Origin of the sequence: Nocardioides campestrisoli, assembly GCF_013624435.2 — a bacterium.
Lineage (GTDB): Bacteria > Actinomycetota > Actinomycetes > Propionibacteriales > Nocardioidaceae > Nocardioides > Nocardioides campestrisoli.
This window is the reverse complement of sequence record NZ_CP061768.1, coordinates 2,003,282-2,117,819: the sequence shown is the minus strand read 5'-3', so window position 1 is coordinate 2,117,819 and position 114,538 is coordinate 2,003,282. Positions and strand designations below refer to the sequence as shown.

Sequence of the window (114,538 nt, the reverse complement as noted above, 5' to 3'; positions counted from 1 at the left end):
CTCTACGAGGAGATCAACGCCGACGTGATGGAGCTCCTGCCGGCCATCCCGATCGCGCACCCGGCCCCCTCGCTGGCCTTCGGCGCCGACGTCGACGGATACCAGCAGAGCCCCGTCAACGACGAGGTCTGGAACACCGTCACGGTCGGCTGATCGCCGTACGGAACAACAACCACTGCCCCCGCTCTGCGGGGCGGAAGGCTGAGTGATGCTGCGCTTTGTCCTCCGGCGGCTGGCCCTGATGGTGCCGGTGCTCGTCGGACTCTCGATCCTGCTCTTCGCGTGGGTCCGGGCCCTTCCCGGTGACCCGGCACGGGCCTTGCTCGGACAACGAGCAACGCCGGAGGGCATCGCGCGGATCAACGACCTGTACGGCTTCGACGAACCACTGCTCCAGCAGTACGTCACCTACGTCCAGGCCCTGCTCAGCGGCGACTTCGGCCGCTCGATCAGGACCGGGCAGCCGGTGACGGAGAGCTTCCTGGAGAAGTTCCCCGGGACGCTCGAGCTGGGCCTGGCGGCCCTGCTCATCGCGGTCCTGGTCGGGGTGCCGCTGGGCTACTACGCGGCCAAGCACCAGGGCCGGTTCCTCGACACCGCCATCGTGTCCGGGTCGCTGCTCGGGGTCGTCACCCCCGTCTTCTTCCTGGCCATCCTGCTCAAGCTCGTCTTCGCCGACTGGCTGGGCCTGCTGCCGACCAGCCTGCGGCAGGACGCGCGGATGGAGGCCACGCACGTCACGAACTTCTACGTCCTGGACGGCATCCTCACCCAGGAGTGGGACGCCGCCTGGGACGCCGCGGTCCACCTGATCCTGCCGGCCATCGCGCTGGCCACGATCCCGCTGGCGATCATCGTCCGGATCACCCGGGCCGCCGTCTCCGAGGTGCTGGACGAGGACTACGTCCGCACCGCGAACAGCAAGGGCCTGGCCACCCAGGTCATCTCCCGCCGGCACGTGCTGCGCAACGCGCTGCTGCCGGTGGTCACCACGATCGGGCTCCAGGCCGGCCTGCTGTTCAGCGGGGCGGTGCTCACCGAGACCGTCTTCGCCTGGAACGGCATCGGCAAGTACCTGTTCGAGGCGATCGGACAACGTGACTATCCGGTGCTCCAGGGCTACATCCTGTTCATCGCGGTGATCTACGCCCTCATCAACCTGGCCGTGGACGTCGCCTACGGCGTGATCGATCCCCGGGTGCGTGTCTCATGAGCATTCCCATCCCGCCCGCCCAGACGACCGGCTTCGACCTGGTCCCGGTCGACGACGCTCCGGGGGTCGGCCTCTGGCGTGCCGCCTGGCGGCGTCTGCGCCGCAACCCCACGGCGATCGTCGGGGCCCTGATCGTGCTCGGCTTCGTGGTGGTCGCGCTCGCGGCGCCGCTGCTCACCCCCTACCAGCCCGGCACCGCCGAGTGGTCCGGGCAGGTGACGCCCTCCAGCGTCCCGGGACCCAGCGAGGACCACCTGCTCGGTCTGGACCGCTTCGGCTCCGACCTCTACACGCAGATGCTCTACGGCGCGCGCCAGTCGCTCCTCTACGGGATCGTCGCCACCGCCATCGGGCTGGTGCTCGGTGCCGGTCTCGGCATCCTGGCGGGCGGCGCGGCGAGCATCGGCGGCCGGTTCGGCGGCTGGATCGACTCCACCGTGATGCGGGTCGTCGACATCATGCTCTCGGTGCCCAGCCTGCTGCTGGCCGTGAGCATCGCCGCCGTCCTGGGGCAGAACCCGTACGCCGTGATGATCGCCATCGGCGTGGCCCAGGTGCCGATCTTCGCCCGTCTGCTGCGTGGGTCGATGCTGGCCCAGGGCCGGTCCGACTACGTGCTGGCCGCCTCGGCGCTCGGGCTCCGCAAGCGCCGGATCGTGATGGGCCACGTGCTGCCCAACTCGCTCGGTCCGACGATCGTGCAGGCCACGCTCAACCTCGCGACGGCCATCATCGAGGTCGCCGCCCTCTCCTTCCTCGGCCTCGGCCAGCCCGACCCGGCCGTCGCCGAGTGGGGACGCATGCTGGTGGCCGCGCAGGACCGCTTCCAGGTGGCGCCGCTGCTGGCCATCCTCCCCGGTGCGGCCATCGCCGTCACCGCCCTGGGCTTCACCCTCTTCGGCGAGGCCCTGCGCGAGGCCCTCGACCCCAGGAGCCGACGATGAACACTGTCTCCAGTCCTGCCAACCCCAGCGGCACGGGCCCGGGCACCGGGATCCCGGGCGCCACCGTCTCGGCCGTCCCCCGGCCGGCCGGCTCTCGCCGTGCCGGCGGCGAGCAGCCCCTGCTCAAGGTGCGGAACCTGAGCGTGGAGTTCGGCCTGAAGGGCCAGCGCCGGGTGCGCGCGGTCGACGAGGTCTCCTTCGACATCCACGCCGGCGAGCACGTCGGTCTGGTGGGGGAGTCCGGCAGCGGCAAGTCCGTGACGTCGCTGGCGATCATGGGCCTGCTACCGGCTCGCGGGGTGCACGTGAGCGGCGAGGTGCTCTACCAGGGCGAGAACCTGCTCACCCAGTCGCCGCGCCAGATGAGTCGCCTGCGGGGCCGGGAGATCGCCATGGTCTTCCAGGACCCGATGACCTCGCTCAATCCGGTCGTGCCCATCGGGCTGCAGCTCACCGAGGTGATCCGCAGGCACCAGGACCTCAGCCGCAAGGGCGCCCAGCGCCGCGCGATCGACCTGCTCGAGCAGGTCGGGATCCCGGACCCGGCGCGCCGGGTGGGGGAGTACCCGCACCAGCTCTCGGGCGGCATGCGGCAGCGGGTGCTGATCGCGATCGCGCTCGCCTGCGGCCCCAAGCTGCTGATCGCCGACGAGCCGACCACCGCGCTCGACGTCACCATCCAGGCCCAGGTCCTGGAGGTGCTCAAGGAGCTGGTCGCCGACACGGACGCCGCGCTGCTGATGATCACCCACGACCTGGGGGTCGTGGCGGGGCTGTGCGACCAGGTCAACGTCATGTACTCGGGCCGGATCGTGGAGTCGACCGGACGCGAGCCGCTCTTCATGCGCCCGCGGCACCCCTACACGGGCGGGCTGCTGGCCAGCATCCCGCGGCTCGACTCCCCTCGGGGCGTCCCGCTGCGACCGATCCCCGGATCGCCCACGCAGACGATCCCGTGGACTCAGGGGTGCGCGTTCGCGCCCCGCTGCCAGAACCGCGTCGAGCGGTGCACCACCGAGCCTCCGGCGCTGGAGCCGGACTCCGACCGGCTGCTGCGCTGCTTCAACCCGTTGGTCGCAACCGAGACGGAGGAGGTCCGATGAGGGAGCCGCTGCTCAAGGTCGAAGGGCTCAAGGTCCACTTCCCGATCCGCGACGGGCTGCTGCTGAACCGTCAGGTCGGCGCGGTCAAGGCGGTCGACGGGGTCGACCTGGAGATCGCCGCCGGTCGGACGCTGGGCCTGGTGGGGGAGTCGGGCTGCGGCAAGTCGACCCTGGGCCGCGCCATCCTGCGGCTGTCTCCGGTGACCGAGGGACGCGTCGTGTTCGACGGCACCGACGTGGCCTCGCTCAAGGGTGAGCGGCTGCGCGCCATCCGGCAGGACATGCAGATGGTCTTCCAGGACCCGCTCGCCAGCCTCAACCCTCGACAGTCCGTCGAGACGATCCTCACCGAGCCGCTGAAGGCGCACGGGGTGAAGTACGACCGCCGGACCCGGGTCCGGGAGCTGCTGGAGCAGGTGGGCCTGCCGGCCAGTGCCGCGCAGAAGTATCCGCACGAGTTCTCGGGCGGCCAGCGTCAGCGGATCGGGATCGCCCGGGCGGTGGCGCTGGAGCCGCGGCTGGTGATCGCCGACGAGCCCGTCTCCGCGCTCGACGTCTCCATCCAGGCGCAGGTGCTCAACCTGCTCGAGGACCTGCAGCAGCAGCTGGGGCTGACCTACCTGGTGATCGCGCACGACCTGGCGGTGGTGCGCCACGTCTCGGACGACGTCGCGGTCATGTACCTCGGCGGCATCGTCGAACAGGCACCCTCGGACCAGCTCTACGACGCGCCGCTCCACCCGTACACGAAGGCCCTGATGTCGGCCGTCCCGGTCCCGGACCCGCACGTCGAGGCGTCGCGGGAGCGCATCCTGCTGCGCGGGGACCTGCCGTCGCCCGCCGCACCCCCGTCGGGCTGTCGCTTCCACACCCGGTGCCCGTTCCGGCAGGCCGAGCGCTGCGACACCGAGCGCCCGCTGCTGCGGGTCGTGAGCCAGGGCGAGGCCAGCCACCGGGTGGCCTGCCACTACGCCGAGGAGATCGCCTCGGGCGTGATCAGGCCGCGCGGGGACGCCGTCGTGGAGTCCACTCCCGCCTGATCCGCCTCGTCCGTCGGACCCTCGGGCACGTGTGCCGAGGGCACCGGCGGCGGGGTGCCGCCGTACGCGGGACAGAGCTCCTGGAAGCTGCACCATGCGCAGAGGGGACCGGGGCGGGGGCGCCAGTCCTCCTCCTCGGCGGCGGTGCGGATCGCCTGCCAGACGGCCTCGATCTTGCGCTCGGTGGCTCGCAGGTCGTCCTCGTCGGGCTGGTAGCGGAGGATCTCGCCGTTGCCCAGGTAGACCAGCTGGAGCATCGACGGCACGACCCCGCGGGAGCGCCACAGCACCAGGGCGTAGAAGCGGAGCTGGAAGAGCGCGGCGGCCTCGAAGCGCTCGTCGGGGGCGCGGCCGGTCTTGTAGTCGACGATCCGCATCCGGCCGTCGGGAGCCACGTCGAGCCGGTCGACGTACCCGCGGAGCAGGAGGCCGGAGTCCAGCACGGTCTCCACGTAGGTCTCGCGCTCGGCCGGCTCCAGGCGCTGCGGGTCCTCCAGGCCGAACCACCGTTCGAGCACGGTCGCGCAGCCAGCCAGCCAGGAGTCGAGCTCGGGCGCCTCGTCCGCCCCGTGATCCTCCTGACCTCGGTCCGCTCCGTCCACCCCGGCAGCCGCGTCCGCGAACAGCTCGGCCAGGACCGGCTCGGCCTCGAGCAGCTCCTCCCAGGCCGGCCGCAGCATCTCGGCCGCCCTGGCAGGAGTGCGCTCCTCGGCCGGGAGGTCGAAGAGCAGCTCGAGCACGCGGTGGACCACCGAGCCCCGAGCCGCGGCCGGAGAGGGCCGCTCGGGCAGCCGGTCGACCGTGCGGAACCGGTAGCGCAGCGGGCAGGCGAGGAAGTCGCCCGCCCGGCTGGGGGACAGGGAGTCCAGGACCCGGATGCCGTCCACCGGGGTCGCCTCGCTGCTCATGTCCTCGACCCTAGGCCAGCACGCCGACAGGGGCTCCGCATCCCTCGGCTAGGCTCAGGAACGTGTCCGAGCCGTCCCCCGGCCCGCGCGAGACCAGCCGGCCCTCCGCGCCACGGCCGCCCGGGACCCTCCGGATCGGCGCCATCGCCGGCGCCGACGTGCTGGTGAGCCGTGCCTGGTTCGTGGTCGCCGCGCTGCTCGCGGTCGTCGCCGCACCGAGGATCGAGCAGGTCGAGCCGGGCCTCGGCGGGTGGAAGTACGTCGCCGGCGCGGGGTTCGCCCTCGTCCTGTGTCTCTCCGTGCTCCTGCACGAGGCCTCGCACGCCCTGGTCGCCCGACGGATGGGTCATCGGGTCAGCTCCATCACCCTGCACGCGCTGAGCGGGCGTACCCAGATCGAGGGCGAGACCCGGACCGCCCGCGAGGAGTTCTGGATCGCCGTGGTCGGGCCGCTGGTCTCCCTGCTGGCGGGTGCGTGCGCGCTGCTGCTCGCCGCGATGGTCCCCGACAGCCTCCTGCGGGTGGCGCTGGTCGGACTCGCGGTGGTGAACCTGATCGTGGGCACCCTGGACCTGGTCCCGGGTCTCCCGCTCGACGGGGGCCGGGTGCTCAAGGCGGCGGTCTGGCAGATCACCGGCAGCCCCTATCGCGGCTCTGTGGTGGCGGGCTGGGGCGGTCGCGTGGTGGCGCTCCTGGTGCTGTGCTGGCCGCTGGTCCAGGAGCAGGTGCTGGGGGTCCGGCCGGTGCTGGTGGACTACCTGCTCGTCCTGGTGCTGGCCGCCTTCCTCTGGGCGGGGGCGAGCGCCTCGCTGGCCTACACCCGGCTCCAGCACGTGCTGCCAGGCGTCGGCGCCCGGGCCCTGGCCCGCAGAGCGCTCCAGGTGCCGGGCGACGTCCCGCTCTCCGAGGCGGTCCGGCGCGCGCAGGAGGCGGAGGCCGGCAGCATCGTGACCGTCGGGCCGGCAGGTGAGCCGGTGGGCATCGTCGACGAGGCCGCGGTGCTGGCCACCCCGGTCGAGCGTCGACCCTGGGTGCCGGTCTCGGCGATGAGCCGGGCGCTGCAGCCGGGGATGTCGCTGCCCGCCGACCTGGTGGGCGAGCAGCTGCTGGGAGCCCTCAACCGGTGCCCGGTCCCGGAGTACCTGCTGCTCGAGCCCACCGGTCGGCTCTACGGCGTGCTCTCGGCGGCCGACGTCGATCGCGCGCTGCGGGAGGCCGCCGACTAGGGTTCGGCCCATGTCCCACGAGCTCAGCCCGTCCACTCCCGACGTCCCGCAAGACTCCTGGTCGGGGGTGCACCGCGGACCGCTCCGAGTCGGCGAGTGGGTCCGGCTGCTGGACCAGAAGGGTCGGCGCCACAACTTCGAGCTCGTGCCCGGCAAGCGCTTCTTCTCCAACCGCGGCCACCTCGAGCACGACGACCTGATCGGGCGCGAGGAGGGCTTCACCATCGCCTCCTCGGCGGGCGGGGAGTACCTGGTCTTCCGGCCCCTGCTCTCGGAGTTCGTGGTCTCCATGCCGCGCGGTGCGGCCGTGGTCTACCCCAAGGACGCCGCCCAGATCGTCTCCTCCGCCGACATCTTCCCCGGAGCCCGGGTGGTGGAGGCCGGCGCGGGGTCCGGTGCGCTGACCTGCTCCCTGCTGCGTGCGGTCGGCCCGCACGGCCAGGTGATCAGCTGGGAGCGGCGCGAGGAGTTCGCCGACGTGGCGCGGCGCAACGTCGAGCAGTTCTTCGGCGGCGCCCATCCCGCCTGGGACCTGCGGCTCGGCGACCTCGCGGAGGAGCTGCCCGGTGCGACCGCGGAGCCCGCCGACAAGGTGGACCGGGTCATCCTCGACATGCTGGCCCCGTGGGAGTGCGTGGACGCGGTGGCCGGCGCCCTGGTCCCCGGCGGGATCGTGTGCGCCTACGTGGCCACCACGACCCAGCTCTCCCGCGTGGTGGAGACGCTGCGCGCGCACGGGGGCTTCACCGAGCCGCAGGCCTGGGAGTCCCTGGTCCGCGACTGGCACGTGGAGGGCCTAGCGGTCCGGCCCGGTCACAAGATGATCGGCCACACGGCGTTCCTCGTCACCGCCCGGCGGATGGCGCCCGGCCAGCGCCCGCCGCAGAAGAAGCGCCGCCCCGCCCCCGGGGCGTACGGCAGCGACTACTCCGGCCCGCGCCCCGCCGACCTGCCCCCGCAGGCGGCGGAGGAGCCGCTCCAGGGCTGAGGGGCCCGGGCGGTCCGGCCCAACACCCGGGCACAAAGCCCTTCCGATCTGTGACGGCATGAGTAGTGTCACAGAGCAGGAGGTGAGGCAGATGTCTTTTGCCGACGGTGCACGGGGGCGCAGCCCCGAGGAGCTCATGAGCCAGGTGGGCGCGCTGGAGGACGAGGTCGTCGCCCTGAGGCGACGGTTGGCCGAGTCGCCTGGCCACTCGCACGGCCTCGAGCTCAGGCTCGCCGACACCCAGCGGTCGCTGGCCGCGGTGACCAGCCAGAACGAGCGGCTGGCCCAGACGCTCCGCGAGGCTCGTGACCAGATCATGAAGCTCAAGGAGGAGGTCGACCGGCTGGCCCAGCCGCCGTCCGGGTTCGGCACGTTCCTGGCGCGCAACGACGACGAGTCGCTCGACGTCTTCACCGGCGGTCGCAAGCTGCGCGTCAACGCCAGCCCGGCTGTGGACGTGGACCATCTCGTGCGTGGCCAGGAGGTCATGCTCAACGAGGCGCTCAACGTCGTCGCGGCGTTCGACTTCGAGCAGGTCGGCGACGTGGTGATGCTCAAGGAGCTGCTCGCGGACCGCGAGCGGGCCCTGGTCATCGGCAACGCCGACGAGGAGCGCGTCGTCCGGCTCGCCCAGCCGCTGCTCGAGGAGCACCTGCGGGCCGGTGACTCGCTGCTGGTCGACGGCCGCTCGGGCTACGCCTACGAGAAGGTGCCGAAGTCCGAGGTCGAGGAGCTGGTGCTCGAGGAGGTCCCGGACATCGACTACGAGTCGATCGGCGGCCTGGTCGCGCAGATCGACGCCATCCGGGACGCGGTCGAGTTGCCCTACCTGCACCCCGACCTGTTCCGCGACCACCAGCTCAAGCCGCCGAAGGGGGTCCTGCTCTACGGCCCGCCCGGCTGCGGCAAGACGCTGATCGCCAAGGCGGTGGCCAACTCGCTGGCCAAGAAGGTGGCCGCGCGCACCGGCGCGGAGGGGAAGTCGTACTTCCTCAACATCAAGGGCCCCGAGCTCCTCAACAAGTACGTCGGGGAGACCGAGCGGCACATCCGTCTGGTCTTCCAGCGTGCCCGGGAGAAGGCCAGCCACGGGACGCCGGTGATCGTCTTCTTCGACGAGATGGACTCGCTGTTCCGCACCCGCGGCTCCGGGGTCTCCTCGGACGTGGAGAACACGATCGTGCCCCAGTTGCTGAGCGAGATCGACGGCGTCGAGACCCTGGAGAACGTGCTGGTCATCGGTGCCTCGAACCGTGAGGACATGATCGACCCGGCGATTCTGCGCCCGGGACGGCTGGACGTGAAGATCAAGATCGAGCGCCCCGACGCCGAGTCCGCTCGCGACATCTTCTCCAAGTACCTGACCCCCGACCTGCCGTTGCACGCCGACGACCTGGCCGAGTTCGGCGACGACCGGGTGGCCTGCGTGGGCGCGATGATCCGGGCCACGGTGGAGCGGATGTACACCGAGTCCGAGGAGAACCGGTTCCTGGAGGTCACCTACGCCAACGGCGACAAGGAGGTCCTGTACTTCAAGGACTTCAACTCCGGGGCGATGATCCAGAACATCGTGGACCGGGCCAAGAAGATGGCCATCAAGGACCTCCTCGACCACGGACAGCGCGGGCTCCGCGTCCAGCACATGCTTCAGGCGTGCGTCGACGAGTTCAAGGAGAACGAGGACCTGCCCAACACCACGAACCCGGACGACTGGGCCCGGATCTCGGGCAAGAAGGGGGAGCGGATCGTCTTCATCCGCACGCTGATCACCGGCAAGCAGGGCACGGAGCCGGGCCGCTCCATCGACACCGTGTCCAACACCGGTCAGTACCTCTGACGCGGACGCCTCGGCGGGGTACGTTGTCGCCCATGGAGGGCGACGAGGTCGAACGCGCTGACGTCGAGGCGCTGCTGGAGACCCGTCGCGAGCTCGGCCCCGCCCTCGAGCGCGAGCTCGTCGACGGGTTCGCCGAGCGCATCGAGCGCGTCGTGGAGCAGCGGGTGGCGGCGGAGACCGAGCGTCGACGCAGCGCCGACCGGAGCGTGGCTGCCGCGGGCCCGCGCCAGCTGGCGCTGGGCATCGTCTCGCTGGTCGCGTTCATCCCGCTGGGCATCACCCTGGGGGTCACCGGGAACCTGGGGCCGCTGCTGGTCGTGCTCGCCGCGATCGTCGCGATCAACGTCGCGCACGCGTTGCAGGGCCGTCGTCCCTGAGATCGCAGCCCCGACCGCCGTACGCTGGGTCACATGAGCGTACGACGGGTGATGGGCACGGAGATCGAGTACGGCATCTCCGTGGCCGGACAGCCCCACGCAAACCCCATGGTCGCCTCCTCGCAGGTGGTCAACGCCTACGCGAGCTCCACCCTGCGGGCCCGTCGCGCGCGGTGGGACTTCGAGGAGGAGTCGCCGCTGCGCGACGCGCGCGGCTACGACCTCTCCCGGCAGGTGGCCGACCCGAGCCAGCTCACCGACGAGGACATGGGACTGGCCAACGTCATCCTGACCAACGGCGCCCGCCTCTACGTCGACCATGCACACCCGGAGTTCGCCACCCCGGAGGTGACCAACCCGCTGGACGCCGTGCGCTGGGAGAAGGCCGGGGAGCAGATCATGCTCGACGCCACGCTCCGGGCCGCGCAGCTGCCGGGGTCGCCGAGGATCCTGCTCTACAAGAACAACACTGACAACAAGGGCGCCTCGTACGGCGCCCACGAGAACTACCTGATGCGCCGGTCGACCCCGTTCAACGAGATCGTGCGCCACCTGACCCCGTTCTTCGTCAGTCGCCAGGTGGTGTGCGGGGCCGGGCGGGTCGGCCTGGGGCAGGACGGGCGTCAGCACGGCTTCCAGGTGAGCCAGCGCGCCGACTTCTTCGAGGTCGAGGTGGGCCTGGAGACGACGTTGAAGCGGCCCATCATCAACACCCGCGACGAGCCGCACGCGGACCCGGAGAAGTACCGACGCCTGCACGTGATCATCGGCGACGCGAACATGGCCGAGATCTCGACGTACCTGAAGATCGGCACCACCTCCCTGGTCCTGGCGATGATCGAGGACCGGTTCGTCAGCCCGGACCTGGCGGTGGAGAATCCGGTGGCCGCGCTGCGGGCGGTCTCGCACGACCCGACCCTGTCGCACCTGCTGACCCTGGACGACGGCCGGCGGATGACCGCGGTGCAGCTGCAGTGGGAGTACCTCGACCTGGCCCGCAAGTACGTCGACCAGAAGCTCGGCAGCGACGCCGACGCGCAGACCGTGGACGTGCTGGCCCGGTGGGAGTCGGTGCTGGACCGGCTCGAGCGGGACCCGCTGCTGTGCGCCGGTGAGCTCGACTGGGTCGCCAAGCTGAAGCTGCTCACCCAGTACCGGGACCGTGACGGCCTGGACTGGGACGACCCCAAGCTCCACCTGATCGACCTGCAGTACTCCGACCTGCGCCCGGAGAAGGGGCTCTACCACCGGCTCGCGCGGGCCGGCCGGATCGAGCGGCTGCTGGGGGACGCGGAGGTGGAGGCGGCCATGCACGAGCCGCCGCTGGACACGCGTGCCTACTTCCGCGGCCGCTGCCTGGAGAAGTACGCGCCGGACGTGGCAGCTGCCTCCTGGGACTCGGTGATCCTCGACCTGGCCGGCCACGAGTCCCTCCAGCGGATCCCGACGATGGACCCGCTGCGTGGCACCCAGGCGCACGTCGGCGGCCTGATCGACGCCTGCGACAGCGCCGAGGAGCTGTTCGCGGCGCTCACCCGCTGACGGGGGCGTCCGAGCCGCCGGCGAACGTCGGGTGCGGGGCTGGCGGTGGCGTATAAGGTCGGTCACATGTCCCAGGAGCAGAAGCAGCCGCGCAGGTCCTCCCAGGAGGAGGAGAGCACCGAGGCCGTCGTCGAAGGCGACGTGGCCGAGCGGAAGGAGACGCTCGACGACGACGTGGACGCGATCCTCGACGAGATCGACGACGTGCTGGAGACCAACGCCGAGGACTTCGTGAAGTCGTTCATCCAGAAGGGCGGGGAGTAGTGGCCGAGCACGGTCCCCGTCTGGGGGCGGCGTTCCTGCAGCCCGGCTCCTCCTCCTTCTCGGAGTTCCTGGCCGTCCAGGCGCCCGAGCTGCTGCCGTCGCGCCGGACGCCTCCGACGTCGGACGCGGGCCACCTGGCCCCGCACGGGACCACGATCGTGGCCGCGACCTTCCCCGGCGGCGTGGTGATGGCGGGGGACCGCCGCGCCACGATGGGCAACATCATCGCCCAGCGCGACATCGAGAAGGTCTTCCCCGCCGACGAGTTCTCCTGCGTGGGCATCGCCGGGACCGCCGGACTGGCGGTGGAGATGGTCCGGCTCTTCCAGACCGAGCTGGAGCACTACGAGAAGATCGAGGGCTCCACGCTCTCCATGGACGGCAAGGCGAACCGGCTCGCCGCCCTCATCCGGTCCAACCTGGGCATGGCGATGCAGGGCCTCGCGGTCGTCCCGCTCTTCGCCGGCTTCGACCTGCTGGCCGACCAGGGGCGGATCTTCTCCTACGACGTCACCGGCGGCCGCTACGAGGAGACGGCGTTCCACGCCGTGGGGTCCGGGTCGCTGTTCGCCCGCGGCTCGCTGAAGAAGCTCTACCGCGAGGACCTCGACGCCGAAGGGTGCGTGACAGCGGCCGTGCAGGCCCTGTACGACGCCGCCGACGACGACTCCGCGACCGGCGGGCCCGACATGACCCGGCGCATCTTCCCGGTCGTGCACGTGATCACCGCCGAGGGCGGGCGCCGGCTCCCCGACGCCCAGGTGGCCGCGGTGGCCGACCGGATCCTGGCCAGCCGGATGATCCGTCCGGACGGGCCGGGGGCCGAGCTCACGTGACCGATTCCGACCCCGCCGCCCAGGAGGACCTGATCCGATGAGCATGCCGTTCTACGTCTCGCCCGAGCAGCAGATGAAGGACCGGGCCGACTTCGCCCGCAAGGGGATCGCCCGCGGTCGTTCCGTGGTCGCCGTCCAGTACGTCGACGGCATCCTCTTCGTCTCCGAGAACCCCTCGAAGGCGCTGCACAAGGTGAGCGAGATCTACGACCGGATCGCCTTCGCCGCAGTCGGCCGCTACAACGAGTTCGAGAACCTGCGGATCGCGGGCGTCCGACTGGCCGACATGCGCGGCTACGCCTACGACCGGCGTGACGTGACCGGCCGCGGACTGGCCAACGCCTACGCCCAGACGCTGGGCACGATCTTCTCCTCCGGTGGCGAGAAGCCGTACGAGGTGGAGCTCTTCGTGGCCGAGATCGGCGAGGTGCCGGCCGAGGACCAGCTCTACCGGCTCACTTACGACGGCCAGGTCGCCGACGAGCACGGGTACGCCGTGATGGGCGGGGCGGCGGAGACCGTCGCCTCCTACCTGGAGAAGCACTCCACCGACGCGTCGTCCCTGGAGCAGGCGCTGCGCATCGCGGTCGCCGCGCTGGGCCACGGGGAGCACGGCGATCGGGTGATCCCGGTGGAGGACCTCGAGGTCGCGGCCCTGGACCGGACCCGGACCCAGCCGCGCAAGTTCGTCCGGCTGCGCGAGAGCCGGTTGGTCGAGCTGCTCGGCGACCGCACGACGAGCGACACCTCGGCTCCGCCGGCCGATCCGGTCGCACCCGCGGCCCCTTCCGACGCGCCGCCCGTGGCGCCGCCCGCACCGCCGGCACCGCCCGTCGCGCCGCCCGCGCCGGGCACGACGCCGGACAGCGGGTCGGAGTAGCCCACGCTCCGCCCGGGCAGCCTCGGGTAGCCCCCGGAGTCCTGGGGTGTCTAGAGGCTGAAGTCCGGGGCGGATGTGGGCCACGCCACTAGGGTGGGGCCATGGACCGGCGGATCTTCGGGATCGAGAACGAGTACGGCGTCACGTGCACGTTCAAGGGACAGCGCCGCCTGAGCCCGGACGAGGTCGCGCGCTACCTGTTCCGCAAGGTCGTCTCCTGGGGGCGCAGCAGCAACGTCTTCCTGCGCAACGGGGCCCGGCTCTACCTCGACGTCGGCAGCCACCCGGAGTACGCCACCCCCGAGTGCGACGACATCGCCGAGCTCGTCACCCACGACAAGGCGGGGGAGCGGGTGCTCGAGGGACTCCTGCTCGACGCCGAGCAGCGGCTCCACGACGAGGGCGTCTCCGGCGACATCTACCTGTTCAAGAACAACACCGACTCCGCCGGGAACTCCTACGGCTGCCACGAGAACTACCTGGTCGGCCGGGCCGGTGAGTTCAGCCGGCTGGCGGACGTGCTGATCCCGTTCCTGGTCACCCGGCAGATCCTCGTGGGGGCGGGCAAGGTGACCCAGACGCCGCGGGGTGCGTCGTACTCGGTCTCCCAGCGCGCCGAGCACATCTGGGAGGGCGTCTCCAGCGCCACCACCCGCAGCCGGCCCATCATCAACACCCGCGACGAGCCGCACGCCGACGCGGAGAAGTACCGCCGGCTGCACGTCATCGTGGGCGACTCCAACATGAGCGAGACCACCACGATGCTCAAGGTGGCCTCCTGCGACCTGGTGCTGCGGATGATCGAGGAGGGCGTGGTGATGCGCGACCTCACGATGGAGAACCCGATCCGCGCCATCCGGGAGATCTCCCACGACATGACCGGGCAGCGGAAGGTGCGCCTGGCCAACGGTCGCGAGGCCAGCGCGCTGGAGATCCAGGCCGAGTACCTCGGCAAGGCCCGCGAGTTCGTCGACCAGCGGGGGATCTCGACCCCCCTGATCGAGCGGGCGCTGGACCTGTGGGAGCGCGGGCTCAAGGCGGTGGAGAGCGACGACCTGGGCCTGGTCGACCGCGAGCTCGACTGGGTGATCAAGTGGAAGCTGATCGAGCGCTACCGGGCCGCGCACGGCCTCCCGCTGGGGCACCCGCGGGTCGCCCAGCTGGACCTCGCCTACCACGACATCCACCGCGGTCGGGGGCTCTACTACCTGCTGGAGAAGCGTGGCGCGGTCGCCCGGGTCACCAACGACCTGAAGATCTTCGAGGCCAAGTCGGTGCCGCCGCAGAACACCCGGGCCAGGCTGCGGGGCGAGTTCATCCGGACCGCCCAGGAACGCCGCCGGGACTTCACCGTCGACTGGGTGCACCTCAAGCTCAACGACCAGGCCCAGCGCACGGTCCTGTGCAAGGACCCGTTCCGGGCCCACGACGAGCGCGTGCAGCGGCTGATCGACGGGATGTGAGCCGGCTGAGCCGGTGCCAGGGTTCTCTCAGGGGACCGGGCTAGAGTGACGGCGTTTGTTCCCCCCACGTGAAGGTTGATTCCCTGTGTCTCGTCGTACCGCGGCTGCTGCCGCTCTGGCCGTCGGCCTCCTGTCCCTCACCGCCTGCGGTGACGACTCCGGTGACGAGGGGTCCGGGAACGCGCTGGACGCCGTCACCATCGAGGCCACGCCCGGCAAGGCGCCCGAGGTCACCTGGGACGAGAAGATGGATCCCTCCGAGATCGAGACCGACGTCCTGGTCGAGGGCGACGGCGAGCCCGCGGAGGCCGGCGACAGCGTGCTGGTGCACGTGTGGATCGGCAACGGCTTCGAGCAGGAGCAGTCCTTCAGCTCCTACGACCAGAAGCAGCCCACCCTGATCACCATCGACGACACCCTGCTGCCCGGCCTCAAGGCGGGCCTCGAGGGCCAGAAGATCGGGTCCGTGGTCGCGGTGGCCGCCTCGGCCGAGGACGCCTACGGCGAGGCCGGCAACTCCTCGCTGGGGATCGGCAACAAGGACAGCGTGCTCTTCGTGACCGAGCTGCTGGACGGCGTGGCCAACGAGCCGACCGGTGAGGAGCGGACGCCCGCCAAGTGGGCGCCCAAGCTGCTCGAGGAGGACGGCAAGGTCACCGGCTTCGACTTCGCCGGCACGCCCAAGCCCAACGGCAAGCTCTGGGTGACCAAGACCGTCAAGGGCGACGGTCCCGCGGTCAAGAAGGGCCAGACGATCTACGTCAACTACCTCGGCCAGGTCTACGAGGGCAAGGAGCCCTTCGACGAGTCCTACAGCAAGGGTCAGCCCGCGCAGTTCCCGATCGGCGTCGGCCAGGTCGTGAAGGGCTGGGACCAGTCGCTCGTCGGCGAGACCGTCGGCTCCCGGATCATCGTGGCCGTCCCGCCGCAGCTCGGCTACGGCGAGAAGGGCAACGAGCAGGCCGGGATCAAGGGCACCGACACGCTCTACTTCGTCGTGGACATCCTCGCGGCCGTCTGACCTGGCACCGGGGAGGGGGCCGAGGTGGCGAACCGCAAGAGCGAGCGTCTGCTCAACCTGCTGATCATGCTGCTGGTGCAGCGTCGGTACGTGCCCAAGTCGCGCATCCGCGAGATCCTCTACCCCGACCAGGGGGAGGAGGCCTTCGAGCGGATGTTCGACCGGGACAAGGAGGAGCTGCGCAGCCTCGGGGTGCCGGTGGAGACCGGCACCCTGGACGCCTACTTCGAGGACGAGGTGGGCTACCGGATCCGTCCCGACCAGCTCGCGCTGCCCGAGATCAGCCTGGACGCCGACGAGGCAGCCGTGGTCGGCCTGGCCGGGAAGGTGTGGCAGCACGCCACCCTGGCCGACGCGACGGCCGAGGCGCTGCGCAAGCTCGCCGCCGCCAAGGTGCCGGTCGACGTGGCCGCGCTGGACATCGTGGAGCCGCACATCGGCGCCGACGAGCCGACGTTCGACGTCTTCTGGGCCGCGACCCAGGAGCGTCGCGAGGTCGTCTTCGACTACCGGCGTCCGGGCGCCCCCGAGGCGCGGACCCGGCACCTGCAGCCGTGGGGCGTGGTCCGCTACTCGGGCCGCTGGTACGCCGTCGGCTTCGACACCGACCGGGGCGAGGAGCGGGTCTTCCGGCTCTCCCGGATCCAGGGACCTGCCCGGCTGGTCGGTGAGCCAGGAAGCTACGAGATCCCCGAGGGCACCGACATCCGGGCCGTGGCCACCCGGCTCGTGCCGGCACCGGCCACCGAGCCGGTCGCGGTGCTGGTCCGGGCCGGCACCGGCCACGGGCTGCGCCGGATGGCCGACGCGGTGGAGGCGGACGTGCCGGGCCCCGACGACCGAACGGCGTGGGACCGGGTGCGGCTCACGGCCAGCCCTCGGGTGGTCGCCGACGAGATCCTGCCGTACGGCGCCGATGCCTACGTGGAGTCGCCCGACTCGCTCCGCGCGGACGTACGCGGACGGCTGACGACCCTGCTGAGGACCCTGCAGACGACAGGAGGGCAGTGATGGCCGGCAGCGGCAGCGGCGCGCGCGACCAGGTCTCCCGGCTGCTCACGCTGGTCCCGTTCCTGCACGCCCACGGCTCGGTCCGGCTGGAGGAGGCCGCCGCGGCCCTGGGCACCAGCCCGGGCCAGGTGGTCCGGGACCTCAAGGTGCTGCTGATGTGCGGGCTCCCCGGTGGGTATCCGGACGACCTGATCGACGTCGACCTCGACGCCCTGGAGGGCGAGGAGGCCGACGGAGTGATCCGGGTCTCCAACGCCGACTACCTCTCGCGGCCGTTGCGGCTGAGCCCGACCGAGGCGACGGCGCTGATCGTCGCGCTCCGCGCGGTGCGCGACAGTGCCCCGGAGGCCACCCGGGACGTGGTGGACCGCACCCTGGGAAAGCTGGAGCAGGCCGCCGCGGAGGGCAGCGCACACTCGCAGGTCGAGCTGGACCTCGGCGGTGACGCTCCCGCGGAGGTGCGCGCGGGGCTGGAGCGGGCGCTCGCCGAGCGGCGCCAGGTCCGCCTGACCTACTGGGTCCCCACCCGCGACGAGGCGGGTGTGCGGGTCGTCGACCCGGTCCGGCTGCACCGCTCGGAGGGGTTCGACTACCTGGAGGGCTGGTGCCACTCCGCCGAGGGCCGTCGGGTCTTCCGGCTCGACCGGATCCACGCCCTCGAGCTGCTGGAGAGCCCCGCCGCCGCGCACGAGACCGCGCCGGTCGACCTCTCCGAGGAGCTCTTCCGGCACGCCCGGGCCGGGCAGCTGGCCACCCTGAGGCTCGCGCCCGGGGCCCAGTGGGTCCCGGAGTACTTTCCGGTCGACGACGTGCGACACCTTCCGGACGGCCGGCTCGAGGTGGATCTGCACGTCGGGGACGCCCGCTGGTTGACCCGCCTGGTGCTGCGGCTGGCGCCGCACGCGGAGGTGGTCTCGCCGGTGGAGCTGGCCCAGGCCTGTCGCCAGGCGGCCGCCGACGCGCTGAGGCTCTATGCTGGCGGTACGACGTAAGATGAAGGCTCACCCGCCACCCGAGGACAGACATGAACCTGTACGCCATCGCCGGACTCGGCACGCCTGAGCTGCTCATCATCCTGGCGGTCATCGTTCTCGTCTTCGGTGCCTCCAAGCTCCCCGAGCTGGCCCGCGGCAGCGGCCGCGCCCTGCGCATCTTCAAGGCCGAGACCAAGGGCCTGATGGACGACGACAAGACCCCTGAGCAGCGCGAGCTCGAGGCCCGCCGCCGCGAGGAGCTCGACGCCCCGTACCGCTCGCCCCACGACGAGCCTCGCCGCGACGACACCGCCTGACCCAGGCGATGGTGCGAGGTTTCCTCCAGGTCCTGCGCGGCACGCCGCAGCACCCGGTCGGCCCTGACGGGCGCATGCCGCTGAGCGACCACTTCCGGGAGCTCCGGGCGCGGGTCGTGCGCAGCGCCCTGGTCCTGGTGACCGTCTTCGGCGTCGCGCTCTTCTTCTACGACCAGCTGCTCGACCTGGTGCTGGACCCCTACAACAACGCCCGTCGCCAGCTGGACGCCGACGTGCAGACCATGGCGTACGTCGAAGGGGCCACCGGCCCGCTGATGCTCCAGCTCAAGCTGTGCGGCGTCGCGGCGATCGTGCTCTCCAGCCCGTACTGGCTCTCCCAGATCTGGGGCTTCGTGCTGCCGGGGCTGCACCGCGACGAGCGCCGCTGGTCGCGGATCTTCGCCGCGGTCGCGGGGCCGCTCTTCCTCGCCGGCGTGGCCACCGGCTACTACGTGCTGCCCAAGGGCCTGGAGGTGCTGATCGGCTTCACGCCCGACCAGCTCCAGAGCCTGGTGGAGTTCGGCACCTACTTCTCGTTCCTGACCCGGATGCTCCTGGTCTTCGGGGTCGCCTTCGAGATCCCGCTCTTCGTCATCCTGCTCAACCTCGCCGGGGTGGTCAGCGGCAAGGCGCTGGGTCGCCACCGGCCCTGGATCGTCATCGGCACGTTCGTCTTCGCCGCGGTGGCCACGCCCTCCACCGAACCGTTCTCGATGCTCGCGCTCGCGCTGCCCATGCTGCTGCTGTTCCTGGTCGCGGAGGTGGTCGCGCGCACGGTCGACCGCGTGCGCGCCCGCCGCGCAGCGGCCCAGCCGGTCTGGGGCGACGACGAGGTCTCGCCGATCTGACCCCCCGGGTCGGTGACCGCGGGTGCGCGCCGGACGGCGGATCGGGCACTGCGCACCGACGAGCGGACGCCCCAGTGAGAGGGTGTGCACGTGCAGCCGCCTGAGATCAGCGTCGTCGACCCCTTCGACCTCCCCGAGTGGCTGGGGACCGAGGAGGTCACCTGGACACCCGAGGAGGGGGTGCGCACCGGGCACCTCGTCGCCGGGGCGCTCTCGGCCACCGGCCACGAGACCCTGCCCTGCGACCTGCTCGCGGTCGACGAGGCCTACCCGGCACCGGTCGTCGCCGACGCGCCCCGGGCCCAGGCGCACCAGGCGTGGCAGCACGGCCAGGTGATGCTCGGACGGCGTGACGGCCGGCTGGTCCTGGCGGTGCCCGGCACCCGCTTCGGTCCCGACCTGGTGCTCAGGACCCTGGCCCGGCTGGCCCGGGCGGTCGGTGGATCGCCCGACCGGTACGCCGCCTACCTGCGGATCGGGGCCGAGGCGCCTCGGCGGCCATCACCGGGCCGCTAGGGTCGAGGGGTGACCGGCAGCCCTCGTGAGATCGCCTTCCTCACCAATCCCACCGCCGGCCGCGTCCGCAGCGGTGCCCGGCAGCGTGCCGTCGCCCGCCTGCGCGAGCGCGGGCTGGTGGTCCGTGACCTGGTGGGGCGCGACGCCGACGAGACCGCGGACCTGGCTCGCCGCAGCGTGGCCGACGGGGTCGACGGCCTGGTGGTCTGCGGCGGCGACGGCATGTTCCACCTCGGAGTCCAGGCGGTGGCCGGCACCGACGTCCCGCTCGGCCTCATCCCCGGCGGGACGGGCAACGACGTCGCCCGCTACTTCGACCTCCCTCGTGCCGACCCCGAGCAGGCCGCGGAGCGGATCGTCGCCGGGCGCACCCGGACCGTCGACCTGGGCCGCAGCGGCGACCGGTGGTTCGTCACCGTGCTGGCCGCCGGCTTCGACGCCCAGGTCAACGAGCGGGCGAACGCGATGCGCTGGCCGCGCGGGCAGGCGCGCTACACGCTGGCGGCGCTCGCCGAGCTGCGCACCCTGAGCCCGATCCGGTACCAGCTCGTCCTGGACGGCGACACCCGCCAGGTCGACGCGGTCCTGGTCGCCGTGGGCAACGGGCCGTCCTTCGGCGGAGGCCTGCGGATCACCGAGGGGGCCGTGCTCGACGACGGGCTCCTCGACGTCGTGGTGATCCGCCCGATGAGCCGCTCCGCCCTGGTGCGTCACTACCCCAAGCTGTTCGCCGGCACCCACGTCGGACATCCCCAGTACGAGCACCACCGGGTGCGCCGCGTGACCGTCGCGGCGCCCGGCATCGTCGCCTACGCCGACGGTGACCGGTTCGGCCCTCTCCCGCTCACGATCGAGTGCGTCCCCGCGGCGCTGAAGGTGTGGTCATGACTTCTCCGTCCGAGGCGTACGCCGCCTTCCGCCGCGACCGCCAGCACCCGGTCCTCGCCGAGTTCGCCGGGAGCTACTCGTTCGGCCTCGACGACTTCCAGCGACGGGCCTGCCAGGAGATCGAGGACGGTCGCGGCGTCCTGGTCGCGGCCCCGACCGGGTCGGGCAAGACCGTCGTCGGGGAGTTCGCCGTCCACCTGGCCCTGGCCACGGGACGCAAGTGCTTCTACACCACGCCGATCAAGGCGCTGTCGAACCAGAAGTACCACGACCTGGTCGCACGCCACGGGGCCGAGAACGTCGGCCTGCTGACCGGCGACCACACCATCAACGGCGAGGCACCGGTGGTGGTGATGACCACCGAGGTGCTGCGCAACATGCTCTACGCCGCCTCGACCACGCTGATGGGCCTCGGGTTCGTGGTGATGGACGAGGTGCACTACCTCGCCGACCGCGCCCGCGGGGCGGTCTGGGAGGAGGTCATCATCCACCTCCCGGAGTCGGTGTCGGTGATCTCGCTGTCGGCCACCGTCTCCAACGCCGAGGAGTTCGGCGAGTGGCTGGCCACCGTCCGCGGCGACACCACCACCATCGTGGAGGAGCGGCGACCCGTGCCCCTCTTCCAGCACGTGATGGTCGGACGCCGGATCCTCGACCTCTTCGCCAAGTCCGACGTCGACGCGGCGGCGGGCTTCGTCAAGGAGGGCGCTCCGGTCAACGGGGAGCTGCTCCGGGTGGCGCGTGACGACTTCGCGAGCAGCCGGCTGATGCGCGACCGTCGTTCGCCGCGCAAGGGCAAGCCCGGCTCGTCCAAGAGCCCCCGCGCGGTGGGCAACGGACGCCGGGTCTGGATCCCGAGCCGGGTCGACGTGATCGACCAGCTCGAGCGGCTCGGCATGCTGCCGGCGATCGTCTTCATCTTCAGCCGGGTCGGCTGCGACGCCGCGGTCACCCAGTGCCTCTCCGCCGGGGTCAGGCTCACCACCCCCGAGGAGCGGGACGAGATCTTCGCCTTCGTCGAGGAGCGCTGCCGGCACCTGCCCGACGACGACCTGCAGGTGCTCGGCTACCACGAGTTCCTCGAGGGTCTGACCCGCGGCGTGGCCTCCCACCACGCGGGCATGCTGCCGACGTTCAAGCAGTGCGTCGAGGAGCTCTTCGCGCGGGGGCTGTGCAAGGTCGTCTTCGCCACCGAGACGCTGGCCCTGGGCATCAACATGCCGGCCCGCACCGTGGTGATCGAGAAGCTCTCGAAGTGGAACGGCGAGACCCACGCCGACATCACGCCGGGGGAGTACACCCAGCTGACCGGACGCGCCGGGCGCCGCGGCCTCGACGTCGAGGGGCACGCGGTCGTGCTCTGGCAGCCGGGCACCGACCCGCGCGAGCTCGCCGGTCTGGCCTCCACCCGTACCTACCCGCTGCGCTCCTCGTTCCGGCCCAGCTACAACATGGCCGTCAACCTGGTCCACCAGTTCGGCCGGGACCGCGCGCGGGAGCTGCTGGAGATGTCCTTCGCGCAGTTCCAGGCCGACCGGGCGGTGGTGGGCCTGGCCCGCCAGCTGCACCAGGCCGAGGACGCGCTCGAGGGCTACGCCGAGGCCGCCACCTGCCACCTCGGCGACTTCATGGAGTACGCCGGGCTGCGCCGGCGCATCTCGGACGAGGAGAAGGCGGCCGCGCGGGCGCGCAAGGCCGACCGACGCGGGGAGGCGCTCGCATCCCTGCAACGGCTCAAGCCCGGCGACGTGATCCAGGTGCCGGCGGGCAAGTTCGCCGGCTACGCGGTGGTCGTCGACCCCGGCCTCGGCAACCCCGACGAGCCGCGCCCCTACGTGGTCACCGCGGACCGGCAGGCCCGGCGGCTGGCGCCGATGGACTTCCCCACGCCGGTCGAGGCGCTGACCCGGGTGCGGATCCCGCGCTCCTTCAACGGACGCAACCCGCAGATGCGCCGGGACCTGGCCAGCGCGCTGCGGGCGCGCACGCACGACCTCACCCCGCCGCCGCGCAAGCGGGGGAGTCGCGAGGCTCCCGGACAGAGCCCGATCGACCGGGAGATCGAGTCCCTGCGCCGCCAGCTGGCCCAGCACCCGTGCCATGGCTGCCCCGACCGGGAGGACCACGCCCGCTGGGCCGAGCGCTGGTTCAAGCTCTCGCGGGACACCGCGACCCTGCGGCGACGGGTGGAGAACCGCACCAACACCGTGGCCCGCATCTTCGACCGGGTCTGCGAGGTGCTGGAGGCGCTGGACTACCTCGACGGCAACGAGGTGACCGAGCGTGGGGCCCGGCTGCGGCGGATCTACACCGACATGGACCTGGTCGCAGCGGAGTCGCTGCGGCAGGGGCTGTGGGACGACCTCACGCCGCCGGAGCTGGCTGCCGTCCTCTCGGTGCTGGTCTACGAGGCCCGCCGCGCCGACGACGCGAGCCCGCCCCGGCTCCCTTCCGGGCGCGCCCGCGACGTGATCGGGGAGATGGTGCGCCTGTGGGCCGACCTGGACGCGTTGGAGAAGGACCACCGGCTCGACTTCCTCCGCGAGCCCGACCTGGGCTTCGCCTGGGCCGCGCAGCGCTGGGCGGAGGGCGACGACCTCGACGAGGTGCTCGGCGGGATCGACCTGGCGGCGGGCGACTTCGTACGCTGGATGAAGCAGCTGCTGGACCTCGCCGGCCAGGTCGCGGACGCGGCCGCCGACACCCCGCTGCGCAAGACGGCGCGGGAGACGTCGAAGGCGCTGCGGCGAGGTGTGGTCGCCTACAGCGCCTTCAACGAGTAGCCGCTACCGCGCGGCGGCCTCGACCGCCTCGGCCACCGGCGTCTCGCCCTCGACGAGGTTCCACTGGGCGCCGACGCCGAGGTCGGTGGCCAGCACGGTGGCGATCACCTGGGCCACGTCGGCCCGGGTGACGTCGCCGGGGGCGGCGTCGGGTGCGAGGGTGACCCGGCCGGTGGCCGGGTCGTCGGTGAGCCGGCCGGGCCGCAGGATCGTCCAGTCCAGCCCGCTGTCGCGCAGGGCGGCGTCGGCGTCGCGCTTGGCCTCCACGTAGGCACGCCAGACCTCGGCGGTGTCCTCGGGCAGCGGGTCGTCGACCGAGATCGCCGAGACCTGGACGAACCGGCGGATGCCGGCCTCCTGCGCGCCCTCGATCGACTTCAGCGAGCCGCCGAGGTCGACGGTCTTCTTGCGCTCGACGTTCCCGTCCGCGCCGCCACCGGCGGCGAAGACGACCGCGGAGCAGCCGTCGAAGGCCCACGCGAACGCAGCGGCGTCGTCCTGCTCGATGTCGAGCAGCCGCACCTCCGCGCCCTGCGCCTCGAGCTCGTCGCGGTACTCCTCGCGCCGGACCAGCGCGACCGGCTGCAGGCCGGCCTCGACCAGCAGGGGGTGCAGATGACGGGCCACCTTGCCGTGGCCCCCGACAACAGCGATTCGGGTCATGCGCTCCACCCTAGGAACCGGGGCCAAGGACGCCGCGTCGCGGCGTTCGGGTGGTGGCGCGCCGGCCTACCGCTCGGAGAGGGCCGTGACGAGGCGCGCCATGGCGCCCTCGAGGTTCCAGCGGGCGGCGAGCGCCAGGCACTGCTCGTGGTCCACCGGCGTGGTCGGCAGGGTGGTGTCCACCTCGCCCAGGTCCAGGTCGCGGACCACCCGGACGACGGTGGGCGCGACCTCGAGGTAGGCGGCCGCGTCCTTGATCTTGCGCCGCGGGCCGGGGGCGAGGTCGGAGTCCGGGTCCTGGGCTGCGGCCACGATCGCGTCCACGTCCCCGAACCTGCCCAGCAGGGTCGCCGCGGTCTTCTCGCCGACGCCGGCCACCCCGGGCAGGCCGTCGGAGGTGTCGCCGCGGAGCACGGCGAAGTCGGCGTACTGGGCGGCACGGACGGCGTACTTGTCCAGGATCACCTGGTCGGTGACCCGCTCGTGCTTGCCGACCCCGCGCGCGGTGTAGAGCACCCGCACCTCGGCGTCGTCGTCGATCAGCTGGAACAGGTCCCGGTCGCCGGTGACGATGTCGACGGGCATGCCCGCGTCCGTGGCGAGCGTGCCGATCACGTCGTCCGCCTCGTGCTCGGCGGCTCCGACCACCGGGATGCCGAGGGCCGCGAGGACCTCGCGGATGATCGGCACCTGGCGCTCCAGCGGGTCCGGGACCTCCTCGACGTCGGGCTGCTCCTGGCGCTCGGTGACCACCCGGTGCGCCTTGTAGGTGGGCAGCAGGTCGACCCGCCACTGCGGCCGCCAGTCGTCGTCCCAGCAGCACACCAGGTCGGTGGGCTGGTAGTCGGCGACCAGCCGAGCGATGAAGTCCAGGAGCCCGCGGACCGCGTTGACGTTCGTCCCGTCCGGGGCCTTGATCTCGGGGATCCCGAAGTACGCGCGGAAGTAGAGCGAGGCGGTGTCGAGCAGCATCAGGCGGCGAGGTGCGGTCACGTCGCGATCCTGCCAGAGTCGGTGCCCGCCGCGACGGAGCCGGCTCGGTGCCGGGCCGCGAGCCCTGCCCAGATGTCGTCCAGGCACCCCTCGTGCGCCGCGTCGGCCAGGCGCCGGTGCAGGCGTCCACCCGCCGCCAGCAGCATCGGGGGCGGGTCCTGCGTCGGATCGGGGTCTGCGGGGCCGGTCCCGGTGGGGTCGACAGGGCTGCCCAGGTCCAGCACCTGGTCGATCACCCGGTGCCCGCCGAGGATCCCCGGCACCTGGGCCTGCGGCCCGGCCACGAGCCGCTCCTGGAGCACCGGCAGGTCGTCCCGGGTCACGGAGGTGGTGGCGACCAGCGCCCCCGGTCGCTCCCCGGTGCGCCCCAGCACCAGGGTCTCGCGCAGCAGGCAGGAGGCGTCGCCGGCCAGGCGGACCGTCGTACGCCGCTCGACGTGCGCCCCCTGGGAGACCACGAACTCGGGCGTCTGCCAGACCAGGCCGGCACCGTCGGCCACCTGCACGTCGACCTGCCACCGGGCCGCGTCTCCCCGCATGTCGTAGGCCACCGTGCCGGCCGGCTCGGTGACCTCCAGCAGGCAGCCCTCGCCGACCCGCAGCTCGATCCGGACCCGGTCACCGGCCAGCAGCAACGCGGTGGTGGGCACCAGGGCCACGCTGACCCGTCGCGGCCCGCGCTCCAGCACGACCACCCGCAGCACCCCGCCGCCCATCCGTACGCCGGCCCGGCGGCCGTCCGTGGTCGCCTCGATCCGCGTGGTCGCCGGAGGCGGGCTAGTCGTGGGCGTGGGCATGCACGTGGGCGGCCATCGGCCCGGGATCCTGCGGGTCCAGGCGACCGGCGCGGAGCACGGCGAGCTGCTGGACCACCCAGGTGGTGAGCGTCTCGACCGACTCCTCGTCGTGGCGGGAGAGGGCCACCACGGGGCGGCCGTCGCGGGCCGCGGTCGCGTCCGCCACCATCGTGGGCAGGTCGACGCCCACGTACGGCGCCAGGTCGGTCTTGTTCAGCACCAGCAGGTCGGCCCGCTCGATCCCTGGACCGCCCTTGCGGGCGACGTCGCCGCCCCCGGCGACGTCGAGCACGAAGATCTGCACGTCGACCAGGGCGGGGGAGAAGGTGGCGGTCAGGTTGTCCCCGCCGGACTCGACCAGCACCACGTCGAGCGGGCTGAACCGCGCCTCGAGGTCTTCGACCGTCATCAGGTTGGCCGTGATGTCGTCGCGGATCGCGGTGTGCGGGCACGCCCCGGTCTCCACCCCGACGATCCGCTCGGGGTCCAGCACGCCGGCCGAGCGGAGGAAGCGGGCGTCCTCGTCGGTGTAGATGTCGTTGGTCACCACGGCCAGCCGGTGGCTGCCGGCGAGGCGCCGGCACAGCGTCGCGATGAGCGAGCTCTTGCCGGTGCCCACCGGGCCGCACACGCCCAGTCGCAGGGTCTGACGGGTCTCAGGCACGGAACAACCTCCGGGTCGCACGCGAGTGGGCCTGCGCCCACTCCTCGATCTGTGGGGAACTGCTGCTGGGGATCTCGACGGGACGGGTCAGGGACCCGACCGCCAGCGCCACCGCGTCGACGTCCGGGAGCAGCTCCCAGGTCCAGGCGAGGCTGTCCAGGGGATCCGCGGGGGAGAGCTTGAGCCCGGCGGCGACCACGGTCTGCACGTCCTCGTAGGCCACGACCCGCGCCAGGTCGGTGGCGTGCACGCCTGCGACGGCGCCGATCGCGCCGAGGACCAGGGGGCGGACCGGGGGGACCGTCCAGCCGGTGAGCAGAGGGTGTCCGGGCCAGAGCCGCCCGGCCATCCGGAGCAGGCCACGGCCCAGCTCCAGCGCGGTGTGCCGCTGCGCGTCGCTGGGTGTGCGGGCTGCCCAGTGCGCGGCCACTTCCGCCAGCCGGGTCGTGGACGCCGGCTGAGCCGACCGCAACAGGTGTGCGGTGACCACGGCGGTCGCCGCCTCCGTGGGCACCACGGTCGCCAGCCTCGCCCGGCAGTACGCGGGGAGCGCCTCGGGCGGCAGCCCGCTGCGCAGGGCGGGCTCGAGGCCAGCGGACTGCGTGTGACCGCCCACCGGGAGCCGGGCGTCGGCCAGCAGGAGCGAGACGACCGCCGAGGAGGGGGCGAGACCACCGGCTGCGGCCGGTCCGGGCGGGAGAAGAGGGTCCACGAGGTCAGAACATCGAGTAGAGCTGGGCGAGCGGGAGCACCTGCGCGGGTGCCGGCTCGACCCGCTCGCCGTCGACGTCGATGGCGAACGTCTCCGGGTCGATGTCGATCCGCGGGCACACGTCGTTGTTGACCATCTGCGCCTTGCCCACGTCCCTGGTCGGGGCGATCCCGACCAGCCGCCGCGCCAGGCCCAGGCGGTCGGCGAGGCCGTCCTCCAGGGCCACCGGGGAGACGAACGTGACCGCGTGGTCGCTGGCGTCGTCGTCGACCAGGGTGGGTCGCATCAGCACCGGCTGCGGGGTGGGGATCGAGGCGTTGGGATCGCCCAGCGCCGCCCGGACCAGGGCGCCGCCCTTGATCACCACGTCGGGGCGGATGCCGAAGAAGCGCGGGTCCCACAGCACCAGGTCGGCCATCTTGCCAACCTCGACCGAGCCGATCTCGGCGGCGATCCCGTGGGCGATCGCGGGGTTGATCGTGTACTTGGCCACGTAGCGGCGGGCTCGCTCGTTGTCCGCGGGCAGGCTGGTGCCCAGGGAGCCGCGGCGGTGCTTCATCACGTGCGCGACCTGCCAGGTGCGGCAGACCACCTCGCCGATCCGGCCCATCGCCTGGGCGTCGCTGGAGGTGATCGACATGGCGCCCATGTCGTGCAGCACGTCCTCGGCCGCGATGGTGGTGGCCCGGATCCGGGACTCCGCGAACGCCAGGTCCTCCGGCACCCGGGGGTTCAGGTGGTGGCAGACCATCAGCATGTCGAGGTGCTCGGCGACGGTGTTGACCGTGTGCGGCAGGGTGGGGTTGGTCGACCCCGGGATGACGTGGGGGAGCGAGGCCACCTTCATGATGTCCGGTGCGTGCCCGCCGCCCGCGCCCTCGGCGTGGAAGGCGTGGATCGAGCGGCCGTCGATCGCGGCCAGGGTGGACTCCAGGAAGCCCGCCTCGTTGAGGCTGTCGGAGTGCAGCGCCACTTGCAGCCCGTGCTCGTCGGCGGCGCGGAGCGCGGCGTCGATGGCCGCCGGGGTGGAGCCCCAGTCCTCGTGCACCTTGTACGCCGCGGCCCCGGCCAGTGCCTGCTCCCGCAGTCCCTCGGCGCTCACGGTGTTGCCCTTGCCCATCAGCAGCACGTTGACCGGCAGGCGGTCCAGGGCGCGGTGCACCGTGCGCAGGTGCCAGGCGCCCGGGGTGACGGTGGTGGCCTTGGACCCCTCCGAGGGTCCGGTGCCCCCGCCGCCGACGGTGGTGATCCCGGTGGCGAGGGCCTCGTGCACCTGCGAGGTGGACAGGAAGTGCACGTGCACGTCCACCGCGCCCGCGGTGAGGATCCGGCCCTCCCCGGAGACGATGTCGGTCGACGGCCCGATCACCAGGTCGGGGTGCACGCCGTCCGCGATGTCGGGGTTGCCAGCCCGACCGAGCGCGACGATGCGGCCGTCCCGGATGCCGACGTCGGCCCGGACGATGCCCCAGTGGTCCAGGACCACGACGTTGGTGATGACCGTGTCCGGCACCCCCTCGGCGCGGCTGCGAGCCGACTGGGCCATGGACTCCCGGATCGACTTGCCGCCGCCGAAGACGGCCTCCTCACCGCCGAAGGTGAGGTCCTGCTCCACCTCGATCCACAGGTCGGTGTCGCCGAGGCGCAGCTGGTCGCCGGCGGTCGGACCGTACAGGGCGGCGTACTGAGCCCGGCTGATCTCAACCATCGAGGACGCCCCCGTCGCTCTTGCGCTGCAGCCCGGGGACCACGCGGGCGCCGCGCAGCGCCACCAGGTCGACCTCGCGGGAGGCGCCGGGCTCGAACCGGCGGGAGGTGCCCGAGGGGATGTCGAGGCGGAACCCGGCGGCGGCCGCCCGGTCGAAGTCGAGCGCGGCGTTGGCGTCCGGCAGGTGCAGGTGGGAGCCGACCTGGATCGGCCGGTCCCCGGTGTTGACCACCACCAGGCTCAGTCGCTCGGCGTCGGTGCGGTCGGCGTTGAGCACCACGGTGCCGGGCGCGGGACGCAGCGCGCCCGGCCCGTCGCTGGAGGATGACATCAGGGCTCCTCAGGAGATCGGGTCGTGGAGGGTGACGAGCTTGCGGCCGTCCGGGAAGGTCGCCTCGACCTGGACGTCGTGCAGCATCTCCGGCACGCCGTCCATCACCTGGTCGCGGGTGAGGACCTCGCGCCCGGCGCTCATCAGCTCGGTCACGGGCACGCCCTCGCGGGCCCGCTCGATCACCCAGGTGGCCAGCAGGGCCACGGACTCCGGATGGTTGAGCCGGACGCCGCGGGCGAGCCGGTCGCGGGCGACCATCCCGGCCACGGACAGCAGCAGCTTCTCGGTGTCTGAGGGTGTGAGGTGCATCGCGGGGAACTCTCTCAGACCGCCATCACGGACCGGACGCTGTCCACGGCGGCGGCTCCCGCGGTGCCGGTGGAGACGACCCGGCCCGAGGCGAGCACGTGGTAGTCCTGGGTGGCCCGCATCGCGAACCCGACGTGCTGCTCGACCAGCAGCACCGACAGGTCGCCGCGTGCGGTCAGGTCGATGATCACCTGCTCGATCTCGGCCACCACGTTGGGCTGGATGCCCTCGGTCGGCTCGTCGAGGATGAGCATCCGCGGCCTGGTCAGCAGCGTCCGGGCGATCGCCAGCTGCTGGCGCTGACCGCCGGAGAGCAGGCCCGCCCGCCGGGCGAGCAGACCGGTCAGGGCGGGGAAGGTGTCCAGCACCTCGTCGAGAGCGGACCTGTCCCGCCCGGCGACGAGCTGGAGGTTCTCCAGCGTGGTCATCTGCCCGAACGACTGCTGGCCCTGGGGCACGTACCCCACGCCGCGGCGTACCCGCTGGTGCGGGCGCAGCCTGGTGACGTCCTCGCCGTCGAGCAGCACCTGCCCCGAGCGGACCGGCAGCAGCCCGACCGCGGCGCGCAGCAGGGTGGTCTTGCCCGCGCCGTTGTGCCCGATCACCGAGGCGGCGCCGCCGGTCGGGATGCTCAGCGAGACCCCGTGCAGCACCTCCGTGCGGCCGTACGCGGCGACCACGTCCTTGAGCTCCAGCATCACGCGGTCCCTTCCACGGTGTGGCCGAGGTAGACCCTCTGCACCTCTTGGTTGGCCCGGATCTCCTCGACCGTGCCGTGCGCCAGCACCCGGCCGGCGCTCATCACGGTGACCACGTCGGCGAAGTCACGGACGAAGTCCATGTCGTGCTCGATCACCACGATGGTCCGCTCCTGCCCGATCCGGTGCAGCAGCTCGCCGGTCTCGTGCCGCTCGTCGGCCGACATGCCGGCGACCGGCTCGTCGAGCAGCATCACCTTGGCGTCCTGGACCAACAGCATGCCGATCTCCAGCCACTGCTTCTGGCCGTGCGAGAGCACCCCGGCCGGGCGGTCGGCGAGCTCGGTGAGGCCGACGGTCTCCAGGGCGCGGTGCACGTAGTCGGGCACTCCGCGGCGACTGCGCAGCATGTCCCGGGCCCGCCGGTGCACGCCACCGGCGATGTCGAGGTTCTGCAGGACGGTGAGCTCCTCGAAGACGGTCGCGGTCTGGAAGGTGCGCCCGATGCCGAGCCGGACGATCGCGTGCGAGGGGAGGCCGAGGAGGTTCTGGTTGTCGTACGACGCGAGCCCGGTGGCGTGGACCAGTCCGGTCAGGGCGTCGACCACGGTGGTCTTGCCCGCTCCGTTGGGGCCGATCAGGAAGTGCACCTGGCCCTGGAGGAGGGTCAGGTCCACGCCGTCGACCGCGACGAACCCGTCGAACTCGACCCGGATGTCGCGTACCTCGAGGTAGTCGCGACGGGTGCCCGGCTGTGTGCCCGGCTGTGTGCCCGGCTGTGGGCCGGGGCCGGAGCCTTGGCTCGCGTGGTGGGCGCCCGCGCGGTGGGTGGCGCTCATGCGTTGACCTCCTGGGTCGTGCCGTCGGGCGTCGCGTCGCGGGACCCGGGGTCCTCGGCGTGCCTCGACGGGGGAGGGGCGCTACGGCGGCGCAGCCCGCCGAGCCGGGAGAAGAGCTGAGCGAGGCCGCCCGGCAGCAGCAGCACCACCACGATGAACAGGCCGCCCTGGAAGTAGGACCAGGAGCCGGGGAAGGACTCCGAGAGCGAGGTCTCGGCGTACCCGACCATCAGCGCTCCCAGCGCCGGGCCCATCAGCGAGGCGCGACCGCCCAGGGCGACCCCGGCGACCATCGCGATGGAGGCGCCGACCCCGACCTCCTCGGGGGAGATGATCCCCACGATCGGGACGAAGAGCGCGCCACCGACGCTGGCCAGCACCGCGGCCACCACGTAGGCGACCAGCTTGATGTTGGCCGGGTCGTGCCCCAGGAACCGCACCCGCTCCTCGGCGTCGCGGGTGGCGACCAGGAGCTCACCGAACCGGCTCCGGTAGAGCTGGGACATCAGCGCGATCGAGGCGAGCAGCACCCCGGCGGCGATGAAGTAGAGCATCTGCTTGTTGACCGGGTCGTAGAGCGAGTACCCGAAGAAGCTCTGGAAGTTGTTGAGCCCGTTGAAGCCACCGGTCGCCTTGACCTGGCCGACGAGCAGGATGGCGAAGGCTGCCGTCAGGGCCTGGGAGAGGATCGCGAAGTACGCGCCCTTCACCCGCCGCTTGAAGATGGCGGCACCCAGCACCGTGGCCACCACCACCGGGAGCAGCACGATGGCGAGCACGGTGACCGCGGGGCTGCGGAACGGCTCCCACCACAGCGGCATCTCGCCGCCGGCGTACAGGGTCATGAAGTCCGGGACGTTGCCCGGGCCGGCGTCGGTGAGCTTGAGGTGCATCGCCATCGCGTAGCCGCCGAGGCCGAAGTAGAGCCCCTGGCCGAGGACCAGCATCCCGCCCCGCCCCCAGGCGAGGCCGATGCCGACCGCGGCGATCGCGTAGCAGCAGTACTTCGCCAGCAGACCGAGGCGGAAGTCGCTGAGCAGGGCGGGAGCGAGCACGAGCAGCGCGACGGCGAGCGCGAGCCAGCCGAGCAGGGGGGCGAGCTTGGTGGGCCGGTTCATGCCAGGCTCCTCGTCCGCACCGCGAAGATGCCTTGGGGACGGACCTGGAGGAAGACGACGATCGCGAGGAAGACGACGACCTTGGCGATGCTCCCGGACGTCGCGTACTCCAGGAAGGACTGGATCACGCCGATCGAGAACGCCGCGATCACGGTGCCCTTGATCTGGCCGATGCCGCCGACCACCACGACCAGGAATGCCTCCACGATGTAGGAGGAACCGATGGTGGGGCCGGTCGATCCGAGCAGGGTCAGGGCCACGCCGGCGATGCCGGCCAGGCCGGACCCGAGGAAGAAGGTGATGCGGTCCGAGCGCCGCGTGGAGATGCCGAGGGTCTCGGCCAGGTCGCGGTTGCTCACCGTGGCCCGGACCTGGCGGCCCAGCGCGGTGTACTTCAGCACCGCGATCACCGCGAGCAGGCAGCAGACGGCGAGCAGCAGCAGGAAGAGCCGGGCCAGCGGGAAGTCGTAGCCGAGGACGGGCACGGAGCCGTCGAGCCAGCCCGGCGAGGGCACCTCCTTGGCGGGGGCACCGAAGATGTCGCGGGCGACCTGCTGGAGCACCAGGCCGACGCCGTAGGTGACCAGGAGGGTGTCGAGCGGCCGGTGGTACATCCACCGGATCACGGTCGCCTCCAGCAGCACGCCGAGCAGACCTCCGACCAGGAAGCCGACCGGCAGGGCGACCAGCAGCCCGAGGTCGGCGTTGCCGACCACCAGGTTGATCACGTAGGCGGTGTAGGCGCCGGCCATCAGGAACTCGCCGTGCGCCATGTTGATGACGCCCATCTGGCCGAACGTGAGCGTCAGGCCGACGGCGATCAGGAGCAGGACCGCGCCGGCGGACAGACCGGTGAAGACCTGGGACAGGAACACGTCCATGTCAGACGTCGCCTCCCTCGGGTGGGGCCGGATCACTCCGGCGGACGGGGTGCCGGGTCGCGGAGCGTCTCCGCGACCCGGCGCTGGTCAGGACCTCACTGGCCGTCCCACCAGTCGTAGCCCTCCAGGAACGGGTCGGGCTCGATCGGGCCGTCGGAGCTCCAGACCGTCTCGATCAGGCCGTCCTTGCGGATCTGGCCGATCAGCGCGGTCTTGGCGATGTGGTGGTTCTCGCCGTTGACCGTGACCGTGCCCTCGGGGGCGTCGAAGCTCACGCCGCCGGCCGCCTCGACCACCTCGTCGACCGCGAAGGAGTCGGCCTCCTCGACCATGCCCTTCCACAGGTGGAGCGAGGTGTACGCCGCCTCCATCGGGTCGGAGGTGACGGCCTTGTCGCCGTTGGCCTCCTTGAACGCCTCCACGAACGCAGCGTTCACCGGGCTGTCGATGGTCTGGTAGTAGTTCCAGGCGGTGTACTGGCCGACCAGGTTCTCCACCCCGACCCCGGGCACCTCCTCCTCGGCGATGGAGACCGAGACCACGGGCATCGCCTCGGCGGTCAGGCCCTTGCCCTTGTACTCCTTGAAGAAGGCCACGTTGGAGTCGCCGTTGAGGGTGTTGAAGACGGCGTCGGCGCCGGCCGACTTCACCTTGTCCACCACGGTGCCGAAGCTGGTGGAGCCCAGCGGCTGGTACTCCTCGCCGAGCACCTCGATGCCGTGCTCCTCGGCGTACGCCTTGATGATTGCGTTGGCGGTGCGCGGGAAGACGTAGTCGGAGCCCACCAGGAAGATGGACTTGATGCCCTTCTCGTCCTTGAGGTAGTCCAGCGCCGGGATGATCTGCTGGTTGGTGGTGGCGCCGGTGTAGAAGATGTTGTCGGAGGCCTCCAGGCCCTCGTACTGCACGGGGTAGAACAGCAGCGAGTCCTTGCCCTCGAAGACCGGGAGCATCGCCTTGCGCGAGCTCGACGTCCAGCCGCCGAAGACCGCGGCGACGCAGTCCTGGTCGATCAGCTTGGTCGCCTTCTCGGCGAAGACGGTGGGCTCGGACTGGCCGTCCTCGCTGACGATCTCCAACTTCTTGCCCAGCACGCCGCCGTCGGCGTTGATCTCGTCGGCGGCCATCGACAGGGACTTGAACACCGTGGTCTCGCTGATCGCCATGGTGCCGGAGAGCGAGTTGAGGAAGCCGATCTTGATGCTGTCGCCGTCGGTCTTGACGCACGACTCGGCGGCGTCCGCGGTCTCGCCGGCCTTGGCGCCACAGCCGGCCAGGACTCCGGTCAGGGCCACGGCGCTGAGCGCGCCCAGGATGGTGCGGGATGTTCTGGAGTTCACGGCGTACCGCCCTCTCGTCGAGCCGCCCGCCGCTGGTCGACGGGCTCGGGACCAGGCGCCCCTCCGGACTTCCTGGCAGGTGTCCCTGGGGACGACGAGCAGTGTTGCGACGCCATGTTTCGCGGGCCGGCGCCCCATGTGTCCCGGGAGTAACGGAGCGTTTCGGATCGGGGTCGTGCTCCGGTCCGGTGGAACATCGACCGCTCGGGGCACCGGGTGCGCTAGGTGGGGCAGGAGAGCCGCCGCCGGCGTGATCCGGCCCGATCAGCGGGTGAACACGGGTCTGCGGGCGCACCCGGTCCCCTAGGGTTTCCGGGTGAGCACTCCACAGGTCGAGCCCACCGACCGCAAGATCCTCAGCCTGCTGGCCACCGACGGGCGGATGTCGTTCACCGACCTGGGGAAGGCCACCGGGCTGTCCACCTCCGCGGTGCACCAGCGGGTCAAGCGGCTCGAGTCCCGCGGCCTGATCCGGGGCTACGGCGCCACCATCGACCACCCCCAGCTGGGCCGGCCACTCACGGCGTTCGTCTCCATCACCCCGCTCGATCCCTCCCAGCCCGACGACTACCCCGACCGGCTGGCCCCGCTCGAGGCGGTGGAGTCCTGCTGGTCGGTGGCGGGGGAGGAGTCCTACATCCTCAAGGTCCGGGTCGGCACCCCCGCCGACCTCGAGGAGCTGCTCGGCCAGGTGCGGGCGGCCGCCAACGTCAGGACCCGCACCACCATCGTGCTCTCCACCCCGTACGAGAACCGCCCGCTCGCGGGGGACTAGCTGGAATCCCCGCACAGCCGGGGATCCCCGGGGTTGGCACGTGCTGCAACGCGTGCCAGCCACGCAGAGGACGTGCCCAGTACGGGGTGAGTCACCCTTCGCGCTGCGCGAGGACCCGTCGGATCCGGGACGCCAACTCGTGCGGCCGGTCGAGGTCGGCCCAGCGCAACCGCAGACCGGTCCACCCGGTCATCTGGCTCACCAGCTCCTCTCGGCGCTTCTCGCGCAGCAGGTAGTCCTCCACCGACTCACCCGGACGGCGGTGCTCGCGGTACTTCGACATCCCGTCGAACTCCAGGAACACGCCGTGCTCGGGCCAGGCGAAGTCCAGGCGAGCCAGCACGCGTCCCGCTCCGTCGTGGACCTCGTACTGCGGGACCGGTCGCGGTAGGTGGTGTGCCCAGATGAAGTACGCAGTCCGGCTCTCACCGGCGGACTCCAGCCGCGGGTCCGCGAGCCGACTGACGAGGTTGACGCCCAGCGTCCCAGGCCAGTGACGCAGCTCGCGGGCCAGCGCTGAGAACGCTCCGGGCTCGACGAGTCGGGCGTGCATGAGGGCGTTGACCGAGACGAGGGCCTGCTCCACGGAGCCGAGCGCCGAGAGCTCCAGGGCACAGCGCAGAGGAGTGGTCAGCCGGACCCCGTTGACCTGCGTCACGTGGTCGGGTGGCAGGAGGCCGCGGTGATGGACGATCCCCGCCTCTCGGCGCCCCGAGGCGGTCTCCGGCCGGCTGGTGTGCACCTCGTCGAGGGAGTAGCCCCACACGGGCGCGCCCCACTCGAGGGCGGCAGACACGTGGGTGAGCACGGTGCTCGGATGGGCTGCCTTCAGCACCGCTCGGGACCGCAGACGCGCGCGGTCGGCGTCGCCGAGCGAGCCCCACACGTCGCCGGCGACGTACGCGCCCCGACGTACCCGCCACCACTCGCCCGACCTCACGAGCCGCGCGATCTGCTGGTCGGTGTAGCCCCGGTCATGAGCCTCACGGCGCAGGAAGACGAGGCCCTCGAGGTCGAGGAGCGTGGTGGTCATGGCGCCCAGCATGGGGAGGGAAGCGCCGCAGAGAGGCGGCCGCTCCCGCGTCCTGTGGAGACCTGCCTCCGTGGCCATGCTGTGGACGGGACCTGGCACGCGCTTCCCGTGGTTCGTGGGTGGTGCGATGGGTCCGAAGTTCAGCGATCCCCGGCTGTGCGGGGATCGCGCCCGGGGCAGGGGCGGGCGCGGGGCGGGCTCAGCGCGCCTGGAGGGACGCCGTACGGCGGGACGCGGCGGCCGCAGCCCCGGCCCGCTGGACGACCTCGTCCACCTGCGCGTGTGCGGCCCACCACTCCTGCCCGGCGGCCGGCAGGGTGTGGATCGGGTCGTAGTACTGGTAGGTGCGGGAGAGTGCGTCGGACTCCTGCGCCTCCAGGGAGGTGCGGTAGTTCTTCGTCCACGACGAGATGCCCCGCTCGGTGTCGTAGTCGGCGAGCTGGTGCACCCACCGCTTCCCGACGAACGGCACGTCGCAGACGATCCGGGGCGTGGCGAAGCCCGGCAGGTAGCCCATGATCTGGTGCTGGAGGTGCTGGGCGTGGGCGACCGAGACCCGCCAGTGCTCCGAGGACGGGATCATGTCGCACATGTAGAAGTAGTACGGCGTGACCTGGGCGCCGTCGAGCAGCCGGAAGCAGAGGTCGAGCAGCGCGTGCGGGTCGGCGTTGACGCCCTGGAGCAGCACCCCCTGGTTGCGGACGTCGCGCAGCCCGGCGTCGAGCATCGCCCGGGCGGCGTCGGCCACCAGGGGGGTGACGCTGTTCGCGTGGTTGGCGTGCGTGTGCATGGCCAGGGAGACCCCCTGGGCCCGGGCGCGTCCGGCCACCCTCGCCACGCCCTCGACCACGTCGGGCTGGAGCCAGTGCTGGGGCAGGCCGATCAGCGCCTTGGTGGCGAGCCGGATGTCGCGGATGTTCTCGATCTCCAGCAGCCGGGACAGGAACTCCTCCAGCCGCGGCCAGGGCATGTTGGCGACGTCGCCGCCGGAGACCACCACGTCGCGGACCTGCGGGGTGGCGCGCAGGTAGTCGAGCATGGCCGTCAGCCGGTCCTGCGGCTTCGCGACGAACCGCAGCTTCTCGACCACGGGCGTGGAGTTGCCGACCAGGTCCATCCGGGTGCAGTGCCCGCAGTACTGCGGGCAGGTCGGCAGCAGCTCGGCGAGCACCTTGGTGGGGTAGCGGTGGGTCAGCCCCTCGGCTGCCCACATGTCGTGCTCGTGCAGCGAGTCGCGTGCGGCGTGCGGGTGCGAGGGCCAGTCGGTCCGCCGGTCGGAGAAGACGGGCAGCATGTAGTGCCGGATCGGGTCGGCGTAGAACGCCTCCGTCCACGACCCCGGCCCGCCGGGGTCGAGCTGGGGGAGCATCGTGTTCATCATCTGCGGCGGCACCAGCATCGACATGGTGGCCTGCTCGCGCTGGTCGCGCTCGAGGTCGTCGTAGAACCGGTCGTCCACGAGGTCGCCCATCAGGGCCCGCAGCTGCGCGACGTTCTTCACGCAGTGCGCCCGCTGCCACTGCACCGAGGCCCACTCCTCGCGGGTCACCCCGGCCCACCCGGGGAACCGGGTCCAGTCCGGCTCGACCAGCGCCACCCGCTCGTAGGCGTAGGGCTGCGCGGAGCTGGAGTCGGTGGGGCCCGGCACGAGGCCGGAGCTGGCGAGAGTCATGAGGCTCCTTGTGACGGAAAGGCGGATGCGCTTGTGAGGTGGACCACAGATCTGGAACAGTACGAGCACAACATTCGGCGCGTCCACCATTTCGCCGAAGGATTTGCGGTCTACGACCCTTGAGACGGAGGAACATGTGACGACGCGCGAGAGGGTGACTGCCGACCCGTTCGGCCTGCACCGGGTGCTGGACGAGCTGCCGGTGCTGCCGCAGGCGGCGGCCCAGCTGGACACCCGCCCGTCCCTGTGGCCCGACGAGGTCCGGGTCAGGGTGCAGCGGCTCAACCTGGACGCTGCCTCGTTCCGGCAGCTGGAGCGTCGACACAGTGGGGACGGCGAGCGCGTCCGGGCCGAGGTGCTGGAGATCGTCCGTACCCGCGGCAAGATGCAGAACCCCGAGACCGGCTCCGGCGGGATGCTCGTCGGCGTGGTCGAGGAGGTCGGCCCGCTCTCGCCGCTTGGCCTGAGCGTGGGGGACCGGGTGGCGACGTTGGTCTCCCTGACTCTCACCCCGCTGGTGGTCGAGGACGGCCTGGCCGGCTGGGACGGTCGGTCCGAGCAGGTGCCCTGCGACGGCTACGCGATCCTCTTCGGCCGCTCGATGGCCGCGCGACTGCCGGACGACCTCCCCGCGGACCTCGCGCTGGCGGTGCTGGACGTCTGCGGCGCGCCCGCGCTGACCAGCCGGGTGGTCACGACGTACGACGCTCCTCGGGTGCTGGTGATCGGCGCCGGCGGGAAGTCGGGCAGCCTCAGCCTGGCTGCCGCGAGGGAGTCGGGTGCCGGCCGGCTGGTCGGCGTCGTCCCGCACGAGGCGGAGGCGCAGGCGCTGCGCCGGTCCGGCCTGGCCGACGACGTGCTGGTGGTCGATGCCCGCGACCCGGTCGCCCTGCGCGACGCGATGGGGGCGGCCGGTGGGCCCGCGGACGTCACCGTGGTCTGCGTCGACGTCCCCGGCTGCGAGGGCGGGGCGGTGCTCGCCACCGCGGACGGCGGCACGGTGGTCTTCTTCTCGATGGCCACCTCGTTCCCCGCTGCGGCGCTGGGCGCCGAGGGCCTGGTCGCGGACGTCACCATGCTGGTCGGCAACGGCTACGTGCCCGGTCACGCGGACCTGGCGCTCGAGCTCGTCCGGCGGCACGCGGGCGTCCGCGCGCTGTTCGAGAGCAGGCTCTGATGGCCGCGCAGACGCCGACCTCCCGGCTGGCGCTGCCGCCCGAGCTGGTCACCCGCGCCCGCGAGCTCGCGGCCCAGGCGGGCGCACCGATCGTCGACCTGGCCCGGAGGCACACCACCGTCTCGGTGGAGCGGGCGACGTTGCGCCTGGCCGGCCTCGGCGGCGCGGACGCCGACGGCATCCCGTGGGTCAACCGGCTGGTCGACACCGTCCGGGCCGACCTCGACGCCGACGGTGGGCTGGCGCACGGTGTCAGCCTGCCGGTCTGGGACGCGCTGCTGCGTGGCGAGGCCGACGACCTGGCGGGACTGGCCGAGAAGGCCGGTGCCGGCTCGGTGCGGTTCCGGCTGCCCACCGGCGACGACGCCGACCGGGCCGGGCAGGCAGCTCGGCAGGCGGTGGGCCACGGCATCCGGCGCCTGGACGAGCGCCGCGCCGAGCGCGAGCAGCTGGTCACGGAGATCGGGGACGCGCCTCGGAAGCCCTGGATCTACCTGATCGTCGCGACCGGCGACATCCACGAGGACATCCCGCAGGCCCAGGCGGCCGCGCGGGAGGGCGCCGACGTGATCGCGGTGATCCGCAGCACCGGGCAGTCGCTGCTGGACTACGTGCCGGAGGGGGCGACCCGCGAGGGCTTCGCGGGCACCTACGCGACGCAGGAGAACTTCCGGCTGATGCGGGCCGCGCTCGACGAGACGAGTCGCGAGCTCGGGCGCTACGTGCGGCTGACCAACTACGCCTCCGGGCTGTGCATGCCGGAGATCGCCGCGCTGGCCGGGCTGGAGCGGCTCGACATGATGCTCAACGACTCGATGTACGGGATCCTCTTCCGCGACATCAACCCGATCCGCACCTTCGTCGACCAGCGCTTCAGCCGGCAGGTGCACGCCCGCGCGGGGATCATCATCAACACCGGGGAGGACAACTACCTCACCACCGCGGACGCGGTGGAGGCGGCGCACACGGTGACCACCAGCCAGCTGCTCAACGAGTACTTCGCGCACGAGGCCGGGCTCGAGGACTGGCAGCTGGGGCTCGGCCACGCCTTCGAGATCGACCCCGCCGTGCCGGACTCCTTCCGGCTCGAGCTGGCGCACGCGCTGCTGGCCCGCGAGCTCTTCCCCGACGCCCCGCTCAAGTGGATGCCGCCGACCCGGCACATGACCGGGGACATCTTCGGCGGCTACCTGCTCGACGGCTTCTTCAACCTGGCCGGCGCCCTGACCGGGCAGGGCATCCTGCTGGTCGGGATGATGACCGAGGCGGTGGTCACCCCGTGGCTCTCGGACCGCGACCTCGCGCTGCGCAACGTCCGGTACGTGATGGAGTCCGCCGGCAGGCTGCACGAGGACTTCCACCCGGCGCCGGACGGATTCATCGCCAGCCGCGGGCGTGAGGTCCTGGGCGAGTCCGTCCGTCTGCTCGAGCGGATCGTCGGCGACGGGCACGAGCGCGGGCTGCTCGACGCCATCGGCGACGGCACCTTCGGGCTGATGAAGCGGCCCGCGGACCGGGGCCGAGGCCTGGACGGGGTCTGCGCGAAGTCCGAGACCTACCTCAACCCCGCGACCGACATCCTGCAGGAGGCACCGTGATCGTCCGACCGTACGGCGACACCACCGGCGACGGGATGGTGCAGCTCTCCTTCACGCTGCCCCTGCCGCACTCGAAGGTCGCCGAAGGGGCTGCCGAGCAGCTCGCGAACAAGATGGGACTCGACCCGGCGATGGTGGTGCACGCCCGCCCGGTGGGGAACGACTTCACCTTCTTCGTGGTCTACGGCCGGGTGAGCCACCTGGTGGACACCGACACGGTCGAGGTCGTCGAGCGGGACTACGCCCTGCTGACCCCCGCGGAGGTCAACACGGAGCTGCGAAGCCTGCTACGCCGTCGGCTGGTCGTCGTAGGTGCCTGCATCGGCACGGACGCGCACACGGTGGGCATCGACGCGATCCTCAACATCAAGGGCTTCGCGGGGGAGAAGGGGCTGGAGTACTACCGCGAGGTCAAGGTGGTCAACCTCGGGGCCCAGGTCTCCATCCCCGACCTGGTCAGCGCCGCCCAGCACGAGGGCGCGGACGCGGTCCTGGTCTCGCAGGTGGTCACGCAGCGCGACGCCCACCTGCTCAACGCCCGGGAGATGTCGGCTGCGTTCAGCGAGGCCTTCCCCGGCGAGCGGCGTCCGCTGCTCGTGGTCGGCGGCCCCCGGTTCGACGAGAAGATGGCGGCCGACCTCGGGGTGGACCGGGTGTTCTCCCGGGGTACGACGCCCGGGGAGGTCGCCTCCTACCTGGTGCACAGGATGCGGGAGCGGAGCACGGAGAGGGAGCCGGCATGAGCGCGCCCGAGGTGGGGGAGCTGGTGGTGCACCGGCGCTACGTGCCGTACTCCCACGCCCACTACGCCGGCAACCTCGTGGACGGGGCCTACTCGCTCGCGCTCTTCGGCGACGTCGCGACCGAGATGTGCATCCGCACCGACGGGGACGAAGGGCTGTTCGCCTCGTACGCCGAGGTGCAGTTCCTCGCCCCGGTCCGGGCAGGGGACGTGGTCGAGGTCTCGTGCCGCCTCGCGCGGGTGGGCACCCGGTCCCGCACCCTCGACCTGGAGCTGCGGGTCGTGGCGCGCGGAGAGCCGACGGCGGAGGCCCCCGGGGCGAGCCGACTGCTCGACCCGCCGCTGGTTGCCACCCGGGCCCGGGGCACCGTGGTCGTTCCCGGGACGTAGTCCGGACCGAGTGCTGGACCGGTGTCGCCGACGGGTTGACTTCGCGGCCCGATCGGCGGCACTGTGCGGTGTCCGCTCATGCAGATCGTGGGAGGCGGACCGATGTCCGAGTGGGCGGGTCAACGGGTGGGGCGCCACCATCCGCATCACCTGGTCCACGGAGATCGGTCCCGCCGTCGCGAGGGCGGGCGCGGGAGGGGCGGCAGCCCCTTAGACAACTTCTCGACGGTCATCTCCAATGGCTGGCGCGTCGGTCCGAAGCGTTGTCGCCCCTTCCGTCACCCTGCTCCGCACCCGTGCCGCGGGGGCCCACCGGGTAGGTTGGCGACGTGTTGCGCCGTACTCTGCTCGCCGGCACGGCGGGCGTGCTCCTGGCGCTGGCCTCGGCTCCCGTCGGCTGGACGATCCTCGCCCCGGTCTCCGTGGCCCTGCTGGTGCTGTCGGTGCGCGGCATGCGCGCCCGAGCGGCGCTGCTCCCGGGTCTGGTCTTCGGCATCGGCCACTTCTTCGTCCTGCTCTGGTGGATGCGTGCGGTCGGCTGGGACGCGTGGCTGGCCCTGTCGGCCGCGCAGGCCGTGGTGGTCGCGCCGCTGGGCAGTGCGCTCGCCCTGGTCGGCCGGCTCCGTTGGTGGCCGGTCTGGTCGGCGCTGTGCTGGGTTGCGGTGGAGACGATCCGCAGCAGCTGGCCGTTCGGCGGGCTGCCGTGGGGCCGGCTCTCCTACACCGTGGCCGACACCTGGTGGGCGGCGTCCCTGCCGTGGCTGGGCTTCACGGGGCTGAGCCTGCTGCTGGCCGGCACCGGGGCCGCCCTGGCCTGGTGGGTCAGCGAACGGCCGCCGCTGCGCCAGGCGGCTCCCGTGGCCGCAGGCCTGCTCGCGCTCACCCTGTGGGGCACCGTGGTGCCGTGGCAGGTGGAGGAGGACGCCACCATGCGGATCGCGGTGGTGCAGGGGGACGTCCCGGGGTCCGGTGACGACCTCGTGGCGGTGCACCGCGACGTGACCCGCAACCACGTCGAGGCCACGATCGACCTCGCCGCCCAGGTGCGGGCGGGAGAGGTGGAGGCGCCGGACCTGGTGGTCTGGCCGGAGAACTCGACGGCGGTCGACCCGTTCCGCGACGCCGAGGTCAACGCCGGGATCGAGCGCGCCTCGGCGACGATCGACGCGCCCATCCTGATCGGTGCGATGACCGACGGCGAGGAGCCGGACGCCGTGCTCAACCAGGGCATCGTCTGGTCCCCGCAGACCGGACCGGGGGACCGCTACACCAAGCGGCACCCGGTCGCGTTCGGGGAGTACATCCCCTGGCGTGACACCCTGGTCACCGGCAACTTCGGCAAGCTTCGACTCATCGGCCGCGACATGCTCAGCGGCACCCGGACCGACCCGCTCGTGGTGGGGCCGTGGCGGGTGGCCGACGCGATCTGCTTCGACGTCGCCTACGACGACGCGATCCACGAGCAGCTCGGCAACGGCGCGCAGGTGCTGGCGGTCCAGACGAGCAACGCGATGTTCATCCGCACCCACCAGATCCAGCAGCAGTACGAGATCACCCGGCTCCGGGCGCTGGAGACCGGGCGGTCGGTGGTCGTCGCCGCGACCAACGGGGTGAGCGGCGTGATCGCGCCCGACGGGAGCGTCGTCGACCAGGCGCGGCCTCGCACGACCAGTGTCCTGGTCCAGGACGTGGTGCTCGACGACGGCATCACCCCGGCCGTCGCGATGGGTCCGTGGCCCGGCCGGGCGGCGGTGCTGCTGGCCCTGATCGGCTGTGTCCTGGGAGCGAGACGGGGACGAGGCGATGCCCTATGCTCGCCGGGCACGCCGCCGAGACGAGGGAGCCTGCGTGAGCCTGTCGAGTCCTGGTAGCGACCGCACCATCATGGTCATCCCGACCTACAACGAGGCGTCCAACATCGAGTGGATCGTCGGGCGTCTGCGTACGGCGGAGCCCGACGGGCACGTCCTCGTCGTCGACGACGGGTCTCCCGACGGCACCGGCAAGATCGCCGACGAGCTGGCCGCCCACGACGACCACGTCCAGGTGCTGCACCGCACCGAGAAGGCCGGTCTGGGGGCGGCGTACCTGCACGGCTTCAGCGTCGCGCTCGAGCGGGGCTTCGACGTGATCGGCGAGATGGACGCCGACGGCTCGCACCAGCCCGAGCAGCTCCACCGGCTGCGGGAGGCCCTGGCCGACGGCGCAGACCTGGTGATCGGCTCGCGCTGGGTGCCCGGCGGCTCGATCGTCAACTGGCCCAAGAGCCGTGAGCTGCTCTCCCGGGGCGGCAACCTCTACGCCCGGATCCTGCTGGGCATGCCCGTGCGCGACGCGACCGCCGGCTACCGCCTCTTCCGTCGCGAGGTGCTCGAGGCGATCGACCTCTCCTCGGTCCAGTCCGCGGGCTACGTCTTCCAGACCGACCTGGCACACCGCACGCTGAGGCACGGGTTCCGGGTCGTGGAGGTGCCGATCGAGTTCGTGGAGCGCGAGCGCGGGGACTCCAAGATGAGCGGCCAGGTGGCCAGCGAGTCCCTGCGCCGGATCACCCTGTGGGGTCTGGCCGAGCGTCGCGCCCAGCTGCGGCGCCTGGTTGGGCGGCGTTCGGCATGATGGAGGTATGAGCACCGCTCGACGCCTTCCCCTCTGGCTGCCCGTCCTCCTGCTGGCCGCACCGCTGGCCGAGCTGTGGGTCCTGATCCAGGTGGGTCAGGTGATCGGCGCCTGGTGGACCATCGGGCTGCTGATCCTGATGAGCGTGCTGGGCAGCTGGTTGATCCGGCGCGAGGGCGTACGGGCCTGGCGATCGCTCAGCGACAGACTCGCCAGCGGCCGGATGCCCACCCGCGAGCTGGCCGACGGTGCGTTGATCGTCCTCGGCGGAGCGCTGCTGCTGACCCCGGGGTTCCTCTCGGACGTCTTCGGGCTGCTGCTGATCCTGCCGGTCACCCGGCCCATCGCCCGTCGCTGGCTCACCTCGGCGCTGGAGCGCCGGGTGGTCGCCGGGACGCTGGGCTTCGGCCGGCCGGGGGAGGGCGCCCGCAGGCCAGGGCCCGGGTTCGGACCGCCCCCGGACGCACGACACCCCGGGTCCGAGCCTGGCGGCCCGGTGGTCCGGGGTGAGGTGGTGGATCCCTGAGGGATCGCGGGACGCGTCCGGCGGTCAGGCCGAGCGCACGCGCTTCTTGGCGTTGGCCCGGTGCAGGTGGGCCGGACCGATCTCGCCGCCACGCAGCAGCTCGAGGCGCTCCTTCAGGATCTCCTCGAGCTCCTTCTCCGAGCGACGCTCCAGCAGCATGTCCCAGTGGGTACGCGCCGGCTTCTCGACCTTCGCCTCGGGCAGGATGCCGTCGGTGCTCAGGGCCTCGCTGCCACACCGGGGGCACTCCCAGTTGGCGGGGATCTCAGCCTCGTCCGACATCGTGATCTCGAACTCGTGCCCGCTCTTGCAGCGGTAACCCACCTGCTGCCGAGCCGCGAACTCGATCCCGCGCTCGTCCTCGAAACTCTGCCCACCGAGCCGTGCGCCCCGCAATGTGCGCTCCGCCATTGAGCCACCTCCAGAAAGTCTTGGTCCACACTCGTCGACGACGAGCCTCCGACACACAGCACAACGTGCCGCGACCGGGGAGGTCACGCACGTCAGGCGTGGTTATCTGTTCAACCGTAGCCGTCGCTGTCGCATTCCACGCACCCGACGTACCCAATGTGGGGCATTGCACGCGTAGGTGACGTGTGGCAGGGCTCAGTCGGTGGCATCCGCCATGAGCGCGGAGTCCTTGCTCAGCCCGTCCCGTACCGGCAGGAGCAGGCACAGGCCGATCGCCAGGACGGCGAGGATGCCGAGGATTCCCCAGTGCATGACGTCGTCGCGATCACTCACCCCGGTCACGGCCGCGCCGAGGATGATGGCGGTGGACCAGGCGGCCGGAGCCATGAAGCTGACCGCGCGCCCGGTGGTGGCGTAGAGACCGAAGATCTCACCCTCCTCGCCCTCCGGGATCAGGCGCGCCAGGAAGGTACGCGAGGCGGACTGCGCCGGGCCGACGAAGATGCACAGCACGAGCCCGAAGATCCAGAACATCGTGGTGCCCTGGTCGTGCAGGGCGAAGACCGCCGCGCCGGCTCCCAGCATGCAGCTCAGGGAGAGGACGATCACCCGCTTGGGCCCCAGCCGGTCGTCGAGCGCCCCGAAGGCGATGGTGGCGACCCCCGCCACCAGATTGGCGGCGACGCCGAAGATGATCACGTCCCCGTCGGAGAATCCGAAGGCTCCGGCAGCCAGCACGCCGCCGAAGGTGAAGACCCCGGCCAGCCCGTCCCGGAAGACCGCGGAGGCGCCCAGGAAGTACGCGGTGTTGCGGTCGTGGCGCCACAGGTCGCGGATGGTGCGGAACAGGTGCCGGTAGGACTCGACGATCCCGACCCGCTCGCCCGCCTCGTCCGCGTCGGCGGCCGAGGAGGGACGGTCGCGCAGGGTGAGGATCACGGGCAGGCTGAAGACGGCCGTCCAGACCGCGCAGACCAGCATCGCGACCCGGACGTTGGACCCGTCCTCGTCGGTGACCCCGAAGAGACCGACGTCCGGGCTGATCAACCCGAAGTAGACGAACAGCAACAGCACGATCCCGCCGATGTAGCCCAGCCCCCAGCCCAGGCCCGAGACGCGGCCGACGGTCTGCGGCGTGGAGATCTCGTTGAGCATCGCGTTGTAGTTGACCTGCGCGAGCTCGAAGAAGACGTTGCCGGCGGCGAGCAGCAGGAGCCCGAGCCACAGGTAGTCGGGGGAGGGGCGGACGAAGAACATGCCCACCGCGGCCAGCACGACCAGTCCGGTGTTGACCGCGAGCCAGAAGCCGCGCCGACCCGAGCGATCGGCCCGCTGACCGCTGACGGGCGCCAGCACGGCGATGAGCAGCCCCGCGGTCGCCAGCGCCCAGCCCAGCTTGCTGCTCGCGCCGGGTCCGAAGTCGTCGGAGGTGATGTAGACGCTGAAGACGAAGGTGGTGATCACGGCGTTGAACGCCGCGGCTCCCCAGTCCCACAGGCTCCAGGCGACCACGGGCCACCCAGGCCGTGCCTTGTCCGCCGTCGCCGGCGCCACCTCGTGCGTCATCAGCTCTCCCTCCACAGCCCGCGCTCTCGCAGGACGTCCCTGAGTATGTCCGTCCGGTCCGTCATCAGCCCGTCCACCCCACGGTCGAGCAGTGCCCGGGCCTCGTCGGGGTCGTCGATCGTCCACACGTGAACGTGCAGGCCCGCGGCGTGCGCACGCCGGACGAGGCCGGGGGTCACCACGGTGAGCCGTCCCCGGGTGTGGGGCACCTGGAGTGCCCGTGGCCGGCCGGGGGTCAGCAGGCGCGCCAGCCGGCCGCTGGGCAGCAGCCGGTAGGCCACCACCTCCAGCGGGTGGGCCGAGGTGGGCACCCGGCCGCCGGTGAGCCGGCGGAAGGCCCGCAGCCGGCGGGGGGAGAAGGAGCCCACCATCACCCGGTCCCAGGCCTGGTGCTCGGCGATCAGGTGCGCGAGCGGGGCCACCGCGCCGTCGGCCTTGATGTCGAGGTTGAAGCGGGCGTGCGGGAAAGACTCGAGCAGCTCGGTCAGCAGCGGGATCCGCTCGGACTCACCGATCAGGGCGCCCTGCACCTCGGCCAGGGTGGAGGTGGCCACCGCGCCGGTCCGGTCCGTGACCCGGTCGAGGACGGCGTCGTGGAAGGCCAGCAACGCCCCGTCGGACGTCACGTGCACGTCGGTCTCCAGGTAGCGGTACCCCAGGCCGACGGCGTGGGCGAAGGCGGTGCGGGTGTTCTCCAAGCCCTCAAGCCCGGGGTGGTAGGCCCCGCCGCGGTGGGCGAAGGCCAGGACGGGCCGGCCGTCGTCCAGGTAGGGCACGCCCGTGGCTCGTCCGATCACCCCGGCAGTATCCACGACCTCGCCCCCGGGGGCCCGGCGGCGAGGTCGTGGCGACCGATCAGATGTCGCGGAACGACTCGATGTTGGCGCCCAGGGTGTTGAGGCGCTCGGCCAGGTCCTCGTACCCGCGGTGGATCACGTACGTCGAGCGCAGGACCGAGGTGCCCTTGGAGGCGAGCATCGCCAGCAGGATCACCACCGCCGGGCGCAGTGCCGGCGGGCAGACGATCTCGGCGCCGGAGAAGCGGGTGGGGCCCTCGATCATCACCCGGTGCGGGTCGAGCAGCTTGACGTCGGCGCCGAGCTTGTTGAGCTCGGTCAGGTAGATCGCCCGGTTCTCGTAGACCCAGTCGTGCAGCAGCGTCTGGCCCTCGGCGACCGCGCCGATCACGGCGAAGAACGGGAGGTTGTCGATGTTGAGCCCCGGGAAGGGCATCGGGTGCACCTTGTCCAGCGGCGCGTGCAGCTCGGAGTGCCGCGTCGTGAGGTCGACGAGCCGGGTGTGGCCGTTGTTGGCGACGTACTCCTCGGAGCGGCTGTACTGGAAGCCCATCTCCTCCAGCAGCGCCAGCTCGATCTCCAGGAACTCGATCGGCACCCGCTGGATGGTGATCTCCGAGCGGGTCACGATCGCGGCCGCGAGCAGCGACATCGCCTCGATCGGGTCCTCGCTGGGGGAGTAGTCGACGTCGACGTCGATCCGCTCCACGCCGTGCACGACCAGGGTGGTGCTGCCGACGCCCTCGATCTCGACGCCGAGCTTCTGCAGGTAGAAGCAGAGGTCCTGGACCATGTAGTTGGACGAGGCGTTGCGGATCACCGTGCGTCCCGGGTGCAGCGCAGCCGCCATCACGGCGTTCTCGGTGACCGTGTCGCCGCGCTCGGTGAGCACGATCGGGCGCTCCGGGGCGACCGCCCGGTTGACCTGGGCGTGGTAGGCGCCCTCGCTGGCCTTCACCTCCAGGCCGAAGGGGCGCAGGGCGGACATGTGCGGCTCGACGGTGCGGGTGCCGAGGTTGCAGCCACCGGCGTACGGCAGGTCGAAGGCCTCCGCCTGGTGCAGCAGCGGGCCGAGGAACATGATGACCGAGCGGGTCCGGCGGGCGGCCTCCTCGTCGATCGCGCTGAGGTCCAGCGCGGCGGGAGGCACGATCTCGAGGTCGTTGTCCTCGTTGAGCCACCGCGTCTGCACCCCCAGGGAGTCCAGCACCTCCAGCAGGCGGTTGACCTCCTCGATCCGGGCCACCTTGCGCAGCGTGGTGCGGCCGCGGTTGAGCAGGGAGGCGCAGAGCAGCGCCACGCCGGCGTTCTTCGAGGTCTTGACCTCGATCTTGCCGGCCAGGGTGGTGGGTCCGGTGACCCTCAGGTGCGTCGGCCCGGCACCCACCGCGACGATCTCGCTGTCCAGGGCGCTGCCGATGCGCGCCAGCATCTCCAGCGAGAGGTTCTGGTGGCCCTTCTCGATGCGGTTGATCGCGCTCTGGCTCGTGCCGAGGGTCTCGGCGAGCTGCTGCTGGGTCATGCCGCGGTGCTTGCGCGCGTCGCGGATCAGGTTGCCGATCCGGCCGAGGTAATCCGTCATGTCTCCACGTTATCTCAGATATGAGATAGAGCCACGTCGCCGACCTGTGGTGTCGGCGACGCGGCTCTCCAAGTCTTCGTCCTGCAGGGTACGCCCGGGGCGATGACGTCAGGAGACCGGCTGGTGCGGGTCCGCCGACAGGGTCGAGGTCGTGCCGGCGCCGCCGTCGCGCCGACGCCGCTCCCGCACGGCGACCAGCACCAGACCGGCCAGCAGCAGCACGCCGGAGACCGCACCGACCACCGGCCAGACGGGGAACTCCTCCGATGCCGCGGCCTCGGCGCGCATCTCGAGCGTCTCGCCGAACGCCGGGCGCCAGGTCACGGTGTTGCCGTCGACCTCGCCGTTGGAGTCCACGACCGAACCCGGGAAGGTGACCGCGATCCGGAGCTCGGAGTCCTCGAAGAGGCCTTCCATGCCCATCGCGTCTGCCTCCTCCTCGGCCCCCTCCTCGGAGAAGTCGGCGTTGCCCTCGAAGACGTACGTGTCGCCCTCGCGGGTCAGGCTCCACCCCTTGCCGGGCTGGGAGTCCGCGGCCTCCTCGTCGGACGTCGCGGCCACGAGGTCGCCGAGCTCGCCGACGGAGATGCGGGTGAAGGTCATGGTCTGGCCCAGGAACTTGTCGTCCTCGTAGGCCTCCACCTCGGCGCCCTCGGGCAGGTCCTCGGTCGGGAACATCTCCTCGGTCATGCCCTTGGTCAGGTCGTCGTCGGGCAGGTCCAGATCGGCTGTACCGCTGCCGTCGGGCTCCTCGGTCCCTTCCTCGCCGGTGACCTCGTCGAGGCTCGCCCCGAGCTCGCCGAAGCCCTCGGTCATCTCCTCCACCATGGCGATCGCCTTCTTCGACATGGCCAGGGTCATGGTGCCGCTGACGGTCTCGTCCTCGTGCACCTCGAGCTCGGCGTCGAGCTTGACGCATCCGCTCAGGGCCAGCATGGCGGTGACCGCGAGCAGGGCAGGAATGATCAATCTACGCATGCGCCAGAAGGTAGTGGGCTTCTCCGCTATCGTCCGCCGATCGACCAAAGTTGTGGACGTGTGGCGATAATCGCTGGCATGTCACTCCCCGACCGGGCCACGACGCCCGACCCGGCCCCGGCACTGGTGCTCGGGCCGCTCCTGCGCTACGTCGACGAGACGTCGGCAACCATCTGGGTCGAGACGGACCGGGCCGCGGTGGTGAAGGTGGACCGCGGGGGAGTCACGGCCGAGGCCCGCACCTTCGGCGTGCACGGCCACCACTACGCGCTGGTCGACCTCGAGGGACTGGAACCGGGCAGCCAGGTCGAGTACGAGGTGGGGCTCGACGGTCACCCGGTGTGGCCTGAGCCGGGCGCGCGCACACCCGCGCCGGTGCTGGCCACGCTGGACCTCGACCGGCCGCTACGACTCCTCTACGGGTCGTGCCGGACGTCGGTCCCGCACGACGCGGAGGGCAACCGCGCGCACGGGGTGGACGCGCTGCGGGCCTATGCACTGAGCCTGGCCGGCCTCGCGCCCGACCCGGACGCGAAGCGCGGGCCGGACGGCCTGGCGCGACCGGACCTGATGCTCTTCCTGGGCGACCAGGTCTACGCCGACGAGACCACCGAGGAGATGCGGGAGTTCATCGCCTCCCGGCGCGACCTCGACGAGCCGCCGGGGGAGGAGCTGCGCGACTTCGAGGAGTACGCCCACCTCTACCTGCTGGCGTGGAGCGACCCGGTCAACCGGTGGCTGCTCTCGACGGTGCCCAGCGCGATGATCTTCGACGACCACGACGTGCGCGACGACTGGAACACCTCCCTGAGCTGGCGGCGCAAGATGGAGGCGACGTCGTGGTGGCACGGGCGCATCGTCGCCGCGCTGGCGTCGTACTGGGTCTACCAGCACGCGGGCAACCTCTCGCCCCAGGAGCGGCTGGAGGACCCGCTGTGGCTCCAGGTGGTCAAGCACGACGGGCTTGACGAGCTGGACCTGAGCGAGGCCCTCGACGCCTTCGCCGCCGAGGTGGACCGGGACCCCGAGGCCTACCGCTGGAGCTATGAGCGTGACCTCGGTCCGCAGGCGCGCCTGGTGGTGGTCGACTCACGCGCAGCCCGGGTCCTGGATCCCGACGGTCGCGCGATGCTGGACCCCGCCGAGCTGGAGTGGCTCGACCACCGGATGCGCGGCGACGTCGAGCACCTGCTGATCGGCACCTCGGTCCCGTTCCTGCTCGCCCCCGGCCTGCACCACGTCGAGGCGTTCTCCGAGGCACTGGCGCAGGGAGCCTGGGGCCGGGCGCTGGGCCGGGTGGGCGAGTCGCTGCGCCAGCTCGTCGACCTGGAGCACTGGGCGGCGTTCCAGGACTCGTTCCAGCGGGTGGCGCGGATGGCGATCGAGGTCGCGCGTGGCGAGCGCGGACAGGCGCCCAGCAGTGTCGTGTTCCTCTCCGGCGACGTCCACCACAGCTACGTCAGCCAGGCCCGGGTAGCCGCCCACCCCCTGGGCACCGGGCTGCGCAGCCACCTGCTGCAGGCGGTGTGCTCGCCGATCCGCAACCCGCTGCCCCGGAGCATGCGGTTCGCCACGGCGGCCCTGTCCTACGGGGTGGCCGGGCCGCTCGGCCGGGTGGTCTCCCGCTCCGCCCAGGTCCCGGCGCCGCCGCTGGAGTGGCGCTACCTGGAGGGGCCGTGGTTCGACAACAACGTGGCCGTCCTCGAGGTCGACGGCAGGACGGCACGGATGCGCTGGTTCACCGGCGAGATCGTGGACGAGCAGCACGACCTGCCCAGGCTGGCCACGGTCGCCGAGCACCGTGTCGAGGCGCCTGTCGAGGCGCCCCGCTCCTGATCGCCGCCCGCCGTGGTGGTGGCTCAGGCGCTCGCGGCCTGCTGACGAGCCCGGCGCCGCCGTCGTCGTCGCAAGGTCGCGGGCAGGGTCAGCACGAGGGTGAGCGCGATCCCGATCAGTCCCCCGAGCGTGTTGGCGACCAGGTCACGCGGATCCGGCACCCGGCCCGGGATCTGCCGCTGGGCGGTCTCGATGAAGAGGGTCAGGCCGAACGACGACAACCCCGCCAGCCACCAGCCGCCGGCCCCGAAGAGCAGCAGCAGGAACATGCCGACCGGCACGAAGAGTGCGATGTTGGCGAGGAACTCCAGGCGCATGTAGTCGATCGACTCCGCGTACCCCCGGCGGTGCAGGGCGTCCAGCAGCCGGGAGGCGAGTCCGACCTCCCGCTCGCCGAGGGCGTCGGGGGTCAGGGTGAGCCACCCCACGAAGACGAGGTACGCCCCGGAGAGCAGGCTGAGGAAGGGGTGGCGGTGGAACATCGCACCAGTGTGCCTGGGCCGGGCCAACGGTCCCGACTTCGGAGTAGCGTGTGGCCGCCCTCACCACGGACGGAGCACCGATGACCACCAGCACGCGGGCCGGGGAGGCCCACCCGGCAGACCAGCACGACCTGATCAGGGTGGTCGGAGCGCGGGAGAACAACCTGCAGGGCGTCTCCGTCGAGCTGCCCAAGCGCAGGCTCACCGTCTTCACCGGGGTCTCCGGGTCCGGCAAGAGCTCCCTGGTCTTCGCCACGATCGCGGCGGAGTCGCAGCGGATGATCAACGAGACCTACAGCGCCTTCGTCCAGGGCTTCATGCCCACGCTCGCCCGCCCCGAGGTCGACCAGCTGGACGGGTTGACGACCGCGATCATCGTCGACCAGGAGCGGATGGGTGCCAACCCGCGCTCCACGGTCGGCACCGCCACCGACGCAAACGCGCTGCTGCGGATCCTGTTCAGCCGCCTGGGCACGCCGTACGTCGGACCGCCGCCGGCCTTCTCGTTCAACGTCCCCACCCGGCGGGCCGGCGGCGTGATGACCACGGAGAAGGGCGGCCGGGTCGAGAAGAAGATCGTCAAGGACGAGGTCTACCTCGGCGGCATGTGCCCGCGGTGCGAGGGAACCGGCAACGTCACCGACATCGATCTGACCGCCCTGTACGACGACACCAAGTCGCTGGAGGAGGGTGCGCTGACCGTGCCCGGCTACTCCATGGACGGCTGGTACGGACGGCTCTTCCGCGGCGCGGGCCTGCCGATGGACAAGCCCGTCTCCGCGTTCACCGCCAAGCAGCTGGACACCATGCTGCACGCCGAGCCGACCAAGCTGAAGGTCGACGGGATCAACGTCACCTTCGAGGGGATCATCCCCAAGATCCAGAAGTCGATGCTGTCCAAGGACCCCGAGGCGATGCAGCCGCACGTACGCCGCTTCGTGGAGCGGGCGGTCACCTTCCAGCGGTGCCCCGAGTGCGAGGGGACGCGGCTCAACGCCGCGGCTCGCGGCTCGCGGATCCGGGGGAAGAACATCGCCGACCTGTGCCAGATGCAGATCAGCGACCTGGCCCGGTGGGTCGAGGAGCTGGACGAGCCCTCGGTGGCTCCGCTGCTGGGCGGGCTGCGCCACCTGCTCGACTCGTTCGTCGACATCGGGCTCGGCTACCTCTCCCTGGACCGCCCGGCGGGCACCCTGTCGGGCGGGGAGTCCCAGCGCACCAAGATGATCCGCCACCTGGGCTCGTCCCTGACGGACGTCACCTACGTCTTCGACGAGCCGTCCATCGGGTTGCACCCGCACGACATCGCGCGGATGAACACGCTGCTGCTCCAGCTGAGGGACAAGGGCAACACGGTGCTGGTGGTCGAGCACAAGCCGGAGACCATCGGCATCGCCGACCACGTCGTCGACCTCGGGCCCGGAGCGGGCTCGTCCGGCGGCTCCGTCTGCTTCGAGGGCTCGGTGGACGGGCTGCGGGGGAGCGACACCGTGACCGGGCGCCACCTGGACGACCGGGCTCGGCTCAAGGAGTCGGTGCGCAGTGCCAGCGGTGCGCTGGAGGTGCGCGGGGCGGGCACGCACAACCTGCGCGACGTCGACGTCGACATCCCGCTCGGGGTGCTGTGCGTGCTGACCGGCGTGGCCGGCTCGGGCAAGAGCTCCCTGGTGCACGGCTCGGTCGCCGGACGGGACGGGGTGGTGGTGATCGACCAGGGCGCGATCAAGGGTTCCCGACGGAGCAACCCCGCGACGTACACCGGTCTGCTCGAGCCGATCCGCAAGGCCTTCGCGAAGGCCAACGGGGTGAAGCCGGCGCTGTTCAGCGCCAACTCCGAGGGCGCCTGCTCGACCTGCAACGGAGCGGGCGTGGTCTTCACCGAGCTGGGCGTGATGGAGACGGTGGCGACGCCCTGCGAGGAGTGCGATGGGCGGAGGTTCCAGGCGGCCGTCCTGGAGTACACCCTGGGCGGGCGGAACATCGCCGAGGTGCTGGAGATGTCGGTCGAGGCGGCGGAGCAGCACTTCGCCACCGGCGAGGCCAAGGTCCCCGCGGCCCACAAGATCCTGGCGCGGCTCTCCGACGTCGGGCTCGGCTACGTCAAGCTGGGTCAGCCGCTCACCACCTTGTCCGGGGGCGAGCGGCAGCGACTCAAGCTCGCCACGCAGATGGGGGAGAAGGGCGAGGTCTACGTCCTCGACGAGCCGACCACCGGGCTGCACCTGGCCGACGTGGAGAACCTGCTCGGGCTGCTGGACCGGCTCGTCGACTCCGGACGCTCGGTGATCGTGATCGAGCACCACCAGGCGGTGATGGCGCACGCCGACTGGATCATCGACCTGGGACCGGGGGCCGGGCACGACGGCGGCCGCATCGTCTTCGAGGGGACGCCGAGCGACCTGGTGGCGGAGCGCTCCACGCTGACCGGCCAGCACCTGGCCGAGTACGTCGGCGCCTAGGTCGTCCGGGACCGCTAGAGCGGCCGCTTCAGGCCACGGTGGCTCTCGACGTACCCGAGCCGGGCGTAGAACCGGTGGGCGTCGGCACGCCGGGCGTCGGAGGTGAGCTGGGCCAGGGTCGCGCCGCGAGCGCGCCCGTGCTCGTGCGCCCACTCCAGCATCGCGGTCCCGAGTCCGGCGCCGCGGAGCGCCGGGTCGACGCGGACCCCCTCGACCTGCAGCCTGGTGGTGCCCTCCCGGGAGAGCCCCGGGATCACCGAGAGCTGCATCGTGGCGACCACGGCGGCCTGCTCGTCGCGTACCGAGACCAGCAGCTGCCCGGGGTCACGGGCGATCCGGTCGTACGCCGCCTCGTAGCGGGCGAGGTCGTCGGACTCCCGGCCGGCTCCGACCTCGTCGCCGGCCAGCAGCGCGACCAGAGCCGGCACGTCCCTGCGGGTCGCCCGCGCCAGCCGGAAGGTGCGCCCGCCGGCGGTCAGCAGGCCGCCCGCGGCCTCCTGGGACTCCCGGCGCAGCTCGGTGACGAGCAGGTCCAGCCACCGCCCGACGTGGCGGCGCGCCTCGTCGGTGTCGGGATAGCGGCAGCGCAGGTGCAGCCCGGTCTCGTCGAGGACGAACCAGAGCATCACTCCGTCGGTGAGGATGGAGGCTCCGACGTACTGCGCCTCCAACCCGGTGGCGTCGACCCGGACCGGAAGCCGGCGCAGGTCCAGCCAGGAGATCGCGAACATGCCGGGCGCCTCGGGCATCCCGCCCCAGGGGGCGAGCACGTCCTCCAGCGGCCAGGAACCCAGCCGTACGGCGTCCTTGACCGCGGCAGCCGCCGCTCGTGGGTCGGGGTCGTCGTTGTGCAGCACCGAGTTGGTGATGAACCAGCCCACCGAGTCGTGCCACGTGGGCTCGTAGCGGCTGTGCACCGGGAAGACCGCGCGCAAGGGCTCGTCCGCCAGCACCCGGGTCACCCGGGTCATCGCGGCCACGACCACCGCCAGCGTCGAGACGCCCAGCTCAGCAGCGCGGGCGCCCAGGGAGGCGCTCTCGTCGACGTCCAGCACGTCGCGCACCTCGACCCGCTCACGGTGCATCCCGTCGTCCTCGCCCAGCGACATCGGGAACCGCGGCATCACCCCACCGGACTCCTCCAGGGTGGTGCGCCAGCGTTCCCGCACCTCCTCGGGCGCCGGCTCCTTCGCCCGCAGCGCAGCCGTGTGCTCCGCGAACGGGGGAGGGCCGGGCAGGCCGGCGAACGGCTCGTGGCCCAGCCGGACGGCGTCCAGGGCGCTGAGCAGGTCCCGGGCGATCACCAGCATCGACCACATGTCGACATGGGCGTGGTCGGCGGCGACCACCACCGTCTGCCCGTCCGCCGTCTCCAGCAGGCACAGCCGGTGGGAAGGTGCGGCGCAGGGGCGGCAGGTGGTGTCCAGCAGCTCGCGCAGCGCGTCGTTCACCGCCTGGCCCGCGCCGATCGGGTGCTCCACCCACCGTCCCTCGCCGATCGTGACCGCCTGCAGCTCGGGCCCGTCTGGCCCGGGGGAGAAGACCGAGCGCAGCGTCCCGTGCCGCAGCAGCACCGCCCGCCACGCCGCCTCCACCTCGTGCACCGGGCGGGGGGAGGGGAGCCGGAAGGAGAGCGCCATCCACGAGCCCTCGCGGTCGCCGGCGGCGACGTGGCGGCGCTGGTCGAAGGAGACCGGCAAGGCGCGACCGGTCGGGGCGACCGTCAGCTCGTAGGTGCGCAACCGACCGAACGGCAGCCGCAGATGGGCGATGTTGGTCAGGCGCATGAGCCGTACCCTAGGTCTCCCGCGACGGACAGGAGCCCCGGCTTGCCCAGACTTCCCGTGCCCCACGCCGAGCTGGACTGGGAGCTGAGCGACGAAGGCGGCGCTCCCGTCGTCCAGCTGCACGGCCTCACCTCGAGCCGGTACCGGGACCGGCTGCTCGACCTGGACCTCGGGCTCGGCCTGAGCGGGACCCGGCTCCTGCGGTACGACGCCCGCGGGCACGGGCGGTCCACCGGGCGCCAGGTGCCCGAGGACTACCGGTGGGAGGCGCTCGCCGACGACCTGCTGCGACTGCTGGACCACGTGTTCCCCGGAGAGGCGGTGCACGGGGTCGGCCCCTCCATGGGCTGCGGCACCCTGCTGCACGCGATCACCCGGGCCCCGGAGCGCTTCTCCGCGCTGACCCTGGTGGTCCCGCCGACCGCCTGGGAGACCCGGGCGGCGAAGTCCCAGGACTACCTGGAGGCCGCCGATCTGGTGGACCGCGAGGGGTTCGAGGCGTTCGTCGCGGTCGGTGCCGCCGTCGTGCCGCCGCCGGCGACGGTCGGTGCCCCGCGCACCGTGCCCGACGTCCCGAAGGAGCTGCTGCCCACCCTGTTCCGCGGAGCAGCGCTCACGGACCTGCCGCCACGCGACGGCGTGGCCCGGATCGCCGTCCCGACGACGGTGCTGGCCTGGACCGACGACCCGTCCCACCCCCAGAGCACCGCTGAGGCGCTGGTCTCGCTGGTCCGGGGGAGCGACCTGATGCTGGCGAGCACGCCGGAGGACGTGGCTCGCTGGCCCGGGCTGCTGCACGAGCAGGTGCAGGCGCTGCACGGGGCGTCTGCCGCCAACGGAGAGTGAGTCGGCGCCGTCGCCAGGACCCGACGCCGAGGCCCCGGCACGCGAACGTGCCGGGGCCCCGGGCCGTCGATCAGCGGCCGATCAGCGGCCGAAGGCCTGGAACTCCGTGGCTCGCACGTTGAGGTCCTGGTCGCTGCCTTCCGAGCAGTCCGTGACCGCGCGCGGGTCCTGGTCCTGCTCACCGGCGTAGTCCGGCCCGCCGGTGCACTGGTTGGTGACGACCTGGAGCCACAGGTGGGTCGCCTTGGTGCGCCGGATGTCGAACGACCGGATGATCAGGTCCGGTGCCCGCGGCCGGGGCGCCGTGGCCGGGAACGCGTCCTTCGGGCTGACGAACACCCGGGTGAACTCGTCCTGCTCGTCACAGTCGACCCCACGAGCCACGGAGCACGACCACACCTCGAACTGCCGCAGGGCCGAGTAGCGGCTCTGGCTCGGCTCGCCCGTGGCAGCCGGACGCAGGTGCGCGCTGACCTGCACCCGCCGTACGTCCTGGCGCTTGGTGCCCGCCAGGTCGACGATGACGTGCTGGTCCGCGACCGGGGCGCCGAGGGCAGCCCACTGGGTGCCCTCCTCGTCGTCGACGAGGTTGCCCAGATCGTTGCCCGTGCCCTCGACGACCGCGCCGTTGGCGGCGGACGCCAGGTTGGTGTCCATCCGCGGCTTGAGGGTCTTCTTCTTGCCGGCGGCCAGGGCCGTCAGCGGGATGCGAGCGTGACCGTGCCCGGGGGCGCGGGCCACGAACTCGTAGTTGCCGGGCACCATCTCCACCCGGTCGGGCAGCGCGGTCGTCGGGTCGGTGTCGGCGACCGGCACGGCCCGGGCCTGGTAGTCGCCCACGAAGAGCTGGGCGTTGCGCACCAGGCGACCCCGCTCGTCGCGCGGCGCGAAGGTGACCACGGACTCGCTGGCGTACGCCGACCGGAAGCTCGGCGTCGGGTCCGCGTCGGCGTAGCCGGCGCTGGTGGCACCCTCGCCGAGGCCGCGGCGGGCGAAGGCGTTCCAGAGGATGTCCTGGTTGGCGCCGTTGAAGCGGAGCAGGTCCGCGGCCAGCAGCGCGTTGCGGGAGTCGACCTGGCTGACCTGGCTGTTGGCCATCAGCAGGAACGAGTCGAAGACCAGCTGCATCCAGCGCCGGTTGCCCGGGCACCCGCTCACCGGCGTCTGGCCGTTGGCGCACGACTTGTTCAGCGCCGCGTCCCCGGCGCCGTACCGGCCGATGAAGGCCTGCCGGATGTCGAAGTTGGTCGCGGTCCAGATCTCGCCGTCGGCGTGCACCTGCGGGCCGGTGACGTCGTAGCCGATGTTGCTGTAGTTGAGCGGGCTCCGGCTCATGTTGTAGTTGCGGATGCCGGCCACGGCGTCGCCGGTCGTGTACTGGCCGATGGTGAAGGCCTGGAGGCCCTTCGGTGCGTAGCCGTGCTCGTGCAGGTACTCCATGGCGAGCTGGTCGCTCCAGCTCTCGCTCATGCCCTGCGGCGAGGAGACGCCCGCGTCGGGGCCGGCGATCATCCGGTTGGTGATCGCGTGGCCGTACTCGTGGCCGATGACGCTCATGTCGTAGTCGCCGTCGACGCACGGGGCATAGAAGGAGCCGGCGATCGGCTGCCACATGTACATGTTGGTGATGGGCGCCTGGCCGTCGGGCGGGGTGAACTGGTTGGCGTTGTTGCGTGCGGCGAAGCTGGGCGGACCGCCCGAGATCGCGCCGGCCTGGGCGTTGCCCTGCTCGTAGTCGTTGCCGAGACCACCCCGGCCGAGGTTGTCCTTCTGCATGTTCCAGGTGCTCTCGACGAAGCCGAGGTGGTACGACCAGTCGTGCATCCGGTTGTGCATGGCGAAGAGGTTCGCGCGGGCGGCGTCGAGGTCGGCGTTCGCGGGGGAGCCGAACGTCGTCGCGGGGTTGCACCCCTGCTCGTACCACTGGTTGGTCCACGGGTAGGCGTACTCCCGGGTCGGCGACGGGGTCGCCGTCTCGGTGCCGACGGTCCGCGAGCTGTTGCTGTTGCGGTTCTCGACCGCGATGGCGTTGTTGCCCAGGGTGGTGTAAGTCGGCTCGTTGGTCGTCGGGTCGACGTCCCACGGCAGCGAGGCGCTCGTGCCCACCGTCTCCTCACAACCGGCCAGTGACGTCCAGCACCACGTCACCCGGGCGTCGGTGGAGGAGTAGTCCACCGGCGGGCTGCTCGGGAACACCTCCCACTCGGGGTTGTCGGAGTCGTGGTCCATGAGGTCCTCCCGGACCAGCACCTCGCCGGTACGGGCGTCGACGTAGCTGGCGAAACCGGTGGACTCGTCCTCCTCGGAGCGGAGCACCACCTGGAAGGCGGCACGGGCCGTCGCGCCCGGCACGGGCACGGCGACCTCGGTCGTCTCCAGCACGACGGGCTCGGCGATGCCGGCGTCGCGGGCGGCGAGCCGCTCGGCGTCGGCCGCCGTCAGGGTGGCGGGCTCAGGTGCCGCCGCGTCGCGCGCCAGCGACGAGCTGACGTAGAGCACCTTGCCGTCGCGCATGCCCACGGAGGCGATGCCGTCGACCCCGGCTGGCAGGTCGCCGAACTGCTGGCGCACGATCACCACGTCGGCGTCCTTGCCCAACGGCCGGCTGGCCAGCACCTCGACCGACGCGGCGCCGCGGGCGGTGAGGCCCAGGATGTCGCGGGCCCCGGCGAGGAAGTCGAGCGCGGCGGCCTCAGGGTCGGCAGGCAGCCCGGCCGCGAGAGGTTCGTCGGTGGCCATCAGCACGGCCGGCGTACCGAGCTTGTTCCACCGAGCGGTGGCGTCGAGGTCGTCGACGGCGGACCGCTGCTTCGCGGTCGGCGCGGCCCGGCCGTCGCGGACGTCCTTGTCGAGGGAGGGGGAGCCCTCGCCCTGGAAGCCAGCGGCGCTCCCGCCTGGTGGGCCTGCTGGTGGTGAGCCCGCCGGAGAGGCCGACGAGGCGAACGGTGCAAGTGCAGCGGCGAGGGAGAGCGTCACGAAGGCAGCGCCGATCCCTCCTACCCGAGAATTGAGGTGCATCGGTGGGTCCCTTCCGGCGACCGCGGTCACCGTGTCCGAGAAAGAGGGGAATCTCGTTGTACTCCTCGTCGGTACGCCGTGGGAAGCCTTGGAAAGGACGCAATCACCTTCGCGGTCCTCAGAATGAACTCAGGAGTTCCTTTTGTGCTCCCCGCCGGTAAGCACCGGGACTGGAAGCACGCGAATGACCGCCGGTCAGCCCGGCAGATATAGTTATGTCAATCTCCTGGTGCTCTCGGGTCACGGCGGGAGCCTGAGGAGTGACGGAACGCCGTCGCAGATCACGGCCGTCCCTGTGTGGCATCAACAGGGCGCGGAACTTGCTGCATGGCGCAGGAGAAATCATGAAGAGCGATGACAGATCCCGCCAAGTAGTCATCGACCATGCCGCGGCTGAGCGTCGCCTTTTCCTGTCGACGTTCTTCGTCGGCGATACCCGCAGCGCCGGATGGGATCAGCATTTCCATGTGCGCGATGGACGGCACGTTAAGGAGCCGCCTTCTTGGAGATGGCAAGCACTTTGCCAACTCTGAGCAGTCCGCAACCGCTGCTCGTCCCGGCTCGTTCCGAACTGGCGAAGCGACATGTCGAGGTGCGACGAGTTGCAGTCTCGTGCACCGCTCCGGGGGGCCAGGTAGAGAGTGCCTGGCGAAGTTGACCTGATCGTCCAGGCCGCACACGGAAACGCACTCACACATGCCGATGCGCGGTCGCGCTCTCAGGGCCGAAACTCGGACTCATGAGCCTCGCAGAACTTCTGCCCGTCGACGTTCAGCACCACCGGGACGGCGCCGCAGACACTGCACTGCATGTCCTTCTGGCGAGGGGTTCGCCGCCGAAAGCGCTTGTGTGGTCCCAGGTGGGGTAGCCCGAACTCCAGCGCCAGCCCTTTTCGCTCGCCGTAGTCGAAGTCGATCCAGACGGACGGCACGCCCCGGTACTCACCGACCTGGGCGACGACGCCGCTCCCGAAGGTTGTGTGATCCACAACTGCATGAGCGTGCAGCCAGTCAGGCACTGAGATGGACCGATCGGGCTCCCATTCCGGCACCGGAGAACACTAACGCCGAGGTGCACGCTCATGCCGCGATCCGCGTGGCACCGCCGACGAGCGGTCATGGGACGATGCGGCGATGACGGATGATCGCGTGGTCGATGAACGCGCTGAGCGGGTGGTCGCGCTGCTCGAAAGCAACGTGAGAACCGAGCTGCAGGTCACGAACGGCGGATTCGAACTCGGGCTCAGCGACGAGACTATCGAGCGTCTCATGCAGGGCGTGACCTCTGGGCTTCTGTACGCCTTCACGATTGATTGGTCGCCGGATTGGGTCAAGCCGGGCGACGTACACCACTGGGAGGAGGCGGGCCGATTCTTCGCCCGCTGTGGCGTCTGCCTCGCGGATTCCCCGCCGTCGCATGACGAGCAAACCGCGATGGCCTGGGCTCACAGTCACGAGAAGTCCCACTGACTCATCCGCACGACATGCCGCGACTCGCGTCGTCCGGCGTGCGAACATTCACTTCGTGAACGAGTTGAGTTTCGACGTCGCTGACAACGAAGGCAGCGTCGAACTCATCCCCGTGGTTGACGGGATTTCGCTGACGCAGCTTGTCGCCGACTACGAGTCGGCTCACGGAATGGTGCCGTCGGGCGGCTACGCCGGGCTGATTCCCGCGCACTTCAACTTCGGAGACCTGACGGCGTACTACCTCGGACAGAGTGAGCGCCAGTGGCCCGGCACGGGCCGCATGTGGCTGCTGGGCTGTGACTGCGGCGAAGTTGGCTGTTGGCCGCTCGAGGTGACGACCACCATCATGGATGGTCAAGTCACCTGGACGGACTTCCGGCAACCGCACCGGCCCGACTGGGACTACGCCGAGTTCGGACCCTTCACCTTCGAGGAGACGCAGTACCGGGACGCCATCGCGGGCGCCGCATCCGCTGCATCGGCCTGAGCGGCATTGAAACGCCGCTGAGCGTCGGGCGGCGAGCTGGTGCCATGCCGCGAAATCCGAACGTCACTGCGGAGCGGCGTCGTGCCTGGCCTTGATGTAGCTGGCGTAGTTGGCTGCTGAGCCCTGCGCGTGGAGCTCGATCGTGGCGGGGGAGTAGCCGAGGACTTCGGCGATGATCGCGGTCGGCGCGAGCTTGGTGAGCTCGTGGAGCGTGCCAAGACGAGCGGCACGGACGCCAAGAGTGGTGCGCAGCCGACCCGCGATGTAGCCGGGCTCGAGGTGCCTGCCGGGGGAGTAGCCGGGGAAGACCCAGTTGCTGTTGGGATGTGCGGCCGTCTGGTGGTTATGGGGTTCACCACAGAGCCGCCGGAAGGGCTCGTCGAGCGGTGGATGCAGCTCGATGTTAGAGGTTCCGCCGAGCCGGACGGTCACCAAGTCATCCGCGATCGTCACCTCGTCCCAGGTCAAGGCCAGGAGCCGCTCGAGTGGTTGACCGAAGACCAGGAGAAGAATGGCGATGGCGCGGTGCCTGACGGGCAGGTCGGTGCTCTGGATGTGGTCGTCGATCGCCTTGGTCTGTGCCTGGGCGTCGAGCTTGGGGCTCGTGCCGCGGCGATGCGGGGTGAGTCGGAGGTCCGGGTCGATGAGCTTGGACTTGATCGCCCAGCCGAGGAACCTGCTTGCGATACCTCGGGTAGTTGGTCCGCCGGCTTGCCAAGCGTCGAGGTCGCCTTGACTGAGGTCCTCGAGGAAGACGTCACGGGCGCGGAGCCAGGTGAGGAAGTCGATCGCGACGGTGACGGTCTGCTTGGACCGGAGGAAGGTGCCGCGGCTTGTAGCGCCTTCTTCGTTCATCCGGCGGAGGATGTGCCAGCGTATGAAGCGGGTGATGACGTCACGGTCATCGGGATGGTCGAGCCGGGCGACGGCGCCCGGCATCCATTCGTCGAAGCGGTCGCGGTAGAGATCATGGCGGGGGAGCGCACCATGCTCGACCAGGAGGCCGCGCACGTAGTCCCGCGTACGCGACGGCGGGAGTGAGTCGAGGAGTTCGTGGGTGACCCGGCCGTGGCCGCGCAGCTGCTCGAAGAAGCCGCGGACGTGGGCCTGCTTGATCCAGGTCAGCCCGCTGTTTGCGCGCTTCATGTTCTTCATGGCCTCACTGATGGCCACCAGTTCCGGCGCGATCTTGCCGGTGTTCGGATCGGCGAGCAGGCTCTCGACGACCACGTTGAGCTCGCAGTGCATGCAGCGGCCGCCGCGGTAGAGCTCGGCTTCGGCGCCGCAGGTAGCGCAGTCGATGTTGAGCGTCACTCCGGAGCATGTGCGGCACGCCGGTCGGCCGTCGATCCTGCCCGGAAGGACGCCTTCGTGCCCGCACGCGCAGGTGCCGCGTTCGCGCTTGGCAGCCTGGTAGCAGTAGCCACAGATTCGTCCGTCTGGACAGCGTGCGACGGGCTTGTAGTGCTCGCGGCAGCGCGCGCAGGGATCCGGCCAGGCGGCTGGGTCGCCTGGCTTCCTGGGACGGGCCATCAGCTGTCCGGCTCGTCTGGAATGACGCGGACCCGGCGAGCGATCGGGCTGCCGGGCTTGATGCCGAGGTCTTCGGGGCGTTTGGGGGCGTTCGCGGTAGCGGCAGCGCGCATTTCGACGTAGGGCTCGAACAGGTCGTTGGGCGTGCAGTCGAAGATGTCGCACAGGGCCGCGAACGTCCGGGCGGGGATGCGTTCGGGTGGCTGGGTGACGAGCCGGTGCACCTGTGCGTTGGACAGGTTGACGCCGCGGGACTTGAGCAGCGGGATGAGCTCGGTGGTCTTCCAGAGGTTGTGTTCGGCCATCACCTGACGCAGGCGCCAGTGGTAGCCCACTCGTCGTAGTTCAGCCATCGTGGTCGCCGTCCTTCTGGTCGAGTCGTAGGCGCCGGGTGATCATCTGCTGGATGGTCTTCTGCTTGAAGTCCGAGGAGACCGATGTGTACAGCGAGGTCGTCGAGGAGTGCTGGTGGCCGACCTGCTGCTGGACGAAGAACGGGTCGTAGTCGGCTTCGATCAGGTGCGTCACATACGAGTGGCGCAGGCAGTGGAGCGTCAGCTCGTCGGGCAGGCCAGCCTGCTCACGGGCCCGCGCAAAGGCGCGCTCGAAGGTACGCAGACTCGTGGCGCCGGCCCGCTCAGAGGGCCATAGGGACCTGGAGCGGTCCGCGGTGGCGAACAGTTCTCGGCCCGCGGGGGAGAGCCAGTGCTTGAGCAGATCGACCACCCAGTCGAACTCCGGAGTGGTCAGCACCGTGCGGCGCCGCGGTCCGGACCCCTTCATGCCCTTGGCCCAGCGCACCTGCACGGCGCCGAAGTTCCCGTAGTCCGGCACCTTCGGGTTGGGGCCGAAGTCGACGTACTCGAGCCTGGTCAGCTCGCGGCGTCGAAGCCCGTAGGCGTAGGCGACCTTCAGCGCCGTCGAGTCACGGAGCGCGGGCAGCCAGCGCTTGCTGCCCTTGGCGTACTCGGCGTCAACGAAGTCGTCGGCGGCGTCGAACAGGCTCTGCATCTCGTTGCGGGTCAGAGCGCGCCGGCCGGTCGGCACGTCGTCGTCGGTGCTGTGCCGCGGGCTGTTCCAGTCGAAGACGATCTGTGCCGGGATGTCGTTGAAGACGCGTTCGCAGAACGCCACCCACCCGTACCTGGTGTCGCTGACATAACTCGTGAACGCACGAATGGCCGTGGTGTAGGACCGCAGCGTCGGGATCTTCAGAGGCCGCTCACCGGAGCGAAGGTCGGCAAGGAACTCCTCGAAGTGATGCGGGCGCCAGGTCCACGGGTACTCGTTGGTGTGCTCCTGGAACCTGGTGACGATCCGGCACGACGTCTTGATGTGTGCCGTTGTCAGGCCGCGCGCCAGCTGCTGCGTGCGCCAGCGATCCAGCATCGCTTCGAAGACGCGATCATCTGCGCGCAGTAGCCCGACGGAGTCGTCGAGTAGATAGTCAGGGATCCGTCCAGGAACAAGCTCCACGTCGGCAAACAGTACGCGGGAATCTCTCATTAGATGCGAACGACACGCACTGAGCAGGGCAAACACCTCAGTTGAGCACCCAACAGCGGTGGATGCATAACCCAGGAACTTGGGCCCTGACCAGCAGAAACGTCACCAACCACGGGTGCGACGAGCTCTCTCATCTGTTTGTACTCGTCGGATTTTACCGCCGATAATCTACATTATGTCAATCAGTGGAGGGTCCGCTGGGATCCGGTCTCTGGCTCGTCCCCCGGGACCAGAACTCCACCGGTGTCATTCGACCCTTCGCTCGCGGCCGTTGTGCGCAAGGAACAAGCCTTCCGTCCTTTGTAGCCATGGCGCTCAGCAAGAGTTCGTGGCTAGTTTCAGGATCGCGGCCGGACATCGGGTCGTGACCTGGAACTCGGGAGTCCGTCATGTCGTTTCCGCTCGCGCGTCGATTCTTCGCCCGTCTGACCGTCCCCGCCCTGGCCCTCGGCATGGCCGCGCTGCCACTCGCGGCCCCGGCTGCTCCTGCGGCACCCAAGCCGCCCGGGGATGACGGCACCACGGTGCGGGTCTCGGGCGGCCCCGTCCGTGGCACCGTCGAGGATGGCCTCCGCGTCTTCCAGGGCATCCCTTACGCCGCGCCACCCGTGGGTGACCTGCGGTTCGAGCGGCCCCAGCCGGTGAAGCCGTGGCGCGGCACGCTCGACGCGACGGCGCCTCGTTCGCAGTGCGCCCAGCTCGGCAACGGGACGGGCAATCCCACCACCTTCGTCGAGGACTGCCTGTACCTCAACGTCACCACGCCTGCCGGCCGCTCGGCGCGGCGTGCGGGGCTGCCCGTGATGGTGTGGATCCACGGGGGTTCGTTCCTGACCGGCGACGGCGCCAGCTACGACGCCGGCAAGCTCGCGACCCGCGGCGATGTCGTGGTGGTGACGATCAACTACCGCTTGGGCCCGTTCGGCTTCCTCAACCACCCCGACCTCGGGACGAGCAACGCTGCCCTGCTCGATCAGCAGGCGGCGCTGCGGTGGGTGCAGCGCAACGCCCGCGCCTTCGGCGGCAACCCGCGCAACGTGACGGTCTTCGGCGAGTCAGCCGGCAGCGCGTCCGTGTGCGCCAACATCGCCTCGCCGCAGGCGCGCGGCCTGTTCCGCCGGGCGATCGCCCAGAGCTACTCGTGCACGGCCGACTTCGCGACACTGGCGAGCTCGCAGGCAGCGGCCGAGACGTACAGCGCCGCGGTCGGCTGCGCCGAGGACACCGCCGCCTGCCTGCGACGCACCGACCCGGAGACTCTGCTGCGCGCATGGACGAGCGGCGCGTTCGCCGTCGGAGGCGCCGCGCTCCCCCGGCAGCCGGGTCAGGCACTCGCGGACGGCACGGCCAACCGGGTCGACCTGATGCACGGAAACACGCTCGACGAGAACCGTCTCTTCATCCCGCTCCAGTACGGCACTGCGCTGACCGCGGCCCAGTACGTCGGGGCGATCCGCGCGACCTTCGGCCCGGCTGCGGACGCCGTGCTCGCGCGATACCCCCTGGACGCCTACGCCTCGCCGATCATCGCGCTGTCCACGGTCTTCAGCGACTACGGCAGCCCGCTCTCGACGTGCAGCCACGTGGACGCCTACGACACTGCCCAGGACCGCACGCGGGTGTACGCCTACCAGTTCCAGGACCGCACGGCCGACCCGCTGGTCCCGCTGCTCGGCACGGCGAACGGCGCGGCGCACGCGACCGAGCTCCCCTACCTCTTCCCCGGCCTGTTCGGCGATGGCCTCGACCCCGAGCAGGAGAAGCTGTCCGACGCGATGGTGTCGTACTGGACCAGCTTCGCCCGCCACGGCCGCCCTTCCGGCAGGGGTCTCCCCCGGTGGCCCGAGTACGACGGCGCGGGCGACGTGCTGGCGCTCGACCTCCAGAGTGCCGGCGGGATCCGTGCCGAGGACGTGGCGGCAGCGGCGAACTGCAGCTTCTGGCGGCAGCTCGGCTGAGCCGCGTCTCGCTCACGCCACCTGCACCAGGTGATCACGAGGAACCATCGTGAGCGAGCTGGTGGTCCGCCTCATCCGGCGACCCCGGCACGGTGCCCTCCCCCGTGGACCCGGCGGGCGCGGGCACCGACGGGCCGGTACAGAAGTAGTGGGCGAACAGTACGACTGGCATAGGTGTCCCCTGGTCCGCGCCGCAGCGGATCAGCGGATCGGTGCGGCCAGCGGGAGTGACAGGTCGACCAGGGACCTGACCTTGCTGCCGCACGAGGAGACGACGTTCGCATCAGTGCAGTAGTAGGCCCCGGTGCGCGTCCCGGTGGCCAGGTCCTTCGCCCACGCCGCACCGAACTCGCGCAACCGAGCGGTCTGGGTGGCGTTGGCCGAGCAGCCGGCGCCGATCACCCCGATCGCATCGCTGTTCTCGCCCTCGACGTCGATGTGGCAGCTGCCGCCCGTGGGCATGCCGAGCGTGTACCGGCTCCAGACGAGCTGGATGCCGACGTACGGGTTGTCCAGGCCGACCAACGCCTCCCGCGAGTTGTTGAAGAGGTTGGTGATGCTGGGGCGAGCAGTGACGGCCAGGACCGGACGGGCCGCTCCGTCGGAGATGGCCTCCACGTTGGCGGTGAATCCTCCGGCTGCGACGGGGTCGAAGAGGATCGCGCCGGCGAAGTCCCGGTAGCCGTTTGCGTCGAGACGACGGCCCAGCTCGCTGGCGAAGTGGCCGCCTGCTGAGTGGCCGCCGACGATGTAGCGCCGGGGCAGGGGGCGTCCTGCCGGCGGGGTCAGGCTGCGCCGCGTCATCAGGTCGCCCAGGGCGGAGGCGAGCGCCGGGTTGCCCGCGGTCATGTCCCCGTTGACGCACAGGACCATGACGCCCTTCTCGGCAATCGCCTTGCTGGTGCCGCGCAGGTTGCCGCAACCCCGGCTGAAACCGTGGTTGAGCACCATCAGCGCAGAGGAGCCGGCGTTCGGCAGGTACCAGTCGACGCTGTGGCTCTGACCGGCGATCACGAGCTGTGAGTTCACGCAGGTGCTCGTCGAAGAGCTGTAGCTCCGACAGGCGACGTCCGCGGCCTGGGCGCCCGGTGCCATCGCCAACAGCCCGCCGGACAAGGCGGCGGCGGCAAGGAGGCCTGAGATCGCGGCCTTCATCTGCTTCTTCATGTGCGCTCCCGAGAGTCGTGACACGGCGTGGTCCGCCGCCACGTCGCAACCTAGGACCGCAGCGGATATAAGGATATATGCACCCCACGGCCCTGGATCTTTGTGACCCAACCGTGACCTTCACGCCGTCAGCAGACGACGAGCTTGTCCCCGTCGGACGCGTGATCGGCCATCGCCACACTCTGGATCGCCGGGTCGTCGTAGGTGTTCCAGTAGTACGTCTTCGTCCGTCCCGAGTAGAGCCCGGTGTAGATGGTCTTCTCGAAGTCGCCGTCGCCCATGGCCGCGCTGCCGTCCACCATCGCGACCTGCTGGAGCGTGTGGAACGCCCTGCTGACGTTCTCCTCCTCGGTCGTCTTGGCCGGGTAGTGCGCGTGGACGTAGGCCGCGCGCACGAATCGCGACGGCGAGTAGTAGTCCCCCGGGATGCCGCGCATGTGCGACCCGGACCCGAACGGACGCAGCTGCGCCCGCCCCAGGGCGGTCTCCTCGGGAAACTCGGGCGAGACGTTGAGGTAGTTGCGCAGGTTCTCGTGGTGCCACCCGAAACCCGGCTGGTTGGCCAGGACGTCGACGTCGTCGTCGAAGACCTGCACGCCTTGGTCGGTGGCCTCCACCACGATGGCGCGCGTCGAGTCGCCGATGATCCAGTGCAGCAAGGAGCTGGGGTACTTCTCGTTGATCGGCCTGTCGACGACCACGACGTCCTCGAGTGCGCCCTCGACCTCGTCGACGCTGGTGAACTGGGAGGCCACCCAGAGCGGGAACTCGAAGGCGGCGACGTTGGTCGCGCCGTCCGCCGGCTCCCGGGCGTAGCTCGCGTAGCCCGGGAAGTTCAGCCCCGCCACCGCCAGACCCGCGTCGTTGCCGCAGTCGAAGTACAACGGCGTGTCCTCCTCCACGATCCCCATGCCGATCACGGCGTGCTCGATCCGGGGCACCGCCCCGAACGGTGACCTGGTCTCGTACGCCGTGGGAGTCAGCACGACCCGCTCGCCGTAGCCGACCGTCCAGTCGAGGTTGCGTGCCAGGTAGAGATTGCTGCTCTCGTCGGAGAACCTGATGCTCGTGCACATGTCGTCGTCCTTGCTCGTCCGGTGACCATCGGCCTCCAACAGCCCGGTGGCTCCTTCGGAGCGTATGGCTGAGCGCGGGACCTGCACCCTGCCGAAAGCCTCTCCCCTGCCATGGCTCAGGTCAGCACATCGGGCGGCTGTCGGCGTGCGAACGCCCTGACCTCCTGGTGACGACGGAGCAACACAGGCGAAATGCGTGCCTCATACGTTCGCCCGGGACATCGTCGAACGACTCGGGAGAACGACATGACCCTCACCCTGCCCAGGCGTCGCGCAGCAAGCGCCTTCGCCGCGGCCGCACTCGCAGCCGCCCTGCTCGCACCGCAATCCGGCCTCGAGGCGGTCGGTGCGCCGATCTCCGCCTCGCCCTCGTCCTTGTCGCAGAGTCCTGCTCTGCATGGCCAGGACCCCACGACCCTCACCATCTCGGAGACCCTCACCGCCCTGAAGTGGCGCCGGACCACCTCAGTGGAGCTGGTGAAGGCGTTCCAGGCACGCATCGACACCTACGAGCCGTTCTACAACGCCTTCACCCAGCTCAACCCCGGCGCGCTCGCCGACGCGGCTGCTTCGGACGCGCGACGTCGCAACCCCTTCCGCAAGGTCCGTCCGTTGGAGGGGGTGCCGATCGTCATCAAGGACTCCCTGGACGTCAAGGGCATGCCGACCACGTCCGGTTGGCCGCTGACCTCGCCCGTCGCCGGCGGCATCGCCCTGGTCCCGGAGACCGATGCCCCGCTCGTCCGGCGGCTGCGGGAGGCGGGTGCGATCTTCCTCGGCAAGACCAACCTGCCGATCCTCGCCGGCAGCGGGTCCAACGCCAACAACAGCGCCTACGGCCCGACGTTCAACGTGCTCGACCGGGCCTGGGCGCCGGGCGGCTCCTCGACCGGCTCCGCGACGGCCGTGGCCGGTGACTTCGCCGTGGCGGGGATCGCCGAGGAGACGGGCGGGTCGATCCAGAACCCCGCGTCCGCCCAGAGCCTCTACGCCGTCAAGCCCACCTTCGGCCTGATCCCCAACACGGGCAACTTCCCGCTGGCGGGGCTCACGCGGGACGTCCTGGGGCCCCTGACCAAGAGCGTCGAGGACGCGGCGATCATGCTCGACGTCCTGGCCGGCTACACACCGGAGGACACCAAGACCCGCGGGGCCGTCGTGCCACGGCGCGGCTACACCTCCCAGCTCTCCCGCTATGCCCTGCTGGGCAAGCGCATCGGCTTGTACGGGCCGGGGTGGCGGACCGGGAACAACAGCGACCTCTCCCCCGAGACGGCCCAGCTCTACGCCCGGGCGGTCCAGAACCTGAAGCGGCAGGGCGCCATCGTGGTGGAGGACCCCTTCGCGGGCTCCGGCTTCCACGAGCTGCGCGGGGCAGGAGGCGTGACGAACGCCGGCAACAACGCCGCGATCCAGGCCTACCTGCGGCGGCTGGGACCGAGCGCCGCCGTCAACTCGGTCGAGGAGCTCAACGCCTGGGCGGACGCCAACGGCTTCGAGAGCGACACCCGCGTCAACAACATGCTGGAGGGAGCGAACGAGCAGCCGGACCTCTCGGGATTCCTGGCCAACCGCGACAACTACCTGCGGATCTTCGAGTCGGTGATGAAGAAGCACAGGCTGGACGCCTTGATGTACCCCCAGCAGGTTCGCGAGGTCGGTCCGGTCTTCGGCGGCAGCGTGTCGGCCAGCACGGTCTCGGAGATCAACATCGCCCAGCTCCCGGGCGTGGTCGTCCCTGACGGGGCGTACGCCAGCGGCAAGCCGTTCAACCTGCTCTTCCTGGACCGCAAGTGGACCGAGGCCGAGCTTCTCGGTTACGCGTACGACTACGCCGACGCCTACGGCGGGCGCCTCGTCAACCGCGAGCTGGAGACCACGCCGGCCGACACCACCGCGCCCACGGTGACGATCAAGGAAGGGTCGGTCCAGACCGGCGGCGCCTACACGTCGATCTCGCTCCAGCTCTACGACGCCGGCAACGTCGCCCGGGTCGTGCTGAACGAGACCGAGACCGACCTGCCGGACAGCGTCTCCCCGGCGCTCGACGACGTCAGGCCCGGGGTCCTGGGCGCGAAGCAGGGCCCGAACACCCTCAAGGTCTACGACGTCTTCGGCAACGAGGCCACCCTGGAGTTCGCCCTGCAGTAGCCGCTCGGCGCATGGTCGGGTCCACCTGGGCGGACGCGCCCAGGTGTGGCCCGGTCCCCCACACCGTCAGCGTCTCGTCTCGTACCTCGTCATGAGCACGCCGTCGGGAAACGCGCGGTTCTCCACCAGGTCCAGGCCCACCCAGCGTTCCAGCGCAGTGAAGAACGGCGTCCCGCTCCCGATCAGCACCGGATGGGTGACGATCGTGTACTCGTCGATCAGCCCGGCCCGCATGGCCGCCGCGGCGAGCGACGCACCGCCGATGTCCAGGTGGCCGTCGCCGTCCTCCTCCTTGAGCCGACGGATCTCGGTCATCGCGTCCCCGGTGACCAGGCGGGCGTTCCAGCCCACCGAGTCGAGCGTCGAGGAGAAGACCACCTTCGGCATCTCCCGCCAGCGCCGCGAGAACTCGACGTGCGCGGGTGCGGCGTCAGGTTGCTGGTCGGCGGTCGGCCAGTGCGAGCTCATCCCCTCCCACAGCCTCCGGCCGTACAGCGCCTGGCCGGTCTCCCCCACCCGGTCCGACCAGAACTGGAAGAGCTCGTCGCTCGGCGTGCTCCAGGTGAGGTCGCCGTCGGGTGCCGCGACGTAGCCGTCCAGGCTGAGGTTCATGGCGTAGGTCAGCGTCCGCATGCATCCAGAGTGTCGGGAACCGGTGCCCCGCGTACAGACCCTGGGCTCAGCGCATGAGCTCGACCGGTGCCCATCCCGGCCACCGGGGCTCGCCCACCGGCTGCCCGTACTCGTAGACCGCGACCTTCCGGAAAGGTGCGTCCAGGCTCGAGTTGTCGTAGACCACCGCACGGTCCGCCAGGTCCCTGGCCCGGGCCACCAGCGCCCACAGCCGCGAGTAGCGCGCCCTGATCCTCTCCTCCGGCACCAGGTGACCACCGGCAGCGACCCGGTCCGCCACGCGCGCCACGGTCAGGTCCTCGGGGACGAGGATCACGTGCAGCCACACGCCGTACCCGGCGTCATGGGCACGAGTGACCAGCTCGACCTTGCTCGGGTGGCTGAACACCGTCTCGGTGACGAAGCTGGCTCCCCGGGCGATCAACCGGTCGCGCTCCCGCGCGGCCAGCTGCGAGACCTCCAGGGCGCGGCGGGCCTGTTCGTCGCGGTCGCCGGGCCACGTCCGCGCGGCGATCACGTCGGCGTTCACGAACGGCAGATGGGTCCGTGGCACGAGGACCTTCTCGGCGAAGGTGGACTTCCCGGCCCCGTTGGACCCTGCCAGGACGTGCAGGATCGGGGTGCTCACCGGGCGGCGGTCGCCCCGCCGGCTCCGGGCTCGTCCTCGCGCACGTGGACCGTGACGTTGCCCTCCGCATCGCTCTCGGAGACGCGGGTGCGGCCCTGGGTCGCGAAGTCGGCACGCAGGTCGAGGTTCGCGACGTCCTCGTCGATGCTCTCGCGCCAGGCGGTCCGGACGGCGGCCTGCTCGATGTCGCGGACAGCGTCGTAGTCCAGCTGTCCGGCGAGCACACGGTCGATGTCTCGTTGCGACAGGGCCGCGGACGCCTCGAGCTCCTGCCCCAGCCTGGCCCAGTGGGCGAGCTGCTGGGCGGCGCTACGGTGCGACCGCTCCCCCGCGGTCTGCGCGGCAGCGAACATGAGGGAGTCGAACCGGGTCGGGATCGTGGTGGCCATCGACCGCACCTCCGAGGTCGGGAGAACCTGTCCCGACCGACTGTAGCAGTCTGCTACAGACAGAACGAGGGACTCTGGGACCCGCAGGCGGCGGGTACGGCGCTCATCGGCCTGTGTGTGGTTCCATGAGGCCTACCCTGCCCTGCTCTCTCCAGGAGTTCCCAGCCCGTGCGTCATCTCGTCACCTCACTCGCCCTGCTCGCCGGCCTGCTGGCCCCCGCCGCGGCGTCCGCGGCCCCCGCCAGCCCCGAGCGAGCGCCCGGCGCCTCGCCCACCTCCTCCGTGACCGCCGACCAGGTGGCGCCGCGTCCGAAGAAGAAGCGCAAGAAGAACAAGACCAAGATCCGCGCCACCTGGAGCGTGAGCACCGTCGGGCTCCTCACCCCGGCGACCGTCTCCGGCAAGGTGAAGGACAAGGGTCGGATCAAGCGCAAGGTCGTGCTCCAGCAGAAGCGCGCGGACGGCTGGAAGAAGGTCGCCTCGACCAAGACCAACAAGAAGGGCGAGTTCTCCCTCGCCGTGCCGACCCAGTGGCTCTACTCGATGAAGTCCCGTCTGGTGACCAAGAGCAAGAAGCGCAGCCCGGGTGCGAAGTCGAAGACCCAGCGGATCTCCGTCGTGCCCGGCTACGCCCCGGCCGGCAGCGCGCAGAGCTGGTCGGCGCTCAACCCCAACCAGCGCCTGCGGTGGAACCCCTGCCAGACCATCACCTACCGGGTCAACGTCGCCCAGGCGCCTGCTGACATCGAGGCGGCGATCCACCAGTCCGTCGCGGAGATCTCCGCGGCCACCGGCCTCCGCTTCAAGTTCAAGGGCTACACCGAGGCGATCTACGGCGGGCTCCCCGGCGCCGGCCGCTGGCAGCGCGACACCGACATGGTCGTCGCCTTCGTCCGCCCGGAGCAGACCACCCTCGACTTCACCAACGCGCACGCCTGGGGCGGCGTCGAGAAGGCGGTCTGGGGGCGCGACTCCCGCGGGAAGCTCGGCAAGGTGACCAAGGGCGGCGCGACGTTCGACCTCACCACCCGTGGCGGCTGGCCGTACATGAAGGCCTACGACACCCTGCTCCACGAGATCGGGCACGTCGTCGGGCTCGGCCACGTCGACGACCCGACGCAGATCATGGCCACCGGCGTGGAGGGTCCCTACGTGTTCGGCGCCGGCGACCTGACCGGGCTGCGCAAGATGGGCCTGCAGTCGGGCTGCGTCAAGAAGCTGAAGGCGCGCGGCGCCGACCTGCTCTCCCCCGAGGACGCCGGCTTCCTGGTGAGGCTCCCGTGACGCCGCGACGTACGTCGGCCCGCCGCTCCGCGCTGCTGTTCGCAGGCCTGCTGCTGACGCCTGCGCTCGCCGCGTGCGGCGACGACTCGGGTGACACGGCCACCGAGAGCACCTCCCCGGAGTCGGGCGGCACCGGCGCTGCGTGCGCCTACGAGTCCGACGGCCAGGAGCCCTCGCGCGAGGTCACCGCTCCTCCGGAGCAGGCCGAGGTCAGCGGTGAGGTGCAGGCCAGCGTCGAGACCAGCATCGGGACGCTGAACGCCGTGCTGGACGCGGAGACGGCGCCCTGCACGGTCGGCAGCTTCGCCTCGCTGGCCGAGCAGGGGTACTACGACGACACCCCGTGCCACCGGCTCACCACCGGGGGCATCTTCGTGCTCCAGTGCGGCGACCCGACCGGCACCGGGACCGGCGGTCCCGGCTACACCGTGCCGGACGAGCTGGAGCAGGCGGAGGAGGGCGGGTACCCCGCCGGCGTCCTCGCGATGGCCAACACCGGTCAGCCGGACACCGGCGGCTCGCAGTTCTTCATCGTCTACGACGACACGCAGCTCCCGCCGAGCTACACGGTCTTCGGCGAGCTGGACGAGAAGAGCGTCGAGCTGGTCCGCGACGTCGCGAAGAAGGGCACCGCCGACGGCGGTCCCGACGGCGCCCCCGCGACCGAGGTGACCATCGAGTCGGTCTCCCTGGACTGAGGGGTTCTCCCCCACTGCGGTCGGGGGCCCCGGACTACTGTGATCCGGGTGACCCCCCACCGCAGCCTCCAGCACGCTGAGGCCCTGGAGCGGTTCGCCCTGCTCCAGGTCACCTCGAACGACGTCACCCTCGACCTCGCAGCCGACGAGGAGACCTTCTCCTCCCGGACCCGCGTGATCTTCGAGAGCCGCGGGGGGCCGACCTTCGTCGACCTCAAGCCCCGGCAGCTGCGCGAGGTGCGCCTCAACGGCGACGTTCTCGATCCCGGCCTGCTGGACGGCGGCCGCTTCCCGCTGAACACCACCGCCGGCACCAACGAGCTGGTCGTGGACGCGGTGATGGCCTTCCGCCGCGACGGCGAGGGTCTGCACCACTTCGTGGACCCGGCCGACGGACGGCGCTACGTCTACGGCATGTCGTTCATGGACGCGGCGCCGAGCATCTTCGCCTGTTTCGACCAGCCCGACCTGAAGGCGCCGTACACCTTCCACGTGCGCACGCCCACGGACTGGAAGGTCTTCGGCAACGCACCCGGCGAGCAGGTCGAGCCCGGCCAGTGGGAGCTGGCGACCACCCCTCCCCTGTCGACGTACTTCGTCACGCTGGTCGCAGGCCCCTACCACCTGCTCACCGACGAGCACGACGGGATCCCGCTCGGCCTCAGCGCCCGCCAGAGCCTCGCGGCCGACCTGGACAGGGACGCCGACGAGCTCTTCGGGCTCACCCGGGTCTGCTTCGACGAGATGCACCGGCTCTTCGGCATCCGCTACCCGTTCGGCGACTACCACCAGGCGTTCGTGCCGGAGTTCAACGCCGGCGCGATGGAGAACCCGGGCTGCGTGACCTACCGCGACCCGATGATCTTCTCCAGCCGGGTCACCCGCGGCGAGCGGATCAAGCGGGCCACCACCGTGGCGCACGAGATGGCGCACCAGTGGTTCGGCAACATCACCACCCCGAAGTGGTGGGACGACCTGTGGCTCAACGAGTCGTTCGCCGAGTACCTCGGCAACCGGGTGACCGCCGACGTCACCGAGTACTCCGACACCTGGGTCTACAACGCCTACGCCCGCCGCCAGTGGGGCCTGGTGGCCGACCAGCGTCCCAGCACCCACCCGGTGGCCGGCAACGGGGCCGTGGACGCGACCGCCGCGCTGCAGGACTTCGACGGCATCTCCTACGCCAAGGGGTCGAGCCTGCTCAAGATGCTGAACCGACGTCTGGGCGACGAGGTCTTCTTCGGCGGCGTCGTCGACCACCTGCAGACCCATCGGTTCGGCAACGCCACCATGCACGACCTGATCGGCTCCTGGGAGCGGGCAGGCGCCGGCGACCTCTCCGGCTTCACCGACTCCTGGCTGCGGACCCCCGGCCCCGACACCCTGGAGATGGCGCCGGGCTGGGTCCTGCGCCGGACGCCGCCGCCGGCGCACCCGGCGGACCGCTCCCACACCTTCCACGTGGCAGTGCTCGACGAGTCCGGCGAGCAGCTCTTCCCGGTCACGCTCGAGGCGGACGAGACTCCCGCCGAGCCCACGCTGTCCCCCGGACGCGGAGCGGCGGTGCTGCTCGACCCGTACGAGGAGACCTGGGGCGTCACCCTGCTGGACGCCGACAGCGTCACCGCCCTCAAGCAGGTGCTGCCCCGGCTGGACGACGAGCTGCGCGCCGGCGTGTGGAACAGCGTCCGCAGCACCTTCCACCAGGGCCGCCTCTCCCCCGCCGACGTCCTCGACCTGGTCGAGGCCGGCATGCCGCACGAGGAGTACGACGCCGCCGTCTACTACACCGCGCCGTGGGCGCTGAGCCGAGGCGCCGGTCTCAGCGACGACCCGGCGGCGGGCGCGGCGCGGGTGCACGCCGTGATGCGCGAGCGCACCACCTCCGCCGAGCCCGGGAGCACCCTGCAGCTCGCCGCCTTCCAGTCGGCCGTGGCCAGTGCCGGGGACGAGGACCTGCTCCGGACCTGGCTCTCGGGGAACCTGCCGGAGGGGCTCGTGCTCGACCTCGACCTGCGCTGGGCTCTGCTGGTCCGGCTGGCCGCCCTGGGCTGCGCCGACGAGGCCGAGCTCGACGCCGCCCTGGCAGCCGAGCCGACCGGCCGCTCCCGGGTCGAGCACGCCCGCGCCCGGGCGTCCGTCCCGTCGGCGGAGGCCAAGGAGTGGGCCTGGCGCCGGCTCACCGGGGAGGTCGAGGCGGCCAACTACGAGCTGGAGGCAGCCGGTGTGGGCATGTGGCGGACCGGCCAGGAGAAGCTCACCGCGCCGTACGCCGACAAGTTCCTCGACCTCCTGCCCACGGTGCAGGAGGTGCACACGGGATGGGTGCTCGGCACCGCCGTGACGTCGTTCTTCCCGCTCACGCACCTCGACGAGGACTGGGCCCGGCGAGCGCACGACCTGGTGGACCGCGGGGTCCTGGACGCCACGGTGCGCCGCAACGTGGTCGACCAGCTGGACGAGCTGGGCCGTCGGATCGCCGTGCGACGCTCGTTCGGGAACGGCTGACCGATGGCCTCCTCCCTGCCTCGTCGTCCCGGGCCCAGCGTCCGCGTGCGCGTGCAGGAGCACCTGGCACCGCCCGCTGAGGAGTCGCACGAGGTCCAGGGCCCCGGCGACGTGTCGCCGGGGCCGGCGGTGCGCGGCCGGGAGGACCGGCTGATCACCGAGGAGCCGCTCGAGCTGCGGCTGCGCTGGCCGGGTCGTGCCCCCGACCGCGCCTGGCTGACGATGCGCACGCCGGGGCACGACTTCGAGCTCGCGGCGGGCTGGGTCAGGCACGAGGGCCTGCTCCCGCCTGGCGGACTGGAGCGGGTGGCCTACTGCACGGATCGCGCGCTCACCCCGGAGCAGGAGTTCAACGTGGTCACCGTCTCCCTGCTTGCCGAGCCCCCGGTCGGCCCGGCCCACCAGCACCTGCACCCCGGCACCGCCACGTCCGCGTGCGGGGTCTGCGGCAAGGAGAGCGTCGAGCTCGCGCTGGCTACCCCGGACGCGCCCCGCTGGCAGGGCGAGCTGCCGTCGCCGGACCTGGTCCGCGCCTTGCCGGACCTGCTCCGGGAGAGGCAGACGCTCTTCGGGCGCACGGGCGGCTCGCACGCGGCCGGTCTCTTCACCGCGACCGGTGACTGCCTGGTGGTCCGCGAGGACGTGGGCCGGCACAACGCGGTGGACAAGGTGACCGGGGCCCGGCTGCTGGCCGGGGAGGACCCGGCGGGCGCCGCGCTGGTCGTGAGCGGGCGCGCCGGCTTCGAGCTGGTCCAGAAGGCCGTGGCGGTGGGCACCGGCTCTCTCGTCTCGGTGGGCGCGCCGACCAGCCTCTCGGTCGACCTGGCACGGCGTGCGGGCCTGTCCCTCTTCGGCTTCACCCGGGGCGAGCGGACCGTGCAGTACGCGTGAGCGACTGAGGGTGCCGATCGGGGCGCCTGACCGGGTGCGCGCGGCGTGGTTCCCCGTGCTGTCGGCGGGACGACCTACGGTTCTTCCGTGCGCATGCTTCACACCTCCGACTGGCACCTCGGGCGCTCCTTCCACCGGGAAGGCATGCTCGAGCACCAGCGAGTGTTCCTCGACCACCTGCTCGACGTCGTCGAGACCCGCGATGTCGACCTCGTCCTGGTCTCCGGCGACGTCTACGACCGCGCACTCCCCTCGGTGGACGCCGTGCGCCTGGCCGACGACGCGTTCGCCCGGCTCGCCGCCTCCCGAGCGCGGGTGGTGGTCACGAGCGGCAACCACGACTCCGCGCTGCGCCTGGGCTTCGGCTCCCGCCTGATCGACGCCGCGGGCGTGCACATCCGCACCGACGCCTCCACCGTCGGCACGCCGGTGGAGCTGGCCGACGAGCACGGCCCGGTCCTGGTCTACGGGCTGCCGTACCTCGACCCGGACGCGCTGCGCGTCCCGTGGGACCTCGAGCGACGCAGCCACGAGGCCGCCGTGGCCGAGGCGATGCGCCGGGTGCGCGCCGACCTGGCCCAGCGACCCGACGGCTCGCGCTCGGTGGTGCTGGCGCACGCGTTCGTCGCAGGCTGCGCGCCGTCCGACTCCGAGCGTGACATCAGCGTCGGCGGGGTCTCGATGGTCTCCTCCTCGCTCTTCGACGGGATCGACTACACCGCGCTGGGGCACCTGCACGGAGCCCAGCAGCTCAGCGCGACCGTGCGCTACAGCGGGTCTCCCCTGGCCTACTCGTTCTCCGAGGCCGGGCACGTGAAGGGGTCGTGGCTGATCGAGCTGGGGTCGGCCGGGGTCAGCGACTCCGAGTTCGTGCCCGCGCCGGTGCCCCGACCGCTCGCGCGGCTGCGCGGCTCCCTCGACGAGCTGCTGGGCGATCCCGACCTGTCCGTGCACGAGGGGTCGTGGGTGCAGGCCACGCTCACCGACGCTGTGCGCCCGCTGCGGGCCATGGACCGGCTGCGCGAGCGCTTCCCCCACACCCTGGTCCTCGCCTTCGCGCCCGAGGGTGCCCCGCTCCCCGGCACCCCTCGCCTCCCGACCGCCGGTCTCGGCGACCACGAGATCGCCCTGGCGTTCGTGGAGGAGCTGCGCGGCGCACCCGCCACCGCGGACGAGTCGGTGCTGCTGCGCGAGGCGTGCGAGGCGTCCCGCGACGACCCGGCCGACGCCCTCGTCTCCTCAGGCGCTGATGCCTGATGCGCCTCCACCACCTGTCGGTCACCGCGTTCGGGCCGTTCGTCGAGACCGCCGAGGTCGACTTCGACGGGCTGAGCGACTCAGGTCTCTTCCTGCTCACCGGCGCCACGGGCGCGGGCAAGACCAGCGTCCTGGACGCCGTCTGCTTCGCCCTGTACGGCGACGTGCCCGGTGACCGCAGCGTCGCCAAGCGGCTGCGCTCCGACCAGGCGCCGCCCCACCTCGCCCCCCGGGTCGAGCTCGACGTCACCGTGGCCGGGCGACGCTTCAGGCTGGTGCGCTCGCCCGCGTGGCAGCGCCCGAAGAAGCGCGGGACGGGGACCACGACCCAGCAGGCCTCGGTCACGGTCACCGAGCTCGTCGGCGGCGAGCAGGTGCTGCTCTCCTCCCGGCTGGACGAGGCCGGCGACCTCGTGACCAGCCTGCTCGGCATGACCATGACCCAGTTCTGCCAGGTGGCCATGCTCCCCCAGGGCCGCTTCCAGGTCTTCCTGCGCGCCCGGCAGGACGAGCGCCAGGCGGTGCTCCAGCAGCTGTTCCGCACCGGGCGCTTCTCCCGGATGGAGACCTGGCTCCGCGACCGCCGCCAGGCCCTGCACCGGCGCTCCCGCGAGCTGCACGACGGAGTGGTCGCCCAGGTCAACCGCTTCTCCGAGGCCGCGGACGCACCGCCCCCGCCGGAGTGGGACCTGGCGGAGATCGACGGGCCAGCGGCCGACGGGTCCCTGTCGTCCTGGGTCGCTTCGCTCCAGGAGGCCGCCCAGACCCGGGCGGACGAGGGGCACGAGACGCTCGCCCTGGCCACGGTCGCCGAGGAGGCGGCTCGCGCCGAGGTCGAGACGGCCACCCGGACCCACCAGGTTCTCGCTCGGCGGGCCGAGGCGCTCGCCGGCCGGGAGCGGCTGCGGTCGAGGGCGCAGGACCAGGTCCGACGCACCGAGCAGCTCGCCAGCGCCGGCCGTGCCGCCGCGGTGATTCCGCTCCTCCAGGTCGTGGAGCAGGCGAGCTGGGAGGCCAGCGCGGCGCGCGTGCGTCTGACCGCGGCCGCCGAGCAGCTCGCCACGGCACTGGCACTCCCCGCGACCGGGGCGGCACTGACCCTGCCCGACCTCAGTGCGGACCCGTCCTGGCAGCCCGTCGCCGAGGTGGTGCAGGCCCGTCTCGACGACCTGGCACCCCGACGCGAGCACGACGCGCTCGTGACCTCCCTGACCGGGTCTGCCGACGAGGTCGAGCGCGCGCTCCTCACCGCCGGCGAGCAGGTCCGGCAGCTGGAGGAACAGGCCGCCTCGCTCCCCGACGAGCTGTCCCAGCTACGCGCGGAGCAGAGCTCCTGCACCGCCCTGGCCTCGACCGTCGAACCCCGCCGAGCGGAGCTTGCCCGACTGGAGAGACAGCTGGAGGCCACCGGCCAGCTCACGGTCCTCTGTGCCGAGCTCGCCACCGCACAGCGCGACCAGCTGGCGAGCACCGCCAGGACCCAGGCGCTGACCGAGCACTGGCTCGACCTGCGCGAGGCCCGGCTCCAGGGCATGGCGGCGGAGATCGCCGGCGGGTTGGCCGTGGGCGGCTCCTGCCCCGTCTGCGGCTCGTGCAGCCATCCCAGTCCGGCCGTGCCGGGACCCGAGGCTCCGGACGCCGAGGCGGAGCGTGCCGCCCTGCGTGCCGTGGACGACGCGAAGGCCACCCAGCTGGTCCACGATGACCGGGTGCACCAGCTGCGCACCCAGGTGGAGGTGACCCGCGCCCGCGCGGGGAGCGCCGGCGAGCAGGCGTTGGTCGAGCAGGTGGCGCAGGCGCGGCACGCCCTGGGAGAGGCCACGGCGGCGCAGCATCGTGCCGGGGAGCTGAAGCAGGCGGTCGAGGCGCTGGAGGAGCAGCTGAGGACCGCGCGGGAGCGGCTCGGCGAGGCGGTCTCCGCCCACGCCCGGCTCGACGAGCGCGCGGCGGGGCTCCGCACCGAGCTGTCCCAGGCGGTCCGGGAGCGCGAGGAGCTGCTGGCCGGCACCGGCCTGGAGACCGTGCAGGCCCTCGTCGACCACCTCCAGGAGCTCGCCCGGCTGACCACCGGGGTCCTGACCCTGGAGGCACGCGTCGTCGAGGCCGACCGGCGTGCGAGCGAGCAGGAGGCGGCGCTGGCGCGCTGCCTTGCCGAGCACGGGTTCGACGACCGGGAGACGGCGCGCGAGGCACACCTGACACCCGAGCAGACGGCACGCCTGCGGGCCGAGGCGGAGCGTCACCGGGACGAGGAGTCTCGGTGGGACGCAGTGCTCGCCGAGCCCGAGGTCGCCGCCGTCGCCGACGTCGTACCCCCGGACCTCGGAACCTTGCGTGGGCGGTACGAGCGCGCCCGCGAGCACTCCCACCTGGTCCGTGCCGGGTGGGAGTCGGACCGGGCGTGTGCCGGGCGCCTGACGGTGCTCGCCGAGGAGCTGGACCGGTTGCTGGAGGCATGGCGGCCGCTGCGCGAGGAGCACCGGCTCGTGGCCGACCTGGCCTCGTTCGTGGAGGGCCGCTCGGCGGACAACCGCGGGCAGATGCGCCTCTCGGCCTACGTCCTGGGCTATCGCCTCTCCCAGGTGGTCGCGGCCGCGAACCTCCGCCTGGCGGGGATGAGCGACCAGCGCTACACCCTCGAGCACACCGGCCGCCGCGGCAACCGCGAGACCCGCGCGGGCCTGGGGCTGCTGGTCCGGGACGACTGGTCGGGCGAGAGCCGGGACCCGGCGACCCTTTCAGGTGGCGAGACGTTCGTGGTCTCGCTCGCCCTGGCACTCGGTCTGGCCGACGTGATCACCGAGGAGGCCGGCGGAGCGGACCTGGACACGCTCTTCGTCGACGAGGGCTTCGGCTCCCTGGACGCTGAGACCCTCGACGACGTGCTGGACATCCTGGACGAGCTCCGCGACGGGGGCCGGGTCGTCGGAGTCGTCAGCCACGTCTCGGAGATGCGGGAACGGATCCCTGCCCAGCTGAGGGTGCTCAAGGGACGCACCGGGTCCACCCTGGCGACGGTCGTCCGCTAGCCGGCACGCTTGGGCGGCCTTCTCGGGTCAGGCGCGCACGGTCTGCCAGGACGAGACATCCAGGTCCCAGTCGGTGGCCAGACGCTCGACCTGGGGCCGGTAGAGCACCCGCAGCGACTCGACCAGCCCCTCCGGCGGCGTCCAGGAGGCGTGACTGCTCGACCGCGAGGGCCGGTCCACGTCCTGGAGCCGGACCCGGGTGCGACCCAGCGCCGCCCACACCCGGTCCGCCGCGGCCTGGGGGTCGCGTCGTACCTCCTCGTAGACCAGCACGAGCATCCGGTCCCTGCCCACCGCGTTGGCCCACATGGCCAGCTGGTCGGCGTAGAAGCCGCTGAAGGTCTGCACCGTGATCGGCACCGGGTAGGGCCAGGGCGACTTGGCCCGCGTCGCGGCCAGCCGCATGGCCGAGAGGAACCGTTCCACCGGGTCCCGCAGGATGGCCAGCACCGGGGCGTCCGGGCCCAGGACCCGCGCCGCGGTGAACGGCGCCGAGGAGTGCCGCAGGTACTGCGGCGTCCACTCCCCCCGCGCGATGCCGTCGTCGGGGAACAGCGAGGTGTAGGCGGAGAGCGGCTCGACGCCGTCGCCGACCTTGTGCAGCAGGTGCTGCTCCTTCTTGCCGTTGTTCCCCAGTCCGACCGACGGGTGCTGGCACAGGAGGTCGGTGAGCCACGTGGTCCCGGAGCGCTGAGCCCCGATGCCGAGCCAGGCCGGTGAGGTCATGGCGCGACCCTACCCGTGGCGCACTCCCGGTCGCCGGTGACCTCGGAGCACCCCTCAGAGAGTCCCCGTCAGCGCGCCGCCGTCTGCGCGCAGCGCCGCACCGTTAGTCGCCGACGAGAGAGGGCTCGCCAGGTAGAGCGCGAGGTTGGCGATCTCCGAGGGTTCGATGAACCGCTCCAGCAGGGAGGTCTGGTTGCCCCCGATGATGGCGGCCTTCACCGCCTCGACCGGCGCGCCCTGCGCCTGGGAGACCTGCTCGACCACCGTCGCGACCCCGTCGGAGTACGTCGGCCCTCCGAGGATCGTGTTGACCGTGACGTCGATGCCCCGGGTGAGCTTGGCCAGGCCGTTGCTCAGCGCCAGCGCCGCCGCCTTCGTGGCGCCGTAGTGCAGCATGTCGGCGGGCACGTTCACCGCGGACTCGGTGCCGACGAAGACCACCCGGCCCCACCCTCTGGACAGCATCCCTGGGAGCACCTGCCGGCAGAGTCGGACGCCGCTCATCAGGTTGACCTCGACGTAGCGCTGCCAGTCCTCGTCGGAGAGGTCCTCGAAGGCCTTGAGCTCGAACAGGCCCACGTTGTTGACCAGGATGTCGACCTCGCCCAGCGAGTCGAGCAGCCGACGCACCTCCTCGGCCCGGGCGAAGTCGGCCACCAGGCCCGAGACGACCGCGCCCGGCACGTCGTCCCGCAGGCCCTCCACCGCGGCGCGAAGCCGGTCGCCGTCGCGCCCGTTGATCACGACCGCCGCCCCCTCGGCCAGGAGTGCCCGAGCGATCGCCAGACCGATCCCCTGGGTTGAGCCGCTCACGAAGGCGCGCTTGCCCGACAGCTGCAGATCCATGTCTCTCCATCACCGTTCGACGTACCGTTCGTCGGCACGAATCACTTGCTCAGTCAAGTGAACCGTAGGTGTCATGACTTGACTGGTCAAGTCAGTCCGGCGGCCTTCAGGCCGCCTCTCCCGTACCCTGCTGCCATGCCGGACCCCGAACGCAGCACCCCCGCAGCGCCACCGAGCAACCCCGACGAGCTCAGCGGCGAGGACCTCGAGACCTGGTCCGCCCTGGCCACCGTGCTCGAGTGGCTGCCCGCGGCGCTGGACAGCCAGCTGCAGCGCGACGCCGGACTCACGCACTTCGAGTACGGGGTCCTGTACGCGCTCGCCGGCGCACCGGAGCGCACCCTGCGGATGAGCGTGCTCGCCGGCTACGCGAACAGCTCCCTCTCCCGGCTCTCGCGCGCGGCCACCCGGCTGGAGTCGAGGAAGTGGCTGCACCGGGCCCCGGACCCCTCCGACGGGCGCTACACCTTGGCCACGCTCACCGACCTGGGCGCGCAGAAGCTCGACCAGGCCACCCCGGGCCACGTGGACACCGTCCGCCGCCTCGTGCTGGACCCGCTGACGCACGCGCAGACCCGGCAGCTGCGTGAGGCCAGCCGCCGGATCACGCGGGCGATCCGTGACGAGGAGGGCTGGCAGCCACCCCCCTCGCCTGCCCCCCAGCCTGAGTGAGCCTGCCTCAGTGCCAGGGCGAGTGACGCCGCCGGGAGACGTGATCCGGGTCACTGCAACGGCGGGTCCCTGCCGGACAGTCATCCATGTGAACCCAGACGAGGCCGCTCCCGTGCGGCTCCTGCGACGACGGCTGCGCGCCGGCGACCCCGAGGCGTACGCGTCGCTGTTCCGCGACCACGCCCAGCGGGTGCACCGCCTGGCTGCCGGCTTGTGCGGCGACCGCGGACTCGCCGAGGACGTGGTCGGCGAGACCTTCCTGGCGGCCTGGAAGAACCGGTCCTCGATCAGCGACACGGACGCCCCTCTGGTTCCCTGGCTGCTGGCCATCGCTGCCCGGCAGTCGCTCAACGCGACCCGCGGACGCTCCCGTCAGCAGCGTCTCGTCACCCGGCAGGGCCACCGTCTGGACAGCACCGTGCCCGACATCGCCGACAGCGTCTCCTCGCGGCTCGACGACGCGGAGCTGCTGGCCCGCACCCGCGCGGCACTCGACGGCCTGCGGGACCCCGAGATCGAGGTGCTGGCCCTGTGCGTGTGGTCGGGGGTGAGCACCCGCGACGCGGCTCGTGCCCTCGGCGTCGCCGAGGGCACCGTGCGCTCACGTCTCTCGCGGGCGCGAGCCCGGCTCCGAGCCCTGGCCACGAGCCAGCCGCCTCCCTCCCCCCGCCCGTTGCCCCGGTCCGCCAGCGCGGTTCGCCCCCTCTCCTAGGAGCTCCCATGCACACCACCGACCGCGCGCACGACCAGCTGGTCCGCGAGCTGCTCGAGCTCGCCCCTCCGCCCGACCCGCAGCCGCTCGACGACCAGTCCCGCGCCCGGCTCGAGTCAGAGCTGCTCAGCGTCATTCACCAGCACGTCATTCACCAGCCCGTCATTCACGAGCCCGTCATTCACGAGCCGGCCATCCATCGGCCCGCTCGCGCGCGAGCCCGCGACCTGCTCGGCCGGGTGGGCCCGGCCGCCCTGGTCGCCGCGTGCCTCGCCGCGGTCGTCGGGGTGGGCGCCCTGGCCCTGCAGCCGTCCACGCCGGCACAGGGACCCACGGCGCTGCCGGTACGTGCCGAGCCGGACGCCGTACGCGCACTGGACGGACTCACCTCGATCGCCCTCGGCACCGCTACGCCGACGGTGGCGGAGGACCAGTTCGTCTACGTCCGGAGCACGGTGATCAGCAACGAAGGCACCCTCGGGGGTGCGGTGACCCTCGGCGAGCCGCACGAGCGGGAGATCTGGCTCTCGCAGGCCGGCTCGACCGACGAGCTGGGCCTGATCCGCGAGGACGGCCAGGACTGGCCGGTCACCAGCGGCGGGTACGTCGCACCCGCCGGCCCCGAGCGCCCGACGTACCGATGGCTCTCGTCACTGCCCGCCGACCCCGACGCGCTGATCAAGGAGATCGCCAGCCAGCAGCACCTCGGCTCGCCGGTGTCCTCGGACCAGTACGCCTTCGAGCGGATCGGCGACATGATCTCCGAGGGACTGGTCCCGCCGGACCTCTCCGGCCACCTGTTCCAGGCGCTCACCAAGATCCCCGGCGTCGAGCACACGCCAGACGTGCAGGACGCCGTCGGACGTCGCGGGTTCGGCATCTCACGGACCGACGAGTTCTCCGGGGTGACGGCGATGTGGGTCTTCCGGCCGAGCTCGCCGGTGCCGCTGGGCACGAGGTGGTACCTGTCCGGACGCGGCGGCTCCCCCGCTGTGCTCTTCGGCGCCACGGCGGTGCTCGAACGCGGGGTCGCCGACGCCATCGGTGTCCGGCCCGGCGACCGGGGACCCGCCGCCACCTGAGCGGATCCGGGAAGCGCGGGCCCTGCTCCGGGCGGCTCGGACCCCGGACCCAGTAGGTTCGTCCCCATGGACCATCGGGAAGTCGATCCCTCCTTCCTCAGCCTCCCGCTCGACGAGCTGGCACGTGTCGCCCTGGAGCGTGCCGCCGAGCGGGGTGCATCGCACGCCGACTTCAGGCTGGAGCGCAACCTCTACCAGCACCTGGCGGTGCGCGACTCCGCCCTCCAGGGAGTCAGCGACGTGGCGGACCTCGGCTTCGCGGTCCGAGTGCTCCACCGAGGTGCCTGGGGGTTCGCGAGCGGCGTGGCGCTCAGCGCCGAGGAGGTACGACGGGTGGCCGACCAGGCCCTCGCCGTCGCCGAGCTGGCCGCCAGCATGACCACCGAACCGGTCGTGCTGGCGCCGGAGCCGGTGCACGCCGATGCCACCTGGGTCTCCGCCTACGACGTGAACCCGTTCGCCGTGCCGACCGGCGAGAAGGCGGCGATGCTGATCGACTGGACCGCACGGCTGACCCGGCACCCGGTCGTCGACCACGCGGCCGCGAGCCTGCAGCAGGTCCAGGAGAACAAGTACTACGCGGACCTCGCCGGCACCCGGACCACCCAGCAGCGGATCCGGGTCCAGCCGGGCTTCGAGGCGATGGGCTCCGACGAGCGCGCCGGCACCTTCGACTCGATGGCCTCCCTGGCGCCGCCCGTGGGCCGGGGCTGGGAGTACGTGACGGGCACCGGGTGGGACTGGGACGCCGAGCTCGCCGAAGTGCCGGACCTGCTCGCCGAGAAGCTGCGGGCCCCCAGCGTGCAGGCCGGGACGTACGACCTGGTCATCGACCCGTCCAACCTGTGGCTGACCATCCACGAGTCGGTGGGCCACGCCACCGAGCTGGACCGGGCGCTGGGCTACGAGGCGAGCTACGCCGGCACCTCGTTCGCCACCTACGACCAGCTGGGCTCCCTCGTCTACGGCTCCCCCGCCATGCACGTCACCGGCGACCGGACCGTCGAGCACGGCCTGGCCACGACCGGCTACGACGACGAGGGCGTGGCGACCCAGGCCTGGGACATCGTGCGGGACGGGATCCTCGTGGGCTACCAGCTCGACCGGGCGATGGCCGCGGCCCGGCCCGAGCTCAACGGCGGAAGGTCCAACGGCTGCGCGTACGCCGACTCCCCCGGACACGTCCCCGTCCAGCGGATGGCCAACGTGTCGCTCCAACCGGCACAGGACGGTCCCAGCACCGAGGAGCTGATCTCCCAGGTGGAGCGCGGGCTCTACGTGGTCGGCGACAAGAGCTGGTCGATCGACATGCAGCGGTTCAACTTCCAGTTCACCGGTCAGCGGTTCTTCACCATCGAGAACGGGCGCTTGGGTGGCCAGGTGCGCGACGTCGCCTACCAGGCGACCACCACCGAGTTCTGGGGGTCCATGGAAGCGGTGGGCGGTCCGCAGACCTGGGTGCTCGGCGGTGCCTTCAACTGCGGGAAGGCCCAGCCGGGGCAGGTAGCGGCCGTCAGTCACGGCTGTCCCAGCGCACTGTTCCGGGACGTCCGCATCCTCAACACCGACGACGAGGCAGGCGCGTGATCGACAATCCCTCCCCCCAGGAGCTCGTGGAGCTCGCCCTCTCCTCCTCCACGGCGGACGACTGCCTGGTGATCCTGGAGGACCGCACCAGCGCGAACCTGCGCTGGGCGACCAACACGCTGACCACCAACGGCGTGATGCACGGCGTCCAGGTCACGGTGATCTCGTTCGTGCGCTCGGCCGGCGGGACGGCGACCCGTTCCGCGTCCTCCTCGGCGACCACGCGGGCACAGGTCGAGGCCCTGGTCGCCCAGGCCGACGCGGCGGCCCGCGCCTCGGAGCCGGCGGAGGATGCTGCGCCGCTGGCGGCCGACGAGGCCTCGCCCGACTGGGCCGAGCCACCGGTCGGCACGGACATCGCCGTCTTCGGCTCCTTCGCCCCGGCTCTCGGCGAGGCGTTCCTGCGCGCCGGCGCGCAGCAGCGGTTGCTCTACGGCTTCGTCTTCCACGAGATGACCACCACCTACCTGGGCAGCACCACCGGTCTGCGACTGCGCCACGTACAGCCCACCGGGCACTACGGGGTCACCGGCAAGACCGACGACCTCGCCCGGAGCGCCTGGGTCGGCGGCGCCACCCGCGACTTCGCCGGGATCGATCCGCTCGCCCTCGATGCCGAGCTCGCCACCCGGCTGGGCTGGGCGCAGCGCCGGGTCGACCTTCCCGCGGGGCGGTACGACACCGTGCTGCCGCCGACCGCGGTGGCCGACCTGATGATCGACACCTACTGGAGCGCCGGAGCGCGGGTCGCCCACGACGGTCAGTCCGTCTTCAGCGGCAGGGCGGGCGGCACCAGGCTCGGGGAGCAGATGGTCGCGCCCGGGACCACCCTCTTCTCCGACCCCGCCTACCCCGGGCTGGAGTGCACCCCCTTCGTGGTGGCCGGCGCCTCGGGCAACACCTCCTCGGTCTTCGACAACGGACTGCCCCTGGGCCGGACCGCCTGGCTGGACGACGGTCGCCTCACCGCTCTGCTGCAGACCCGGCACTCCGCCGGCCTGACCGGACAGCCGGTCACCCCTGCCATCGACAACCTGGTGCTCGAGGTCGAGGGAGGCACCCGCGGCGACTCGGCCGACCTGGTCGCCCACGTCGAGCGAGGACTCCTGCTGACCTGTCTGTGGTACATCCGCGAGGTCGATCCGCAGACGCTTCTGCTCACCGGGCTCACCCGGGACGGCGTCTACCTGGTGGAGGGGGGCGAGATCACCGGGGCGGTCAACAACTTCCGCTTCAACGAGAGCCCGCTGGACCTGCTCCGACGGGTCACCGACGCCGGCGACACCGTGCCGGCGTTCAGCCGGGAGTGGGGTGAGGACTACTTCAGCCGGACGGCGATGCCGGCCCTGCGCATCCCGGACTTCAACATGTCGAGCGTCTCCCAGGCCCTCTGACCGTCAGAGGCGAGGCGTACGGCCCGCCGCGGTCTCGGTCCCGTACGGGACCCGGGTGTACACGAACGTGGACGCCTCCAGGCACGTCACCGCACCAGTCGCGTCCCGGGACACGTGCAGGGTCTCGCCGCGGTGGTATCCCTCGGTGCCGACGAGCACCCCGTCGACCAGGGCGAAGCGCGAGGGCGCCCCGGGCGGGGTCATCGGCCTGACCTCCAGCACCTGGTTGTGCCACCGCACCTCGGTGGCGCTGTTGCCCCAGAACCAGAGCCCCGGGATGCCCGCCACCTCCGGCGGCAGCTCAGCGGTCGGAACCCACGGCACGGGCAGCTCGTCGACGAAGTCCCCGTCGATCAGGTCGAGCACCAGCTGCGTCTGGTCGACGCCGGTCGTGGCGTTCGCCAGCACGGTCCCGCCGATCCCGGAGCCGGGGTCCACGAACAGCGCGGCGAGGTACCCCGGCATCGAGCCGGAGTGCCCCACCAGCAGACCACCGGTACCGGGGAGCAGCCGGATCCCGAGCCCGAAGTCCTCGGTCACCGGAGTGGTCATCTCCGCCAGCGAGGAGGGATCGAGCATGTCCGGCCGGGCGCCGGAGAGGAACTGCCCCCACAGCACCAGGTCGGCGATGGTCGACCAGAGCTGCCCGGCGGGCGCCATCGCGCCGGTGTTGGCCAGCGGCTCCAGCCGACGCTCCCCGGTGAAGTGGTCGACGCTCCATCCCGGTTGGGCCGACGGCCGGGGGAGGTACGAGGTCTGGGTCATGCCCAGCGGGATCAGCAGGCGCTCCACCACCAGCTGTCGCCAGGAGGTGCCGGTGACCCGCACCAGCACCTCGCCCAGCAGTGCGTAGCCCAGGTTGGAGTAGTGGAACATCTCCCCGGGCCGCGCCACCCGGCCCGAGCCGTCGTTGGCGGCGGCGAGCGCGGCGAAGTCTCCGCCGCGGTTGCGCTCCCACCACGGTCCGCAGGGCTCGTTCTGGAGCCCCGCGGTGTGGCTGAGCAGCTGGCGGGGCGTGGCCTCGCCGTACCCCACGGGTCCCAGGTGCCGGGAGACCGGCTCGTCCAGGTCGACCAGTCCGGCGTCACGCGCCTGCATCACCAGGACCGCGGTCATGGTCTTGGTGATCGACCCGATCCGATACTGGCCGTCCAGTCCCGCCCCCTCCCCGGAGGCACCCGCCCAGACCACGCCGTACCGGTCGAAGACGGCCCCCAGCACCGAGGAGAGCCGGCCCTCGGACTGGGCGAGGTCGAGGCAGGACTGACGACGTTCGATCATTCGGCGAAGGCCTCCGGGGGTGGGCACGAGCAGACCAGGTTGCGGTCGCCGTACGCCTGGTCGATGCGGGCCACGGGCGGCCAGTACTTGTCCGGGTCGGGTCCGCTCGGGAAGACCGCGAGGTCGCGGGAGTAGCCGCGGTCCCACTCCCCCACCAGCGACGCCGCGGTGTGCGGGGCGCGGCGCAGGGGGGACTCCTCGGGGCTCCACTCGCCCGCCGAGACCCGGTCGATCTCGTGCCGGATGGCGATCATCGCCTCCACGAACCGGTCGATCTCGCCCAGGTCCTCGGACTCGGTCGGCTCGACCATCAGGGTGCCCGCCACCGGGAACGACAGCGTCGGCGCGTGGAACCCGTAGTCCACCAGCCGCTTGGCCACGTCCTCGGCGCTCACCCCGGTCTCCTTGGTCAGGGGCCGCAGGTCGAGGATGCACTCGTGGGCGACCAGCCCGGAGTGGCCCCGGTAGAGCACGGGGAAGTACTTCTCCAGCCGGGTCGCCACGTAGTTGGCGGCAAGGACCGCGTGCGCGGTGGCCCGGGTGAGTCCCTCGGCGCCCATCATCCGCACGTACGCCCAGGAGATCGGCAGGATGCCGGCCGAGCCGTACGGCGCGGCGCTGATCGGGCCGATGCCCTCGCGCCGTCCCGGCACCGGGTGGGCAGGGTGCGAGGGCAGGAAGGGCGCCAGGTGCGAGCGGACCGCGACCGGGCCGACCCCGGGCCCGCCACCGCCGTGCGGGATGCAGAACGTCTTGTGCAGGTTGAGGTGGGAGACGTCGCCACCGAACTCCCCGGGCCGCGCGTAGCCCAGGAGCGCGTTGAGGTTGGCCCCGTCGACGTAGACCTGCCCTCCGTGGGCGTGGACCACCTCGCACAGCTCGCTGATGCTGTCCTCGTACGCGCCGTGGGTGGAGGGGTACGTGACCATGATGGCGGCGAGGGTCTCGGCGTGCTGCTCGCATTTGGCACGCAGGTCGTCGAGGTCCACCGACCCGTCCTCACGGGCCTTCACCACGACCACCCGCATGCCGGCCATCACAGCCGACGCGGCGTTCGTGCCGTGCGCCGACGACGGGATCAGGCACACGTCGCGCGTCGGCGCCCCCTCCTCACGGTTGGCCTCGTGGAATCCGCGGATCGCCAGCAGTCCCGCCAGCTCGCCCTGCGACCCGGCGTTGGGCTGGACCGACACCTCGTCGTAGCCGGTCACCTCGGCCAGCCAGCCCTCCAGGTCGGCGACCAGCGCGTGGTAGCCGGCCGCGTCCTCCGCGGGCGCGAAGGGGTGCAGGTCGGCGAAGCCCGGCAGGCTGATCGGCTCCATCTCCGCGGTCGCGTTGAGCTTCATCGTGCACGAGCCGAGCGGGATCATCCCCCGGTCCAGCGCGTAGTCGCGGGCGGAGAGCCGGCGCAGGTAGCGCAGCATCTGGGTCTCGCTGCGGTGGGTGGAGAAGACCTCGTGGGTCAGGTAGGGCGTCTGTCGCCGCAGGTTCTCCGGAAGCTTCTCGTCGGGTGCCGTGTCGTCGCCGGCGGCCTCCAGGCCGAACGCCCCCAGCACCGTTCGCACCGTCTCGCCGGTGGTGGTCTCGGACGTGGAGATTCCCACCCGGTCCTCGTCGACCCGCCGCAGGTGCAGGCCGAGGGTCCGCGCCGACGCGACGACCTCGGCGGCCCGGCCCGGCACCCGGACCGAGAGGGTGTCGAAGAACTCGGCGTGCTCCACCTCGATGCCCGCCCGGCTCAGGGCGCCCGCGATGGACGCCGCGTGCGCGTGCACGCGACGCGCGATCGCCCGCAGTCCCTCGGGACCGTGGTAGACGGCGTACATGGCGGCGACCACGGCCAGCAGGACCTGGGCCGTGCAGATGTTGGAGGTCGCCTTGTCCCGACGGATGTGCTGCTCCCGGGTCTGCAGAGCGAGCCGGTACGCCGGCCTGCCCTCCGCGTCCACCGAGACCCCGACCAGTCGACCGGGCAGGTGCCGCTCGAGCCCCTGGCCCACGGACATGAAGCCGGCGTGCGGTCCGCCGTAGAAGAGCGGGACGCCGAACCGCTGGGATGAGCCGACCACCACGTCGGCCCCCATCGCGCCCGGCGACTCGAGCAGGGTGAGCGCCAGCAGGTCGGCGGCGACCACGGCGAGCCCGCCCTGCGCGTGCGCGGCCTCGATCAGCGGCCGGGGGTCGTGGATCCTGCCCGAGGCCGCCGGGTACTGGACGAGCAGTCCGCTCACCGGGCCCTCCGGCAGTCCCTCGTCCAGGTCGGCCACCACGACCTCGATGCCCATCGCCTCGGCGCGTGTGCGCACCACCGCGATGGTCTGGGGCAGTGCGTCCTGGTCGACCACGAACGGTCCGGTCGCCTTCCGGTTCGCCCGCTGTACCAGCGTCATCGCCTCGGCCGCCGCGGTGCCCTCGTCCAGCAGCGAGGCGTTGGCCGTCGGTAGACCGGTCAGGTCACCGACGACCGTCTGGAAGTTGAGCAGCGCCTCGAGCCGGCCCTGGGAGATCTCCGGCTGGTACGGCGTGTAGGCGGTGTACCAGGCCGGGTCCTCGAGGACGTTGCGCCGGATCACCGCCGGGGTGATGGTGCCGTGGTAGCCCAGCCCGATCATCGCCTCGGCGACCTGGTTCGCGGCCGCCAGCTCGCGCAGCTCCGCACCCGCCCGTGCCTCGCTGACCGGAGCGGGCAGGTTCAACGGCCGCTCGGCCCGGATGGCCGGTGGGATGGCGGCGTCCATCAGCGAGTCCAGCGAGTCGTGCCCGACGGCCGCCAGCATGGTCTGGACCTCGTCGGCCCGCGGACCGATGTGACGGTCGACGAAGGCCGCGGAGGCAAGGTCGAGGGGACGGGGCAGGTCAGACATGGCACGCTCCGGGGGTCGGACGATCACAGGTCGTCCTCCCCCTCTGTCACCCACGGTGCCCCGCACGCTTCAGAGCCGCCTGCACCGCGCGGTCCTTGGTGCCTGAGAGGTTCCGGGGAGGAATTGCCCCTTCGGCGCTGGTGGAGGTGCCACCAGGACTCTCCCGCGCGGGATCGTCAGCGCGGTCGAATCTACCACCGTCGCGACGGACGAGGCGCGCTCAGCCGATCTTGCGAGCGGCGCGGCGTGCCGCCAGCTCGTCGCCGGCCACGGGCCCCTGCTCCGTCGTCAGCTTCTCGCTGGGAAGCTCGGAGAGGGTGCCCTCGATCTCGCGCCACACTCCCCCGATGGCGATGCCGAAGACGCCCTGACCGCCCTGGAGCAGGTCGATCACCTCGTCGTTGCTGGTGCACTCGTAGACGGAGGCACCGTCGCTCATCAGCGTGACCCTGGTCAGGTCGTCGGTCCCGCGCTCGCGCAGGTGGTGCACGGCGGTGCGGATCTGCTGCAGCGAGATGCCCGCGTCCAGGAGTCGCTTGACCACCTTGAGCAGCAGGATGTCGCGGAACGAGTAGAGCCGCTGCGACCCGGAGCCCGAGGCGCCGCGGACGGTCGGCTCGACCAGGCCGGTACGCGCCCAGTAGTCCAGCTGCCGATAGGTGATCCCGGCGGCGTTGCACGCCGTGGGACCGCGGTAGCCGGCGTCGCTGGGCAGCGGGGACACGTCGTCGGTGAACAGCAGACCCTGCTCGTCGGCCGCTTCGGCGGCGCGTTCCGCCTCGAGTCGGGCGACCCGCTCCTGGTGATTCTCGTCAACGCCCACTGGGGACCCTCCGTCGTCTACTCCGCGTCAGCGTAACTCCCTAGGGGGAAGGACGAGGCGGATTGCTGGGCAACCACAACGTTGGAGTTACAACGGAGACAGTTCACCGTAAGCCTCGCCAGGGAGGGGGTCAACGCGCCACGCGGGGAGGTGCAACCCTCAACCTTCACCGGAGGCTGATGGTCGAGGCGTGCGTCACGCCTCGAAGTCCTCCGGGGTGACCTGGTCCAGGAACTCCCGGAACCGCTCGACCTCGTCCTCCTGCTCCGCAGGGACGGCCAGTCCGGCCTCGTCCAGCACGTCCTCGTCCACCACGATCCTCGTGCCCGTGCGCAGCGCCAGCGCGATCGAGTCCGAGGGGCGGGCGCTGACCTGGGCGCCGGAGCCGAAGACGAGCAGCGCGTAGAAGACACCGTCGCGGACCTCGGTGATCTGCACCTCGCTCAGCGGCGCTCCGGTGGCGTCGAGCACGTCCTTCATCAGGTCGTGGGTCAACGGCCGTGGGGGCACCACCCCCTGCTGGGCGAAAGCGATCGCAGTCGCCTCCACCGCACCGATCCAGATCGGCAGGTAACGGTCCCCTGCGACCTCGCGCAACAGCACGATGGGCTGGTTGGAGGGCATCTCCACCCGGACTCCGATGACGTCTACCTCGCGCACGTCGTCAGCCTACTCTGCTCGGGGTCAGCGGGTGCGGGACGCGCACCCGAGGTCGGTCAGCTGCCCTGCAGGCCGTTCTTGACCAGCGTCGCGTGCAGCCGGACCGACAGGGCGGCGATCTCGCTCACGGCCTCGTCCGCCCGCGCCCTGGCCGAGGCGTCGCGGCCGCGCTTGAGCGGCGCCACCACCTGCTCGACCAGCCCGACCTCGCGGTCGGCGGCGGTCTTGAACGCGCGCAGGTGCCGGGGCTCGAAGCCGAAGTCGGCGAGCTCGCGCGCCGTCTTGGCGATGACCAGGGCGTCGGTGTCGTAGTGACCCGTGCCCGGCCGCGGGGTGATCAGGCCGAACTGCTCCAGCTGGGCGAGGAGCTCCTCGCTGACCTCGGCGATCTTCAGCAGCTCGCGGCGTGAGAGCCGTACGTCGGACCGGCGCGCGAACGACTCAGGCGAAGGCAGCCCGTCGCTGGCCAGCGCCACCTGCGGCACCGTCGGCACGACCGCCTCGATGGGCGGCGGCTCCAGTCCGCGGTCGATGGCGTCGAGGTGCTCCCCGATGACCTTGAGCGGCAGGTAGTGGTCCCGCTGCATGCGCAGGACGTAGCGCAGCCGGTCGACGTCGTCGGGAGAGAACTTGCGATAGCCGGCGGGCGTCCGCTCGGGCTTGATCAGCCCTTTGTCCTCGAGGAACCGGATCTTGGGGATGGTGATCCCCGGGAAGTCCGGGCGGAGGAGATCGAGCACCTGCCCGATGTTCATCCTCGCCCTCGGCGCCCCGGAGGGCGCGGAGGAGGCTTGCGAGACCACGCGTCGCTCGCTCAGCCGGCCACGTGCCCGGCGAAGAAGACCAGCCGGTACTTCCCGATCTGGACCTCGTCGCCGTCGCTGAGCTCCACCTGGTCGATGCGGTCCCGGTTGACGTAGGTGCCGTTGAGGCTGCCGACGTCGCTGACCCGGAACACGCCGCCCTCACGGCGGAACTCCGCGTGCCGACGGGAGACGGTGACGTCGTCGAGGAAGATCTCCGACTCCGGGTGCCGGCCGGCGGCGACCAGGTCGGTGTCCAGGAGGAACCGGCTCCCCGCACCCGGGCCGCGCTGGACGACCAGCAGGGCCGAGCCGGCGGGCAGTGCGTCGACGGCCGCTGCGTCGACCGGGCTCAGCGCCCGGTCGGAGCTCTCGGCGCGCTCGTTCGCGATCGCGATCGTGGCGGTCGAGTCGCTCGCTTCGTGCGCCGGGGCCCCCTCGGGCTCCCCCGACGTCTCGGCGACGAGTCTGGACCCGCACTGGGCGCAGAATCGCGCGTCGTCAGGATTGGGCTTCCCGCAGGCCGTGCAGAACGGCATGTGTCCTCCGCTTTTCCGTGTCCGGATCCCCTGGTGACGCCGAACCTTCAAGGCCCGGCTGAGGCTGAAGGTTCCTATGAAACTACCAGCAGATGCAACCGAGCGTGCTCATCCGGCGTCCAGACCCTGCTGGTAGGTGGCCGAATCCAGGAGCCCGTCCAGCTCGGAGGGGTCCGAGAGGGCCACCTCGTAGAGCCAGCCGCCGGCGTAGGGGTCGTTGTTGACCAGCTCGGGCGTCGACTCCAGCGACTCGTTCCGCCCGACCACCTCGCCGCTGACCGGCGCGTAGACGTCGCTGACCGACTTGGTCGACTCCAGCTCGCCGCACGCGTCGCCCGCGGTGAGCACCTCGCCCAGCTCGGGCAAGGAGACGTAGACGATGTCCCCCAGGGCGTCCTGGGCGAAGTGGGTGATGCCCACCCGCACCGTGTCGGGGGTGTCGGCGAGACGCACCCACTCGTGCTCGGCGCTGTACTTCAGGTCCTCGGGGTACATCAGGTCTCCTCTGGGTCCGTGGTCCGAGCCGGACCGGTCCTGACGGCTGGCCTGAGGCTACTGCCCCTGCGCGGGCTCGGCGAAGTCGGTCCGGGCCAGGTCGCGCACGGACTCGATCACCACCTCGGCGGGGCGCTCGATCACCACGTCAGCCCCGTCCTCGCCGCGCAGGGCCGCCACCGGGCCGCTCGGGAACCCGACGCCGCCCTCGAGCGTGTTCGGCTCCCCGATCGCCTCGACGACGTACGGCGGGTCCAGTGCGACGCCATCGACCTCGAGGCGACCGTCGACCTCCTGGAACGAGCTCTGTGCGACCAGACGCACCTCGTCGTTGATCTCGATCGCCTCGGCTCCTGCGGTCCGCAGCTCCTGGACCAGGTCGAGCAGGCGGTCCACCCGGACCGGCGTCTCCGCCTCCGTGATCGTGACCCGGACGCCGGGCCCGCTCACCGGGACGAGCCCGGCCAGGATGTTGAGGGTCTCCAGCCGCTCCTCCGCCTGCTCGATGGCGGCGCGGCGGGCGTTGGAGTCGGTCTCCAGGTTGCGGCGGGTCTGCTCCAGCTGGGCGATCTCGCGGCGCGCCCGGTCCGTGGTTCCGGTCACGCCGTTGAGGATCTCGATCAGGTCCTCCTCGCGCCGGCCCTCGTAGGTGTCGTCGGCCTCGATGCTGCGCACCTGGGTCACCGCAGCGAACCCCAGGATCGCCAGGAGCACCGCCACGACCGCCTGGGAGCGCGACGGGTTGCGCAGCGCGTGCCATGCCCGCTGCGTCGGGCTCAACGCCTGCTCAGGGGTCTCTGACTCGGGTTCCTCGGGCTCGGGTCCCGGCGACGCCGACTCCGGCTCCGGGGGCTCCGGCTCCGGGGGCTCCGGCTCCGGGGGCTGCTGCGCATCGGACTTCTGCGACCCCGACTTCCGAGGCCCTGACGTCGTGGTCTGGGGTGCGGAGGCCTCCGACTTCGATGACCCAGACTTCCGTGACTCCGACTTGGGTGACTCGGACTTCGAGGGCTCGGGCTTGGGTGACTCGGACTTCGAGGGTTCGGGCTTGGGTGACTCGAACTTCGGCGACCCGGGCTTCGAGGGCTCCTGTGGCTCCGGTGTCGGCGGCTTCGCCTGCTTCGGCGGCTTCGACTCGGGTGGCTTCTTCTTGGGCGCAGGCATGGTCTCAGGCGTGGAAGATGTGGCGGCGGATGGCCGCGGAGTTGGAGAAGATCCGGATCCCGAGGACGACGATCACTCCGGTCTGGAGCTGGTTGCCCACGCCCAGACGGTCGCCGACGTAGACGATGGCCGCCGCGAGCACGACGTTGCTCAGGAACGAGACCACGAAGACCTTGTCGTCGAAGATGCCGTCCAGGTAGGCGCGGAGGGCGCCGAAGACGGCGTCGAGCGCGGCCACCACGGCGATCGGCATGTACCGCTCGAGCCCGATCGGGATGTCGGGCTGGAACAACAGACCGGCCAGGATGCCGAGCAGCAGCCCGAGTGCGGCGATCACGGTGCCATCTCCTTCTGACGTGAGGTCGAGTCGACCCCGTCGGTGGCGTGGAGCAGCCGCCGCGTGCGCGCCGCGGGCAGCTCGAGTCTGTCATCCTGCTCGATCTCGAACCTGAACTCCAACGAACGCGCCAGGCTGTAGAAGACCGATCCGTGCGTCGTCCGCAGCAACCGTGCCTCGAGGGTGTCCGGATCGCCGATCGCGGTGATCACGTACGGCGGCGAGAGCGGCCGGACGTTGACGTGGATGGCCTTGCCGGAGTTCTGGATCGAGGACAGCGTGGTCAGCCGCTGGCCGTTGATCGCGATCGCCTCGGCCCCGGCTGCCCACAGCCCGTCGACGAGGAAGAGCAGGTCGTCGTCCTGGACGACGTCGGAGTCCACGGCCCCGGGGGCGGAGTCGACGGTGATCCGCAGCCCCGGACCGCGCACCGGGAGGTAGCCGGTGCGGATCGCCATCCGGCTCACCTGCTGGCTCAGGTTGCTCTCGCGCTCGCGCAGCACCCTCAGGTCCTGCTCGTGGTCGGCGTTGCTCGCCTTGAGCTCGCCGGCCCGGTCCTGGAGGTCGCGCACCTCGGTCTTGCCGGCCTGGATCTGGGAGACCAGGCTCGCGCGGCCCAGCGCGTCGACGTCCGCGTTGCGGGAGGTCTGCACGCCGGCGACTGCGACCAGCGCACCGAAGACCGCGACCACCAGGGCGGTGACCACCCGGTCCCGGGTCGGACGCTCCGTCCGGGGGACCTGCCCTCCCCCACGGCGCTGTGCGACGTGCTGGTAGTCCTCGTCCATGGACTGCGAGGTGATGAGGGAGAGCAGCGGCAGCGTGACGTGCGGCGGAAGCTCCTGCCCCGACCCAGCGCCCGTCCTGCCCGGAGCGCGCCCGGGCGCCTCGCCCTTGGTCACCCCGTCCTCGGTCACCTCGTCCTTGGTCATCCGGCCCGCTCCGCCCGAGGCACCGGTGGGGTGGTGAGCAGCAGCGTGCGCACCTGCCAGGCGTAGAGCAGCCCGGCCCACCAGTAGAGCCCGATCCCCCACAGGGCGAAGGCCCAGCCGAAGACGTTCGCCAGCGTCGAGACCACGCCGTCCCCGCCGCCGAGCAGGAGCAGCGGGAAGGCGTAGAGCAGGTTGAACGTCGCGGCCTTGCCGAGGAAGTGCACGGGCAGCGCGGTGTAGCCGCGGGTACGCAGCAGCGGGACGAGCGCCCACAGGAGCACGTCGCGCAGCGGCAGGGCGAGCGCCACCCACCAGGGGATGATGTCGCGCATCGCCAGGCCGACCACCACGGCGAGGATGTAGAGCCGGTCGGCCAGCGGGTCCAGCACCTCGCCGATCGGCGAGTACTGGTCGAGCACCCGGGCCAGGTAGCCGTCCAGGTAGTCGCTGACCCCGGAGAGCATCAGCAGGGCCAGCGCCCAGCCGTCCGCCTCGGGCACCAGCACGAGCCAGAGGAAGACCGGGATGCTGAGCAGCCGCAGCACGCTCAGGAGGTTGGGGACGGTCCACACGCGCACGCTGCGCTCGCGCTGGTGGGTCACTCTCTCGTCCTGTCCTCGGGCACGCAGCAAGCCTACCGACGCGTTCGATCGTCGCCGGTCACACCGGCTCGTCGTGGTGCGCCGCGTCGCGGATCTCGCCGACCAGCTCCTCGAGCACGTCCTCGAGGGTGACCAGCCCGAGCAGCGAGCCGTCCTCCGCGATGACCCGGCCCATGTGGGCCCCGCGCCGTTGCAGGGACTCCAGGGCGGTGTGCAGCGGGTCCTCGGGCCGGACCGTCGCGAACGGGCGGATCCACTTGTCGTCGACCACCCGCTGGCGTCGCTCCTCGTCGGTCTCCAGGACGTCCTTGATGTGCAGGTAGCCCACCAGCTCGCCGTCGGCGCGGGCGACCGGGAACCGCGAGTACCCGGTGGCGGCACAGACCTCCTCGACGGTGGCGACCGTGGTGCCGCGTGGCACCGTGGTCAGCGTCCGGGCCGGCATGAGGACCGAGCGCACGGACTTCTCGGTGAAGCCCAGCGCCCCCGCCAGCCGGTCGTACTCGTGGGCCTCGATCAGGCCCTCCCCGCGCGACTCCTCGACCAGGGCGGCCACCTGCTCGCGGGTGTAGGTGGAGGCGACCTCGTCCCGCGGCTCGATCCGCAGCAGTCGCAGGATCGTGTTGGCACACGCGTTGATGACCAGGATCACCGGCCGCAGCAGCGCCACCACCACCATCATCGGCGGGCCGAGCAGGAGCGCCGACCGCTCGGGACCGGCGATGGCGAGGTTCTTCGGCACCATCTCGCCGAGCACGACGTGCAGGTACACCACGATGGTCAGGGCGATCGCGAACGAGATCGGGTGGACCAGCTCGTGCGGGACGCCCACCCGCTCGAAGACGGGCTCCATCAGGTGTGCCACGGCCGGCTCGCCGACGGCGCCGAGGCCCAGCGAGCAGATGGTGATGCCCAGCTGTGCCCCGGCCATCACCACCGAGATCTGCTCCATCGCCCGCAGGGTGGTCCGGGCCATGGCCGAGCCGGCCTCGGCGAGAGGCTCGATCTGGCTGCGGCGGGCCGAGATCAGCGCGAACTCGGCCCCCACGAAGAAGGCGTTGAGCGCCAGCAGCAGTACCGCCACCAGGACGGCCACGAGGTCACTCATCAGGCTCCGCCTCCCTCGGTGCGAGGGGTCTGTCGGGTCGGTTCCGCGTCCGGCGCGAAGGTCTCCGGGGTCAGGACCACCCGGTCCACCCGCAGGCCCTCCATCCGCTCCACGCTCAGTCGCACCGGGCTCTGGTGCCGCTCCCCCGACTCGTCACGGACGGGGACGACGACCTGCACGGTGTCCCCCACGGCGGGCACCCGGCCCAGCTCGCGGACGACGAGACCGGCGATGGTGTCGTAGTCTTCGTGCTCGGGCAGCTCGATCCCGGTCGCGTCCTCGACCTCGTCGGGACGCAGGAGCCCGGAGAGCGACCAGGTGCCGTCCCGCCGCTGTCGGGCCCGGTCCCCCAGGCGGTCGTGCTCGTCGGAGATGTCGCCGACGATCTCCTCCACGACGTCCTCGAGCGTGACGATGCCGGCCTGGCCGCCGTACTCGTCGAGGACCACCGCCATCTGGAACCCGTCCTGGCGCAGCAGGGCCAGCAGGGGGTCGAGGCGGAGCGAGTCCGGGACCACGATCGGCTTGACCATGATGTGCTTGATCCGCGTGGTCGGGCGCTCGTGCACGGGCAGGGCGACCGCGTGCTTGACGTGCACGGTCCCCACCACGGCGTCCTCGGCGTCGAGCACCGGGAAGCGGGAGTGTCCGGTCTGGCGGGCCAGCTCGATCACCGCCAGCGCCCGGTCGCCCGCCTCCAGGGTGCTGGTCCGCACCCGGGGCGTCATGATCTCCGCGGCCGTGCGGGTGCCGAACTCCACGGAGCGCTCCATCAGCTCGGCGGTCTCCGCGTCGAGGGTCCCCTCGTCCGCGGAGCGCTGCACCAGCGAGGAGAGCTCCTGGCTGCTGCGCGCCGAGCGCAGCTCCTCCTGGGGCTCCACCCCGAGACGGCGCACGATCGCGTTCGCCGACCCGTTGAGACCCCGGATGGGCCAGGCCATCACCGTGGTGAACCCCCGCATGAAGCCCTGGGTCGCCCGCGCGGTCGCCATCGGGACCGCGATCGCGAGGTTCTTGGGGACCAGCTCTCCCACCAGCATGGTGAAGAAGGTGGAGAGCACCAGGCCGAGGGCGACCGCGAGCGGAGTCACCCAGGACTCCGGTACCCCGGCGGAGAGCAGCGGTCCGTCGATCAGCTGCGCCACCGCCGGCTCGGCCAGGAAGCCGATGGCGAGGTTGGTGATGGTGATGCCCACCTGGGCGCCGGAGAGCTGGGTCGAGAGGCTCCGCAGGGCCGCCTGCACACCCGCGGCACCCGCGTCACCGTGCTCGACGAGTCGCTCGACCTCGCTGCGGTCCACGGTGACCAGGGAGAACTCCGCGGCGACGAAGAGCCCGCAGGCCACCATCAGCAGCAGCGAGACGCCGAGGAGGATCCACGGCGTCATCGTCGTGACCCTCGGGTCGTGCGGCAGGGGCGCCGCGTGTGAGTCGGTGTTCCGGGAGTGACTGTTCCGGGAGGGCTACTTTGAGGGCCGTCCATGTGTGGCGAGGCAATCCTTCTGGCTGGGCACAACGGTGAGCGACACTGTACCGGTCAGCCCGTAGGCTGGATGCTTCGCCGACCGCGGCCCGGACCCGTCGGCTCCGAGCCCGTCCCGAGAAGGAACCAGATCTCCCTCATGCCCAGCTGGAGACGTGTGGCCGTGCTGCTCACGGCCACACTCCTCGTCGCCGGCCTGCCGGCCTCCCGCGACGCACTCCCGGCGGCTGTCTCGGAGCGCGTCGAGGACCCTCCGAACATCGTCCTGGTGATGACCGACGACCAGAACGACTACGAGCTCGACGAGATGCCGTTGACCCGGGCCGCCCTGCAGGACGACGGCATGGATTTCGTGGACGCGGTCTCCCCCCACCCGCTGTGCTGCCCCGCCAGGGCCGAGATCCTCACCGGCCAGTACGCCCAGAACAACGGGGTGCGCCACAACAACGGCCAGCACGGCGGCTTCGACGCCCTGGACCCCTCCTCCACGCTGGCCACCTGGTTCCGCGAGGGCGGGTACGCCACGGCCTTCGTCGGCAAGTACCTCAACAAGTACGGCCCCGCCGACGGTCCGCAGGAGGGCTGGGACCGGTGGCACGCGCTCACCCGGGGCGTGTACAGCTACCAGGACTTCAGCCTGGCCGACGGCGACCGGGAGCAGCGCTACCGCGACGCCTACGTCAGCGACGTCATCTCGGAGCAGACCACCCGGACGGCCCGCGAGCTCGCGGCCGGCGACCGCCCGTTCCTGCTCCTCTCCTGGCACCTGGCACCGCACTACCGGTTCAGCGACTCGGGCGAGCGGATGCCGCCGCTGTCGGCTCCGGAGGACCGCGACTCGTTCACCGAGGCGGAGCCCGTCTCCATCGGCAAGCCGAGCTTCTCCATGGAGCAGGACGCCGAGGGCACGCAGGTGATGGCCCGCCCCCATCCCCGTCGGCTCGCCGCCGTCCGAGCCGAGCACCGGGCCCGGCTGCGCAGCCTCCAGGCGGTGGACCGCTCGGTGGCCGACCTGGTGACCGCGTTGAAGGAGGAAGGAGTCTGGGAGGACACCTACCTGTTCTTCACCTCCGACAACGGCTTCCTCCTCGGTGAGCACCACCTGATCGGCAAGAACGTGCTCCTCGAGGAGGCGCTCCAGATCCCCCTGCTCGTCGCCGGCGGCGGGGTCAGGCACGGGTCGTCGGCGGCTCCGGTCTCCCTGGTCGACCTGCCCGCCACCTTCGTCGACCTGGCGGGGCTGACCCCGGACGCCTCCTTGGACGGCCTCTCGCTCGCTCCGCTGCTGCGCGGGGAGACCGGTCCCTGGCGGGACACCACGCTGGTGCAGACCGGTCGGACCGCAGGCGACGGCTGGGAGGTGCGCGGCGTCCGCACGCACCGCTACCTGTACGCCGTCGGGGCCGAGGGCCGGGACGAGGTGCTGATCGACCGGCTCGTGGACCCGTTCGAGCTCACCAACCGGGTCGAAGACCCCTTCTACGCGGGGACCCGGGACGAGCTCCGGCGACGGCGCGACCTCTTGGTCGACTGCGCCGGTGCGGACTGCAACCGGGTCTTCGGCCCCGTCCCGGACCCGCTCACCGAGCTCGACCTGGGAGCCCTGCCCCGACGGATCGGACCCTAGGTCACGAGCCGACGGGCCGCAGCCGGACCCGGTCGGCGAGCTGCCGGCGCGCCGGGTGCGCCTCGGGCAGGGTGTCGAGGACCCGCGCGACCTCTCGAGCGTCCATCGCCGGCCGCACGTCCCGGGACCCGGTGGTCGAGACCCAGCCCACGCCTGGGTCCAGCCGGCGCACGACCCGACCCGGGACTCCCACCACGACGCTGTGGTCGGGCACCGCGCCCCGGACCACCGACCCGGCCCCCACCACGACGTTGCGACCCACCTGGGCCCCGGGCAGGATGATCGCCCCGTGCCCGATCCAGGTGCCCGACCCGACGGAGACCGGCTGGTGCTCGCCGAGCTGCATGCCGATCGGGGTCTCGGGGTCCTGGTAGCCGTGCGAGGCGTCGGAGATGAAGACGTCCTGGCCCAACCACACGTCGTCGCCGAGCTCGATCGACTCGTGCGCGGTGATCGTGGACCGCGCGCCGACGACGCACCGGTCCCCGATCACCAGGCCCCGCTCCGGGAGGTTGGCGTCCTCGGGGCTGTAGCCCACCGACAGGGTGCATCCTCGGCCCACGAGGGTGCCGGCACCCAGGTGGATGGAACGGGTCCCCATCAGCGAGGCGTGCGGGAAGGCGACACAGCTGCCCAGGCCCAGGGACCCGAACTCGTCACCGAGGTCGGTGCCCGGGGCCGTAGCCCCGTACCACTCGACGAACCGGTGGACCCGGTGGACGGCACGGTTGAGCAGACGACGACCGGTGATCACGCCGGGACCCTACCGTCCGGTAGGTCTTCCCGCAGGCGGTTGGGGAGGCTGTGCGCGAAGGTCAACGGACGGGGGTGCGCTGCGGGCCGGCCACGGGCCGGAGCAGGTCACCGGAGCCGTCCAGCTCGAGCTGGGGCGCGGTGTCCTGCAGGGCGCCGGCCGCCCAGAGCCGGTGCACCACGACCCCGCCGACCACGGCGCCGAGCACGCCGAGACCCAGGTCGCTGAGGGTGTCGGCATAGGCGAAGGCTCGCTCGCTGGACCCGGAGAGGAAGGCGAAGTACTCCCCGATCTCCCAGACGATTGCTCCGGTAGCGCCGAAGGAGAGCGCGCGCTCCACGACGAGCGCCAGGCCCGTGGTGCGGTGCAGCGTCAGCAGCACCACCGCGGCCGCCAGCAGGGCGAGGTTGATGAAGTGCATCCAGTCGTCGAACCAGACGATCTTGTCGTAGAGGTCGAGGCGGTTGCCGAGCACGTCGGAGAAGCAGGTCACGGTGACCAGCAGCGACGGGACCCACGGGTAGGCGGCGCGGTCGCGCCAGTTGTTCCACCAGATCAGCGGGATGGCGAAGGCGAGCAGCGGGTAGGCGACGGCCCGGGCTTCGGCGCCCTTGCCCTCGAGGTTGGCCCACTCGGGGCTGATCAGCGTGATCGCCAGCATCATCAGCAGCAGCGCCTTGAGCGCCACGTCCGCCGTACGCACCACCGAGAAGGTGGGAGTGGGAACGGCGTCAGGCAGGGCGACAGGATCTGGGCTCACCTGGCCGGATGCTACCGGGGAGAGGCCAGCTAGTACGGACGCACCCCGAGCGCAAGGGGCGTTCGTCACTTGTGGCGCGGGTCCCGGGACCACGACACACCCGCGCACCCAGCCTTACGCTCGGGCCATGTGGGATGGGTCAAGCACACCAGAGGAGAGCCCCAGGGCTCCGGTCACGGTCTTTCTGCTCGATGACCACGAGCTGCTCCGCCACGGCATCCGCAGTCTGCTGGAACGGCAGGGCGACATCGTGGTGGTCGGCGAGTCCAGCAGCGCGGCCGAGGCGGCCCGTCGAATCCCGGCACTGCGCCCGGACGTCGCGATCCTCGACGTGCGGCTGCCGGACGGGTCGGGGGTGGACGTCTGCCGACAGGTCAGGTCGATCGACCCGACCATCGCGGTCCTCATGCTCACCTCCTACGACGAGGACGAAGCGCTCTTCGCCGCCATCATGGCCGGCGCGGCGGGCTACGTCCTCAAGGAGGTGAAGGCCGCCGACTTCGTCGACAGCGTCCGCCGCGTGGCCGGCGGACACTCGATGCTCGATCCCGTGGCGACGTCCCACGTCCTCGAGCGTCTGCGTCACGGCCCGCCGAAGGACCCGCTGACCAAGCACCTGACTCCCAAGGAGCACCAGGTGCTCGAGCTGGTCGGTCAGGGACTGACCAACCGGCAGATCGCCGAGCACCTCGGACTGGCGGAGAAGACGACCAAGAACTACGTCTCCATCATGCTGGGGAAGCTGGGGGTGGAGACGAGGACCCAGGCGGCGATCATCGCGACGCGTCAGGACCATCACCCCTCGCGCTGAAGACCTCGCGACGCCCGATCCCGAAGAGCGGTCCATGCTCTGGTGGGACCTGTGAGCCATTGGTAACGTAGATCACATTCGCTGCCAAGGAGTGAGCATGCGAGAGTTCTCGGGCGGACTCGACGGGGGGAGCGTGCCTCCGCCTGTCAGCGGCGACCCTTCATTCGAGGACCTCATGAAGAAGGCGTCCGAGGACCACCTCGTCGGACACGACGAACGGCGATGGAGCCTGCTCCTGCAGATGGTCGCCACCCTCGCCACGGACCTCTCCCTGGACGAGGTGCTGGCCAGGATCGTCGAGGCCGCCGCCCGCCTGGGCGGCGGGCGGCGAGCCGCCCTGGGCGTTCCGCACCAGGACCAGGCGGACCAGCTACGCGTGCTCGTCACGTACCAGGTCGACGTGCCGGGTGATGTGACCGGTGACGTGCCAGGTGACGTGCCAGGTGACGTGCCCGGTGACGTGCACCCGTCCGGTCAGGACCCGTTCCACGGTCAGAGCCGGTTCCCGGAGGGTCCCGGCGTGCTGAGCATGCTGCTGGACCAGCACCCGCGGCACTGGCACGACGAGCACGCCCCTGCCGTCCCCGCGCCGCGCGCGGGCGGGACGGCCGCAGGACCCGGCCTCACCGTTCCGGTCCGGCTGCACGACCGTGTCTTCGGTGCGCTGGTGGTCGAGGAGAGCGTGGCCCCCCACGGCTTCAGCCGGACCGACGAAGAGGTCGTGACGGCGCTCGCCGCGGCGGCAGGCATCGCCATCGACCATGCCCACCTGCGCGAGGAGGCCGGCCGGCGGGAGCGCTGGCTGGGGGCCGCGGCGGACCTTGGCACCGCGATCCTGCACCCGGACGGGGACGAGCTGGCCCCGCAGATGGTGGCCGACCTCGCCGTCCAGATCGCGGGGGCCGACCTGGCGTGGGTGGCCACCGGGGCGGACGCCGACAGCCTCCGGATCCAGGCCGTCGCCGGTCGTCAGGTGGACCCGAGGGTCCTTGCCGCGGTCGACCTGACACGTTCTCTGGAGCACTGCGTCGCGGCGACCGGGCGTCCCCTCACCGTCGAGGACCTCACGCGTCACCCGCGCAGCGCGGACGTGGCTCAGTCGCTCGGGGCCGACCCGACCGGCCGGGGCGTCCTGGTGCCACTGGCCCTGCCGGACGGCCGGGCCGGCGTGATCTGTCTGGCCTGGCGACGCGACGTCGACCCCACCGAGGTGCTTCAGGACGTCTCGTTGCCGGCGTTGCTCGCGCAGCGCGCATCCTCCGCCCTGCAGGTCGCGGCGTCGCTGCGGGAGCGGGAGCGGTCGGTCGTGGTGGACGAGCGCGACCGGATCGCCCGCGACCTGCACGACCTGGTCATCCAGCACCTGTACGCCGTGGGCCTCGAGCTCCAGACGATCGCGCTGGGTCACGACCCGGAGGAGATGCGACAACGGCTCGAGCGCACGGTGGACGACATCGAGGAGACCATCCGCGACATCCGTCGCAGCATCTTCGCGCTCGGCTCGGTGCACGACGCGACCGACCCCCGCAAGATGCTGCACGAGGTGGTCGAGCGGGCCGGGCGGACCATGAAGCTCCACCCCACGCTCCGTTTCCGCGGACCGGTCCGAGCCCTGGTCACCGACGAGCTGATCGACGACGTGCTCGCCGTGGTGACCGAGACCCTGACGAACACCAACCGGCACGCCGGTGCGCAGCTGTGCGCCGTCGAGGTCAGCGTGGTCGACGGGATCTCCGTCCGGGTCACCGACGACGGCAAGGGCATGGACGGGGCCGGTGTCCGCAGCGGGCTGGAGAACCTGCGTCGGCGTGCGGAGCTGCGCGGTGGTCACCTCGACGTGATCTCGGCGCTGGGGCACGGCACCAGCGTCGTGTGGTGGGTGCCCCTGCCCGCCCCCGCGGGCTCGGCGGCGGCCCCTGTGCGCTCAGGCGCCTCGCGACGAGGCGGTGGGAAGGCGGACGCCTGAGGCTCCGGCCGTTCCGCTCAGATGTCGGTCTTCACGTGCGAGAGCACGGTGGTCAGGATCTCCGCCAGGGCCGCCCCGACCGCCGCACCCACGCCCACGCCGAGCGCGAGGAGCAGCAGGATGCTGAGCACCAGACCGGTGCGACGCCTTCGCTCCAGGAACCCGGGTCCGACGGTGCGGGATGCCTGCGGGTGCTGGTAGACGGTCATGTCTCCAGCCTCGTCGTCCGGCCCCCTGCCCAGGAGGGCCGAGGGACCGGTCCGAGGGAGGACCTAGGGCCTGCCTGCCCGAGGTCGGGAGACCAGGACCGACCTCAGGAGATCGCGGCGCCGATGGACACCAGGACCAGGGAGGCGACGAACAGGATCCCGACCAGCGGCATCACGAACCGCAGGTACTGGTCGTAGCGGACCTTGGCCAGGGCCAGCCCGCCCATCACCACCGCGGACGTGGGGGTGATCAGGTTGACCACGCCGGAGGCGGACTGGAAGGCGGTGACCACCATGGCCCGGGAGACTCCCGCGAAGTCCGCCAGGGGCGCGAGGATCGGCATCGCCAGCGCCGCGTGCCCCGACGTCGAGGGGACCAGGAACGCCAGCGGCACGTTGACCAGGAACATCAGCCCGCCGAAGACCCACGAGGAGGTGTCGGAGACCGCGCGCTCCATGGAGTGCAGGACCGTGTCGGTGATCTCGGAGTTGTTCATGATCACGGTGACGCCGCGCGCCAGGACGATGACCAGACCGACCCCGATGAAGTCGCCGGCGCCCCGGACGACGCCGTCGGTGACGCCCTTCTCCCCCAGCCCGCCGACCACGCCTACCACCAGCGACATCACGATGAAGAGCGCAGCCAGCTCGGGGAAGTACCAGTCCAGCTGCCAGACGTAGCTGTCTGCCTCGGGACCGTTGATGATCTGCGCCCACGGCACGATCGCGAAGATCATGAAGACGAAGGTCAGACCCACCAGCGTGAGCACGAGTCGGTCACGGCCCGAGAGTCGCTGGACGTCACGCACGCCCTGGGCGATCAGCTCGTCGTCGCCCTCGACGGGGCCCACCAACGACTTCGTGGAGTCCGCCCTGGTTCGCTTGGCGTAGCGCAGCACCCACCAGATGGCGATGGGGACGAGCAGGACGTACATGAGCAGCCGGAAGCCGATGCCGTCGCCGATGGAGATGTCTGCCGAGTCCGAGGCGACACCCGTGGCGAACGGGTTGACGGTGGAGGCGAGGACTCCCACCCCGGCACCGACCATGATCGTCCCCGTCGCGACCATCCGGTCGTAGCCCAGCGCGAGCATCAGCGGGATCACCAGCGTGTAGAAGCCCAGGGTCTCCTCGGCCATCCCCTCGGTGGTGCCGCCGATGGAGAACAGGACCATCAGGACCGCGATCAGCAGCCAGCCCCGCGACCGCATGCGCAGCGCGACCCGGGCGACACCGTTGTCGATCGCGCCGGTCTGCATCGCCAGGGTGATGAAGACACCGATGGCCAGCACGAACAGGAACACGCCGGCAGCACCGTAGAGCTCGCCGCTCTCGTAGGGACCGACGAAGCCGTCCCCGTTGAGCACGCCGTACAGCCCGTTGACCGGGGCCAGGAACAACTGCATCAGCCGGTCCCCGAAGGAGAGACCCGCGTCGACCCGCTCGTAGGTCCCGGGCACCGGACGCCCGGTGTCGCCGTCGGTCTGGTACGTGCCGGTGGGGATGACGAAGGCCAGGAGCCAGACCAGGACCGTGACTGCGAACAGCACGGTCAGGGCGCTGGGGAACCGGAAGGACTTCGGCTGGTCCGCGTCGGGGGAGAACGGGTCGGGCTCTGAGCTGTCCGGCTCCGGGTGGGTGGGCCGATCGTTGGTCGACATGGGCAGGCCTCTCTGCAGCGACGTCCTGGTCAGCGAAGCACCGACCCGCGGCAGCCGAGACCTGTCGTAGGTCCCTGGGAGGAGGTGACCTCCGGCCCTCATGCCGGGGCGGTGCACGCGGTTGCCTGGGACGACACGATCAGAAGGAGGAGCCCGATGGCGTTCCAGGTTCAATCCGAGGTGGGTCTGCTCAAGCGGGTGATCCTGCACCGACCGGGACTCGAGCTCAAGCGGCTCACGCCGAGCAACAAGGACGAGTTCCTGTTCGACGACGTGCTGTGGGTCAGACGGGCCCAGCACGAGCACGACGCGTTCGCCGGTGCCCTCCGTGAGGAGGGGATCCAGGTGCACCTGCTCGCCGATCTGCTGAGGGAGACCCTCGCCATCGAGGACGCCCGCGCCCACGTCCTGGACGGCACGGTCAACGAGCTGGTCTACGGGCCTGTCGCGACCCCGCTCATCCGCGACCTGTTCGACCTGATGCCCGACGACGAGCTGACCGAGGTGCTGATCGGCGGGATGACCAAGGCGGAGCTGCTGGAGCGCACCGACACGCCGTCGTCCGTGGTGATCCAGGCTCTGCACGACGAGGACATCCTCCTCCCGCCGCTGCCCAACCACCTCTTCACCCGGGACACCTCGGCCTGGGTCTACGACGGGGTCTCGATCAACTCGATGCGCAAGCGGGCGCGGATGAGGGAGACCGTCCACTACGAGGCCATCTACCGCTTCCACCCCCTGTTCAAGGGGGAGGACTTCCGCCTCTGGGGCGAGGGGTCGATCAACGGTCAGGCGACCACCGAGGGCGGCGACATCCTGGTGATCGGCCGGGGCGCGGTCCTGGTCGGGATGAGCGAGCGCACCACCCCCCAGGGCGTTGAGCGGCTGGCACGCAAGCTCTTCAAGGCGGGCAGCGCACGCACCGTGGTGGCGCTCCAGATGCCTATGTCCCGGGCGTTCATGCACCTGGACACCGTGATGACGATGGTCGACGACCACACGTTCACCAAGTACGCCGGCCTGGGCATGCTCCCCTCGTTCACCATCGAGCAGGGCGAGGAGGAGGACGAGCTCGCCGTCACCCCCCACCCGCCGGAGGACATGCACAAGGCGATCGCGCAGGCCCTCGGCCTGGACGACATCCGGGTGCTGACCCCGACCCAGGACGTCCGGGCCGCCGAGCGCGAGCAGTGGGACGACGGCTGCAACGTGCTCGCGCTGCGGCCCGGCGTGGTGGTCGCCTACGAGCGCAACGTCACCACCAACACCTACCTGCGACGCAAGGGCATCGAGGTGATCACGATCCCGGGCGCCGAGCTCGGCCGTGGCCGCGGCGGTCCCCGGTGCATGTCGTGCCCGCTGGACCGCGAGGGGATCTGAGATGGCCTTCAACCTGCGTCACCGCAACTTCCTCAAGGAGCTGGACTTCACCCCGCAGGAGTGGCGGTTCCTGCTCGACCTGTCCGCCGAGCTCAAGCAGGCCAAGTACGCCGGCTCCGAGCAGCCCCGGCTGGTGCGCAAGAACATCGCGCTGATCTTCGAGAAGACCTCGACCCGTACCCGGTGCTCCTTCGAGGTGGCCGCCCACGACCAGGGTGCCTCGGTGACCTACCTGGACCCGACCGGCTCCCAGATCGGGCACAAGGAGTCGATGGAGGACACCGCCCGGGTCCTGGGCCGTCTCTACGACGGCATCGAGTACCGGGGGTCCAGCCAGAACAACGTGGAGGTCCTCGGCGAGTACGCCGGGGTGCCGGTGTGGAACGGGCTGACCGACGAGTGGCACCCCACCCAGATGCTCTGCGACATGATGACCATGCGCGAGCACTGCGCCAAGCAGGACCGCGACATCGCCTTCGCCTACCTGGGCGACGCCCGGAACAACATGGGCAACTCGTTGCTGGTCACGGGCGCGATGATGGGGATGGACGTGCGGATCGTCGCGCCCAGCGAGCTGTGGAACGCCCCCGAAATCGTCGGGGCGGCATCCTCGCTGGCCGAGGAGACCGGCGCCCGGATCACCCAGACCGAGGACGTGGCGGAGGGGGTCCGGGGGGCCGACTTCATCTACACCGACGTGTGGGTCTCGATGGGCGAGCCGGCCGACGTGTGGGCCGAGCGGATCGAGCTGCTCCGGGACTACCAGGTGGCGATGGGGGTCCTGGAGGCCACCGGCAACCCACACGTGAAGTTCATGCACTGCCTGCCGGGGTTCCACGACCGGCACACCAAGGTGGGCGAGGAGATCTACCAGCGCACCGGCATGGACGCCCTCGAGGTCACCGACGAGGTCTTCGAGTCCAGGCACTCGATCGTCTTCGACCAGGCCGAGAACCGGATGCACACGATCAAGGCGGTCCTGGTCGCCACCCTCGGAGGCTGAGATGCGGATCGTGGTCGCCCTGGGCGGCAACGCCCTGCTCCAGCGAGGGCAGAAGCCCGACGCCGACGTCCAGGAGGCCAACGTACGGCGGGCGGTGACCTCGTTGGCGCCGCTGGCCGAGCACCACGAGCTCGTGATCACCCACGGCAACGGACCGCAGGTGGGCGTGCTGGCCCTGCAGAGCGCCTCGGACCCCCGGCTCTCCTCGCCCTACCCGTTCGACGTGCTCGGTGCCCAGACCCAGGGGATGATCGGCTACTGGCTGCTCCAGGCCCTGCAGAACGAGATCTCGTTCAAGCCGGTCGCCGCGATCATCAACCAGACCCTGGTCGAGGCCAACGACCCCGCGTTCGAGAACCCGACCAAGTTCGTCGGTGAGACCTACGACGAGGAGACCGCCCACAACCTGAGCGTGGCGAGGGGCTGGGACATGGCCCGGGACGGGAACGCCTGGCGCCGCGTGGTCGGCTCCCCCAGGCCCCAGCGGATCGTCGAGACCCGGCTGATCCGGCTGCTGCTGGAGAGCGGGGCGATCGTCGTCTGCGCGGGCGGGGGCGGGGTGCCCGTGGTGCGCGACGACAAGGGCGAGCTCGTGGGTGTGGAGGCGGTCATCGACAAGGACCTCGCCAGCGCCGTCCTCGCCGAGGCTCTCGACGCCGACGCCCTGCTCGTGCTCACCGACGTACCTGCCGTGATGCAGCACTGGGGCACCCCGGACCAGGTCCCGGTCCGGCGTGCCTCGCCCCCCAGCCTGCGAGCTCTCGGGATGCCCGCCGGCTCCATGGGCCCGAAGGTCGAGGCTGCCTCACGGTTCGTCGAGCTGACCGGCGGCTTCGCCGCGATCGGCAGCCTGGACGACGCAGCCGCGATGCTCGACGGCTCCGCCGGCACCATCGTCACCCCCACCGGGCGCTACAAGGGTCACTGAGCCGGGGGCAGCCGACGACTCGGCGCCTCGTCCAGTGCGTGCCTGGGCAACTGCCCGAGGAACCCGGGGCCCGGTGAGGACGGTCTCAGCCGCAGTGCCACCGCCAACGACGGCACGGCGTCCGGGCGGTACGGCGCCGGCTCCGCGCCCAGCTCGCGTGCGGTGGTCCACAGGCAGGCGACCAGCACCCCGAAGCCGAGGTGACCGAGGGTCTGGGCAAGGGACCACCAGTGGGCCGGGTCCCCGCCGTGCCGGTCCGGGAGCGCCAGCACCAGGAACCGCACCTCGGGGCGTTCCGCGGCCAGCAGGGTCAGCATTCCTGTGCGGTCCGGGCCGTAC

At 71.4% G+C, this 114,538-nt stretch carries 108 protein-coding genes and 1 riboswitch (2 of these 109 cut by a window edge); of the genes, 54 read left to right on the top strand and 54 right to left on the bottom strand.

Features of this window, described 5'->3' with window-relative positions; genetic code table 11:
* The 5 genes in view from H8838_RS10040 to H8838_RS10020 are tightly spaced (at most 55 nt apart) and all read left to right on the top strand, a layout consistent with a single transcriptional unit that may run on beyond the window.
* Nucleotides 1–153, top strand: partial view of an ABC transporter substrate-binding protein gene (locus H8838_RS10040; protein WP_224766050.1) — the final stretch only. 1,494 nt of this gene lie to the left of the window's left edge; 153 of the gene's 1,647 nt are visible here — the last part of the coding sequence; its start codon lies off the left edge, out of view; its stop codon occupies nt 151–153.
* Between the two features lie 55 nt (nt 154–208).
* Nucleotides 209–1,213: an ABC transporter permease gene (locus H8838_RS10035; RefSeq protein ID WP_181311031.1), complete on the top strand. Its 1,005-nt coding sequence runs from the start codon at nt 209–211 to the stop codon at nt 1,211–1,213.
* Nucleotides 1,210–2,157: an ABC transporter permease gene (locus tag H8838_RS10030; RefSeq protein ID WP_181311030.1), complete on the top strand. Its 948-nt coding sequence runs from the start codon at nt 1,210–1,212 to the stop codon at nt 2,155–2,157. Before H8838_RS10035 ends, H8838_RS10030 begins: the two co-directional genes overlap by 4 nt.
* Nucleotides 2,154–3,260 carry an ABC transporter ATP-binding protein gene (locus H8838_RS10025; protein ID WP_181311029.1) on the top strand — a complete coding sequence of 369 codons (1,107 nt, stop codon included), beginning with the start codon at nt 2,154–2,156 and terminating at the stop codon, nt 3,258–3,260. The genes H8838_RS10030 and H8838_RS10025 overlap by 4 nt, the downstream gene beginning before the upstream one ends.
* Complete coding sequence (locus H8838_RS10020; RefSeq protein WP_185996165.1) at nt 3,257–4,300, top strand: ABC transporter ATP-binding protein; 1,044 nt, start codon at nt 3,257–3,259, stop codon at nt 4,298–4,300. Before H8838_RS10025 ends, H8838_RS10020 begins: the two co-directional genes overlap by 4 nt.
* Here H8838_RS10020 and H8838_RS10015 read toward each other — a convergent pair.
* Nucleotides 4,228–5,208 carry a RecB family exonuclease gene (locus H8838_RS10015; protein ID WP_181311027.1) on the bottom strand — a complete coding sequence of 327 codons (981 nt, stop codon included), beginning with the start codon at nt 5,206–5,208 and terminating at the stop codon, nt 4,228–4,230. The two genes, H8838_RS10020 and H8838_RS10015, sit on opposite strands and share 73 nt — an antisense overlap.
* A 62-nt stretch (nt 5,209–5,270) precedes the next feature.
* Here H8838_RS10015 and H8838_RS10010 point away from each other — a divergent pair, with 62 nt between their 5' ends.
* The 17 genes from H8838_RS10010 to H8838_RS09930 all read left to right on the top strand — a co-directional run bounded on the left by H8838_RS10010 (nt 5,271) and on the right by H8838_RS09930 (nt 22,979).
* Nucleotides 5,271–6,434: a M50 family metallopeptidase gene (locus H8838_RS10010; protein WP_181311026.1), complete on the top strand. Its 1,164-nt coding sequence runs from the start codon at nt 5,271–5,273 to the stop codon at nt 6,432–6,434.
* Between the two features lie 10 nt (nt 6,435–6,444).
* Nucleotides 6,445–7,422 (top strand): tRNA (adenine-N1)-methyltransferase, encoded by a 978-nt coding sequence (locus H8838_RS10005; protein WP_185996166.1) that lies wholly within the window; start codon nt 6,445–6,447, stop codon nt 7,420–7,422.
* 136 nt (nt 7,423–7,558) lie between these two features.
* A complete protein-coding gene (gene arc / locus H8838_RS10000; protein WP_397180478.1) occupies nt 7,559–9,259 on the top strand; it encodes a proteasome ATPase in 1,701 nt (566 codons plus the stop codon).
* Between the two features lie 32 nt (nt 9,260–9,291).
* Entirely contained in the window at nt 9,292–9,636 is a 345-nt protein-coding gene (locus H8838_RS09995; protein ID WP_181311023.1) for a hypothetical protein, read from the top strand.
* A 33-nt stretch (nt 9,637–9,669) separates the two neighbouring features.
* Nucleotides 9,670–11,178: a depupylase/deamidase Dop gene (gene dop, locus H8838_RS09990; RefSeq protein WP_181311022.1), complete on the top strand. Its 1,509-nt coding sequence runs from the start codon at nt 9,670–9,672 to the stop codon at nt 11,176–11,178.
* A 66-nt stretch (nt 11,179–11,244) separates the two neighbouring features.
* Nucleotides 11,245–11,442, top strand: a complete 198-nt coding sequence (locus H8838_RS09985; RefSeq protein WP_181311021.1) for a ubiquitin-like protein Pup — start codon at nt 11,245–11,247, stop codon at nt 11,440–11,442.
* Nucleotides 11,442–12,278 (top strand): proteasome subunit beta, encoded by an 837-nt coding sequence (prcB, locus tag H8838_RS09980; RefSeq protein WP_181311020.1) that lies wholly within the window; start codon nt 11,442–11,444, stop codon nt 12,276–12,278. The genes H8838_RS09985 and prcB overlap by 1 nt, the downstream gene beginning before the upstream one ends.
* Before the next feature lie 37 nt (nt 12,279–12,315).
* Complete coding sequence (prcA, locus tag H8838_RS09975) at nt 12,316–13,158, top strand: proteasome subunit alpha (protein ID WP_181311019.1); 843 nt, start codon at nt 12,316–12,318, stop codon at nt 13,156–13,158.
* Nucleotides 13,159–13,259: 101 nt separating this feature from the next.
* On the top strand, nt 13,260–14,621 hold the full coding sequence (gene pafA / locus H8838_RS09970; RefSeq protein WP_185996167.1) for a Pup--protein ligase: 1,362 nt from the start codon (nt 13,260–13,262) through the stop codon (nt 14,619–14,621).
* An 85-nt stretch (nt 14,622–14,706) separates the two neighbouring features.
* Entirely contained in the window at nt 14,707–15,642 is a 936-nt protein-coding gene (locus H8838_RS09965) for an FKBP-type peptidyl-prolyl cis-trans isomerase (protein ID WP_181311017.1), read from the top strand.
* Between the two features lie 24 nt (nt 15,643–15,666).
* Nucleotides 15,667–16,653 carry a helix-turn-helix transcriptional regulator gene (locus H8838_RS09960; RefSeq protein WP_181311016.1) on the top strand — a complete coding sequence of 329 codons (987 nt, stop codon included), beginning with the start codon at nt 15,667–15,669 and terminating at the stop codon, nt 16,651–16,653.
* The gene (locus tag H8838_RS09955) at nt 16,653–17,645 is read left to right on the top strand and encodes a helix-turn-helix transcriptional regulator (RefSeq protein ID WP_181311015.1); all 993 of its coding nucleotides are present in this window, start codon (nt 16,653–16,655) and stop codon (nt 17,643–17,645) included. The genes H8838_RS09960 and H8838_RS09955 overlap by 1 nt, the downstream gene beginning before the upstream one ends.
* Nucleotides 17,646–17,677: 32 nt before the next feature.
* Complete coding sequence (tatA, locus tag H8838_RS09950; RefSeq protein ID WP_181311014.1) at nt 17,678–17,944, top strand: twin-arginine translocase TatA/TatE family subunit; 267 nt, start codon at nt 17,678–17,680, stop codon at nt 17,942–17,944.
* Nucleotides 17,945–17,955: 11 nt separating this feature from the next.
* Nucleotides 17,956–18,792 carry a twin-arginine translocase subunit TatC gene (gene tatC / locus H8838_RS09945; protein ID WP_224766510.1) on the top strand — a complete coding sequence of 279 codons (837 nt, stop codon included), beginning with the start codon at nt 17,956–17,958 and terminating at the stop codon, nt 18,790–18,792.
* A 90-nt stretch (nt 18,793–18,882) separates the two neighbouring features.
* Entirely contained in the window at nt 18,883–19,308 is a 426-nt protein-coding gene (locus H8838_RS09940) for a hypothetical protein (RefSeq protein ID WP_181311012.1), read from the top strand.
* A 9-nt stretch (nt 19,309–19,317) separates the two neighbouring features.
* Entirely contained in the window at nt 19,318–20,196 is an 879-nt protein-coding gene (locus H8838_RS09935) for a diacylglycerol kinase (RefSeq protein WP_181311011.1), read from the top strand.
* Nucleotides 20,193–22,979 (top strand): DEAD/DEAH box helicase, encoded by a 2,787-nt coding sequence (locus tag H8838_RS09930; protein WP_181311010.1) that lies wholly within the window; start codon nt 20,193–20,195, stop codon nt 22,977–22,979. The genes H8838_RS09935 and H8838_RS09930 overlap by 4 nt, the downstream gene beginning before the upstream one ends.
* Nucleotides 22,980–22,982: 3 nt before the next feature.
* On the opposite strand, the gene H8838_RS09925 is transcribed toward H8838_RS09930, so the two are convergent.
* The 13 genes from H8838_RS09925 to urtA form a co-directional block, all read right to left on the bottom strand.
* Nucleotides 22,983–23,642, bottom strand: coding sequence for an SDR family oxidoreductase (locus tag H8838_RS09925; RefSeq protein WP_181311009.1), 660 nt, complete (start codon nt 23,640–23,642; stop codon nt 22,983–22,985).
* A 66-nt stretch (nt 23,643–23,708) separates the two neighbouring features.
* Complete coding sequence (locus tag H8838_RS09920) at nt 23,709–24,635, bottom strand: 5'-3' exonuclease (protein ID WP_373562886.1); 927 nt, start codon at nt 24,633–24,635, stop codon at nt 23,709–23,711.
* Entirely contained in the window at nt 24,632–25,339 is a 708-nt protein-coding gene (locus H8838_RS09915) for an urease accessory protein UreD (protein WP_191465657.1), read from the bottom strand. The genes H8838_RS09920 and H8838_RS09915 overlap by 4 nt, the downstream gene beginning before the upstream one ends.
* 73 nt (nt 25,340–25,412) lie before the next feature.
* Nucleotides 25,413–26,096 carry an urease accessory protein UreG gene (ureG, locus tag H8838_RS09910; protein ID WP_181311007.1) on the bottom strand — a complete coding sequence of 228 codons (684 nt, stop codon included), beginning with the start codon at nt 26,094–26,096 and terminating at the stop codon, nt 25,413–25,415.
* Complete coding sequence (locus H8838_RS09905; protein WP_185996169.1) at nt 26,089–26,808, bottom strand: urease accessory protein UreF; 720 nt, start codon at nt 26,806–26,808, stop codon at nt 26,089–26,091. Before H8838_RS09905 ends, ureG begins: the two co-directional genes overlap by 8 nt.
* 4 nt (nt 26,809–26,812) lie before the next feature.
* Nucleotides 26,813–28,516, bottom strand: coding sequence for an urease subunit alpha (locus tag H8838_RS09900; RefSeq protein ID WP_185996170.1), 1,704 nt, complete (start codon nt 28,514–28,516; stop codon nt 26,813–26,815).
* The gene (gene ureB, locus H8838_RS09895; RefSeq protein ID WP_219924120.1) at nt 28,509–28,847 is read right to left on the bottom strand and encodes an urease subunit beta; all 339 of its coding nucleotides are present in this window, start codon (nt 28,845–28,847) and stop codon (nt 28,509–28,511) included. Before ureB ends, H8838_RS09900 begins: the two co-directional genes overlap by 8 nt.
* A gap of 9 nt (nt 28,848–28,856) precedes the next feature.
* Complete coding sequence (locus H8838_RS09890) at nt 28,857–29,159, bottom strand: urease subunit gamma (protein ID WP_181311004.1); 303 nt, start codon at nt 29,157–29,159, stop codon at nt 28,857–28,859.
* A 14-nt stretch (nt 29,160–29,173) separates the two neighbouring features.
* Nucleotides 29,174–29,857, bottom strand: a complete 684-nt coding sequence (locus tag H8838_RS09885) for an ATP-binding cassette domain-containing protein (protein ID WP_185996171.1) — start codon at nt 29,855–29,857, stop codon at nt 29,174–29,176.
* A complete protein-coding gene (urtD, locus tag H8838_RS09880; RefSeq protein WP_185996172.1) occupies nt 29,857–30,696 on the bottom strand; it encodes an urea ABC transporter ATP-binding protein UrtD in 840 nt (279 codons plus the stop codon). Before urtD ends, H8838_RS09885 begins: the two co-directional genes overlap by 1 nt.
* Nucleotides 30,693–31,814, bottom strand: coding sequence for an urea ABC transporter permease subunit UrtC (gene urtC / locus H8838_RS09875; RefSeq protein WP_185996173.1), 1,122 nt, complete (start codon nt 31,812–31,814; stop codon nt 30,693–30,695). The genes urtD and urtC overlap by 4 nt, the downstream gene beginning before the upstream one ends.
* Nucleotides 31,811–32,695: an urea ABC transporter permease subunit UrtB gene (gene urtB, locus H8838_RS09870; protein WP_181311000.1), complete on the bottom strand. Its 885-nt coding sequence runs from the start codon at nt 32,693–32,695 to the stop codon at nt 31,811–31,813. Before urtB ends, urtC begins: the two co-directional genes overlap by 4 nt.
* Before the next feature lie 95 nt (nt 32,696–32,790).
* Nucleotides 32,791–34,035 (bottom strand): urea ABC transporter substrate-binding protein, encoded by a 1,245-nt coding sequence (gene urtA / locus H8838_RS09865; protein ID WP_224766509.1) that lies wholly within the window; start codon nt 34,033–34,035, stop codon nt 32,791–32,793.
* Nucleotides 34,036–34,351: 316 nt separating this feature from the next.
* Between urtA and H8838_RS09860 the strand changes: the two genes are divergently transcribed.
* Entirely contained in the window at nt 34,352–34,810 is a 459-nt protein-coding gene (locus tag H8838_RS09860) for an Lrp/AsnC family transcriptional regulator (RefSeq protein ID WP_224766508.1), read from the top strand.
* Nucleotides 34,811–34,901: 91 nt separating this feature from the next.
* Here H8838_RS09860 and H8838_RS09855 read toward each other — a convergent pair whose 3' ends face one another.
* Nucleotides 34,902–35,843 (bottom strand): type IV toxin-antitoxin system AbiEi family antitoxin domain-containing protein, encoded by a 942-nt coding sequence (locus H8838_RS09855; RefSeq protein WP_185996174.1) that lies wholly within the window; start codon nt 35,841–35,843, stop codon nt 34,902–34,904.
* Between the two features lie 199 nt (nt 35,844–36,042).
* Nucleotides 36,043–37,515, bottom strand: coding sequence for a KamA family radical SAM protein (locus H8838_RS09850; protein WP_181310997.1), 1,473 nt, complete (start codon nt 37,513–37,515; stop codon nt 36,043–36,045).
* A 154-nt stretch (nt 37,516–37,669) separates the two neighbouring features.
* Between H8838_RS09850 and kdd the strand changes: the two genes are divergently transcribed.
* From kdd to H8838_RS09815, 7 genes are all read left to right on the top strand, one after another.
* Complete coding sequence (gene kdd, locus H8838_RS09845; RefSeq protein ID WP_185996175.1) at nt 37,670–38,692, top strand: L-erythro-3,5-diaminohexanoate dehydrogenase; 1,023 nt, start codon at nt 37,670–37,672, stop codon at nt 38,690–38,692.
* Nucleotides 38,692–40,290: a lysine 5,6-aminomutase subunit alpha gene (gene kamD, locus H8838_RS09840; RefSeq protein ID WP_185996176.1), complete on the top strand. Its 1,599-nt coding sequence runs from the start codon at nt 38,692–38,694 to the stop codon at nt 40,288–40,290. Before kdd ends, kamD begins: the two co-directional genes overlap by 1 nt.
* Nucleotides 40,287–41,033 carry a lysine 5,6-aminomutase subunit beta gene (kamE, locus tag H8838_RS09835; RefSeq protein WP_224766507.1) on the top strand — a complete coding sequence of 249 codons (747 nt, stop codon included), beginning with the start codon at nt 40,287–40,289 and terminating at the stop codon, nt 41,031–41,033. The genes kamD and kamE overlap by 4 nt, the downstream gene beginning before the upstream one ends.
* Entirely contained in the window at nt 41,030–41,422 is a 393-nt protein-coding gene (gene kal / locus H8838_RS09830; protein WP_185996177.1) for a 3-aminobutyryl-CoA ammonia lyase, read from the top strand. The genes kamE and kal overlap by 4 nt, the downstream gene beginning before the upstream one ends.
* 329 nt (nt 41,423–41,751) lie before the next feature.
* Complete coding sequence (lnt, locus tag H8838_RS09825) at nt 41,752–43,293, top strand: apolipoprotein N-acyltransferase (RefSeq protein ID WP_185996178.1); 1,542 nt, start codon at nt 41,752–41,754, stop codon at nt 43,291–43,293.
* A 13-nt stretch (nt 43,294–43,306) separates the two neighbouring features.
* Entirely contained in the window at nt 43,307–44,038 is a 732-nt protein-coding gene (locus tag H8838_RS09820) for a polyprenol monophosphomannose synthase (RefSeq protein ID WP_185996247.1), read from the top strand.
* Between the two features lie 7 nt (nt 44,039–44,045).
* On the top strand, nt 44,046–44,564 hold the full coding sequence (locus H8838_RS09815) for an FxsA family protein (protein ID WP_185996179.1): 519 nt from the start codon (nt 44,046–44,048) through the stop codon (nt 44,562–44,564).
* 24 nt (nt 44,565–44,588) lie between these two features.
* Here H8838_RS09815 and H8838_RS09810 read toward each other — a convergent pair whose 3' ends face one another.
* The 5 genes from H8838_RS09810 to H8838_RS09790 form a co-directional block, all read right to left on the bottom strand.
* On the bottom strand, nt 44,589–44,975 hold the full coding sequence (locus H8838_RS09810) for an RNA polymerase-binding protein RbpA (protein WP_181310990.1): 387 nt from the start codon (nt 44,973–44,975) through the stop codon (nt 44,589–44,591).
* 195 nt (nt 44,976–45,170) lie between these two features.
* Nucleotides 45,171–46,541, bottom strand: a complete 1,371-nt coding sequence (locus tag H8838_RS09805) for an MFS transporter (protein ID WP_185996180.1) — start codon at nt 46,539–46,541, stop codon at nt 45,171–45,173.
* Nucleotides 46,541–47,338 (bottom strand): glycerophosphodiester phosphodiesterase, encoded by a 798-nt coding sequence (locus H8838_RS09800; protein WP_181310988.1) that lies wholly within the window; start codon nt 47,336–47,338, stop codon nt 46,541–46,543. Before H8838_RS09800 ends, H8838_RS09805 begins: the two co-directional genes overlap by 1 nt.
* 58 nt (nt 47,339–47,396) lie before the next feature.
* Complete coding sequence (locus H8838_RS09795; protein ID WP_185996181.1) at nt 47,397–48,920, bottom strand: helix-turn-helix domain-containing protein; 1,524 nt, start codon at nt 48,918–48,920, stop codon at nt 47,397–47,399.
* Between the two features lie 108 nt (nt 48,921–49,028).
* Nucleotides 49,029–49,898 (bottom strand): LppM family (lipo)protein, encoded by an 870-nt coding sequence (locus H8838_RS09790; RefSeq protein ID WP_185996182.1) that lies wholly within the window; start codon nt 49,896–49,898, stop codon nt 49,029–49,031.
* 78 nt (nt 49,899–49,976) lie between these two features.
* On the opposite strand from H8838_RS09790, the gene H8838_RS09785 reads away from it, so the two are divergent.
* Entirely contained in the window at nt 49,977–51,734 is a 1,758-nt protein-coding gene (locus H8838_RS09785) for an alkaline phosphatase D family protein (protein ID WP_185996183.1), read from the top strand.
* Nucleotides 51,735–51,757: 23 nt separating this feature from the next.
* On the opposite strand, the gene H8838_RS09780 is transcribed toward H8838_RS09785, so the two are convergent.
* Entirely contained in the window at nt 51,758–52,216 is a 459-nt protein-coding gene (locus H8838_RS09780; protein ID WP_185996184.1) for a VanZ family protein, read from the bottom strand.
* Between the two features lie 80 nt (nt 52,217–52,296).
* Between H8838_RS09780 and H8838_RS09775 the strand changes: the two genes are divergently transcribed.
* The gene (locus tag H8838_RS09775) at nt 52,297–54,675 is read left to right on the top strand and encodes an ATP-binding cassette domain-containing protein (protein ID WP_185996185.1); all 2,379 of its coding nucleotides are present in this window, start codon (nt 52,297–52,299) and stop codon (nt 54,673–54,675) included.
* A 14-nt stretch (nt 54,676–54,689) separates the two neighbouring features.
* On the opposite strand, the gene H8838_RS09770 is transcribed toward H8838_RS09775, so the two are convergent.
* The gene (locus H8838_RS09770; protein WP_185996186.1) at nt 54,690–56,462 is read right to left on the bottom strand and encodes a GNAT family N-acetyltransferase; all 1,773 of its coding nucleotides are present in this window, start codon (nt 56,460–56,462) and stop codon (nt 54,690–54,692) included.
* Nucleotides 56,463–56,504: 42 nt separating this feature from the next.
* Here H8838_RS09770 and H8838_RS09765 point away from each other — a divergent pair, with 42 nt between their 5' ends.
* On the top strand, nt 56,505–57,308 hold the full coding sequence (locus H8838_RS09765; protein ID WP_185996187.1) for an alpha/beta fold hydrolase: 804 nt from the start codon (nt 56,505–56,507) through the stop codon (nt 57,306–57,308).
* 81 nt (nt 57,309–57,389) lie between these two features.
* Here the strand turns inward: H8838_RS09765 and H8838_RS09760 are convergent, their stop codons facing one another.
* The 3 genes from H8838_RS09760 to H8838_RS09750 form a co-directional block, all read right to left on the bottom strand.
* The gene (locus H8838_RS09760; RefSeq protein ID WP_224766506.1) at nt 57,390–60,284 is read right to left on the bottom strand and encodes a M36 family metallopeptidase; all 2,895 of its coding nucleotides are present in this window, start codon (nt 60,282–60,284) and stop codon (nt 57,390–57,392) included.
* Between the two features lie 323 nt (nt 60,285–60,607).
* The gene (locus tag H8838_RS09755; protein ID WP_185996189.1) at nt 60,608–60,811 is read right to left on the bottom strand and encodes a hypothetical protein; all 204 of its coding nucleotides are present in this window, start codon (nt 60,809–60,811) and stop codon (nt 60,608–60,610) included.
* Between the two features lie 233 nt (nt 60,812–61,044).
* The gene (locus H8838_RS09750) at nt 61,045–61,377 is read right to left on the bottom strand and encodes a hypothetical protein (protein WP_185996190.1); all 333 of its coding nucleotides are present in this window, start codon (nt 61,375–61,377) and stop codon (nt 61,045–61,047) included.
* A gap of 82 nt (nt 61,378–61,459) precedes the next feature.
* Here H8838_RS09750 and H8838_RS09745 point away from each other — a divergent pair, with 82 nt between their 5' ends.
* Nucleotides 61,460–61,795, top strand: coding sequence for a hypothetical protein (locus H8838_RS09745; RefSeq protein WP_185996191.1), 336 nt, complete (start codon nt 61,460–61,462; stop codon nt 61,793–61,795).
* Nucleotides 61,796–61,850: 55 nt separating this feature from the next.
* A complete protein-coding gene (locus tag H8838_RS09740) occupies nt 61,851–62,282 on the top strand; it encodes a hypothetical protein (RefSeq protein WP_185996192.1) in 432 nt (143 codons plus the stop codon).
* Between the two features lie 63 nt (nt 62,283–62,345).
* On the opposite strand, the gene H8838_RS09735 is transcribed toward H8838_RS09740, so the two are convergent.
* The 3 genes from H8838_RS09735 to H8838_RS09725 all read right to left on the bottom strand — a co-directional run bounded on the left by H8838_RS09735 (nt 62,346) and on the right by H8838_RS09725 (nt 65,291).
* A complete protein-coding gene (locus H8838_RS09735; RefSeq protein WP_224766505.1) occupies nt 62,346–63,596 on the bottom strand; it encodes a hypothetical protein in 1,251 nt (416 codons plus the stop codon).
* A 218-nt stretch (nt 63,597–63,814) separates the two neighbouring features.
* On the bottom strand, nt 63,815–64,150 hold the full coding sequence (locus tag H8838_RS09730; protein ID WP_224766504.1) for a helix-turn-helix domain-containing protein: 336 nt from the start codon (nt 64,148–64,150) through the stop codon (nt 63,815–63,817).
* Between the two features lie 10 nt (nt 64,151–64,160).
* Nucleotides 64,161–65,291: a tyrosine-type recombinase/integrase gene (locus tag H8838_RS09725; protein WP_224766503.1), complete on the bottom strand. Its 1,131-nt coding sequence runs from the start codon at nt 65,289–65,291 to the stop codon at nt 64,161–64,163.
* Between the two features lie 419 nt (nt 65,292–65,710).
* On the opposite strand from H8838_RS09725, the gene H8838_RS09720 reads away from it, so the two are divergent.
* Entirely contained in the window at nt 65,711–67,279 is a 1,569-nt protein-coding gene (locus H8838_RS09720; RefSeq protein WP_185996196.1) for a carboxylesterase/lipase family protein, read from the top strand.
* 201 nt (nt 67,280–67,480) lie between these two features.
* Here the strand turns inward: H8838_RS09720 and H8838_RS09715 are convergent, their stop codons facing one another.
* Together H8838_RS09715 and bsh are read right to left on the bottom strand one after the other, a co-directional pair.
* The gene (locus tag H8838_RS09715) at nt 67,481–68,308 is read right to left on the bottom strand and encodes an alpha/beta hydrolase (RefSeq protein WP_181310978.1); all 828 of its coding nucleotides are present in this window, start codon (nt 68,306–68,308) and stop codon (nt 67,481–67,483) included.
* 266 nt (nt 68,309–68,574) lie between these two features.
* The gene (gene bsh, locus H8838_RS09710) at nt 68,575–69,522 is read right to left on the bottom strand and encodes a choloylglycine hydrolase (protein ID WP_181310977.1); all 948 of its coding nucleotides are present in this window, start codon (nt 69,520–69,522) and stop codon (nt 68,575–68,577) included.
* Between the two features lie 246 nt (nt 69,523–69,768).
* On the opposite strand from bsh, the gene H8838_RS09705 reads away from it, so the two are divergent.
* Nucleotides 69,769–71,673, top strand: coding sequence for an amidase (locus tag H8838_RS09705; protein WP_185996197.1), 1,905 nt, complete (start codon nt 69,769–69,771; stop codon nt 71,671–71,673).
* A 66-nt stretch (nt 71,674–71,739) separates the two neighbouring features.
* Here the strand turns inward: H8838_RS09705 and H8838_RS09700 are convergent, their stop codons facing one another.
* From H8838_RS09700 to H8838_RS09690, 3 genes are read right to left on the bottom strand one after another with little or no spacing between them, the layout of a single operon-like run.
* Entirely contained in the window at nt 71,740–72,306 is a 567-nt protein-coding gene (locus tag H8838_RS09700) for a dihydrofolate reductase family protein (protein ID WP_185996198.1), read from the bottom strand.
* Between the two features lie 46 nt (nt 72,307–72,352).
* Entirely contained in the window at nt 72,353–72,934 is a 582-nt protein-coding gene (locus H8838_RS09695) for a zeta toxin family protein (RefSeq protein WP_185996199.1), read from the bottom strand.
* A complete protein-coding gene (locus H8838_RS09690; RefSeq protein WP_185996200.1) occupies nt 72,931–73,323 on the bottom strand; it encodes a TA system antitoxin ParD family protein in 393 nt (130 codons plus the stop codon). The genes H8838_RS09695 and H8838_RS09690 overlap by 4 nt, the downstream gene beginning before the upstream one ends.
* 168 nt (nt 73,324–73,491) lie before the next feature.
* Here H8838_RS09690 and H8838_RS09685 point away from each other — a divergent pair, with 168 nt between their 5' ends.
* The 6 genes from H8838_RS09685 to H8838_RS20205 all read left to right on the top strand — a co-directional run bounded on the left by H8838_RS09685 (nt 73,492) and on the right by H8838_RS20205 (nt 82,990).
* Entirely contained in the window at nt 73,492–74,607 is a 1,116-nt protein-coding gene (locus H8838_RS09685) for a zinc metalloprotease (protein ID WP_185996201.1), read from the top strand.
* The gene (locus H8838_RS09680; RefSeq protein ID WP_224766502.1) at nt 74,604–75,305 is read left to right on the top strand and encodes a peptidylprolyl isomerase; all 702 of its coding nucleotides are present in this window, start codon (nt 74,604–74,606) and stop codon (nt 75,303–75,305) included. The genes H8838_RS09685 and H8838_RS09680 overlap by 4 nt, the downstream gene beginning before the upstream one ends.
* Before the next feature lie 48 nt (nt 75,306–75,353).
* Nucleotides 75,354–77,813, top strand: a complete 2,460-nt coding sequence (gene pepN / locus H8838_RS09675; RefSeq protein WP_185996202.1) for an aminopeptidase N — start codon at nt 75,354–75,356, stop codon at nt 77,811–77,813.
* A gap of 3 nt (nt 77,814–77,816) precedes the next feature.
* Nucleotides 77,817–78,704, top strand: a complete 888-nt coding sequence (locus H8838_RS09670) for a formate dehydrogenase accessory sulfurtransferase FdhD (RefSeq protein WP_185996203.1) — start codon at nt 77,817–77,819, stop codon at nt 78,702–78,704.
* Between the two features lie 93 nt (nt 78,705–78,797).
* A complete protein-coding gene (locus tag H8838_RS09665) occupies nt 78,798–79,961 on the top strand; it encodes an exonuclease SbcCD subunit D (RefSeq protein WP_224766521.1) in 1,164 nt (387 codons plus the stop codon).
* Entirely contained in the window at nt 79,961–82,990 is a 3,030-nt protein-coding gene (locus H8838_RS20205; protein ID WP_185996205.1) for an AAA family ATPase, read from the top strand. The genes H8838_RS09665 and H8838_RS20205 overlap by 1 nt, the downstream gene beginning before the upstream one ends.
* Before the next feature lie 27 nt (nt 82,991–83,017).
* Here the strand turns inward: H8838_RS20205 and H8838_RS09655 are convergent, their stop codons facing one another.
* Both H8838_RS09655 and H8838_RS09650 read right to left on the bottom strand, forming a co-directional pair.
* Entirely contained in the window at nt 83,018–83,716 is a 699-nt protein-coding gene (locus H8838_RS09655) for a sulfotransferase family protein (protein WP_185996206.1), read from the bottom strand.
* 54 nt (nt 83,717–83,770) lie between these two features.
* On the bottom strand, nt 83,771–84,562 hold the full coding sequence (locus tag H8838_RS09650; RefSeq protein WP_185996207.1) for an SDR family NAD(P)-dependent oxidoreductase: 792 nt from the start codon (nt 84,560–84,562) through the stop codon (nt 83,771–83,773).
* A gap of 135 nt (nt 84,563–84,697) precedes the next feature.
* Here H8838_RS09650 and H8838_RS09645 point away from each other — a divergent pair, with 135 nt between their 5' ends.
* From H8838_RS09645 to H8838_RS09625, 5 genes are all read left to right on the top strand, one after another.
* On the top strand, nt 84,698–85,234 hold the full coding sequence (locus H8838_RS09645) for a MarR family winged helix-turn-helix transcriptional regulator (protein WP_181310964.1): 537 nt from the start codon (nt 84,698–84,700) through the stop codon (nt 85,232–85,234).
* A gap of 88 nt (nt 85,235–85,322) precedes the next feature.
* A complete protein-coding gene (locus H8838_RS09640) occupies nt 85,323–85,946 on the top strand; it encodes an RNA polymerase sigma factor (protein ID WP_185996208.1) in 624 nt (207 codons plus the stop codon).
* Nucleotides 85,947–85,954: 8 nt separating this feature from the next.
* Nucleotides 85,955–87,028: a CU044_5270 family protein gene (locus H8838_RS09635; protein WP_185996209.1), complete on the top strand. Its 1,074-nt coding sequence runs from the start codon at nt 85,955–85,957 to the stop codon at nt 87,026–87,028.
* 66 nt (nt 87,029–87,094) lie between these two features.
* Nucleotides 87,095–88,615 carry a TldD/PmbA family protein gene (locus H8838_RS09630; RefSeq protein ID WP_185996210.1) on the top strand — a complete coding sequence of 507 codons (1,521 nt, stop codon included), beginning with the start codon at nt 87,095–87,097 and terminating at the stop codon, nt 88,613–88,615.
* The gene (locus H8838_RS09625; RefSeq protein WP_224766501.1) at nt 88,612–90,009 is read left to right on the top strand and encodes a metallopeptidase TldD-related protein; all 1,398 of its coding nucleotides are present in this window, start codon (nt 88,612–88,614) and stop codon (nt 90,007–90,009) included. The genes H8838_RS09630 and H8838_RS09625 overlap by 4 nt, the downstream gene beginning before the upstream one ends.
* Before the next feature lie 3 nt (nt 90,010–90,012).
* On the opposite strand, the gene H8838_RS09620 is transcribed toward H8838_RS09625, so the two are convergent.
* The 13 genes from H8838_RS09620 to H8838_RS09560 all read right to left on the bottom strand — a co-directional run bounded on the left by H8838_RS09620 (nt 90,013) and on the right by H8838_RS09560 (nt 103,005).
* Nucleotides 90,013–91,290, bottom strand: coding sequence for a serine hydrolase domain-containing protein (locus tag H8838_RS09620; RefSeq protein WP_185996211.1), 1,278 nt, complete (start codon nt 91,288–91,290; stop codon nt 90,013–90,015).
* On the bottom strand, nt 91,287–94,154 hold the full coding sequence (gene gcvP, locus H8838_RS09615) for an aminomethyl-transferring glycine dehydrogenase (protein WP_185996212.1): 2,868 nt from the start codon (nt 94,152–94,154) through the stop codon (nt 91,287–91,289). Before gcvP ends, H8838_RS09620 begins: the two co-directional genes overlap by 4 nt.
* 79 nt (nt 94,155–94,233) lie before the next feature.
* Nucleotides 94,234–94,330: riboswitch (glycine riboswitch) on the bottom strand.
* Between the two features lie 44 nt (nt 94,331–94,374).
* Nucleotides 94,375–94,896, bottom strand: coding sequence for a MerR family transcriptional regulator (locus H8838_RS09610; RefSeq protein ID WP_219924161.1), 522 nt, complete (start codon nt 94,894–94,896; stop codon nt 94,375–94,377).
* 276 nt (nt 94,897–95,172) lie between these two features.
* On the bottom strand, nt 95,173–95,637 hold the full coding sequence (locus tag H8838_RS09605; protein WP_181310957.1) for a bifunctional nuclease family protein: 465 nt from the start codon (nt 95,635–95,637) through the stop codon (nt 95,173–95,175).
* A gap of 56 nt (nt 95,638–95,693) precedes the next feature.
* Nucleotides 95,694–96,392: a transcriptional regulator FtsR gene (ftsR, locus tag H8838_RS09600; protein WP_185996214.1), complete on the bottom strand. Its 699-nt coding sequence runs from the start codon at nt 96,390–96,392 to the stop codon at nt 95,694–95,696.
* Nucleotides 96,393–96,451: 59 nt separating this feature from the next.
* Nucleotides 96,452–96,979 (bottom strand): FHA domain-containing protein, encoded by a 528-nt coding sequence (locus H8838_RS09595; protein WP_181310955.1) that lies wholly within the window; start codon nt 96,977–96,979, stop codon nt 96,452–96,454.
* Between the two features lie 108 nt (nt 96,980–97,087).
* Nucleotides 97,088–97,474, bottom strand: coding sequence for a glycine cleavage system protein GcvH (gene gcvH, locus H8838_RS09590; protein WP_181310954.1), 387 nt, complete (start codon nt 97,472–97,474; stop codon nt 97,088–97,090).
* A 57-nt stretch (nt 97,475–97,531) separates the two neighbouring features.
* Entirely contained in the window at nt 97,532–98,254 is a 723-nt protein-coding gene (locus tag H8838_RS09585; RefSeq protein WP_185996215.1) for a DUF881 domain-containing protein, read from the bottom strand.
* Between the two features lie 388 nt (nt 98,255–98,642).
* Nucleotides 98,643–98,975: a small basic family protein gene (locus H8838_RS09580; protein WP_181310952.1), complete on the bottom strand. Its 333-nt coding sequence runs from the start codon at nt 98,973–98,975 to the stop codon at nt 98,643–98,645.
* Nucleotides 98,972–99,907 carry a DUF881 domain-containing protein gene (locus tag H8838_RS09575; RefSeq protein WP_181310951.1) on the bottom strand — a complete coding sequence of 312 codons (936 nt, stop codon included), beginning with the start codon at nt 99,905–99,907 and terminating at the stop codon, nt 98,972–98,974. Before H8838_RS09575 ends, H8838_RS09580 begins: the two co-directional genes overlap by 4 nt.
* On the bottom strand, nt 99,904–100,509 hold the full coding sequence (locus H8838_RS09570) for a CDP-alcohol phosphatidyltransferase family protein (protein WP_181310950.1): 606 nt from the start codon (nt 100,507–100,509) through the stop codon (nt 99,904–99,906). Before H8838_RS09570 ends, H8838_RS09575 begins: the two co-directional genes overlap by 4 nt.
* A 58-nt stretch (nt 100,510–100,567) precedes the next feature.
* Nucleotides 100,568–101,617, bottom strand: a complete 1,050-nt coding sequence (locus tag H8838_RS09565; RefSeq protein WP_181310949.1) for a hemolysin family protein — start codon at nt 101,615–101,617, stop codon at nt 100,568–100,570.
* A complete protein-coding gene (locus tag H8838_RS09560; protein WP_181310948.1) occupies nt 101,617–103,005 on the bottom strand; it encodes a hemolysin family protein in 1,389 nt (462 codons plus the stop codon). Before H8838_RS09560 ends, H8838_RS09565 begins: the two co-directional genes overlap by 1 nt.
* Nucleotides 103,006–103,239: 234 nt before the next feature.
* On the opposite strand from H8838_RS09560, the gene H8838_RS09555 reads away from it, so the two are divergent.
* Complete coding sequence (locus H8838_RS09555; protein ID WP_181310947.1) at nt 103,240–104,727, top strand: sulfatase family protein; 1,488 nt, start codon at nt 103,240–103,242, stop codon at nt 104,725–104,727.
* 1 nt (nt 104,728) lies between these two features.
* Here the strand turns inward: H8838_RS09555 and H8838_RS09550 are convergent, their stop codons facing one another.
* Nucleotides 104,729–105,481 (bottom strand): acyltransferase, encoded by a 753-nt coding sequence (locus H8838_RS09550; protein WP_224766500.1) that lies wholly within the window; start codon nt 105,479–105,481, stop codon nt 104,729–104,731.
* Nucleotides 105,482–105,542: 61 nt separating this feature from the next.
* Nucleotides 105,543–106,241, bottom strand: a complete 699-nt coding sequence (locus H8838_RS09545; protein ID WP_181310946.1) for a hypothetical protein — start codon at nt 106,239–106,241, stop codon at nt 105,543–105,545.
* Between the two features lie 127 nt (nt 106,242–106,368).
* Between H8838_RS09545 and H8838_RS09540 the strand changes: the two genes are divergently transcribed.
* Nucleotides 106,369–107,052 carry a response regulator gene (locus H8838_RS09540; protein WP_181310945.1) on the top strand — a complete coding sequence of 228 codons (684 nt, stop codon included), beginning with the start codon at nt 106,369–106,371 and terminating at the stop codon, nt 107,050–107,052.
* A gap of 175 nt (nt 107,053–107,227) precedes the next feature.
* Nucleotides 107,228–109,018: a GAF domain-containing sensor histidine kinase gene (locus tag H8838_RS09535; protein WP_181310944.1), complete on the top strand. Its 1,791-nt coding sequence runs from the start codon at nt 107,228–107,230 to the stop codon at nt 109,016–109,018.
* A 17-nt stretch (nt 109,019–109,035) separates the two neighbouring features.
* Here the strand turns inward: H8838_RS09535 and H8838_RS09530 are convergent, their stop codons facing one another.
* Both H8838_RS09530 and H8838_RS09525 read right to left on the bottom strand, forming a co-directional pair.
* Nucleotides 109,036–109,227, bottom strand: coding sequence for a hypothetical protein (locus H8838_RS09530; RefSeq protein WP_181310943.1), 192 nt, complete (start codon nt 109,225–109,227; stop codon nt 109,036–109,038).
* 104 nt (nt 109,228–109,331) lie between these two features.
* A complete protein-coding gene (locus H8838_RS09525; RefSeq protein ID WP_181310942.1) occupies nt 109,332–110,888 on the bottom strand; it encodes a YfcC family protein in 1,557 nt (518 codons plus the stop codon).
* Between the two features lie 156 nt (nt 110,889–111,044).
* Here H8838_RS09525 and H8838_RS09520 point away from each other — a divergent pair, with 156 nt between their 5' ends.
* The 3 genes from H8838_RS09520 to arcC are packed head-to-tail and all read left to right on the top strand — an operon-like array spanning nt 111,045 to nt 114,199.
* Complete coding sequence (locus tag H8838_RS09520) at nt 111,045–112,268, top strand: arginine deiminase (RefSeq protein ID WP_181310941.1); 1,224 nt, start codon at nt 111,045–111,047, stop codon at nt 112,266–112,268.
* A 1-nt stretch (nt 112,269) separates the two neighbouring features.
* Entirely contained in the window at nt 112,270–113,271 is a 1,002-nt protein-coding gene (argF, locus tag H8838_RS09515; RefSeq protein ID WP_181310940.1) for an ornithine carbamoyltransferase, read from the top strand.
* A gap of 1 nt (nt 113,272) precedes the next feature.
* Entirely contained in the window at nt 113,273–114,199 is a 927-nt protein-coding gene (arcC, locus tag H8838_RS09510; RefSeq protein WP_181310939.1) for a carbamate kinase, read from the top strand.
* Here the strand turns inward: arcC and H8838_RS09505 are convergent.
* Nucleotides 114,193–114,538: the final stretch of an ABC transporter ATP-binding protein gene (locus tag H8838_RS09505; protein ID WP_185996216.1), read on the bottom strand. Its footprint extends 422 nt past the window's final position; 346 of the gene's 768 nt are visible here — the last part of the coding sequence; its start codon lies beyond the right edge, outside the window; the stop codon is at nt 114,193–114,195. The two genes, arcC and H8838_RS09505, sit on opposite strands and share 7 nt — an antisense overlap.

Bases quoted from the DNA above. Each gene is read 5' to 3' on its own strand.
- H8838_RS09720 (WP_185996196.1), top strand. From the start codon at position 65,711: ATGTCGTTTCCGCTCGCGCGTCGATTCTTCGCCCGTCTGACCGTCCCC.
- H8838_RS09770 (WP_185996186.1), bottom strand. From the start codon at position 56,462: ATGCGCCTGACCAACATCGCCCATCTGCGGCTGCCGTTCGGTCGGTTG.
- H8838_RS09700 (WP_185996198.1), bottom strand. From the start codon at position 72,306: ATGCGGACGCTGACCTACGCCATGAACCTCAGCCTGGACGGCTACGTC.
- H8838_RS09780 (WP_185996184.1), bottom strand. From the start codon at position 52,216: ATGTTCCACCGCCACCCCTTCCTCAGCCTGCTCTCCGGGGCGTACCTC.
- H8838_RS09645 (WP_181310964.1), top strand. From the start codon at position 84,698: ATGCCGGACCCCGAACGCAGCACCCCCGCAGCGCCACCGAGCAACCCC.
- bsh (WP_181310977.1), bottom strand. From the start codon at position 69,522: ATGTGCACGAGCATCAGGTTCTCCGACGAGAGCAGCAATCTCTACCTG.
- H8838_RS09630 (WP_185996210.1), top strand. From the start codon at position 87,095: ATGGACCATCGGGAAGTCGATCCCTCCTTCCTCAGCCTCCCGCTCGAC.
- kal (WP_185996177.1), top strand. From the start codon at position 41,030: ATGAGCGCGCCCGAGGTGGGGGAGCTGGTGGTGCACCGGCGCTACGTG.
- H8838_RS09565 (WP_181310949.1), bottom strand. From the start codon at position 101,617: ATGAGTGACCTCGTGGCCGTCCTGGTGGCGGTACTGCTGCTGGCGCTC.
- H8838_RS09790 (WP_185996182.1), bottom strand. From the start codon at position 49,898: ATGCGTAGATTGATCATTCCTGCCCTGCTCGCGGTCACCGCCATGCTG.
- H8838_RS09815 (WP_185996179.1), top strand. From the start codon at position 44,046: ATGAGCACCGCTCGACGCCTTCCCCTCTGGCTGCCCGTCCTCCTGCTG.
- gcvH (WP_181310954.1), bottom strand. From the start codon at position 97,474: ATGTACCCCGAGGACCTGAAGTACAGCGCCGAGCACGAGTGGGTGCGT.
- prcA (WP_181311019.1), top strand. From the start codon at position 12,316: ATGAGCATGCCGTTCTACGTCTCGCCCGAGCAGCAGATGAAGGACCGG.
- H8838_RS09810 (WP_181310990.1), bottom strand. From the start codon at position 44,975: ATGGCGGAGCGCACATTGCGGGGCGCACGGCTCGGTGGGCAGAGTTTC.
- H8838_RS09930 (WP_181311010.1), top strand. From the start codon at position 20,193: ATGACTTCTCCGTCCGAGGCGTACGCCGCCTTCCGCCGCGACCGCCAG.
- H8838_RS09690 (WP_185996200.1), bottom strand. From the start codon at position 73,323: ATGGCCACCACGATCCCGACCCGGTTCGACTCCCTCATGTTCGCTGCC.
- H8838_RS09530 (WP_181310943.1), bottom strand. From the start codon at position 109,227: ATGACCGTCTACCAGCACCCGCAGGCATCCCGCACCGTCGGACCCGGG.
- H8838_RS09575 (WP_181310951.1), bottom strand. From the start codon at position 99,907: ATGACCAAGGACGAGGTGACCGAGGACGGGGTGACCAAGGGCGAGGCG.
- H8838_RS09665 (WP_224766521.1), top strand. From the start codon at position 78,798: ATGCTTCACACCTCCGACTGGCACCTCGGGCGCTCCTTCCACCGGGAA.
- urtD (WP_185996172.1), bottom strand. From the start codon at position 30,696: ATGAGCGCCACCCACCGCGCGGGCGCCCACCACGCGAGCCAAGGCTCC.
- H8838_RS09535 (WP_181310944.1), top strand. From the start codon at position 107,228: ATGAAGAAGGCGTCCGAGGACCACCTCGTCGGACACGACGAACGGCGA.
- H8838_RS09805 (WP_185996180.1), bottom strand. From the start codon at position 46,541: ATGACGCACGAGGTGGCGCCGGCGACGGCGGACAAGGCACGGCCTGGG.
- H8838_RS09900 (WP_185996170.1), bottom strand. From the start codon at position 28,516: ATGGTTGAGATCAGCCGGGCTCAGTACGCCGCCCTGTACGGTCCGACC.
- H8838_RS09890 (WP_181311004.1), bottom strand. From the start codon at position 29,159: ATGCACCTCACACCCTCAGACACCGAGAAGCTGCTGCTGTCCGTGGCC.
- H8838_RS10020 (WP_185996165.1), top strand. From the start codon at position 3,257: ATGAGGGAGCCGCTGCTCAAGGTCGAAGGGCTCAAGGTCCACTTCCCG.
- H8838_RS09595 (WP_181310955.1), bottom strand. From the start codon at position 96,979: ATGCCGTTCTGCACGGCCTGCGGGAAGCCCAATCCTGACGACGCGCGA.
- urtB (WP_181311000.1), bottom strand. From the start codon at position 32,695: ATGGACGTGTTCCTGTCCCAGGTCTTCACCGGTCTGTCCGCCGGCGCG.
- H8838_RS09985 (WP_181311021.1), top strand. From the start codon at position 11,245: ATGTCCCAGGAGCAGAAGCAGCCGCGCAGGTCCTCCCAGGAGGAGGAG.
- H8838_RS09745 (WP_185996191.1), top strand. From the start codon at position 61,460: ATGACGGATGATCGCGTGGTCGATGAACGCGCTGAGCGGGTGGTCGCG.
- H8838_RS09785 (WP_185996183.1), top strand. From the start codon at position 49,977: ATGTCACTCCCCGACCGGGCCACGACGCCCGACCCGGCCCCGGCACTG.
- H8838_RS10030 (WP_181311030.1), top strand. From the start codon at position 1,210: ATGAGCATTCCCATCCCGCCCGCCCAGACGACCGGCTTCGACCTGGTC.
- H8838_RS09655 (WP_185996206.1), bottom strand. From the start codon at position 83,716: ATGACCTCACCGGCCTGGCTCGGCATCGGGGCTCAGCGCTCCGGGACC.
- H8838_RS09885 (WP_185996171.1), bottom strand. From the start codon at position 29,857: ATGCTGGAGCTCAAGGACGTGGTCGCCGCGTACGGCCGCACGGAGGTG.
- H8838_RS20205 (WP_185996205.1), top strand. From the start codon at position 79,961: ATGCGCCTCCACCACCTGTCGGTCACCGCGTTCGGGCCGTTCGTCGAG.
- H8838_RS09850 (WP_181310997.1), bottom strand. From the start codon at position 37,515: ATGACTCTCGCCAGCTCCGGCCTCGTGCCGGGCCCCACCGACTCCAGC.
- H8838_RS09925 (WP_181311009.1), bottom strand. From the start codon at position 23,642: ATGACCCGAATCGCTGTTGTCGGGGGCCACGGCAAGGTGGCCCGTCAT.
- H8838_RS10025 (WP_181311029.1), top strand. From the start codon at position 2,154: ATGAACACTGTCTCCAGTCCTGCCAACCCCAGCGGCACGGGCCCGGGC.
- H8838_RS09795 (WP_185996181.1), bottom strand. From the start codon at position 48,920: ATGACGGATTACCTCGGCCGGATCGGCAACCTGATCCGCGACGCGCGC.
- argF (WP_181310940.1), top strand. From the start codon at position 112,270: ATGGCCTTCAACCTGCGTCACCGCAACTTCCTCAAGGAGCTGGACTTC.
- H8838_RS10015 (WP_181311027.1), bottom strand. From the start codon at position 5,208: ATGAGCAGCGAGGCGACCCCGGTGGACGGCATCCGGGTCCTGGACTCC.
- tatA (WP_181311014.1), top strand. From the start codon at position 17,678: ATGAACCTGTACGCCATCGCCGGACTCGGCACGCCTGAGCTGCTCATC.
- H8838_RS09705 (WP_185996197.1), top strand. From the start codon at position 69,769: ATGACCCTCACCCTGCCCAGGCGTCGCGCAGCAAGCGCCTTCGCCGCG.
- ftsR (WP_185996214.1), bottom strand. From the start codon at position 96,392: ATGAACATCGGGCAGGTGCTCGATCTCCTCCGCCCGGACTTCCCGGGG.
- H8838_RS09670 (WP_185996203.1), top strand. From the start codon at position 77,817: ATGGCCTCCTCCCTGCCTCGTCGTCCCGGGCCCAGCGTCCGCGTGCGC.
- gcvP (WP_185996212.1), bottom strand. From the start codon at position 94,154: ATGTCTGACCTGCCCCGTCCCCTCGACCTTGCCTCCGCGGCCTTCGTC.
- arc (WP_397180478.1), top strand. From the start codon at position 7,559: ATGAGCCAGGTGGGCGCGCTGGAGGACGAGGTCGTCGCCCTGAGGCGA.
- H8838_RS09855 (WP_185996174.1), bottom strand. From the start codon at position 35,843: ATGACCACCACGCTCCTCGACCTCGAGGGCCTCGTCTTCCTGCGCCGT.
- urtC (WP_185996173.1), bottom strand. From the start codon at position 31,814: ATGAACCGGCCCACCAAGCTCGCCCCCCTGCTCGGCTGGCTCGCGCTC.
- H8838_RS09525 (WP_181310942.1), bottom strand. From the start codon at position 110,888: ATGTCGACCAACGATCGGCCCACCCACCCGGAGCCGGACAGCTCAGAG.
- H8838_RS10035 (WP_181311031.1), top strand. From the start codon at position 209: ATGCTGCGCTTTGTCCTCCGGCGGCTGGCCCTGATGGTGCCGGTGCTC.
- arcC (WP_181310939.1), top strand. From the start codon at position 113,273: ATGCGGATCGTGGTCGCCCTGGGCGGCAACGCCCTGCTCCAGCGAGGG.
- H8838_RS09555 (WP_181310947.1), top strand. From the start codon at position 103,240: ATGCCCAGCTGGAGACGTGTGGCCGTGCTGCTCACGGCCACACTCCTC.
- H8838_RS10005 (WP_185996166.1), top strand. From the start codon at position 6,445: ATGTCCCACGAGCTCAGCCCGTCCACTCCCGACGTCCCGCAAGACTCC.
- ureB (WP_219924120.1), bottom strand. From the start codon at position 28,847: ATGTCATCCTCCAGCGACGGGCCGGGCGCGCTGCGTCCCGCGCCCGGC.
- dop (WP_181311022.1), top strand. From the start codon at position 9,670: ATGAGCGTACGACGGGTGATGGGCACGGAGATCGAGTACGGCATCTCC.
- pafA (WP_185996167.1), top strand. From the start codon at position 13,260: ATGGACCGGCGGATCTTCGGGATCGAGAACGAGTACGGCGTCACGTGC.
- H8838_RS09995 (WP_181311023.1), top strand. From the start codon at position 9,292: ATGGAGGGCGACGAGGTCGAACGCGCTGACGTCGAGGCGCTGCTGGAG.
- H8838_RS09520 (WP_181310941.1), top strand. From the start codon at position 111,045: ATGGCGTTCCAGGTTCAATCCGAGGTGGGTCTGCTCAAGCGGGTGATC.
- H8838_RS09635 (WP_185996209.1), top strand. From the start codon at position 85,955: ATGCACACCACCGACCGCGCGCACGACCAGCTGGTCCGCGAGCTGCTC.
- H8838_RS09775 (WP_185996185.1), top strand. From the start codon at position 52,297: ATGACCACCAGCACGCGGGCCGGGGAGGCCCACCCGGCAGACCAGCAC.
- H8838_RS09560 (WP_181310948.1), bottom strand. From the start codon at position 103,005: ATGACGCCGTGGATCCTCCTCGGCGTCTCGCTGCTGCTGATGGTGGCC.
- kamD (WP_185996176.1), top strand. From the start codon at position 38,692: ATGGCCGCGCAGACGCCGACCTCCCGGCTGGCGCTGCCGCCCGAGCTG.
- H8838_RS09650 (WP_185996207.1), bottom strand. From the start codon at position 84,562: ATGGATCTGCAGCTGTCGGGCAAGCGCGCCTTCGTGAGCGGCTCAACC.
- H8838_RS09620 (WP_185996211.1), bottom strand. From the start codon at position 91,290: ATGATCGAACGTCGTCAGTCCTGCCTCGACCTCGCCCAGTCCGAGGGC.
- H8838_RS09820 (WP_185996247.1), top strand. From the start codon at position 43,307: ATGGTCATCCCGACCTACAACGAGGCGTCCAACATCGAGTGGATCGTC.
- H8838_RS09540 (WP_181310945.1), top strand. From the start codon at position 106,369: ATGTGGGATGGGTCAAGCACACCAGAGGAGAGCCCCAGGGCTCCGGTC.
- H8838_RS09955 (WP_181311015.1), top strand. From the start codon at position 16,653: ATGGCCGGCAGCGGCAGCGGCGCGCGCGACCAGGTCTCCCGGCTGCTC.